The 115,343-nt window shown below is 45.3% G+C and carries 112 protein-coding genes, 1 other RNA gene, 1 riboswitch and 1 other annotated feature (2 of these 115 cut by a window edge); of the genes, 18 read left to right on the top strand and 95 right to left on the bottom strand.

Annotated features, from left to right (window positions below; translation table 11 throughout):
- The 10 genes from accB to AC0YN6_RS12650 form a co-directional block, all read right to left on the bottom strand.
- A protein-coding gene (accB, locus tag AC0YN6_RS12695; protein WP_475747204.1) for an acetyl-CoA carboxylase biotin carboxyl carrier protein crosses the window boundary here: on the bottom strand, window positions 1–467 show its 5' portion. Its footprint begins 25 nt before the window's first position; the window shows 467 of its 492 coding nt (coding positions 1–467); the start codon lies at window positions 465–467; its stop codon lies off the left edge, out of view.
- Between the two features lie 244 nt (window positions 468–711).
- Entirely contained in the window at window positions 712–1,329 is a 618-nt protein-coding gene (locus AC0YN6_RS12690; RefSeq protein WP_475747203.1) for a SpoIIIAH-like family protein, read from the bottom strand.
- A 31-nt stretch (window positions 1,330–1,360) separates the two neighbouring features.
- Window positions 1,361–1,993, bottom strand: a complete 633-nt coding sequence (spoIIIAG, locus tag AC0YN6_RS12685) for a stage III sporulation protein AG (RefSeq protein WP_475747202.1) — start codon at window positions 1,991–1,993, stop codon at window positions 1,361–1,363.
- 31 nt (window positions 1,994–2,024) lie between these two features.
- A complete protein-coding gene (spoIIIAF, locus tag AC0YN6_RS12680; RefSeq protein ID WP_475747201.1) occupies window positions 2,025–2,780 on the bottom strand; it encodes a stage III sporulation protein AF in 756 nt (251 codons plus the stop codon).
- Window positions 2,781–2,797: 17 nt separating this feature from the next.
- Window positions 2,798–4,045 (bottom strand): stage III sporulation protein AE, encoded by a 1,248-nt coding sequence (spoIIIAE, locus tag AC0YN6_RS12675; protein WP_475747200.1) that lies wholly within the window; start codon window positions 4,043–4,045, stop codon window positions 2,798–2,800.
- Between the two features lie 5 nt (window positions 4,046–4,050).
- Window positions 4,051–4,446 carry a stage III sporulation protein AD gene (gene spoIIIAD, locus AC0YN6_RS12670; protein ID WP_475747199.1) on the bottom strand — a complete coding sequence of 132 codons (396 nt, stop codon included), beginning with the start codon at window positions 4,444–4,446 and terminating at the stop codon, window positions 4,051–4,053.
- A 39-nt stretch (window positions 4,447–4,485) separates the two neighbouring features.
- Window positions 4,486–4,689 (bottom strand): stage III sporulation protein AC, encoded by a 204-nt coding sequence (gene spoIIIAC, locus AC0YN6_RS12665; RefSeq protein WP_475747198.1) that lies wholly within the window; start codon window positions 4,687–4,689, stop codon window positions 4,486–4,488.
- A gap of 15 nt (window positions 4,690–4,704) precedes the next feature.
- Window positions 4,705–5,223 (bottom strand): stage III sporulation protein SpoIIIAB, encoded by a 519-nt coding sequence (gene spoIIIAB / locus AC0YN6_RS12660; protein WP_475747197.1) that lies wholly within the window; start codon window positions 5,221–5,223, stop codon window positions 4,705–4,707.
- Window positions 5,220–6,269 (bottom strand): stage III sporulation protein AA, encoded by a 1,050-nt coding sequence (gene spoIIIAA / locus AC0YN6_RS12655; protein WP_475747196.1) that lies wholly within the window; start codon window positions 6,267–6,269, stop codon window positions 5,220–5,222. Before spoIIIAA ends, spoIIIAB begins: the two co-directional genes overlap by 4 nt.
- A 101-nt stretch (window positions 6,270–6,370) precedes the next feature.
- On the bottom strand, window positions 6,371–6,637 hold the full coding sequence (locus AC0YN6_RS12650; protein ID WP_475747195.1) for a YqhV family protein: 267 nt from the start codon (window positions 6,635–6,637) through the stop codon (window positions 6,371–6,373).
- Between the two features lie 136 nt (window positions 6,638–6,773).
- Between AC0YN6_RS12650 and AC0YN6_RS12645 the strand changes: the two genes are divergently transcribed.
- The gene (locus AC0YN6_RS12645) at window positions 6,774–7,484 is read left to right on the top strand and encodes a 2-phosphosulfolactate phosphatase (protein ID WP_475747194.1); all 711 of its coding nucleotides are present in this window, start codon (window positions 6,774–6,776) and stop codon (window positions 7,482–7,484) included.
- Between the two features lie 79 nt (window positions 7,485–7,563).
- Here AC0YN6_RS12645 and AC0YN6_RS12640 read toward each other — a convergent pair whose 3' ends face one another.
- From AC0YN6_RS12640 to AC0YN6_RS12620, 5 genes are all read right to left on the bottom strand, one after another.
- Window positions 7,564–8,817, bottom strand: coding sequence for an aspartate kinase (locus AC0YN6_RS12640; protein ID WP_475747193.1), 1,254 nt, complete (start codon window positions 8,815–8,817; stop codon window positions 7,564–7,566).
- 128 nt (window positions 8,818–8,945) lie between these two features.
- The gene (gene efp, locus AC0YN6_RS12635) at window positions 8,946–9,503 is read right to left on the bottom strand and encodes an elongation factor P (protein ID WP_475747192.1); all 558 of its coding nucleotides are present in this window, start codon (window positions 9,501–9,503) and stop codon (window positions 8,946–8,948) included.
- Window positions 9,504–9,531: 28 nt separating this feature from the next.
- On the bottom strand, window positions 9,532–10,605 hold the full coding sequence (locus AC0YN6_RS12630) for a M24 family metallopeptidase (protein ID WP_475747191.1): 1,074 nt from the start codon (window positions 10,603–10,605) through the stop codon (window positions 9,532–9,534).
- 22 nt (window positions 10,606–10,627) lie between these two features.
- A complete protein-coding gene (gene aroQ / locus AC0YN6_RS12625; protein ID WP_475747190.1) occupies window positions 10,628–11,071 on the bottom strand; it encodes a type II 3-dehydroquinate dehydratase in 444 nt (147 codons plus the stop codon).
- Window positions 11,072–11,163: 92 nt separating this feature from the next.
- Window positions 11,164–11,670, bottom strand: a complete 507-nt coding sequence (locus AC0YN6_RS12620; protein WP_475747189.1) for a YqhR family membrane protein — start codon at window positions 11,668–11,670, stop codon at window positions 11,164–11,166.
- A gap of 216 nt (window positions 11,671–11,886) precedes the next feature.
- Here AC0YN6_RS12620 and AC0YN6_RS12615 point away from each other — a divergent pair, with 216 nt between their 5' ends.
- Both AC0YN6_RS12615 and AC0YN6_RS12610 read left to right on the top strand, forming a co-directional pair.
- Complete coding sequence (locus tag AC0YN6_RS12615) at window positions 11,887–12,849, top strand: DUF1385 domain-containing protein (protein ID WP_475747188.1); 963 nt, start codon at window positions 11,887–11,889, stop codon at window positions 12,847–12,849.
- Between the two features lie 31 nt (window positions 12,850–12,880).
- Window positions 12,881–13,198 (top strand): hypothetical protein, encoded by a 318-nt coding sequence (locus tag AC0YN6_RS12610; RefSeq protein WP_475747187.1) that lies wholly within the window; start codon window positions 12,881–12,883, stop codon window positions 13,196–13,198.
- Between the two features lie 66 nt (window positions 13,199–13,264).
- On the opposite strand, the gene mntR is transcribed toward AC0YN6_RS12610, so the two are convergent.
- Entirely contained in the window at window positions 13,265–13,687 is a 423-nt protein-coding gene (gene mntR, locus AC0YN6_RS12605; RefSeq protein ID WP_475747186.1) for a transcriptional regulator MntR, read from the bottom strand.
- Between the two features lie 211 nt (window positions 13,688–13,898).
- Here mntR and splB point away from each other — a divergent pair, with 211 nt between their 5' ends.
- Window positions 13,899–14,966, top strand: a complete 1,068-nt coding sequence (gene splB / locus AC0YN6_RS12600; RefSeq protein WP_475747185.1) for a spore photoproduct lyase — start codon at window positions 13,899–13,901, stop codon at window positions 14,964–14,966.
- Between the two features lie 8 nt (window positions 14,967–14,974).
- Here the strand turns inward: splB and AC0YN6_RS12595 are convergent, their stop codons facing one another.
- From AC0YN6_RS12595 to AC0YN6_RS12555, 9 genes are all read right to left on the bottom strand, one after another.
- Complete coding sequence (locus tag AC0YN6_RS12595) at window positions 14,975–15,688, bottom strand: cytochrome c biogenesis CcdA family protein (protein WP_475747184.1); 714 nt, start codon at window positions 15,686–15,688, stop codon at window positions 14,975–14,977.
- A 21-nt stretch (window positions 15,689–15,709) separates the two neighbouring features.
- Window positions 15,710–16,519, bottom strand: a complete 810-nt coding sequence (locus tag AC0YN6_RS12590; protein ID WP_475747183.1) for a metal ABC transporter permease — start codon at window positions 16,517–16,519, stop codon at window positions 15,710–15,712.
- Complete coding sequence (locus tag AC0YN6_RS12585) at window positions 16,503–17,309, bottom strand: metal ABC transporter ATP-binding protein (protein ID WP_475747481.1); 807 nt, start codon at window positions 17,307–17,309, stop codon at window positions 16,503–16,505. The genes AC0YN6_RS12590 and AC0YN6_RS12585 overlap by 17 nt, the downstream gene beginning before the upstream one ends.
- A gap of 77 nt (window positions 17,310–17,386) precedes the next feature.
- Entirely contained in the window at window positions 17,387–18,397 is a 1,011-nt protein-coding gene (locus AC0YN6_RS12580) for a metal ABC transporter solute-binding protein, Zn/Mn family (protein ID WP_475747182.1), read from the bottom strand.
- Between the two features lie 229 nt (window positions 18,398–18,626).
- Window positions 18,627–20,621, bottom strand: coding sequence for a methionine--tRNA ligase (metG, locus tag AC0YN6_RS12575; protein ID WP_475747181.1), 1,995 nt, complete (start codon window positions 20,619–20,621; stop codon window positions 18,627–18,629).
- Between the two features lie 397 nt (window positions 20,622–21,018).
- Window positions 21,019–21,276, bottom strand: a complete 258-nt coding sequence (gene yidD / locus AC0YN6_RS12570; RefSeq protein ID WP_475747180.1) for a membrane protein insertion efficiency factor YidD — start codon at window positions 21,274–21,276, stop codon at window positions 21,019–21,021.
- Entirely contained in the window at window positions 21,276–21,713 is a 438-nt protein-coding gene (locus AC0YN6_RS12565; RefSeq protein ID WP_475747179.1) for a Fur family transcriptional regulator, read from the bottom strand. The genes yidD and AC0YN6_RS12565 overlap by 1 nt, the downstream gene beginning before the upstream one ends.
- Window positions 21,714–22,048: 335 nt before the next feature.
- A complete protein-coding gene (locus AC0YN6_RS12560; protein WP_475747178.1) occupies window positions 22,049–22,249 on the bottom strand; it encodes a hypothetical protein in 201 nt (66 codons plus the stop codon).
- A gap of 152 nt (window positions 22,250–22,401) precedes the next feature.
- Window positions 22,402–22,827, bottom strand: coding sequence for an Hsp20/alpha crystallin family protein (locus AC0YN6_RS12555; RefSeq protein WP_475747177.1), 426 nt, complete (start codon window positions 22,825–22,827; stop codon window positions 22,402–22,404).
- A 153-nt stretch (window positions 22,828–22,980) separates the two neighbouring features.
- Here AC0YN6_RS12555 and AC0YN6_RS12550 point away from each other — a divergent pair, with 153 nt between their 5' ends.
- Genes AC0YN6_RS12550 through AC0YN6_RS12530 form a run of 5 tightly spaced genes read left to right on the top strand, consistent with a single transcriptional unit; the run spans window position 22,981 to window position 24,780 of the window.
- On the top strand, window positions 22,981–23,208 hold the full coding sequence (locus AC0YN6_RS12550) for a spore germination protein (RefSeq protein ID WP_475747176.1): 228 nt from the start codon (window positions 22,981–22,983) through the stop codon (window positions 23,206–23,208).
- Window positions 23,205–23,408, top strand: a complete 204-nt coding sequence (locus AC0YN6_RS12545) for a spore germination protein GerPB (RefSeq protein WP_475747175.1) — start codon at window positions 23,205–23,207, stop codon at window positions 23,406–23,408. The genes AC0YN6_RS12550 and AC0YN6_RS12545 overlap by 4 nt, the downstream gene beginning before the upstream one ends.
- A gap of 42 nt (window positions 23,409–23,450) precedes the next feature.
- On the top strand, window positions 23,451–24,119 hold the full coding sequence (gene gerPC, locus AC0YN6_RS12540) for a spore germination protein GerPC (protein ID WP_475747174.1): 669 nt from the start codon (window positions 23,451–23,453) through the stop codon (window positions 24,117–24,119).
- The gene (locus AC0YN6_RS12535; protein ID WP_475747173.1) at window positions 24,119–24,328 is read left to right on the top strand and encodes a spore gernimation protein GerPD; all 210 of its coding nucleotides are present in this window, start codon (window positions 24,119–24,121) and stop codon (window positions 24,326–24,328) included. Before gerPC ends, AC0YN6_RS12535 begins: the two co-directional genes overlap by 1 nt.
- 8 nt (window positions 24,329–24,336) lie before the next feature.
- On the top strand, window positions 24,337–24,780 hold the full coding sequence (locus AC0YN6_RS12530) for a spore germination protein GerPE (protein WP_475747172.1): 444 nt from the start codon (window positions 24,337–24,339) through the stop codon (window positions 24,778–24,780).
- A 64-nt stretch (window positions 24,781–24,844) separates the two neighbouring features.
- Here AC0YN6_RS12530 and AC0YN6_RS12525 read toward each other — a convergent pair whose 3' ends face one another.
- Window positions 24,845–25,867 carry a YeiH family protein gene (locus AC0YN6_RS12525; RefSeq protein ID WP_475747480.1) on the bottom strand — a complete coding sequence of 341 codons (1,023 nt, stop codon included), beginning with the start codon at window positions 25,865–25,867 and terminating at the stop codon, window positions 24,845–24,847.
- A gap of 202 nt (window positions 25,868–26,069) precedes the next feature.
- Between AC0YN6_RS12525 and AC0YN6_RS12520 the strand changes: the two genes are divergently transcribed.
- Together AC0YN6_RS12520 and AC0YN6_RS12515 are read left to right on the top strand one after the other, a co-directional pair.
- On the top strand, window positions 26,070–26,954 hold the full coding sequence (locus AC0YN6_RS12520) for a LysR substrate-binding domain-containing protein (protein ID WP_475747479.1): 885 nt from the start codon (window positions 26,070–26,072) through the stop codon (window positions 26,952–26,954).
- A 105-nt stretch (window positions 26,955–27,059) separates the two neighbouring features.
- Entirely contained in the window at window positions 27,060–28,928 is a 1,869-nt protein-coding gene (locus AC0YN6_RS12515) for a squalene cyclase (protein WP_475747171.1), read from the top strand.
- A gap of 77 nt (window positions 28,929–29,005) precedes the next feature.
- On the opposite strand, the gene AC0YN6_RS12510 is transcribed toward AC0YN6_RS12515, so the two are convergent.
- The 5 genes from AC0YN6_RS12510 to glgB form a co-directional block, all read right to left on the bottom strand.
- Window positions 29,006–30,985: a glycoside hydrolase family 15 protein gene (locus AC0YN6_RS12510; RefSeq protein WP_475747170.1), complete on the bottom strand. Its 1,980-nt coding sequence runs from the start codon at window positions 30,983–30,985 to the stop codon at window positions 29,006–29,008.
- A complete protein-coding gene (gene glgA / locus AC0YN6_RS12505) occupies window positions 30,967–32,430 on the bottom strand; it encodes a glycogen synthase GlgA (protein ID WP_475747169.1) in 1,464 nt (487 codons plus the stop codon). Before glgA ends, AC0YN6_RS12510 begins: the two co-directional genes overlap by 19 nt.
- A 136-nt stretch (window positions 32,431–32,566) precedes the next feature.
- Window positions 32,567–33,679: a glucose-1-phosphate adenylyltransferase subunit GlgD gene (gene glgD / locus AC0YN6_RS12500; protein WP_475747168.1), complete on the bottom strand. Its 1,113-nt coding sequence runs from the start codon at window positions 33,677–33,679 to the stop codon at window positions 32,567–32,569.
- Window positions 33,676–34,842, bottom strand: coding sequence for a glucose-1-phosphate adenylyltransferase (locus tag AC0YN6_RS12495; protein ID WP_475747167.1), 1,167 nt, complete (start codon window positions 34,840–34,842; stop codon window positions 33,676–33,678). The genes glgD and AC0YN6_RS12495 overlap by 4 nt, the downstream gene beginning before the upstream one ends.
- A 16-nt stretch (window positions 34,843–34,858) precedes the next feature.
- Entirely contained in the window at window positions 34,859–36,766 is a 1,908-nt protein-coding gene (glgB, locus tag AC0YN6_RS12490) for a 1,4-alpha-glucan branching protein GlgB (RefSeq protein ID WP_475747166.1), read from the bottom strand.
- 412 nt (window positions 36,767–37,178) lie between these two features.
- Between glgB and AC0YN6_RS12485 the strand changes: the two genes are divergently transcribed.
- Window positions 37,179–38,072, top strand: coding sequence for a helix-turn-helix domain-containing protein (locus AC0YN6_RS12485; protein ID WP_475747165.1), 894 nt, complete (start codon window positions 37,179–37,181; stop codon window positions 38,070–38,072).
- A gap of 2 nt (window positions 38,073–38,074) precedes the next feature.
- On the opposite strand, the gene helD is transcribed toward AC0YN6_RS12485, so the two are convergent.
- Window positions 38,075–40,402, bottom strand: coding sequence for an RNA polymerase recycling motor HelD (gene helD, locus AC0YN6_RS12480; RefSeq protein ID WP_475747164.1), 2,328 nt, complete (start codon window positions 40,400–40,402; stop codon window positions 38,075–38,077).
- Between the two features lie 187 nt (window positions 40,403–40,589).
- Window positions 40,590–40,634, top strand: a riboswitch (PreQ1 riboswitch).
- 9 nt (window positions 40,635–40,643) lie between these two features.
- On the opposite strand from helD, the gene AC0YN6_RS12475 reads away from it, so the two are divergent.
- Window positions 40,644–41,369 carry a queuosine precursor transporter gene (locus tag AC0YN6_RS12475; RefSeq protein WP_475747163.1) on the top strand — a complete coding sequence of 242 codons (726 nt, stop codon included), beginning with the start codon at window positions 40,644–40,646 and terminating at the stop codon, window positions 41,367–41,369.
- Between the two features lie 95 nt (window positions 41,370–41,464).
- Here the strand turns inward: AC0YN6_RS12475 and AC0YN6_RS12470 are convergent, their stop codons facing one another.
- Both AC0YN6_RS12470 and AC0YN6_RS12465 read right to left on the bottom strand, forming a co-directional pair.
- Window positions 41,465–43,783: an alpha/beta hydrolase gene (locus AC0YN6_RS12470; protein ID WP_475747162.1), complete on the bottom strand. Its 2,319-nt coding sequence runs from the start codon at window positions 43,781–43,783 to the stop codon at window positions 41,465–41,467.
- The gene (locus AC0YN6_RS12465) at window positions 43,774–44,562 is read right to left on the bottom strand and encodes an ABC transporter ATP-binding protein (RefSeq protein ID WP_475747161.1); all 789 of its coding nucleotides are present in this window, start codon (window positions 44,560–44,562) and stop codon (window positions 43,774–43,776) included. Before AC0YN6_RS12465 ends, AC0YN6_RS12470 begins: the two co-directional genes overlap by 10 nt.
- A 159-nt stretch (window positions 44,563–44,721) precedes the next feature.
- Here AC0YN6_RS12465 and AC0YN6_RS12460 point away from each other — a divergent pair, with 159 nt between their 5' ends.
- On the top strand, window positions 44,722–45,351 hold the full coding sequence (locus tag AC0YN6_RS12460; RefSeq protein ID WP_475747160.1) for a GTP pyrophosphokinase: 630 nt from the start codon (window positions 44,722–44,724) through the stop codon (window positions 45,349–45,351).
- Window positions 45,352–45,522: 171 nt separating this feature from the next.
- Here AC0YN6_RS12460 and AC0YN6_RS12455 read toward each other — a convergent pair whose 3' ends face one another.
- Genes AC0YN6_RS12455 through AC0YN6_RS12445 form a run of 3 tightly spaced genes read right to left on the bottom strand, consistent with a single transcriptional unit; the run spans window position 45,523 to window position 46,713 of the window.
- Window positions 45,523–45,939 carry a DUF4190 domain-containing protein gene (locus tag AC0YN6_RS12455; RefSeq protein ID WP_475747159.1) on the bottom strand — a complete coding sequence of 139 codons (417 nt, stop codon included), beginning with the start codon at window positions 45,937–45,939 and terminating at the stop codon, window positions 45,523–45,525.
- Window positions 45,940–45,945: 6 nt separating this feature from the next.
- Window positions 45,946–46,158, bottom strand: a complete 213-nt coding sequence (locus AC0YN6_RS12450; protein ID WP_475747158.1) for a DUF1540 domain-containing protein — start codon at window positions 46,156–46,158, stop codon at window positions 45,946–45,948.
- 54 nt (window positions 46,159–46,212) lie between these two features.
- Window positions 46,213–46,713: a YpuI family protein gene (locus AC0YN6_RS12445; protein ID WP_475747157.1), complete on the bottom strand. Its 501-nt coding sequence runs from the start codon at window positions 46,711–46,713 to the stop codon at window positions 46,213–46,215.
- A gap of 182 nt (window positions 46,714–46,895) precedes the next feature.
- Between AC0YN6_RS12445 and AC0YN6_RS12440 the strand changes: the two genes are divergently transcribed.
- Window positions 46,896–48,743, top strand: coding sequence for a S8 family peptidase (locus AC0YN6_RS12440; RefSeq protein WP_475747156.1), 1,848 nt, complete (start codon window positions 46,896–46,898; stop codon window positions 48,741–48,743).
- A gap of 70 nt (window positions 48,744–48,813) precedes the next feature.
- Here the strand turns inward: AC0YN6_RS12440 and rnpB are convergent.
- The 30 genes from rnpB to AC0YN6_RS12290 all read right to left on the bottom strand — a co-directional run bounded on the left by rnpB (window position 48,814) and on the right by AC0YN6_RS12290 (window position 81,985).
- Window positions 48,814–49,220: RNase P RNA component class A (gene rnpB, locus AC0YN6_RS12435), an RNA gene on the bottom strand.
- Between the two features lie 77 nt (window positions 49,221–49,297).
- Entirely contained in the window at window positions 49,298–50,419 is a 1,122-nt protein-coding gene (locus AC0YN6_RS12430; RefSeq protein ID WP_475747155.1) for a Nif3-like dinuclear metal center hexameric protein, read from the bottom strand.
- Window positions 50,386–51,168: a tRNA (adenine(22)-N(1))-methyltransferase gene (locus AC0YN6_RS12425; protein WP_475747154.1), complete on the bottom strand. Its 783-nt coding sequence runs from the start codon at window positions 51,166–51,168 to the stop codon at window positions 50,386–50,388. Before AC0YN6_RS12425 ends, AC0YN6_RS12430 begins: the two co-directional genes overlap by 34 nt.
- Complete coding sequence (locus AC0YN6_RS12420) at window positions 51,168–52,004, bottom strand: hypothetical protein (protein WP_475747153.1); 837 nt, start codon at window positions 52,002–52,004, stop codon at window positions 51,168–51,170. Before AC0YN6_RS12420 ends, AC0YN6_RS12425 begins: the two co-directional genes overlap by 1 nt.
- Before the next feature lie 123 nt (window positions 52,005–52,127).
- The gene (gene rpoD, locus AC0YN6_RS12415; protein WP_053376806.1) at window positions 52,128–53,258 is read right to left on the bottom strand and encodes an RNA polymerase sigma factor RpoD; all 1,131 of its coding nucleotides are present in this window, start codon (window positions 53,256–53,258) and stop codon (window positions 52,128–52,130) included.
- An 18-nt stretch (window positions 53,259–53,276) separates the two neighbouring features.
- On the bottom strand, window positions 53,277–55,130 hold the full coding sequence (dnaG, locus tag AC0YN6_RS12410) for a DNA primase (RefSeq protein ID WP_475747152.1): 1,854 nt from the start codon (window positions 55,128–55,130) through the stop codon (window positions 53,277–53,279).
- Window positions 55,131–55,171: 41 nt separating this feature from the next.
- Window positions 55,172–55,642: a YaiI/YqxD family protein gene (locus tag AC0YN6_RS12405; RefSeq protein ID WP_475747478.1), complete on the bottom strand. Its 471-nt coding sequence runs from the start codon at window positions 55,640–55,642 to the stop codon at window positions 55,172–55,174.
- Between the two features lie 80 nt (window positions 55,643–55,722).
- The gene (locus tag AC0YN6_RS12400) at window positions 55,723–56,538 is read right to left on the bottom strand and encodes a pyruvate, water dikinase regulatory protein (protein ID WP_475747151.1); all 816 of its coding nucleotides are present in this window, start codon (window positions 56,536–56,538) and stop codon (window positions 55,723–55,725) included.
- 27 nt (window positions 56,539–56,565) lie between these two features.
- Window positions 56,566–58,647, bottom strand: coding sequence for a glycine--tRNA ligase subunit beta (gene glyS, locus AC0YN6_RS12395; RefSeq protein ID WP_475747150.1), 2,082 nt, complete (start codon window positions 58,645–58,647; stop codon window positions 56,566–56,568).
- Entirely contained in the window at window positions 58,640–59,527 is an 888-nt protein-coding gene (gene glyQ / locus AC0YN6_RS12390) for a glycine--tRNA ligase subunit alpha (protein ID WP_475747149.1), read from the bottom strand. Before glyQ ends, glyS begins: the two co-directional genes overlap by 8 nt.
- 416 nt (window positions 59,528–59,943) lie before the next feature.
- Window positions 59,944–60,687: a DNA repair protein RecO gene (recO, locus tag AC0YN6_RS12385; RefSeq protein ID WP_475747148.1), complete on the bottom strand. Its 744-nt coding sequence runs from the start codon at window positions 60,685–60,687 to the stop codon at window positions 59,944–59,946.
- A 128-nt stretch (window positions 60,688–60,815) separates the two neighbouring features.
- Entirely contained in the window at window positions 60,816–60,977 is a 162-nt protein-coding gene (locus AC0YN6_RS12380) for a YqzL family protein (RefSeq protein WP_475747147.1), read from the bottom strand.
- 100 nt (window positions 60,978–61,077) lie between these two features.
- Entirely contained in the window at window positions 61,078–62,001 is a 924-nt protein-coding gene (gene era / locus AC0YN6_RS12375) for a GTPase Era (RefSeq protein WP_475747146.1), read from the bottom strand.
- An 8-nt stretch (window positions 62,002–62,009) separates the two neighbouring features.
- Window positions 62,010–62,447 (bottom strand): cytidine deaminase, encoded by a 438-nt coding sequence (cdd, locus tag AC0YN6_RS12370; RefSeq protein ID WP_475747145.1) that lies wholly within the window; start codon window positions 62,445–62,447, stop codon window positions 62,010–62,012.
- Window positions 62,448–62,476: 29 nt separating this feature from the next.
- A complete protein-coding gene (locus AC0YN6_RS12365) occupies window positions 62,477–62,839 on the bottom strand; it encodes a diacylglycerol kinase family protein (protein ID WP_475747144.1) in 363 nt (120 codons plus the stop codon).
- Window positions 62,839–63,336, bottom strand: a complete 498-nt coding sequence (gene ybeY / locus AC0YN6_RS12360; RefSeq protein WP_475747143.1) for an rRNA maturation RNase YbeY — start codon at window positions 63,334–63,336, stop codon at window positions 62,839–62,841. The genes AC0YN6_RS12365 and ybeY overlap by 1 nt, the downstream gene beginning before the upstream one ends.
- On the bottom strand, window positions 63,333–65,579 hold the full coding sequence (locus AC0YN6_RS12355; RefSeq protein WP_475747142.1) for an HD family phosphohydrolase: 2,247 nt from the start codon (window positions 65,577–65,579) through the stop codon (window positions 63,333–63,335). Before AC0YN6_RS12355 ends, ybeY begins: the two co-directional genes overlap by 4 nt.
- 17 nt (window positions 65,580–65,596) lie before the next feature.
- Complete coding sequence (locus AC0YN6_RS12350; protein WP_475747476.1) at window positions 65,597–66,568, bottom strand: PhoH family protein; 972 nt, start codon at window positions 66,566–66,568, stop codon at window positions 65,597–65,599.
- A 6-nt stretch (window positions 66,569–66,574) separates the two neighbouring features.
- Window positions 66,575–67,774 carry a sporulation protein YqfD gene (gene yqfD / locus AC0YN6_RS12345; protein ID WP_475747475.1) on the bottom strand — a complete coding sequence of 400 codons (1,200 nt, stop codon included), beginning with the start codon at window positions 67,772–67,774 and terminating at the stop codon, window positions 66,575–66,577.
- 51 nt (window positions 67,775–67,825) lie between these two features.
- The gene (gene yqfC / locus AC0YN6_RS12340; protein WP_475747141.1) at window positions 67,826–68,113 is read right to left on the bottom strand and encodes a sporulation protein YqfC; all 288 of its coding nucleotides are present in this window, start codon (window positions 68,111–68,113) and stop codon (window positions 67,826–67,828) included.
- A gap of 141 nt (window positions 68,114–68,254) precedes the next feature.
- Entirely contained in the window at window positions 68,255–68,707 is a 453-nt protein-coding gene (locus tag AC0YN6_RS12335) for a hypothetical protein (protein ID WP_475747140.1), read from the bottom strand.
- Window positions 68,708–68,767: 60 nt separating this feature from the next.
- Window positions 68,768–69,757, bottom strand: coding sequence for a flotillin-like protein FloA (gene floA / locus AC0YN6_RS12330; RefSeq protein WP_475747139.1), 990 nt, complete (start codon window positions 69,755–69,757; stop codon window positions 68,768–68,770).
- Between the two features lie 34 nt (window positions 69,758–69,791).
- Window positions 69,792–71,165, bottom strand: coding sequence for an NfeD family protein (locus tag AC0YN6_RS12325; RefSeq protein WP_475747138.1), 1,374 nt, complete (start codon window positions 71,163–71,165; stop codon window positions 69,792–69,794).
- Between the two features lie 156 nt (window positions 71,166–71,321).
- Window positions 71,322–71,765, bottom strand: a complete 444-nt coding sequence (locus tag AC0YN6_RS12320; RefSeq protein WP_475747137.1) for a GatB/YqeY domain-containing protein — start codon at window positions 71,763–71,765, stop codon at window positions 71,322–71,324.
- A 15-nt stretch (window positions 71,766–71,780) separates the two neighbouring features.
- Complete coding sequence (rpsU, locus tag AC0YN6_RS12315) at window positions 71,781–71,954, bottom strand: 30S ribosomal protein S21 (RefSeq protein ID WP_005547957.1); 174 nt, start codon at window positions 71,952–71,954, stop codon at window positions 71,781–71,783.
- 98 nt (window positions 71,955–72,052) lie between these two features.
- Window positions 72,053–72,394, bottom strand: coding sequence for a histidine triad nucleotide-binding protein (locus AC0YN6_RS12310; protein ID WP_475747136.1), 342 nt, complete (start codon window positions 72,392–72,394; stop codon window positions 72,053–72,055).
- Between the two features lie 127 nt (window positions 72,395–72,521).
- A complete protein-coding gene (locus AC0YN6_RS12305; protein WP_475747135.1) occupies window positions 72,522–73,136 on the bottom strand; it encodes a hypothetical protein in 615 nt (204 codons plus the stop codon).
- Between the two features lie 15 nt (window positions 73,137–73,151).
- Window positions 73,152–77,021, bottom strand: coding sequence for a helicase-exonuclease AddAB subunit AddA (addA, locus tag AC0YN6_RS12300; protein WP_475747474.1), 3,870 nt, complete (start codon window positions 77,019–77,021; stop codon window positions 73,152–73,154).
- 6 nt (window positions 77,022–77,027) lie between these two features.
- The gene (addB, locus tag AC0YN6_RS12295) at window positions 77,028–80,543 is read right to left on the bottom strand and encodes a helicase-exonuclease AddAB subunit AddB (protein ID WP_475747134.1); all 3,516 of its coding nucleotides are present in this window, start codon (window positions 80,541–80,543) and stop codon (window positions 77,028–77,030) included.
- Window positions 80,544–80,575: 32 nt separating this feature from the next.
- Window positions 80,576–81,985 (bottom strand): class I SAM-dependent rRNA methyltransferase, encoded by a 1,410-nt coding sequence (locus AC0YN6_RS12290; protein ID WP_475747133.1) that lies wholly within the window; start codon window positions 81,983–81,985, stop codon window positions 80,576–80,578.
- 106 nt (window positions 81,986–82,091) lie between these two features.
- Between AC0YN6_RS12290 and AC0YN6_RS12285 the strand changes: the two genes are divergently transcribed.
- Window positions 82,092–83,066 carry a Na/Pi cotransporter family protein gene (locus AC0YN6_RS12285; protein WP_475747132.1) on the top strand — a complete coding sequence of 325 codons (975 nt, stop codon included), beginning with the start codon at window positions 82,092–82,094 and terminating at the stop codon, window positions 83,064–83,066.
- Window positions 83,067–83,068: 2 nt separating this feature from the next.
- Here AC0YN6_RS12285 and AC0YN6_RS12280 read toward each other — a convergent pair whose 3' ends face one another.
- The 18 genes from AC0YN6_RS12280 to gpr form a co-directional block, all read right to left on the bottom strand.
- A complete protein-coding gene (locus AC0YN6_RS12280) occupies window positions 83,069–83,500 on the bottom strand; it encodes an NUDIX hydrolase (RefSeq protein ID WP_475747131.1) in 432 nt (143 codons plus the stop codon).
- Between the two features lie 115 nt (window positions 83,501–83,615).
- Window positions 83,616–85,007: a tRNA (N(6)-L-threonylcarbamoyladenosine(37)-C(2))-methylthiotransferase MtaB gene (gene mtaB, locus AC0YN6_RS12275; RefSeq protein ID WP_475747130.1), complete on the bottom strand. Its 1,392-nt coding sequence runs from the start codon at window positions 85,005–85,007 to the stop codon at window positions 83,616–83,618.
- A 5-nt stretch (window positions 85,008–85,012) separates the two neighbouring features.
- Window positions 85,013–85,789, bottom strand: coding sequence for an RsmE family RNA methyltransferase (locus tag AC0YN6_RS12270; protein WP_475747129.1), 777 nt, complete (start codon window positions 85,787–85,789; stop codon window positions 85,013–85,015).
- Between the two features lie 69 nt (window positions 85,790–85,858).
- The gene (locus AC0YN6_RS12265; RefSeq protein WP_475747128.1) at window positions 85,859–86,575 is read right to left on the bottom strand and encodes a site-2 protease family protein; all 717 of its coding nucleotides are present in this window, start codon (window positions 86,573–86,575) and stop codon (window positions 85,859–85,861) included.
- A complete protein-coding gene (gene prmA, locus AC0YN6_RS12260) occupies window positions 86,575–87,573 on the bottom strand; it encodes a 50S ribosomal protein L11 methyltransferase (RefSeq protein WP_475747127.1) in 999 nt (332 codons plus the stop codon). The genes AC0YN6_RS12265 and prmA overlap by 1 nt, the downstream gene beginning before the upstream one ends.
- A 202-nt stretch (window positions 87,574–87,775) precedes the next feature.
- Window positions 87,776–87,982, bottom strand: a complete 207-nt coding sequence (locus AC0YN6_RS12255) for a hypothetical protein (RefSeq protein WP_475747126.1) — start codon at window positions 87,980–87,982, stop codon at window positions 87,776–87,778.
- Window positions 87,982–88,140 (bottom strand): YfhD family protein, encoded by a 159-nt coding sequence (locus AC0YN6_RS12250; RefSeq protein ID WP_475747125.1) that lies wholly within the window; start codon window positions 88,138–88,140, stop codon window positions 87,982–87,984. Before AC0YN6_RS12250 ends, AC0YN6_RS12255 begins: the two co-directional genes overlap by 1 nt.
- A 109-nt stretch (window positions 88,141–88,249) precedes the next feature.
- Window positions 88,250–89,380: a molecular chaperone DnaJ gene (dnaJ, locus tag AC0YN6_RS12245; RefSeq protein WP_475747124.1), complete on the bottom strand. Its 1,131-nt coding sequence runs from the start codon at window positions 89,378–89,380 to the stop codon at window positions 88,250–88,252.
- A 104-nt stretch (window positions 89,381–89,484) separates the two neighbouring features.
- On the bottom strand, window positions 89,485–91,314 hold the full coding sequence (gene dnaK, locus AC0YN6_RS12240; RefSeq protein WP_475747123.1) for a molecular chaperone DnaK: 1,830 nt from the start codon (window positions 91,312–91,314) through the stop codon (window positions 89,485–89,487).
- An 83-nt stretch (window positions 91,315–91,397) separates the two neighbouring features.
- Complete coding sequence (grpE, locus tag AC0YN6_RS12235) at window positions 91,398–91,958, bottom strand: nucleotide exchange factor GrpE (protein ID WP_475747122.1); 561 nt, start codon at window positions 91,956–91,958, stop codon at window positions 91,398–91,400.
- Between the two features lie 59 nt (window positions 91,959–92,017).
- Window positions 92,018–93,043 carry a heat-inducible transcriptional repressor HrcA gene (hrcA, locus tag AC0YN6_RS12230; protein ID WP_475747121.1) on the bottom strand — a complete coding sequence of 342 codons (1,026 nt, stop codon included), beginning with the start codon at window positions 93,041–93,043 and terminating at the stop codon, window positions 92,018–92,020.
- Between the two features lie 253 nt (window positions 93,044–93,296).
- Complete coding sequence (locus tag AC0YN6_RS12225) at window positions 93,297–93,572, bottom strand: hypothetical protein (RefSeq protein WP_475747120.1); 276 nt, start codon at window positions 93,570–93,572, stop codon at window positions 93,297–93,299.
- Between the two features lie 197 nt (window positions 93,573–93,769).
- Window positions 93,770–94,240 (bottom strand): N-acetyltransferase, encoded by a 471-nt coding sequence (locus AC0YN6_RS12220; protein ID WP_475747119.1) that lies wholly within the window; start codon window positions 94,238–94,240, stop codon window positions 93,770–93,772.
- Window positions 94,241–94,332: 92 nt separating this feature from the next.
- The gene (gene hemW, locus AC0YN6_RS12215; RefSeq protein WP_475747118.1) at window positions 94,333–95,493 is read right to left on the bottom strand and encodes a radical SAM family heme chaperone HemW; all 1,161 of its coding nucleotides are present in this window, start codon (window positions 95,491–95,493) and stop codon (window positions 94,333–94,335) included.
- A gap of 142 nt (window positions 95,494–95,635) precedes the next feature.
- A complete protein-coding gene (gene lepA / locus AC0YN6_RS12210) occupies window positions 95,636–97,453 on the bottom strand; it encodes a translation elongation factor 4 (protein WP_475747117.1) in 1,818 nt (605 codons plus the stop codon).
- An 80-nt stretch (window positions 97,454–97,533) separates the two neighbouring features.
- The gene (locus AC0YN6_RS12205; protein ID WP_475747116.1) at window positions 97,534–97,974 is read right to left on the bottom strand and encodes a hypothetical protein; all 441 of its coding nucleotides are present in this window, start codon (window positions 97,972–97,974) and stop codon (window positions 97,534–97,536) included.
- Between the two features lie 39 nt (window positions 97,975–98,013).
- Window positions 98,014–99,264, bottom strand: coding sequence for a stage II sporulation protein P (locus AC0YN6_RS12200; RefSeq protein WP_475747115.1), 1,251 nt, complete (start codon window positions 99,262–99,264; stop codon window positions 98,014–98,016).
- 206 nt (window positions 99,265–99,470) lie between these two features.
- A complete protein-coding gene (gene gpr / locus AC0YN6_RS12195) occupies window positions 99,471–100,478 on the bottom strand; it encodes a GPR endopeptidase (RefSeq protein ID WP_475747114.1) in 1,008 nt (335 codons plus the stop codon).
- A gap of 217 nt (window positions 100,479–100,695) precedes the next feature.
- On the opposite strand from gpr, the gene rpsT reads away from it, so the two are divergent.
- Complete coding sequence (gene rpsT, locus AC0YN6_RS12190) at window positions 100,696–100,968, top strand: 30S ribosomal protein S20 (RefSeq protein ID WP_475747113.1); 273 nt, start codon at window positions 100,696–100,698, stop codon at window positions 100,966–100,968.
- 128 nt (window positions 100,969–101,096) lie between these two features.
- Here the strand turns inward: rpsT and holA are convergent, their stop codons facing one another.
- From holA to AC0YN6_RS12155, 7 genes are all read right to left on the bottom strand, one after another.
- On the bottom strand, window positions 101,097–102,131 hold the full coding sequence (gene holA / locus AC0YN6_RS12185) for a DNA polymerase III subunit delta (protein WP_475747112.1): 1,035 nt from the start codon (window positions 102,129–102,131) through the stop codon (window positions 101,097–101,099).
- Between the two features lie 301 nt (window positions 102,132–102,432).
- Complete coding sequence (locus tag AC0YN6_RS12180; protein WP_475747111.1) at window positions 102,433–103,422, bottom strand: anti-sigma factor family protein; 990 nt, start codon at window positions 103,420–103,422, stop codon at window positions 102,433–102,435.
- The gene (locus AC0YN6_RS12175) at window positions 103,419–103,967 is read right to left on the bottom strand and encodes an RNA polymerase sigma factor (RefSeq protein ID WP_053376850.1); all 549 of its coding nucleotides are present in this window, start codon (window positions 103,965–103,967) and stop codon (window positions 103,419–103,421) included. The genes AC0YN6_RS12180 and AC0YN6_RS12175 overlap by 4 nt, the downstream gene beginning before the upstream one ends.
- A 389-nt stretch (window positions 103,968–104,356) precedes the next feature.
- On the bottom strand, window positions 104,357–106,939 hold the full coding sequence (locus tag AC0YN6_RS12170) for a DNA internalization-related competence protein ComEC/Rec2 (RefSeq protein WP_475747110.1): 2,583 nt from the start codon (window positions 106,937–106,939) through the stop codon (window positions 104,357–104,359).
- A gap of 108 nt (window positions 106,940–107,047) precedes the next feature.
- Complete coding sequence (locus AC0YN6_RS12165) at window positions 107,048–107,578, bottom strand: deoxycytidylate deaminase (RefSeq protein ID WP_475747109.1); 531 nt, start codon at window positions 107,576–107,578, stop codon at window positions 107,048–107,050.
- A 58-nt stretch (window positions 107,579–107,636) separates the two neighbouring features.
- Window positions 107,637–108,932 (bottom strand): homocysteine synthase, encoded by a 1,296-nt coding sequence (locus AC0YN6_RS12160; RefSeq protein WP_475747108.1) that lies wholly within the window; start codon window positions 108,930–108,932, stop codon window positions 107,637–107,639.
- A gap of 79 nt (window positions 108,933–109,011) precedes the next feature.
- Complete coding sequence (locus tag AC0YN6_RS12155) at window positions 109,012–109,560, bottom strand: ComEA family DNA-binding protein (RefSeq protein WP_475747107.1); 549 nt, start codon at window positions 109,558–109,560, stop codon at window positions 109,012–109,014.
- A 197-nt stretch (window positions 109,561–109,757) separates the two neighbouring features.
- Between AC0YN6_RS12155 and comER the strand changes: the two genes are divergently transcribed.
- Window positions 109,758–110,597, top strand: a complete 840-nt coding sequence (gene comER, locus AC0YN6_RS12150; RefSeq protein ID WP_475747106.1) for a late competence protein ComER — start codon at window positions 109,758–109,760, stop codon at window positions 110,595–110,597.
- 40 nt (window positions 110,598–110,637) lie between these two features.
- Here comER and leuS read toward each other — a convergent pair whose 3' ends face one another.
- From leuS to AC0YN6_RS12135, 3 genes are all read right to left on the bottom strand, one after another.
- Window positions 110,638–113,076: a leucine--tRNA ligase gene (leuS, locus tag AC0YN6_RS12145; protein ID WP_475747105.1), complete on the bottom strand. Its 2,439-nt coding sequence runs from the start codon at window positions 113,074–113,076 to the stop codon at window positions 110,638–110,640.
- An 80-nt stretch (window positions 113,077–113,156) separates the two neighbouring features.
- Window positions 113,157–113,409 (bottom strand) — a binding site (T-box leader).
- 99 nt (window positions 113,410–113,508) lie between these two features.
- On the bottom strand, window positions 113,509–114,744 hold the full coding sequence (locus AC0YN6_RS12140; RefSeq protein WP_475747104.1) for a CynX/NimT family MFS transporter: 1,236 nt from the start codon (window positions 114,742–114,744) through the stop codon (window positions 113,509–113,511).
- Window positions 114,745–114,858: 114 nt separating this feature from the next.
- Window positions 114,859–115,343, bottom strand: partial view of a GNAT family N-acetyltransferase gene (locus AC0YN6_RS12135; RefSeq protein ID WP_475747103.1) — the 3' portion only. It continues 715 nt past the right edge of the window; only the last 485 of its 1,200 coding nucleotides appear in the window; the start codon falls outside the window, past its right edge; its stop codon occupies window positions 114,859–114,861.

Genomic DNA, 115,343 nt, shown 5'->3' with positions numbered 1-115,343 from the left:
GGCTGGCCGTACTCTACGAGTTGACCGTTAGATACCAAGATTTCCACGATTTCGCCACGAACTTCAGCTTCGAGTTCATTCATCAGCTTCATAGCTTCCAAGATACAAACGACGCTCTTATCATTTACGCGATCACCAATTTTCACGAAAGCACCTGCTTCCGGAGTCGGCGAACTGTAGAAAGTACCTACCATTGGGGATACGATCTGATGCAAATGGTCTGTTGAAGGACGAGCTGGTGCTGCTTCTTGAACAGCTTGAGGCTGCGCTGCTGGAACGGCTGGCTGAGCTTGTAAAGGTGCAGGCGCGTATGTATGCGTAATTGGAGCCGCTTGCACATTTACTACTTCTGTTTTGCCAGGCTTGCGAATGAGCAGACGAGTCCCTTCGTTTTCGATTTCCAGCTCATGAACGGAAGTTTGATCAACCAATTTGATCAACTCTTTGATCTCGCTCAATTTGAACATGAATATTTTCACTCCTTAAATTTGCGATAGCAAGACTGCTTTCATGACTTGTAAACATTAATGGTGTCCTAGTCAGTATAACCATTTCTTTCACATAACGTTTAACATTATATCATAAACAAGCCTGAACACGAATCATTTTTTGTATAATAGAGGTTGCTGGCAAAAAAAAAGGCCTTGCCGCCTCCAGCTAATCTGCTGTAACGACAAGACCTTTTGTCCATATTAGAACATTTGATACTGCTTATGGGATGTATCGAACAGATACTTGTTCTGCATCCACTTCCATCGTACTCATGACCAGCTTTATGATGTCAGCTGCTTGTTTTTTCTCCAATTTATCGCTAGAGACAACCACATTGAATTTATTGCTTTGCTCATCGATAACTACTTTTTCATACTGCTTCAACAACTCTGATTCAATGCTAGTTAATTTCGAATTTTTCTCTTCCAACATTTCAAGCTCAGCTATTGCAGCAGATGCCTCTTCCGGTTTGTTCAACGTATCGTTGATAGCCGCCATGATACGATTGTCTTCTTCCGTATTCTTCAAATCCCTCTTCATAAGAAGCTCGCTGAACACTCCGCCTGCCGCTAAACCTTGCGAATCGATTTGTTCCAGCACCGCTTTGTCGGCTTCACTCAAAGCCTCTTCACCTATTGGCTGCTCCACCTCGTTTGCAACTATCCCATTACCGTTTGCCGCAGCCTCAGTTGCATTTTGTGCAGTTTGTTCTGTTTGCGTACCATCAGTGAGCACTTCAGGAGTTTCCACATCTTGCGTGAATAAATAATACGCGGATAATACCACCATTAAGCTGAGCATTGATACGAGCCATACTGTTTGTCTTTTCGTGTTCATGAGAACACCCTCCCCATCGATTCAAATTGGTTTATTGTTTGCTTGGTATTACTGAAATTCGATTAACAGGTACGTTTATGCCCTTCCCCACCGCATCCGTGATGAGTCGTCTTACCGTTGCGTTTTCAGCACCTTTGGCGACGATGAGAATACCGCGTATACGCGGATTAATCGTTTTAACGATGATTGGCTTCTGATCTCCCGATACCTCGTACAGCACGACCTTTCCATCTTTGGTTATCGAGGTGATATGCCTCTTGCCGCCGTTTGGATCATTCTCGTCTGTTATCTGCTCGGATACCTGCCCATCTTTCTCATAAATGATCTCTTCCGTAGAATCGACCGTTACGAGCACATCAACTGTTCCCACACCGACAATTTTTTCGAGTATTTCCTTCAGCCTCGCCTCTAAAGGATGCTCAATTGCAGTGAACAAGGAGCTGCCGGATGACACCGAATTATTCCAAGCAGCCTCGGTTTGAGGCGGCGGATTCGGGTCCTGCACAGAGGGTTCAACTTGCTTATATGTTAAAAAAGAGTTCATAATCATTAGCGCTGCGCCAATCCCCCCAACGATTAGCAATATTCGCAGCGTCCGTACTCGCTTTGGACCGCTGGGACCGCCGCCAACCGCTGATTCTATGCCTTCGAGCCATTTGGCCACCGCGCCTTACCTCCTCTCCATTCCTATCCTCTTACTTCACTGCTTGTTTATCTGCCGGCTGCCTTATAACAATCTGTTCTTCAGGGACACCCCAGCCCTTTGCAATCAGGCTGCTAATCGCAGCTGATACAGAAGGATCAGCCCTTGACCAACGCCCATCCGTTTTCTCCTTTTCCGTTGATACGTTCAGATCGTCTTCTTCTGCTTTTCCAACTGGCAACGAACCTTTATCATTCATTGGCGCGATTTCAACATCCACAATCACAGGCTGTACAGCTTCCACAGCAGCACCCTCCTTCGTTAATCCACTTTTCTTATCTATCGCTTCAAGAGTAACTGTTATTTGGCTGATATATGGCGTTTGATTACCTTGCACCAAAACCCACTTCAGCATCGCATCCACCTCAGCAACAGGAGCAGCCGTTCGTTCGAGCAATTCATTTCGAATAGATGCTTCCAATGTTCGTTCCATCAATCTAGCAGCTTCTAGATTTCGCTTCTGACTCATGGCTTCGGCATCCTGCTTGATTTGATTTAGCCCGTTCATCTGTATCTCACCCGACATAGCCGTTTTGCTCCAGTTCTCCATTCCTTCATCCAGCTTCGCTCCAATGTCGCTTTGTATGAGCTTTAATATGGGAGAGAGTATCGTGAGCAGAATGAACAAACCGACTACAAGACGAGCGTAGCGCTGCATGGCTTTGTTCGGCAGCAGAAGTTCGACGAACACTGCCAGCAGAATCACTGCGATGATGTCTCTCAGCCAATCGCTTAACCAAGCAACCACAGCTCTCGTCTCCTTCCTTACCTGACCATCATCGCTGCATTGCCTGCAGTCAAAATGATTGTAACCGCGAGAAAAAACATTAGACTGACAGCAGCCAAAGCTGCAAATACGAAAATCATCGTCTTGCCGATCGTCTCTAGGCAGGTAACAATCGGCGAATCTCCCAGCGGCTGCATGACAGCAGCTGCAATGTTATAAATAAGCGCCAGCGTCAATATTTTGAGTGCAGGGAATGCGCTGATGAATAGCAGAATAATAACACCTGCTAAACCAATTGCATTTTTTGCAAGCATAGAAGCCGAAATTACCGTATCTGCCGCATCGGAGAACATTCTCCCTACGACAGGAACGAAATTACCTGTTACGAATTTAGCCGTTCGCAGCGTGACCCCGTCGGTTACTGCTCCTGTCGCACCTTGTACGGAAATGACTCCTAGAAATATCGTCAGCAGCACACCCATTACGCCTACTGCAATGTTACGCAACAGATTGGCAAGCTGGGTAACTTTGAATTTTTCCGATAAGGCGCTTGTGATATGAAGCACGGCCGAGAAGAACAGCAGTGGAAATACGAGCGTGTATATTAGAGTTCCAACGGCATGGATCATGAATATGATCAACGGGTGCAATACGGAAACGGTGACCACATTGCCCATGGATGCAAGCAGGGTAAGCAGCAGCGGCACCATTGCAAGCATAAATTGAATCATGCTTTCGATTGCGCCTTTGGCATAACCAATCGCAACATGGAAGCTATTTACCGCGATAATGATCAGCACCATATACGTAATGGAGTATGCAACCTTACTGACTGCATTCCGTTCAAAAGCATTTTGCATCGTCTCCAGAACCATACTGAACACTGTCAGCATGACAATAGTTACAAGCAGCTTGCCGTTGTAGAGCACCTCATGCCACAAATACCGCAGCAGTCCTTTCAGCATGTCCGTAAACTTAAGGCCCTCGCCGCCTGGCATAATCATTTCCACAAAGCTTGGAATTTTCTGCTCTGGGAAATAACCGCCGTATTCGCTTCGGAGATTATTCCAATAGGTCTCAACCGCATTCGTTTCTAGTGCGCCAAGCTGCTGAGTCGCCAGCTCCTTAGAGAGCTTCTCAGCTTGGACTTGATTATCCAAAGCTGGTTCTGCGCTCTCGCCGCTTATCGCATAAGTGACCGTAGGAGCGATGGAGAAAAGGAGCATTGACATCAAGATGAACAGCAACAGCTTGGCTCGATCTCGTGCAGGAGTGAGCTTAATCATTCGCTTCACCCCCCCTCCGGCAAGAGCCCGATCACCGTCTCGACAATGACGCTTATAATAGGAACGGCCATTACGAGAATAAACACTTTGCCGGCAAATTCGATTTTTGATGCAATTCCCTCTTGTCCTGCATCTCTGACGATCTGCGCTCCAAACTCAGCGATATACGCGATTCCGATTATTTTCAAGATTGTCTTTAAGTAAATGGAAGGGATACCTGATCGATTAGCCAGATCCTCAAGCACAGAAATGACAATTTCGATTTTGCCGATCAAATACAGGAATATATACAATCCTGTAAATGCGGCGAGCAGAAAAGCGAACATCGGCTTTTGCTCTCGAACGACAAGTATGAGTACCGTTGCCATCAGACCCAGACCAACGATTTGAATCATTTCCATTTCGCTCACCTGCTTGCATGCTCGTCTAAATTACGACGTCTACTGAAACAAAAAAATCGCTTTGATTTCCTGGAACAACTCATTCAGCATTCGAACAACCATAAACAACACGACAACAAAACCAATTAGTGTTACCCAGTGCGCCATATCTTCCTTTCCCATTTGCTTAAGCACAGAATGTATCATTGCGATAACAATTCCGATTCCGGCAATTTGGAAAATGGCGCTCACATCCATGTTCATCAGTGCGGCACCCCACTACACCATCAAAATGACGACCAGCACAGCGATCAAAATACCGAGGCTTTTCCACATTTTCTCGTAACGCCCCTGATCGTCTCTCGCTGAGTCCTCCTCAGCCTTCAACTGCAATAACGCGAGATGAATATGTTTGATTTGATCTTCCTTATCGCTTATCCCTAGCGTCGAGCCAAGTCGAATGAGTATGGCTTGCTCGTTTAGTCGCATTGATGTTATATCCCATTGCGACTTTATCGCTTGCTCCCAACTGTCGCTGAAAGTGAAGCTTTCGGTTTCCCAGACACCGCTTGCCGCCTTACGAAATATGGTCGCCAGCGGCTCTGGAGAGGCCGCCGCTGTTCTTTCTAGTGCCTCTGGCAAAGGGGTATGACCATAACCAATCTCTGTCTCCAACCGCTGCAGCGCATGTGCGAGCTGTCTTAGCTGCCTTGGACGTTCTGCGAATTTCGATGCTTGCTGGAAGCCGATCATCGTGCCTGCAAATAAAATCAAAACGGCGCCTAGCAGCTTAATCACGGGTCACCAGCTCGGTATCGCCCAGAGAAAGCAGGAGCAGGATCCACTAGCGAGCGATTCGAGGACGTAATCACTCTAGATGGAGCTCGTTCAGCGATGGCTTCTGCAGGAACAACGCGGTGCATGATTCCTTGTTCAGTACGTTTCAGCTCAACAACGTACTTAAACGCTCCTTCTTCAAGCAGCTTCAGCAGCACGGGTCTGCCTTTGGCATCCTGTAAATCGTAGGCATGGGCAGTGGCGACCACGCTAATTCCTGCATGACTTGCTTCACGAATGGCTTCTCCATCCTCAGGTCTTCCGATCTCATCGATGATCATCACCTCCGGTGACATCGAACGGAGCAGCATCATCATACCTTCAGCTTTGGGACAAGCATCCATCACATCAGTTCTTGGCCCGACATCAAATGTAGGAATGCCGCGAACGCAGGCTGCGATCTCCGAACGCTCATCAACAATTCCTACCTTTCTTCCTTGCCAACCGCTTGCTTCAAGTGTAGGCCACAAGCCATAGCTTACCGATCTGGCGATATCCCGTACGAGTGTCGTCTTTCCTTGCTGCGGCGGCGCTAGTATTAAAGTGGAATGCAACGTTTTCCTTGTACGGTCGAGCAGCTTAGGCAAGAGCAGCGTGCTCGCACCGACCACCTCTCTGGCTACACGTATATTGAATGCGCCTATATCGCGAATCCCGCGTACGGCCCCGCTATCCAATATCGTCCTGCCAGCTAGTCCAATCCGGTGACCGCCCGAGACTGTTATAAACCCTCTCCTCAGCTCCTCCTCCATTGCATACAAGGAATAGTTGGTAATGCGTTCGAGAAGCTTGCGGCATGTATCTGCAGAGGGCTTGTATGCTCCATCTGCCGTTTGTCTAAGCGTCCCGTCAATCATCATAAATCGAGACTGTCCGCGTAATCCTATTTCAAGCGGTCGTCCCTCTCGAATCCGAATCTCCTCCAGCTGCTCTTGCATTTGTTCAGGAAGGCGCTCTAGCAGCGTCTTCAGTTCCAAAGGCAATAAGTGTACAACGCGTGCCAGCATGTGATCACTCCTCCGGATGTTTGTCCTTCGTAGTTCCTATTTGTATGCTTGTATTGCGAAAATATGTCTGCTCCGTTTCACATTTGCTAGAGTTGAATCTATTATTTTTTTAAAATACCGATCATCAAACAAATTACACCTGCCCCTACCCAAAGAAACTTCGAAGGAGACAGCTTATCGGACATCCCGACCAGTCCGACGGTTGTTGTCGCAATGAGAATGAGCGGGCCTACTAAAGCAAGCGAAGAGTTTACAACTAACGCTTTGTCAATTTGATTCATCCGAAGCATCAGCAGAGCAGCGCAAATTTCGATCGTTCCTGAAGTCAGCCGAAGCGATGCCATCGTCATTACAACTTTATTAAGCATGGAAAGATAACCTCCCTTCATCAATACCGCTTTTGTTTAATCATATGCTGGCTTGTCTGCCTTTCATTCCGGACACCAGCAGATAGATAGGCGCATATGATATGGCACCTAGTTTGAGAAAGGCGGAATAACTACGATGCAAGTACAGGTAATATCTAGTGTAAACGAGGCCAGCTCCGCAAGATTTACTCATAAAACAGCGATTATTATCGACGTGCTGCGAGCGACAAGCACGATCGTAACCGCTATCGCCGCAGGAGCTTTATGCATTATTCCCGCCGAAACGGTGATGGAGGCCCGCGCACTTCAGCGTCCGGGAGATTTGCTTGGCGGTGAGCGTTTTTGCCGTAAAATCGCTGGTTTTGATCTTGGCAACTCGCCTGAGGAGTATACGGAACAGGTCGTCGCAGGCAAAAGAATCGTATTGACGACTACGAATGGTACTAGAGCGATTCATAAATCAATGAGAGCCGATCATGTGCTTACAGCATCCCTGCTAAATGCGGAGGCATGCGCTCGCTCGGCAATTGAACTGCGGAGGGACGTTGTTATTTTGTGCGCGGGAAGTCATGATGAATTTGCAATTGAGGACGGCTTATGCGCCGGTCTTGTACTTGATAGACTTCAAGCTATAAGCCATGTTGCAATAGAGATGGATGACTTCGGCTCTGCAATGCTCGCTCTGTATCGGAATCGATCTGCTCATGTGAAAGAAACCATTATGAACGGAATGACAGGAAAAAAAATAATGAAGCTCGGGATGAAAAAAGATATAGAGGCATGTTCTGCTATCGATATTTTCCGAGAAGTTCCGCGTTTGAATGGGGATCAACTAACGAGATCATGATCGGCTGCATGGAAAAGCAGACAACAACAAAAAGGCACGCTCCCTAAATGGGGAACGTGCCTTTATTATGCTTATTCGTTTAACGACGATCCTGCGGTCCGCCGACAAAAGCTTGCTCAGCTGTATCAAGACCATATGCGGTATGAAGCGCAAGCACAACATCTCGCAGTGGCTCTGCGTTAATCACGCATGAACATTTAATTTCAGAAGTGCTCACCATCTTGATGCTTACGCCAAGTGTAGAAATCGTCGCGAACATTTTCGCTGCTACACCTGGGTTGCTTACCATGCCTGCACCTACAATAGATATCTTAACAAGATCCGATTCCGATGTTGTTTCACGGAAAGGAACGATGCCGCGAATTCCTTCGATTACTGAAATTGCTTTATCCTTGTCATCACCTGAAACAGTGAAGGAGAAATCAGCTTTGCCGTCCTGTACACCGCTTTGTACGATAATGTCGACGTCGATGCCATTGCTTGCTAGAGCACCAAACACATTGGCAAGCACGCCAGGAACGTCCTCAACACCCATAATGCTTATTCTTGCTACATTTTTGTCAAACGCGATGCCGCGAACGACCACGCCTTGCTCCATGACCGCTTCCTCCTTCACACATGTACCTTCGTTTTGAGTAAAGCTCGAACGCACAACCAGCTTAACATTGTTATGCTTCGCATATTCAACTGCACGCGGGTGCAATACTGCTGAACCTAGATTAGCAAGCTCAAGCATTTCATCATACGAAATCTCGTTTAGCTTGCGTGCATTTTTAACTATGCGGGGATCGGTAGAGTATACGCCATCAACATCGGTATAAATCTCGCAAACATCTGCTTTCATCGCAGCTGCCATTGCAACTGCTGTGGTGTCAGAGCCGCCGCGACCGAGCGTCGTGATTTCTCCATCTTCCGTCATCCCTTGGAAGCCTGCAATAATGGCTACATTACCTTCTTCAAGAGCTTTGAACACGCGCTCTGGATGAATATTAGTCATCTTTGCTTTTCCGTGCATCGCTTCTGTACGAATACCTGCTTGCCATCCCGTAAAGGAAACGGCCTTGGCTCCAAGCTGGTTTACAGTCATCGATAGCAAAGCTATCGAAATCTGCTCTCCTACGGTTAATAGCATATCCATTTCCCGCGCCGGCGGATTTGGATTAAGCTGCTTCGACTGATCGATTAAATCGTCTGTCGTATCGCCCATGGCAGAAACGACAACAACGATATCATTGCCCTCTTGCTGTCTCTCAATTATACGTTTCGCTACACGCTGCATCCGCTCCGGCGTTCCTACAGAGCTGCCGCCAAACTTCATCACTATCAACGACAAAGCCGATTCACTCCTAACCCTGACATGTACATACAAGTCAATATTATATCACATTGAAGTCCTCATTGGGTATATTCTCTTACAAAAAAACCGTCCGAATATATACGGACGGTTAATCAAGCTGCCTGCTAAGCGCGCGAGATGTATTTGCCTTCACGAGTATCGATCAGCAAAACGTCGCCTTCATTAATGAACAGAGGAACTTGAACGTTATGGCCAGTTTCAACCTTAGCTGTTTTTGTTGCGCCTTGCGCTGTATTGCCCTTCACGCCTGGCTCTGTTTCAATAACTTTCAGCTCTACGCTGTTTTGCATTTGAATACCAAGAATTTCACCTTGATAGCTCGAAATGTTTACGTTCATGTTTTCTTTCAGGAAGTTAAGCTCCCACTCAAGCTGTTTCTTGTCCAAGTTGAATTGGTCAAACGTCTCGTTATCCATAAATGTGTACTCTGAACCAGAGTTGTACAAATATTGTACTTCACGGTTTTCGATAATCGCGCGACCAATGCTCTCGCCTGCACGGAACGTTTTCTCAACAACGTTTCCGTTGCGAAGGTTTTTCAGCTTAGAGCGAACGAATGCAGCGCCTTTACCGGGCTTAACGTGCTGAAAGTCAAGAACTGTAAAAATATCTGTGTCTACTTGCACGGTCAAGCCTGTTTTAAAATCGTTTACTGAAATCATTGCTGATTCCCTCCTGAATGAATAGTCCTTAACCCAGAGTGATTAGATCCTTCGGGGATGAGGTTAATATTTTAATACCGGTTTCAGTAATAACGATGTCATCCTCAATGCGCACGCCGCCGAAGCCTGGTACGTAAATGCCGGGTTCTACCGTAACTGTCATGCCGGGGGTTAAAATCGTTTCGCTAAATTTGGACAATCTAGGCGCTTCGTGAATCTCCATGCCTAGTCCATGTCCGGTACCATGTCCAAATAGATCGCCATAGCCGTATTTCGTAATAATATCGCGAGTCAGCGCATCCGCTTCACGACCGGTCATGCCTGGCTTAATATGCTCAAGAGCGTGTAATTGCGCTTCAAGCACGATATTGTAAATCTCGAGATGCTTAGCTGTCGGTATTCCGACCACGACTGTCCGAGTCAAATCAGAGCAATAGCCGTTAAAATAAGCTCCAAAATCAAGCTTTACAAACTCATTATTACCAATAATACGATCACTTGCTACTCCATGCGGCAGCGCCGAGCGCTCACCCGATGCTACAATCGTATCGAAGGAAGAAGAAGTCGCGCCATGACTGCGCATATAAACTTCCATTTCAAGTGCGATATCTGTTTCACGGACTCCTGGACGGATCAGCTTCAATATATGATTGAAGGTGCTGTCCGCAAGATCAGCAGCCTCCTGCATAATTTGCAGCTCAGCCTCGTCCTTAATGTATCGGAGCTGTTCAACCAAGCCAGATGCAGGCTCAAGAGTGATGCCGTCTAATGTCTTCGACCAAGCTGTAAATTCACTGAATACAACATGGTCTTGTTCAAAAGCAAGCTTCGACAGTTTTTGCTGTCTTAACAGCTCGAGCACATCCGCAAGCGGGTTTGCCCCATGCTCAACAATTTGAAAGTTAACCGCCTGCTGCGGCGCTTGCGTGCGATAGCGGAAATCCGTAAGCAAATAACTTTCACTTTGTGTGATCAACACCATACCTGACGAACCAGTGAATCCGCTTATGTAGCGACGGTTATACTCGCTTCCAATTAGTATCGCTTCAAAGCAATGTTCTTCCATCAGCTGCCGAAGTCGTTTTACTCTATCGTTTGCCATAACCGCATCACCCTTTCTTAACTCATTGCTTTTTGTTCAAGTGACGAACGAGCGCGGTAAGCCCAAGCACATAGCTGTCAGACCCAAATCCAGCAATTTGACCGACTGCAATTGCAGCAACGACGGACACATGACGGAACGCTTCTCTCTTGTGAATGTTCGACATATGCACCTCGATGATCGGCAAACCAACCGTACTAAGCGCGTCGCGCAGCGCGTAGCTGTAATGGGTCCAAGCACCAGGATTAATGACGATACCGTCTGCCTTGCCGTACGCACTATGTATTCGATCAATCATATCGCCCTCATGATTCGTTTGGAAAAACTCAACAGAGACGCCAAGCGTCTCGGCCTTATCCTTCAAGAGCGATTCGATGTCTGCAAGTGTTTCTGTCCCGTATACACTAGGCTCACGAATGCCGAGCATATTTAAGTTCGGTCCGTTCAAAACAACAATTTTGTGCATGAATGCACCTCCCAAGCAACCGAATCCATCATATGTTCAAAGATCATTAGCCATTTTACCACAAATGTCTGCCGCTTGAGAAGTAGAACTCTTTACTGAGCTCTAATTGGCTCCCTCTCTGCTTCATCTGTGAACTCAAAAGCAATGGAATAACCAATGAATACACCCCACAATAGAAAGACGCACAGCTCCGTGAAAAGGGTATTCCAGCCCGCCTTTGTGATGCCTTCCATTATGCCGAGCATTGGGCCTACTGCAATAAAAAGTATCGCCCACCACACCGCCCCGTACACAATGCCTGGCCAAGGTCCTCGCATTTTGCCAAGCAATATTTTATAAAGGAAAGCTGCAGCTATTGAAAAAATAACGAAGGCTCCTATTCCCACTACCTCTCCCCAGCCTGTCTTAAGAAAGGATTCCTTAAAGAACGGATCTGCTGCGAAGCCCGGCAGCACCTTCGTAAAATTCATTTCGTAAAACAACCAGCGTACTACACCCCATATTAAGCCTGCAAAAAAACCAATTTGGAGTGAGTAAAGCCATGGATTTGTTACATGCTCTTCCTGATCATTGTGATTTCGCTGATTTTTATTGGCCATTATGCAACACCTCCATTTCTATTTCCATTGTTGTCCGAATTAGTATGTGAAATAATGACGAACCGTAACCGCATGTTACCATTATTACGCCTCTCACTTCCTTTATGCTGACGTTGGCAATTGACTGATAGATCAAGTACAATAGACTTACTAAGTTATAGGTACATTCGTCGTAACAGCTAAGACGATATTCCACTCAAGGAAGGTGACAAGCACTTGCCGCAAGACTCCCGAAGCATATATGGCGGACAAGCAGTTATTGAAGGCGTTATGTTTGCAGGTAAACATGTTAACGTAACAGCTGTCCGGCGCAAGAATGATGAAATCGTATTTTATGAGGTACCGCGTACAACCAAGAGCTGGATTCAAGCTCTAAAGAAAATCCCGCTCGTCCGAGGTGTTGTAGGCATTCTAGAGTCTAGCGCCAAAGGCTCGCAGCATTTGAACTTCTCTATGGAAGCTTATGCGGAGGACGAAGCTGGTGAGGAAAAGGAAACGCTCAAGACTGAACCTGCTGCCGTAGTCAAGGAAGAGAAAAAGCAGGGCTGGAGCCTCAGCATGGTCGTTGGCGTAGCCGTCGCCGGTGTTTTATCCTTTATTTTCGGAAAACTTATTTTTACCGCAGCACCTGCTGCACTTGAAGAGCTTTTGTTCTCAGGGGTATTTGAAAGTAAAATCGGTCATAATTTGTTAGAAGGACTCATCAAAATCATTTTGTTGCTTGCTTATTTATATTTCATCTCCATGACGCCGATCATCAAACGGTTGTTCCAATACCATGGAGCGGAGCATAAAGTAATTAGCACCTATGAAGCCGGCGAAGAGCTTACGATACGAAATGTACAGAAATACAGCCGCCTTCATTATCGTTGTGGATCAAGCTTTATCGTATTCACCGTAATAGTCGGTGTTGTTGTCTACTCGCTTCCTATCTTTACTTGGGATTCGATATGGGAACGCGTCTATATCCGTATCTTGCTGCTCCCTCTAGTGCTGGGTCTCTCGTATGAGGTGCTGCGCTGGACGAATGCTCTGCGTGATATCCCAGTGCTTCGCTACCTCGGTTATCCGGGTCTATGGCTGCAGCTGCTAACAACGAAAGAACCGCGTGATGAACAAGTGGCAGTATCCATCGCTTCCTTTAAACGCATGCTGGAACTTGACAAACAAATGAAATAATCTCTAATGATTATGGAAAGGCGGTATGACAATGAGCAGAATCCCAAGCAAATGGAATGTATGGTCCATCTCGTTTTTGGCGCTGCTGGTAATCGGTCTCGTATACAGCGTTATCAAGAGTCCGTTAACTTTTATTATTCCCATTGTGGTGCTTGGCGGCATTTTCTGGCTTTATAAATATCCGCCTTCTTTCTTAAGAGGATACAGCTCGCAGCAGGATCGAACACATGTAATACCAAAGCGCACTGCCGCTGGAAAATCGAAGTATAACAAGTCTCGTTCCAAAACCGTTCCGTTTCGTGTTATTGATGGCGGCAAGGAAGATGAAGACACCCCCAAATATCATTAACAATAAGAAAAAGGTCTGCGGCATTAATGCCGCAGACCTTTTTCTTATTGTTCGATTTAATATGTATTACTCGCCGTCCATTTCCGTCCGCAATGCGCGAAGCTCGTCCAACCGCTGAGAGTCTCTCCGGAAATATTCAACTAATGTTTCAATACAGGTTATAGAGTCCCAGCTAAGGTGATGCTCAATCCCTTCAACATCCTGATAAATATTTTCATCTTGTACGCCAATAGTCGTAAGGAATGACTCCAGCAGCTGATGCCGGTCAACGAGCCTTTTGCCCATTTTCTTTCCTTTATTGGTTAGCACAAGTCCGCGATACTTCTCATAGATCAAATAATTATCTTTATCGAGCTTTTGGATCATCTTAGTGACCGAGGATGGATGCACCTCAAGTCCTTCTGCTATGTCTGAGACACGTGCATAACCTTTTTCATCAATCAACTTATAAATTCTTTCCAAGTAGTCTTCCATGCTCGGTGTCGGCACTGAAGAACCCCCTAACCATACTTCTTCACCTTGTTTCGCAGGCGTTACTCATTGTATCATACACTGTTCATTGTATGCACCGCAACTTTATCTCCTTCTCAAAATGGATTTCAAATGATAAATGTCACTTAATCTTACCAGTTTCAGCATCGCTCATTCTCCGCACAATAGATGGATACTGCTACTGATTAATAATCTGGAGGAATGACCATTGAGCACAATTATCGTCGATCGTCCCAAACAAAATCGTTCCACCCTCTCCTTCGTTCCTGAGCTCGTTTATTTTGAACCATCTGCGCTCGATTATCCCAAAGGGCAAAAAATTTTTGAATGGGTCAAAAAAGAAGGCATTCCGTATCGCATGACGACCTCCCACAATCGAATCACTAATTTACCTGGCGATACCGAACTTGAACAATACAAATTCGCCAAAAGAACACTCGTCGTCGGTTTACGAAAAACATTGAAATTCGACACATCTAAGCCGTCGGCTGAGTATGCCATTCCCATTGCAACAGGTTGCATGGCACATTGTCATTATTGTTATTTGCAAACTACATTAGGCGCCAAGCCTTATATTCGTATCTATGTCAATATTGACGACATCCTGCAGGCAGCGCAAGGTTACATCGATGAGCGAAAACCTGAAATTACCCGCTTCGAAGCGGCGTGCACCTCTGATCCTGTCGGTCTTGAGCCCATTTCAGGCAGTCTTCGCGAACTTATTGATTTTATGGGAACACAAGCGCATGGCCGGCTCCGCTTCGTCACCAAATTTCACCATGTGGATTCCCTGCTCGATGCGAGCCACAATGGACATACGCGCATACGGTTTAGCGTAAACGCCAAACATGTGATCAAACATTTCGAGCCAGCTACTTCAAGTTTTGACCAGCGAATTGAGGCGGCTGCAAAGGTCGCTAGAGCCGGTTATCCAATGGGCTTTATCATCGCCCCTATTATTTGGCATGATGGCTGGGAGGATGGCTATGCAGAGCTTATATCCTCACTTGCAGACAAGCTCCCGCAGGATGTAACTAACGATCTGACATTTGAGCTTATTCAGCATCGGTTTACGAAAACAGCAAAAACGGTCATTGAAAAACGATATCCACGTACAAAGCTTGAAATGGACATTGAAAAACGAAAATACAAATGGGGACGCTGGGGACAAGGCAAATACGTTTACCCCGATGAACAAGCAAATGCGCTCCGCATGTATATATCGGAGCGCATCTTCGACCATTTTCCAGAAGCGAAAATTGAATATTTTACGTAGAATCTCGCTTAAAACTTAAGCCAATCTGGTGTAATCATATTTAGCCAAATCGTAATTTTCGTCATTTGATCCGTAAATAATAAAACACCCATCAAAATCATCACTACCCCGCCAACTTTCATAACGTTTGCGGAATATTTGAGAATCCATCTGGCTGTGCCAAGGAAAAAGGCTAATACAAAAAAAGGTATGGCAAAACCTAATGAGTATGCTGTCGTTAACTGAAACCAAGTACCTGGCTCAGACGCAGCAAGGCCCAAAATCGCCGTCAGTGCCGGTCCCGTACATGGCGTCCAGCCGGCTGAGAAGCCAATTCCGAAAATAAACGAGCTTGCATAGTTTGCTTTTTTCGGAATAAGATTCATTCTTCTTTCTTTCATGAGCAGCTGCGGTTGAAATAGTCCGATTAGGAATAATCCCATTAAAATAATTAAGATTGCGGATAATTGTCTAATAAGCTGCCTATACTCACTAAAAAACTCAGCGAACACATTCGTTCCGTACCCTAATGCATAATACACGGTACAGAAGCCCAAAATGAAAAACAGCGTGTGTGACATCGTTCGCATACGCTTTGGTTTTGCATTCGTGTTCCCCTTCAAATCGGCCACAGAAATACCCGTTATGTATGACAAATACGAGGGATAAAGCGGCAAACAGCAAGGAGATATGAATGAAGCAAAACCCGCGCCAAATGCCAGCCAAATGTTAATGTCTGACAAACCCTTTCACCCCAATTCTAATTAACTGCCTGGACGCACACCTCTGCGGAATACGAGCAGCAATAGCAACACAGTAATTAGCAGCAATACGATTGTACCGCCAGGCGCCAAATTCCAAACACCAGCGATGAGCAAGCCCAATACAACAGCAATCTCGCCTATAATGACGACTGTTATAACGCTTTGACGAAAGCTGCGAGCGATAACCAAGCTGCATGCGGCCGGTATGGTCAGCAATGCCGAAACAAGCAGCGCACCTACAATTTTAATAGATACACTAATAACAAGTGCAGTAAGCACGCTAATCATAACATTATAAAATTTGACGGGCAAGCCGCTAACTGCTGCAGCATCCTCGTCAAAGGTAAGCAAGAAAAGCTCCTTCACTTGCAGTCTAATCGCAATAAGAACGATAAGCGTAACGAAACCTATAACGTAAAGATCTGTCATGTTGAGCGTATAAATGCTTCCAAATAAATAGCTGTTTACATTGCTGTTAAAACCTTTTCCCAGCGTAAATAATAAAGACGCTAGTGCAACCCCGCCTGACATAATAATAGCGATGGACAACTCAGCATAGGATTTATATGCTTTTCTAAGTTTTTCAATAGCAAAGGATGCGATTATTGCGAATACAAATCCCATTGCTATCGGATAAACGCCAATCAAGAAACCTAGCGCTACGCCGGCAATAGACACATGGGATAACGTATCCCCAATCATCGAAAGTCTGCGAAGCACAAGAAATAAGCCTATTAGGGGAGCTGTTACGCCGATCAGAAGACCGCCAATTAGAGCTCTTTGAAAAAATTCACTAGTTACGATCTCCAATCAAAACAACCTCTTTCCTGCTCTCCATTTGTTCCCTAAGTCCTTTCAGACTATGTGCCAAATCATTTTCTACACAGTCCTGCGTTTCGTGCGAGTGTTTAATATGAAACTTCAATTTCCCATTTCCTGCAGCCGGCTCTTGTCCCAGATAGGAGCGTATCATTTCCAAATCATGAGAAACCATTAGAAATGTAATATTATGATGCTGATGCATGTGCTTGATCATATGAAAGAAGCTCTCCTGCGTCTCGGTATCTATCCCGACTGTAGGCTCATCCAATATAAGCAGCGATGGATTATTAATCAGTGCTCTAGCAAGAAATACACGCTGCTGCTGACCGCCCGAAAGCTGTCCAATACGTTTATCCTTTATATCTTCAATGCCCATTGCATGCAGAGCATCCTCACATTTCTTATGATCCATCCTATTTATTTTTTTAAACAGCTTGTTCCGCCCATAAAGTCCAGATAAAACTACTTCTCGAACGGTAGCCGGAAATAATGGATTCAACGTATTTTTCTGTGGAACGTAGCCGATTCGCTCCCATTGCTTAAATTTGTCTACTTTCTCTCCAAACAGCCGGATCGTGCCGCTGGTTGGCTTTAACAACCCAACAATCATCCGCAGTAAAGTCGTTTTCCCAGCGCCATTCGTACCGATCAATCCGATAAAATCTCGTTCCTTCACCGCGAAGCTCAGATTCGAAATGACAGTCTGCTGTTGAAAAGAAAAGGAGACGTCCTCCAATGAAATAACCTCTTGGTGGCAGCTAGCCTCAGCATTTGTCATTTGATTTGATTGCGCCATAATTTCTCTCCTCATAGCAATACGGAGCATAGATCTGCTCCGCAGGCTTACCTTTTGATCTATTGTAATGCTTGCACAAGATTTTGCAAGTTTCGTTCCATTAGCGTGAAGAAGTTCTCACCCTGTTTTTCTTGATCCGGCGTTAGCCCTTCAAGCGGATTAAGCACCATCGTCTCAACATCAGCTTCGCCAGCTAGCGTTTCTGCAAGCTGCTTTGATACTAATTCTTCAAAAAAGATATATTTCACATCATTCGCTTTAACAAACTTCGAAATTTTGAGCAAATCCTGTGCACGAGGCTCTGCATCTGGACTAAGTCCCATAATCGAGATTTGCTTCAAGCCATAGTCTCGTGCTAAATAACCAAATGCTTGATGCGAGGTCACCATATATTTATTTTTTACTTGCGTAAGTTTTGTTGTATATTCCGCATCGATAGCTTCCAGCTTAACTTTTAGCGCTTCATAGTTTTTCTCGTAATCTAATTTGTTATTGCCATCAACTTCTACTAAGCTATTTTTAACATTCTCAGCTAAAATAAGCACTGATTTGGGGCTGACCCACGTATGTGGATCAACACCGTCATGCTCATGAGCGGGTATTTCCGTTTCCTCATGAACATGCTCATCTTCGTGCTCGTTGTCGTCCTCACTACCCTCGATTAACGTAATCCCTTCGCTCATTTCTTTGGTCACTACAGTGCTATCATTGGACAGGCCCTTCAGGAAACCATCCACCCATCCCTCTAGTCCCGCTCCATGATACATAAACAACTGCGCTTTCGAGGCGGTGTCTAGGTCTCGGCTCTTCGGCGTCCAGTCATGCGGCTCAACACCCGCAGCAACAAGATTAACTGCATTGACATGCTCTCCGCCAATTTCGTTTGCTAGAAAATAGAGTGGATAGAAGCTGGTAACGACACTAACCTGATTAGCGGTATCCCCTCCATTATCTTTAATCGGAGTATTTACGTCGTCGGTATTATTACCGCAAGCTGCGGCAAACAGCAGCAATGCTGCAAGTAGAAAACTAAGTGCGACAGGTCTTGTCAATGATTTCAATGTATTCAATTGCGATTCTCTCCATTCATTCTTTCAGTCTTCTTCGTAATCGTTACTATTACGTTTAGTATTATACGACGACCTGAAATAGACTGTCAACCTCATAGATTACTTGTATTGACCAAATTCGAATGAAATATGATTGGTGCTGGATTAACGTATTTTCCGTTACAAAAAAATAGAGGTGCTTCAGAAGTTATATCACTTCTGAAGCACCTCTACTCAAAAACATGAAACGTTATTTAACTACCGCACCATTTGGCATGTTCTCAGGAACTGTAGCCAGAGTAAGCTGATCGCCATGGGATGCAGCTAGTATCATGCCCTGCGACCATTCACCGCGCAGCTTCACAGGCTTTAAGTTCGTTACGCATATGACTTTGCGGCCCACCATTTGTTCCGGGGTATAGAACTTAGCAATACCAGAGACGACCTGCCGCTGCTCATAACCCAAATCAAGTTGAAGCTTTAGGAGCTTATCAGCTTTATGCACAGGTTCAGCGGCAATGACCTGAGCCACGCGCAGTTCAACCTTTGCAAAGTCGTCAATCGCAATTTCTTCCTTGCTATCTACTGCAGGCTCTGCAGTATCGTTTGCAGACTTCTCTGTCGCATTTACAGCAACAGCCTGTTCAACTGGCTGCGCTCCGCCGCCCATCTCTGCAGCGATAAAAGCAGACTCCTCTGCTGTATCAAGACGAGGAAACAGCGGTGAGCCCTTGCTTACTTTGGTTCCTCCAGGAAGCAAGCCAAATTGCTTAGTGCTCTCCCATGAAGTTAATTCACCTTGCTCAAGTCCAAGCTGCTTCCACATTTCCCGCGGGGAATGCGTCAAGAACGGCTGCAGCAAAATAGATACAATACGCAGCGACTCCGCCAAATGATGCATAACCGAAGCAAGTTGATCTTTCTTGGACTCATCCTTCGCTAATGCCCATGGCTGTGTTTCGTCAATATATTTGTTTGTACGGCTCACAAGCTGCCAAAGCGATGCAAGGGCAACAGAAAACTCCATGTTCTCTAGAGCAGCTTCAACCTGTACAATCGTTTCACTCGCGAGCTTCTGTAAGGATTCATCAAAATCCGTTACTGCTCCAGCGAATGGCGGAATAATACCGTCATAATATTTATCAATCATCGCAACTGTTCGGTTGAGCAGATTGCCAAGGTCATTCGCCAAATCGAAGTTGATACGCTCTACAAAGTTTTCTGGAGTAAATGTACCATCTGCTCCGAACGGTACTTCGCGCAAGAGGTAATAACGAAGTGCATCTAGTCCATAACGATTAATCAACATTACTGGATCAACAACGTTACCTTTGGATTTCGACATCTTGCCATCCTTCATCAGAAGCCAGCCGTGTGCAAATACTTTTTTAGGAAGCGGTAATTCAAGCGCCATCAGCATGATCGGCCAATAAATCGTATGGAAACGAACAATCTCTTTCCCTACCAAATGAACATCAGCAGGCCAAAAATCACGGAACTTTTGATCATTGTCTTCGTTGCCGTATCCGAGAGCTGTAATATAGTTTGACAGCGCATCAATCCACACATAAATGACATGCTTGGCGTCTCCAGGAACCTTTACTCCCCAATCAAACGTTGTGCGTGACACTGCCAAATCCTCAAGACCTGGCTTTATGAAGTTGTTGATCATTTCATTTTTACGTGATTCAGGCTGAATGAAGTCAGGATGATCTTCATAGTACTTCAACAAACGATCTGCATATTTGCTCATACGGAAGAAATAACTTTCTTCCTTCACAAGCTCAACTGGGCGACCGCAATCCGGACATTTGCCATCTTCTAGCTGACGCTCAAGGAAAAACGATTCACAAGGCGTACAATACCAGCCTTCATACGTGCCTTTATAAATATCATCTTGCTTTAAGAGCAGAGCAAATATTTTTTCTACAACAAGCTTATGTCGCTCCTCGGTCGTCCGAATGAAATCATCATTCGAAATTTCAAGCTTCGACCACAGATCTTTAATGCCAACAACAATGTCGTCAACGAATTGCTGCGGCGTTTGATCCTTCTCCTTGGCCTTGCGCTCAATCTTCTGACCGTGCTCATCCGTTCCAGTCAAATACCATACATCATAGCCGCGAAGGCGCTTATAACGAGCCATTGCATCCCCAGCCACCGTCGTATAAGCATGACCGATATGAAGCTTATCACTCGGATAATAGATCGGCGTCGTAATATAAAATGTATTTTCTTTCGTCATCAGAAGCCCTCCAAAATAAATTAGTCTAAAAAAAACGCAAAAAACTCCCGTCCATCATGGGACGAGAGTTAGAACTCACGCGGTACCACCCAAATTTCAATCTAGAAATGAACGGCTGAGCCGAAATTTCTAGAAAGCTTCGTGTGCCGCCAAACAGGCGGCTTACGCCGTTAACGCCAGCCTCGCGTCGCTCCCTTACTCAGCAATAACGCTGCAGCTTGAAAGCGAATCCTCCCGGACCATTTTCCAATCATGTCCCTTACCGGCTTGCACCATCTTTCCCGGCTCTCTGCAAAGGGTCTACTATTGTACTTATCCGTTCCACGGACATATAAAGAAATCCAATATTTATTATACTGCTTATAAATCAAAATATACCCAAATAGAACCCCCTCTGTCAAGGAGCATCTATCTTGTCTTCACTTACAGGCGGGACAGGGTCAAATCCGCCAGCGTTAAATGGGTGGCAACGTGCGATTCGCTTGATCGCGAGCCAAGAGCCTTTAGCCGCACCATGCTTCTCAATCGCTTCCAGCGCATACATAGAGCAGGTCGGGTAAAAACGGCATGAGGGCGGCGTCAAAGGTGAAATAACTTTACGATAGAAGAGTATCGGAGCCTTCGTTACCCTTTGCATTACGCGTGGTTTCGTCATTAGGCTTCGCTTACTGCAGGCTCATCTTGAATACATCCCTTACAATAGCCGAACACCTCGAATTTATGCTTCACGACCCGAAATTCATCAGGAACGCTCGTTTGCTCCATTGGGCAAAAAGTAATGGGATAAGTCATTCCACATTGCAGACAAATCATATGATGATGATGCTCATGCTCCCTGCAATGCAGCTTGAATTTGCCGCCTTCTTCGAATATTACCTGCTCCAATACACCGAGCTCTTCCATGACTCGCAAATTACGATATACTGTATCGAAGCTTAAGCCTGCATACGATTTCCCCATATATTCATAGACTTCTTTCGGCGCCAAATAGCCTGGTGTCTCTGAAAATAGCTTTGCAAGCGTTTTCCGCTGATCCGTTATTCTCAATCCTTGACTAGACATGCGTCTTATAATGTCTTCCATAGTATGCATTTGTCGAACCTCCGGACTAAAAAATTGTTTATCTCCATAATGACGAAAAAAAAAGCTCTCGTCAATGAGAGCCTCGATTTAACCATTTAATCTCATATTGATCATAAAACTAGCACACATCGCTACAAATAACACAATACTAGTAAACCCAACCAGCTTACGCCTTGTATTCAGTCTTTTGACCAGTGAGGAATCATTGGATAGCCGTTTCGATTCCGAATATGTACGATGCAAAAACATATAGCTGATAATGGAAATGACAAACAGCATGTTAATAAAAAACCATATAATTGTCCAGGTCAAGCCGTTACCTCCGGTCGTGATCAGCTATAAAACTATAGATACCACTTATTTAGTATATACATAAAGACAACGAAACTCACGACCGCGCCTGCAAAGCTAAACCAGCCCGTACGAAATTTTTGCTGAAACATTCGCAAGATGCCAAAGCTGAGTAAACCGAAAATAAGCATTAGAAAGACGATTCCAAGTATAAATAAGTTAGCAGAAACACTGCTTACATCGACTAATGACACTGAACACACTCCCTTTTTTACTAATATGTACATGTTCATTAGACATTATAAGGGATAGAGAAACCATTAGCCAGCTGTAATCCCTGTCGATTTCGTGACAAAAAGAGCACATCTCGTTTAGATACGTGCCCTCCTATACTAGCATGACTAATCTACCAACGAATAATCGCTTCGTGATAATTACGATTGGTCGCTCTCTTCTGAAGCTTTACATGGAGCACATTGTCCTTCACCGTCGTCTTGCAGACCCTCGGTTTCACGAGCTTAGGCAGCTTGATCGTCTCTTCTTTCTCACTCGGCAGACCACTCAGGCGCAGCCGATCCTCTCTTACGAACAACCGCAACTGCTCTTTATTAAAGCCTTCCGGCAATTTAATTTTTACACTCAAGAAATGACGTGTCTCAGAAAAGGTCGCTGATCCGCCTCCGATCATTACGCCAGCCGCTTCTGGCAGCGCCTTGGTCAACATTTTCCGCACATATTGCTCCACCCAATCCGGCTCACGCAGCAGCTCAAAGCCCTTAGGCATTTGCTGCTTCTCCATCCATCGTTCCATTTCATCCCATTTGGATGCCACAAGCAAACACCCGCCTTCCAGCACTTCTAACAGCATATGCGCCTAGTGGCATTAGCGATACTTTCGCCACGGTAACCTCTGGGCGAATGCCGCATAAGATATACCACAATCGCCTAATCATAAAAAAATCAACTATAAAAAGGGAGGATGCTCATGCCAGCTGTCGTCGGTTTTGTCAAAATTGTTAGCGTTGGTTCCGGCTCCATTATTCAATTTGGTGACACCTTGGAAGTGTCTCCAAATAGCTCGTCAAAGACATATGCAGGATCAGGATCATTCCTGACAGGCAGTCTAACGAACTCAAATAATGCTGTCAGCGCAACAAACACCCTTGACCCGGACTTGCAAGATAATTCAAATAATGATGTGAGTGCAATATGAGCTTAACCATTCATCAACAAATTACGATCCATCAGCTTCGTGTCGACAGCGTATCGAACAGCTCTGTCTTACAGGTCGGCAGCGCTGGATCCATTCGCTCATTGTCACAGCTCTATAATAGCGGCGGGTTCACCGAGCCCGCTCCAGAGCTGGCCGCCGATAACCCGCTTTCTTTCGTACCTCTGCCAAACCCTACCTAAGCGATAAATTCGAACTCATTATGAGTAGGAGGAGCAAGTCACATGCAGCAGCCTAATCCGCTTTCCCCTTGGCAAATGTGGTCTCTTGAAGTGCAAAATAAGCTTAAAGAGCAGCAAGAGCGGCTCGGAGCGCTTGAAGCAAAAGTAGCAGCTTTATGCGAGCAGGTTAAGCAGCTCGAAGCGCGTCCTACTTACAATATAGAAGGCATTCAATATCATTTTGATCAATTGAAAGTTGAGAAGCTTGATGGCACGCTTAATATCGGGATGACCGCACCAGGTATGAGTGACGATACATTTCCCGGTACCATTGAACAGCAGGCTGTATCACAGACGCCTGTTTTTCCGACTGCGGGTTCATCTATTCCGCCGCAAAACGGGCTATACAACGATATTTTTAATGGAATGACTCGCTTTTTGGATGAGGAAGCTCCACAAAGATTGCTTTCCTATGAACAAGAGCTTCAAATTCCATTAGATCCTTATCATCGACAGATCGTTATTAATGATGTTCGTAAACAAGTACCCACACGTATTCAACATTATATGCAAAAGGCAGGTCAAGGCGATGATGCAAAGCGGACATCGAATGATCACACTGCAGTTACAGCTAGCGTATTAGCCAAAACAATAAGGGATGCGGACGCAGCGCTGCTCGCTTACATGCGCCAACTGCAAACTAGCTCCCCTTCAACTGGAGGAATGTCATAATGCTTTATTTCAAAGTCGTTAATCATCTTTTAAGTGTTGGTCAAATTGAAGTGCTCGGCGTATCTAGCGCATCTATGCTGCAAGTAGGCGATACAGATAACGTCGCGTTATACTCCATGTTCGATACACCACCGGAATCAGTCATTGTTGGTCCGATTGCTCCATTTCCAGAGCCTGAGGAATCGAGCAGTACATTTGGCACGTCATAGGTAAAACAATGAATCGGATAAATGACCAATCTCTAAATACGTACCCCGTACGAACAGCGACGGTCGGTTTCCTTCGCATTATAAGCGTCGCTCAGTCTGGTATTGTACAGCTCGGAGATCGAGCTGATACGAAAGCTAAGCTTCGAGCGTTAGCCGTTCAACGGAAGGAAGATCATTTGACTTCAGGTGAAGTTTTTTTTGAATCCTATGATATCTTCTCAAGGCCGCTGCCCATTCTCCTCGATCCCGAATTTGACAATACTCAGAACTTCGCGTTGTTTAGAACTAACTGTTCACCGAATATTACGGTCGGATACATACAAGTTATTGCATCCGGCTCAGCTGCCAGCATTCAGATCGGCAATGGCGTTAACTTAAATGCAGAATCACGGATCAAGCATATTCGGCAATACCCGCAGCAAAATTCCTCTCCTCCTTTAAGATGTAATTAGATAGTGAATGAGCGAACCAAGTCCGCTAGGCTGCAATTGCCCTGCGGACTTTTTTTCCACCTTATTAAGCCAATTGAAAGCAATGCACGAGCAGTAAACCTAGTCCAGCCAATAGGACCGAACCGATAAATCCAGCGATAAAAGGTTTTTTTCCGCGTTTCCTGAATACATCGATATCGACACCAAGCCCGAGACCCGCCATCGCCATCGCGATGAGAAAATAAGCGGCAACAATAAGATTTGTGGTAATTTCAGCTGGAATGACACCTAATGTATTGATTCCGCTCATGACAAGAAATCCGACGATAAACCATGGAATAGGCAGTTGCTTCAAATTGATTTTTTCTGATTTCTGAGCTTTGCGCCCATTCAAAATTGCTATGATTATGGCAACTGGGACAAGCATCGCTACTCGAGTCATTTTTACGATTACAGCCAAATCTATCGCTTCTTGCCCTCCAGGTGCAGCGGCAGCAATGACATGTGCGATCTCATGAAGCGTTGCCCCGGCAAAAATTCCATAGCCGGTATCGCTCAGCCCGAGCACCGGATATAATACCGTGTATGCTAATGTAAAGATTGTTCCTAAAATGGCAACTGTCGCCGCACTAATTGCCGTTTCAATTTGACTTGCCTTCAATTGCGGTGCTATTGCTACTACAGCTGCAGCACCGCAGATTGCCGTGCCGCAAGCCGTTAAGAGTCCTAGATTTCTGTCGATCTTCAACCATTTGCTAATCCCGTATACAACGAAAATTGTGAATATAATATTTACTACAGCAATGACAAACACCTTCGGCCCCGCATGTAAAATATCATTCAAATTCAGTCGGAGTCCAAGAAGGATAATACCGTATCGCAGCAGTTTTTTGCTTGAAAATGATATGCCGCTCGTCGCCTGCTCTGGAATACCTATCCATGCTCGAAATGCGATGCCAAGCAATATTGCTACTACAAGCTGCCCCATAACATTAAATAAAGGAAGCATTGCGATACATTTCGCGGAAATGGCAATCACTATTGTATAGGCTACACCAATTGTAAAACCTGATCCTCTATTATTATGACTCCTTATAACTTCTCTTATTATCATGACCATCACCTCTGCCTCAAAACTTAATTGATTTAACCTTGTTGCATTCACTATAAGGCACCCAACCTACAATGTGAAATACCTATTCCCTATCTTAATCATTAGTAATACTTATGATTGAATTGCATTTATCGCATTTTTGTCATAATGTTACTTTACATAGGGTGAAAATCGAGTTTAATAATGAGGGATTATGATGATTATCGAGGCATTACGGGTATTTGTTACTGTAACGGAGCAGAGCCATTTCTCAAAAGCAGCCGATTTATTGAATATTTCTCAACCAGGCGTAAGCCTGCATATTCGTAATTTAGAAAATGAGCTTGGCGCTAAGCTTCTGCATCGTTCTCCGAAGCAAGTTCGGCTTACTGAAGCCGGGCATATTATGTATCAACGAGCCAAGCAAATTTTGGCTTTATATGAGGAAGCTAAGCAAGACATTCAGCTATTGCAGGATAAAGTAACGGGAAGTCTGCGAATTGGTGCAAGCTTTACGATAGGTGAATATGTTCTTCCAAGGCGGCTCGCTGAATTTGCTGTCCAATATCCGTTAGTAACTTTGCAAACCACAATTGGAAATACAGAGGAAATTGTACAAGCCGTCAGATCTAATGAACTCGATATTGGACTCATTGAAGGCGACACAACGTCAACTGATTTAGTTGTTACGCCTTATATGAAAGATGAAATGATTCTAATTGCCCCAGCTGCTCATCCGCTTGCTGCGGAGCGCTTTGTTGACGCTGAAATGCTTCAAAATCAAGTTTGGGTTCTGAGAGAGAGCGGCTCTGGTACACGGGCCTTTAGCGATCAATTTTTTCGTGATGCGCGAATTAATCAAAAACGCTCTTACATTTTCAATAGCAGTCAAAGTGTGAAAGAATCTGTCGTATCCGGATTAGGGATAGCCATGTTGTCACGCTGGGTCGTAAGAAAAGAAGTAGAAACGGGGGAATTGATTCAGCTTCGATTGAATAAGCAGCGCTTTGAACGTGATTTCTCAATCATTCGCCATAAAGATGGCGCTAATTCTATGGCTCTCGCTATGCTGCTTCAACGACTGCTGACTCAAAGTGAGTAAGCGGAATCATTACACGGTACATTCCCTATCTGCGGTCTCCGACTGTGTTGGCATCTAGGTGCATATACATTAAGCAACTAAGGATGCAAAGGATGAATGCGCCAAATGGATATGAAACGAATCCGTGCACGGATAGATGAAATGTCTGCCGATCTGATTGGGCAGCAGTCGCAGGATGGTGCATGGCGAATGTGTTTTGATTCAGGGACGATGACCGATAGTTACTTGATTATTTTACTTCGTCTATTAGGAAGAGCAGATGAACGTTTGATTCATATGCTTGCGGCACGAGTAGCTTCTAAGCAGGAGGAAAATGGTGTGTGGAAGGTTTTTCCTGACGAGATCGAAGGCAACTTGGATGCGACCGCTGAGGCCTACTTTGCACTGCTGTATGCGGGGTTTTATTACGAGTCTGATCCTCGTATGTTAAGGGCTAAGCAGTTTATTCTGAAAAGCGGCGGTATAGCTGAAGTTAGATCCCTGCTTACGCAGGTTATCTTTGCCGCTGCTGGTCAAGCAGAATGGCCGCGGTTGCTGCGTATCCCGCTTGAAGCTTTTTTCTCAGATATTGGGATTGGTCTAGACTTGTTCTCTCTTTCCGGTCATGCACGCGTCCATCTTGTCCCAACCTTAATAATGGCTAACAAACAATTTGTACGCATAACGGCAAACATGCCGGATTTAGCTTATCTTTTTGCCGGAACCTCACGTGCTTTTTCGAATGATACCACATGGATATCCGCTTTGAATGAATTTATTTCCAGCTTGCCTTTATCAAGCCTGCTTCCTTCCAGCTCCAAAACTACATACGAGCAAGCTGAGGCATTTATGTTCGAAAGACTGGAGCCAAACGGCACACTGCTGACCTTCTCTACTGCGACTATTTTGATGATATTATCTTTATTATCGCTAGGTTATTCCGCTGATTCACCTGCTATCAACCGATTATTGTCTGGTATTTTCTCTGTAATGTGCATCGATAGACCCCATCTTCAGGTCGCATCCTCTGAAGTATGGGACACTTCAATGTTGGCCTACGCTTTGCGAGAGGCTGGGGCCTCACCCAGTATGCCTGCTCCCCAGAAAGCTGGTGTTTATTTGCTCTCAAGGCAGCAAGTTCGTATGGGGGATTGGGCAAAGCGATTGCCGAATACGCCTGCGGGAGGCTGGGGCTTCTCCGATGTAAACACGCTGTACCCTGACGTCGATGACAGCGCCTCGGTTCTTCGCGCTATACGTCCCTATATATCCGAAGCCAATGGTTTACATGCCAACTGGCAAAGAGGTCTAAACTGGGTATTAGCGATGCGTAATGATGATGGGGGCTGGCCTGCGTTTGAGCGCCAAGGCAACCAGCTGCCCGCAAGCTTCTTTACTTTCGAAGGTTCCTCTGACATCTCTACAGATCCTTCAACAGTAGACTTAACAGGCCGTGTGCTTGGATTTCTGGGAGATGAGCTCGATATGACGATCGGCCATCGCTGGCTTGATGACAGCGTGCAATGGATTCTCTCGCAGCAGAAGAGAGATGGTAGCTGGTATGGTCGGTGGGGAATTGCATATACCCATGGCACAGGTGCTGCAATTAAAGGGATGTCAGCTGTTGGTGTACCCGCTGACCATCCTGCTATTCAGAAGGGCGTAAAGTGGCTGTTAAACATCCAAAACGAAGACGGAGGCTGGGGTGAATCCTGTCTGAGCGATAAAGTGAAGCATTATGTCCCGCTCCACGCGAGTACACCTTCTCAGACGGCATGGGCACTCGATGCGCTTACAGCTGTATATGCAAAACCGAATGCCTCTTTGGAAAGAGGAGTCGAAGCTTTGCTCCAATCGCTTGAACGGCGAGATTGGACGTACACCTACCCAACTGGAGCTGCGCTTCCTGGCAGCGTATATGTTCATTATCCAAGCAATAACTATATATGGCCCCTTCTCACTCTATCAACGATTTTAAAAAAATACAGCTCATAAACTCCCTCAGATATAAGGAAACAGCCGGCAAATTATGCTCGGCTGTTTTAATTTACAACTCAGGCTTCACTCAAAAGTTATTGATGTGACTCCAGTTCCATTCTAAGACGTTTATATTTCTCTGCGTACTTGATCACGCTGTGAATGACGGTCGCATGCGACCATGTAAGCGGAGCTACCGATAATGGTGAGCCGTCGTAAGGATTAAGCTGCTCCGGCAGCAAGCCGCTACGCAGCGCATGATCAGAAACCCATTGCAGCGTGCTGCGCGGTCCCTCAAGCTCTTCAAGTGTTATAGCAGAATCAATCTCAAAGTTAGCTACCCAAAGCGTGCAAATAATCCATGGGTTTCCAGGTACCTTATCAATTTCGCCAGATTGCTGGAAATAATAATCGTTCGTGTAACGAGCGATTCCTCCGATGTGGGTTTTGACTTGAAGTCCATCCTTGATCGCATGCATCGTCTGCACAACACGATAATCATCAACGGGAAGCACCCCAAATTCCAGAACGCCGAATAAGCTGCTCTCAAGCGTCATATCCTTCACCCAACGATTATCCTTCTGAATCAGTCCTCTTGCGAATCGTCCGGTTTCTTCATCCCACAGATTCGTTATAATTCCATGTTTGATCTTTTCAGCAGTGCTCTTGTAAAGATCACTGCGCTCATAATCACCGAATAGATCCGTGAAGAATGAAGCAGCCATCAAACCGCCGTATACGGATGCCGCGGTGTAGGTCCAGATGCCGTAGCGCTCCTCCCACAAATCGTAGCTAGGCTTCGGCAACGACAAGGAAGGCTCCATATATGAGGTTAAAAAAGTAGCAGCCTTCCGAATAAGGTTGCTATATAATGACTGCGGCAGCTCAATGATTTGGTTGCGTGAGTAGTCCTTCCATAGAGCAAACAACACAAGTGCGGTTTCATCCTCTTGAATAGGCAATCGTCTGCTGCCCTGCACGATATAAGGATGCCAGCTGGAGCCAACCGTACCGTCTGGATTGTATTTATGATACAAATAACCTTCAGGTGACAAGGCTTGTGCACAGAAATGGAAAAATGGAGAAATCACGCTCTGATACCCCGCCATGGACATAGCGTCAGCAATAAGAGCGCCGTCGCGCGGCCACATATAGCTGTAATGATCCCGGTTATATTGCAAAATATCGGTATCATTCGCAGCCAATATCGCTCCTCGCTCATCCACCTGCGTCCTTACGAGAAGCAAGCTTTGTTTGAACATCTTAACCACATCATGCGGCAAATCACCAAGATCTGACTCTGCTCTGCGAAGCCAATGCTTCCAGTAAATCACTATTCGGCTAAGCAGCTTCTCCGGATGATTCTCCTGCACATAGTGGTTCAGCTCTTTCACTTCTTCTAGGTTCTGACCAATAGACATCCAATAATAAATCGTTTTATCGCTGTTAGGAGGTACGACTGTGCGGAAGCTGATCGTACTATCAACAGAACCTTGTGCAATGGAATTGCCCATAAGCACGCCGTCCTCCGCGTCACGCCATGTTCCTTCAGCGGATTGAAATCTCTTTATGCCCGTTGAATATTGGGTCATGCCGCCTTCATCCGAGAAACCATTGAACATGAAATAATTATTACGCTTGTAATGATACAAGGTATGATTCTCTGGATAATAAACGGCGGTATCACCAACCTCCGTACCGTCAATCATCAAATCTTGGTGAAAAAACAAACGTACCTCTTTCGTATCATTTGTTTTGTTTCGAATAACTACCCGTTTAATGTAAATACATTCTCGCTGATGAATCCCGTCATTCATATTAAGCTCGATGCCTAATCCATCGTGTTTAGCCGTAATATTCGTAACTAAAGAATCCTCAAGATAATCAAGATCAAACTTCCACCCCGGCTCATCCAGCCAGCTAAAGGCACCTTCAACCCAAATGCCTAAGCGGCAGTACTGTCCGCCTACATGGTTTAACTGACCCACGAATGGATAATAAATATCCCGAATATAACAATGTTGATCTAAATTTAAGAGCATCTTTCCGTTGCCGATTACAAGATGACGGGCCATGATTCCTTCTCCTTCCCATGCGCTAAAAGTTGTGAGTAAACGGATATATAGGCTTTGGCAGACCGATTCCAGCTGTAATCCTCATTGCTGCCATTACTCACGATTTGCTTCCAGACTTCCTGATTACGATAAAGAGCCAAAGCTCTTCGCACGGTATACATATAGTCGTGTGCATTGTAATTTGTGAAGCTGAAGCCGTTACCTTCGCCAGTATATTCGTTATAGGCTTGTACCGTGTCCTTTAGTCCGCCTGTCTCCCGAACAATTGGAACGGAACGATAGCGCAGTGCAAGAAGTTGACTTAGACCGCACGGCTCGAACTGTGAAGGCATTGCAAACATGTCCGAGCCTGCATATATTCGGCGTGCAAGTCTGTCATCATAACCGATCCATACGGCAACCTTATCGGGATGGCGATATGCTGCATCATTGAAAAAATGCTCATATTGCCCATCGCCGGCTCCTAATACTACAAATTGAACGTCTTCTTGAAGCAGCTCTTCGAATGTAGCTCTAATTAAATCAAAGCCTTTCTGCTCCACCAAACGGGAGACAATTCCGATAAGCGGAATATCTTCCGATTGCGGAAGCCCTAACTCGCGCTGCAGCTCCACTTTATTTTTTCGTTTGCGATTCAATGCGTTGCGATATGGAATAGTAAGTGCCGCGTCATTCATGGGATCAAACAATTCATCATCGATGCCATTCACAATGCCGATCAAATCACCTGAACGATATCGAAGCAGCGAATCCAGCTTTTCCCCGAAATATTCGGTCTGAATTTCTTCCGCATACGTACCGCTGACCGTCGTCAGTTTATCGGCATAGACGAGACCGCCCTTCATACAGCTGCCTGCTCCGTGAAACTCCAAGCTGTCAGTAAGAAACATGTCATCTCCGGCGCCAAGCAAATCCTTCAGGAGCTCGATGCCAAATAAACCTTGATATCTCAAGTTATGAATCGTAAAGACCGATTTGGTATAGGCCCAAGCAGGGTCGAAGTAGTATCTCGTTTTTAAGAGAAAAGGGATGAGTCCGGTTTGCCAATCATGACAATGAACGATGTCAGGATGGAAATCCATATAACGCACAGCTTCCATCACTGCTAAGCAGAAGAAGACAAATCTTTCAGCATCATCCCCGTAACCATAGAGGCCATCTCTCTTAAAATAAAACTCGTTATCAATTAAATAATAAGTAATACCGTCCAGCTCAGCTCTAAGCAAACCGCAGTACTGATTACGCCAGCCTACTGATACAGTAAAATGTGCAACCTGCTCGAATTGGCCAACAAGAGCAGCAGGAATTTGTACATATTTCGGCATTACAACTCTGGTATCAACGCCCCGCTTATTCAGCGCCTTAGGGAGCGCCCCTGCAACGTCGGCGAGTCCACCTGTCTTCGCAAGAGGCACCGCTTCTGAGGTTGCGAACAAAATGTTCATAGGATTCTCCTTTCACATGGACGCCGCATCAGCAATGTATGAACCCAATTGGAATCGATTACCGATTCCCGATCGTGGCATATCGCATTTTTCGCGGCAAAATAATAGAATATGATCAAATAAACGATAACTTACATTAAATAATTTTGCGTTTACCAGCTAAGAATGGCGAGCTGGCTGCTCCCCTAATATCACGATCTGGTTCGACGCGGACATCTTTGTCCAAAATACTATGCTGCAAAAAGCTATTTTCGCCAATAACTCCATTTTGCATAACGATGCTATTGCTGACTACAGCACCTTTTTGAATGTGTACGCCTCGGAATATAATGCTGTTCACAACCGTACCTTCAATGCGGCAGCCGTTTGCAATAAGCGAATTCGTAACTTTAGAATTCCCCAAATACCGGGCAGGAGGTTCATCCTTTACTTTTGTAAAAATCGATCCCGGCTGGTAGAATAGTTCCTTCCAAACGTCCGGTTTAAGCAAATTCATATTATTGCGGTAATAACTGCTGAGTGTGTTAACCACACCCAAGTAACCCTCATACATGTATCCATATACATTAAGCTGATCTAACCTAGAAAATATAGCTTGCCTAACTAAATGATCATGACCTTGCGCGAGTGAAGTCTCTACCAGCTCCATAAGCAGCTCTTTGCGCATGATGTACATTTCCATAGAGTTAATATCACTAGTCATGCGCCCATAATGATCCTGAATAGCGACAATACGGCCTTCCTCATTCATCTTTACTTTACGAGCCTTGCCCGTTAATAAATCCGCCTGCTGCTTGCATACAACTGTGATGTCAGCTTCGCGCTCCAAATGAAAATCGATGACCTTCTCGAAATCGATATTGCACACCATATGGCTGCGTGTAATAACGACATAATCTAAAGATGAACGATTAAAATAATCACGCTGCTGATAGAAATGGTATAAATCCCCACGACTAATCTCCTGAATATCGTCGGTTACGGGCGGGAGCACGAATAATCCGCTTTGTCGATGCTGCAAATCCCAATGCTTGCCTGAGCCTAGATGATCCATCAGAGAGCGATATTTCGTATGAGCAAACACGGCTACCTTCGATATTCCTGAGTTCACCATGTTAGATAATACAAAATCTATTAATCGATAGCGAGCACCAAAGGGAACTGTAGCAAGGCAGCGACCCTGTGTTAAATGCTCAAGCTCATCAGTTTCATGAATTAAATTAATGACGCCCATGACTTTGTGCTTCATGAGTGCTCCACCTCCTGCAGCAAATGTTCATTCGTCACATATTGATCGACTGCGATAACAGTAATGGTATCATCATCCGGACTTCCAATCGTTACGCCCGCTTGAATGACTGCACCTTCACCAATGATAGCTCTATATATTCGCGCCCCTTCGCCTATTCTTACGTTAGGCATGACGACTGATTCTGTAATGACAGAGTTTTTTTCAGCCTTTACACCATAGAACAATACGGATCGATCAACAATGCCTTCGATCATACAGCCTTCTGTAATCAAAGCAGAAGATACCTCCGCACTTGCTCCAATATGCTGAGCTGGTTGATTTGGACTAACGGAATAAATGCGCCAATCGGAATCTGCAAGCTCCAGAGACGGCTCATCGGCAAGTAAATCCATGTTCGCTTCCCAGAGGCTCTCGATTGTTCCAACATCCTTCCAATAACCCTTGAACGGATATGAATGCAAATTTTTTCCGTCTCTCATCATGGCAGGAATGAGATCCTTGCCAAAATCATGGCTAGAGGTGCGGCTTGCCTCATCATAGATCAGATACTTTTGCAGCTCGGACCATGTGAAAATATATACACCCATTGAAGCGATGTTGCTCGTTGGGTTTTTCGGTTTTTCCTCAAAGGAAGTAATTCGATCCTCATCGTCGATGTGCATGACACCAAAACGGCTCGCTTCTTTCCAATCGACCTCGATTCCTGCAATCGTCACATCGGCACCGGATCTCTTATGGTGCTCGAGCATCAGATCATAGTCCATTTTATAAATGTGATCGCCTGAAATAATGAGTACATATTCAGGATTGTAAGGTTCGATGAAAGAGATATTTTGATAAATGGCGTTCGCTGTGCCTTTGTACCATACACCGCCCTTTTGCTTCATAAACGGCGGCAATATCGTCATGCCTCCATCACGGCGGTCAAGTCCCCAAGGACTGCCAATGCCAAGATAACGATTGAGTTCTAGCGGCTGATATTGCGTTAGAACGCCTACGGTATCAATTCCAGAATGTACACAATTACTTAGCGTAAAATCAATAATTCTGTATTTTCCGCCAAAATAAACTGCTGGCTTAGCTAAATCTTTTGTAAGCACACCCAGCCTTTTACCTTCGCCTCCTGCAAGCAGCATAGCGATCATTTCTTTACGGCCCATGGACACCAACTCCCTCTCATATTGTGGTCCCCGGATCTAAGCTGAAGATCTGGATTGTCAGGGGGGGTAAGTGAATCATAATGCTCTGATTGTGACCGTGCCAAGCGACGTTTTCACTGCTGTAGCATTGCTTTACTTGTGTGTCCGTACCGCCATATTGCTTGTCGTTACTATTTATAAAAGAGCAATAAGAACCAGGCTCTGGAACACCGATACGAAACGGCTTGTAATCATTTCTAGAGAAATTTGCAATCACGATGGAGAAATCAGAATTGCCGCGGCGGATAAAGGAAATAACAGATTGTGCTGAATTATTTACATCAATCCATTCGAAGCAATCCGCCTCACTATCTCTCTCCCAAAGCGAAGGCTGATCGAGATACATATGATTCAATGATTTCACATAATAGTGCATGCTGTGATGCAAATCGTACTCAAGCACCATCCAGTCCAGCATGTCGGCGTCCTTCCATTCATCGAACTGCCCCCATTCGCTGCCCATAAATAATAGCTTCTTCCCGGGATGAGTCATCCAAAACCCGTAAAATAACCGTAATTGCGCGAATTTTTCTTCATAGCTGCCAGGCATTTTGTTTAACAATGAGCGTTTTCCGTGTACAACTTCATCATGGGATAGCGGTAGAACGTAATTTTCTGAAAAAGCATATAGGAGTGAGAAAGTAATGAGATGGTGATGATATGGACGTGCAGCCGGATCCAGCGCCATATAGCGCAGCATATCGTTCATCCAGCCCATATTCCATTTAAAATTAAATCCGAGGCCGCCTTTGTAGGTTGGTGATGTAACAGCGGGCCATGCGGAAGAATCTTCTGCGAGCATCAAAGTATCGGGGTAATAATGAAACACTGTTTCATTGAGCTTCTTTATGAAGCGGAGAGCATCTAGGTTGTCAGGGCCGCCGAGGTAGTTGTATGTAAACATTTCAGGCGGTTTGTCCATATGTAAATTGATCATGCTGGCGACAGCATCAACACGCAAACCATCAATGTGGAATAAATCCATCCAATAAATTGCATTGGATATAAGAAAGCTAATAACTTCTTTTTTCTCAAAATCAAAAGATAACGTTCCCCAAAGCGGCTTCTCCGCACGATTGGCATCCGCACCTTCAAAAATAGGCGTCCCATCAAAAAGACGCAAGCCATGATCATCCTTGCAAAAATGTCCAGGCACCCAGTCCAAAATTACACCGATTCCAAATTGATGGCATTTGTCCACAAATTTCATTAGCTGCTTCGGTGAGCCATAACGACTCGTTGCTCCATAAAAGCCTGTAATTTGGTAGCCCCAGGATTGATCTAATGGATGTTCTGAAAGTGGCATAAGCTCGATATGCGTATAGCCCATTTCAGCTGTATAAGGAATCAAATCGTCTGCCAGTTCCTCATACGTATAATAATCCTCTTTGCCTTTGATTTTCCACGAGCCGGCATGAACCTCATAAATGAGCAATGGACTGGTGTAGGGAGGAAGCTCTCGCTTCTTACGCTGCCATTCTTCATCTGCCCATTCATAGCCGCCAAGTTCCGTGACAATGGAAGCTGTTCCCGGTCGCCTTTCAGCAAAAAAAGCATACGGATCGGCCTTTCTAATCGTTTTGCCTGCGGGTGTCACAATCTCGTATTTGTACAATTCGCCTTCACCAATACGTGGTACAAACAAGGTAAAAATACCCGTCGTACCAATCCGTACCATAACATGACGCTTGCCAATCCATTTATTGAATTCCCCAATGACACGAACGTCTGCTGCGTTCGGTGCCCACACTGTAAAGCGAACACCTTTTATACCGTCCATTTGGACAAGATGAGCACCCATAAAACGGTAACTATGGTGCGAGCTCCCTTCGTTGAATAAATATAAATCTTTAATGGATAATCCGATAGGTGCCGTTTGAACCATTCTTGGTTTCACCCCTTGTTGGATAATCAATGTCCAGTACGATATTCATCGATAAACAAATTACATTAACCACATTATACATGGTTTTGAAAAAAAACACAGTTGTTTTCATAGATTCCTACAATACCATTGCTAAGTTTAGATCATTCTAGCTGTCCTACAATAGTATCGGGAAACCGAATTAGAATAAAGTCTGCTGTAAGAGTGTTACAGCTGGTTAAGTTTCAACTAATGACATTATGCACCAAATAGGTATACATACTGCTATCAAGTTTAATTAATTAAACTCATTTTTCACTTTTTAATCATTCGCCAAAGTTTCATAATCATTGACTTGTTTGTTAAGTCCGTCTATTTTATACTTTTACTTTATTACGAGGTAATGGAATGGGCTTAAGAGGAGTGTTCCGTATTGTCGATTTATAGTCAGATTTTCCAATTAATGAATCAGCCGATGATTCTAATGAGCCAAAACGATCAAGAGGTACGCATCGTGGATACGAACCTAGCTTTTCTAAGGTTATCTGGTTATTCACTTCAAGAGCTGCAATCCAAAAAGAGCAGCTATTTGCTACATAAATATCAAATCAACATTAGGCACCCAGTTATGAAGAGCGAAGTCATTATTTATACGAAGCTAAAACGGAAAATTTCTGTACGGATTGATCTACACCCGTTGCCGAGAAGCAGTGATGAAACACACCACCACGCTTTTATCATATTCGAGGATTTAACTCCTTACAAGTGGATCGAGCAACAATCACAAATAAATAAAATATTGATTAGCGGAATTATAGACAGACATCACCATGTTTGGTTTCTAAGAGACAATCTATCTCCCTTTATGACAGAATCTTACCAACAAATGCAACACGAAACGCTGCTGCAATTCATTGCCGATACAGATCATGGGAAAATACTCAACATTATAAAAGAAGCCCATCTGCTAAAAAAAGAAAGAAGCATTACCCTTAGAACGAGCAAATTGGACGGGGTCGAGTTTGAATTGTCCGCCTCATTCACTCCTATTATCGATGGGTTTGGAGATGTATCGGAGTTTGCTTTCGTCATTTGGGATATGCGTCCTGTAGATGACAAGATAGAAGCCTCGATGAAGCTTCGAATATGGATGGCTAAACGAGATATAACCGTCGGTTACCTCTCCTCTTTAACTGGGATTTCCATTCAGACGATTTCCAAGCTGCGAAACGGAAAAATTTTGAAGCCCCAAAGACTCACAGCAGAGCTGATTGCTTCGGAGCTTCAAGTGGACGTTCATGAAATATGGTCAGAGATTAGAAGGTAAAACTAACGGACAAAGGCGGTGAGCTCCTTCGTATGGAAAAGATGGAGCTCATGCATCGCTCTCGTGCAAGCTGTATAAAATAATTTTCTTTCGCTTTCACGCCCATAATATTCATTGCTTGCATTGCTGATTACAACAGCATCAAACTCGACACCTTTGGCTAAATACGAAGGAATCACAATGATCCCTTTCTCAAACGTCACGGTTTCTTTCTCCACAAGGCGGAGTTTAGGGAAGTACGACTGCAATGAAGCATACATACGTTTGCTTTCTTCCGCCGTTTTGCAAATGACTGCAATCGAATGATATCCACTCATAACCAGCTGGTTAATTCGGTCCTGAATGCTGCTCACGAGCTGAATATCATTCTCCACTTTAGTTATGGTTGGCTCAGCACCGTCTCGATTAAAAGCCTCAATTTGATCGCCACCTTCAATCATCCGACTCGTAAATGCCACAATCGGTCTAGTTGAGCGATAGCTTCTTGTTAGTACAATCTTCTCTGTTTCTTCCTCACTGTAAAGCTCCGACAATGGCTCAAATCCATTTCCTGTCACTGCATGTGCAAATATAGATTGATTTAGATCTCCGAGCACACTCATTTTACAATTCGGAAAAATACGCTTTAAATAATGATATTGAAATGGTGAATAGTCCTGTGCTTCATCAATAAATAAATGTTTAACCAATGTGTTTGTTTGAAACCCTTCTAGCTTTTCCTTTAAATACAAATACGGTGTTGCATCCTCGTAATAAATTTCTTTATTATCTAGTTTTGCAATCGTTTGTTCGCTAATTTCTTTCCATTTATCAGGAAGATTATATTCACTTTTCTCAAATATTTCTAACCTATTCGCGTCATCCTCGAATATACGCTTATAAATGGCCGGCACATCCAAAAACATTAAACGCTTCACTCTTCTACGGAGCTTTTTGAATTTCTGCTGCACTACCATTGCTGCTAAATAATCTCTTTCTGCGTCAAAATCATTAAAGGAATTTCCCGCGAAATGTTTCTTTTTCTCGAGATCTTCAAATGCTTTCACATAGGCTTCTTGATCAAGCAGCTCAATCTCATCTTGAACCCAGTCCTGTTCGCGTTCCTCGCGGCTTAGTCTCGTCAGCTCTCTTAGCATCCATTCCGATGTAAAGCGCATACGATTGCCAATTGAGATTGAACGATCATGCGAATAAAATTGCTCTGCGATTGCTGATGCTGAAATTAAGGTGCGGCCCTTAAATGTTACCGACTTAAAGGCGAGGCCCGATTCACCTAGCTCAATTGCATAACGATCGATTAAATGCATAAATAAGAGGCTTGATTTATAAGTAATAGCAGCAATCCTAGCATCATAGCCTTGTTCCTCAACAGCTGCCAGCGTATATTCCATCTGTGAGAAAGGGTCTTCCAGCGCAAACGTTTGGCCTAGTCGGTGCTCCAAATACTGCTGATACGTCGTTTGCTGCATATTTTGCTCGCCAAGCTCAGGCAGCACCGTTGCCACATAACTGTTGAACATTGGATTAGGAGAAAACAAAACGATTTGATTGGCATTTAACCAACCGCGATAACGGTAAAGCAGATAGGCAACACGTTGGAGAGCTGCAGATGTTTTCCCGCTTCCGGCAGCGCCTTGTACGATGAGAAGTCTTGCACTTTCATTACGAATAATACGGTTTTGCTCACGCTGAATCGTAGCTACAATGCTCTTCATTTGGGCATCAGACTGCTTGCCTAGTACTTCCTGAAGCAGCTCATCACCGATTGTGACGCCTGTATCAAACATGCTGCGAATTTGGGCATCACGTATTATAAATTGACGCTTGAGCGACATATCGCCCGCGATTGACCCGCTTGGTGTTTCATATTTCACAGGTCCAGGACCATAATCGTAATAAAGACTTGATACAGGCGCGCGCCAATCGTAGATCAGGTACTCATCGCAACTTTCATCCAGCAGAGAGCCTACACCTAAATAGATCGCCTCTGATTCCGCTTGGCCTTCCTCTTGCACATCAATTCTTCCGAAATAAGGGGAATGCTCCAGCTTATAAAGTGTTTTCAGCTGTTCTTCCGCGTGCCGATGACTTCTTTCTCGCTCTGAGAGCACTTCTGCTTGCTGCTTCATGCTAGCATGCGATTCTGCTGATTCAGCCACATCCTCGAAATTAAGTGTTACATCATCCCAGAAATTACGCCGAATATCAACGATATCCTCGCGCATACCGCTAATTTGACCGCTAAATTGTTCTATGCGAGTGCGAATGATATCCGTCACTTCTTTTACACGCTGCTGCTCTTGCTCCAGCTGATCATTAGAATTAGTCACAATACCACCCCTTAGCTTATTAGTAAGGTTAACCAAGTCTTTGGCATACCATGTTTTAAAACGTATCATCCATTTTACCATCTTCTGTCGTCCAATTGATACAGCTTTGAAAAGTTATTGCCCCGCTCCATAGAAGCGTTTATAATGACAAAGGCAGAAAAACAAGTCAACATACACATCAGTCATACTATTCGCGGTTCGAAAACTCCCGCGTTAACAAAACTAGGAGGAAACATGCAATATGTTTAATTTATGGTTCGGTGCGATCTTCATGCTCGTGCATTTTTCGTTATTTCTTCTTTCCTATCGTTTTTTTGGTCGGATCGGCATTTATGCTTGGATCGGCATGGCGACAGTGCTAGCTAACATTCAAGTTGTGAAAACAATCGACATCCACGCTTTCGGCATGATCATTGCAATTACGCTCGGCAACACGATGTACGGCACAATTTATTTAGCCTCAGACCTACTTAATGAGAAGTATGGTGAGAAAGCAGCCAAAAAAGCGGTTTGGTTCGGTTTCTTTACACTTATCACTACGACCATTATTATGCAAATGGCACTTCTGTTTAATCCTTTAAACGAAGAGTTCCCGCTTCAGGTTCAAGGCGCTATGGAAACCTTATTCGGGTTAATGCCACGAATTGCTTTAGCGAGTTTATGTGCTTATTTTGTCAGCCAATTCCTAGACGTCAAAATTTATTCGACATTAAAGCGATTGTGCCCTGCTCCGAATCAGCTTTGGATTCGCAATAATGGAAGCACTGCAGTCAGTCAGCTTGTTGATACTTTTATTTTTTGCACCATTGCTTTCGCAGGTGCGCCAGGATACGACAGCAAGCTTTGGCTCTCCATTTTTCTGTCGACTTATGTCATTAAATTTATCGTATCGATTTGTTCAACACCATTCTTATACGCAGCAAGAAGCTTTACCTTTAAAGATGAAAAGGAAAGCGCAGCGAGCTAAGCTATTTCATAAGCCAAGGACGCTGCATATTCATATAAAGCTGTAAAAGCGGGATGCCTTCTGCCAGGCATCCCGCTTTCTTATTTTATCCTTACTTATGACATAAATCCGATATCATCAAGCATTACTTTACCTGGGCCATTGACGAAACGAAACGTAATTCGGCTAATCTCATCTGCTTTGATCGATAATACGTCAGAACTGAATAGCTCAAGCGGCAGCATATAGGTTTGAAATACAGGTTCAGTAGACTCCTTATATTTTTCCTCCTTTACGCGTTCCTCCAGCCACGGAATTGACATAAACGCTGTGTATGTTGGCGGAGCCACCGGCATAACCTCGTCCAGCACCAGTTCTCGGCTCTCCCCCTCAGTCGTAGTCAGTTCGATTTCAATGATTGGAAGCGGCGGCTGCTCGGGCTCCGCTACAGCATCATTTGACGATGCTGCCTTTTCTTCTTTTTCGATCAAATCACGCTCAAGATTTGCCATCGAGAATACTAGGTTGCCATCCGCTAGTGCGGCAGTTTCCTCGTTCGTTTTTGCAGTAATATCGAGTGCATACTCCGCACCAGGCTCAGACCATGCAAGCTCGATCCCTTTCGTACCTTTACTTTTCCCGTCACGGTCCTCAGCAGAAGCAATTTTCCACTCCGTCATTCCTGTAACACTGGCTTTGCCGCCGCCCTTAAGCGCATTTTTTTGCCTTCCGTCGTCATACCGAGTAATCTCATTGAACTCGGAAGATTCATAACGATTTGAATAAGCGGTATCCGGCAGCCAAGCTAATCCAGATCGATAATCTTCAAAAAGAGGCCTGTAGCCCGTTTCTCCGAGCAAGGTTGCTTGCAAGAAAGCTGATACATACACCTTGGAAATTTGACGCTGTTCGGCAGCTTTCAACAAATTTCTTCGATTTAAGAACAAACCTCCAGGTGGACGCTCATCCATTCTTCCCCAGTCTGAATTGAACTGACTATGATTGGCATCCGCAATATACAAAGCTGCCTTAAATTGATCTGATCGCTCTTCAAACTTCGTTCTGCTGTACTGGCGATCACCATAAAAATTGTTCACATCAGCATCTCTCGCACCTTGAAGCGTCAAATAATTAACATCAGTCAAGCGAGCAGATTTATCATCAACTTGCTTATCCGTTGGTGCTATTGCAACTACAGATTCGATATCAATCTCGTTTAGACTTTCCAATGATTTATCTTCTTTAAACCATCGATCTGCATCAGCTGCCATAGCAACGGCTTGTCCACCCCTGGAATGTCCGATCAAAGCGACCCGTTTGATATCTACATGTCCGCTGAAGGGATTTCCTTCTTCTTCACTGAACGTTTTAATTTGCTGCAAATGCTTAAGGAGTACCCAAGCTCGCACCTTCATATCATTATTCGGAATACCTGACCACACGGAATAGTTCAAGAAATTTTCATCCACTGAAACAGCTATTATCCCTTGACTAGCAAGCAGCTCTCCTAAATAACGATAACCCGCATCAGAGAAATCCTCCATGAGATGATTGCCATGAACGATGAGTGTAATCGGAAAAGGTCCTTGACCCTCCGGCATCCATACACGGCCATTCAAAGGCAAAGCATGCTCATCGAATCCCCAAAACCTCGTTTTCAGTGCTGACCACTTCGAAATATATGCTGAAGCATCAACCACAGATGACGTAACATCAACCTCATCTCCAAAAATCACTCTATGCTTGTCCAGGCCGCTTCCATAACTGAACGTTTGAAAATTCAATGCCCCGAGCTCTGCTGGATTCGCAGCAGTCATCGTCGTCACATGATCGGAATTAACATCCAATTGTACATCCGCTCTTTGTGACTCTACTGCGTAACCAGGCCAATCAACGACCACATATCCCACAGCTGCAGCTGAGGCTGTTCCAAGCACTAGGACTAACTTGCCCCAGCGCTTTATTTTCATTTTCGAAAGGCCGCCCATTAGGAATCCTGCAACAGCGCCTGTTACCGTGAAAGCTAGCGCTATAATAGCCGACATGAGAATGCCCAGCTCGGCAAAATATAAAATCAAGTATGTCTCTATTGTCGCGTATGTCCATACTGCTGCAAATCTTCTTGGAATCGGTATATACATCATATTAAATACGAATGATAACAATATCGCTGATATACTCATAGCGGCAATATTAAGAATCAAAAAAATAAGTATATCAATAGCTGTACCTAATCCTGTTGGCATGCCTAACGCTGCAGTCACTATAGCAAATGAAGCGAATAACGCTGTGCTCCCAGTAGCTATACGTGATACATAGTGGTCTCGTTCATTCCTCAGCACATATCGACTGCTTAACCAAGTTTTCGTTTTTTTCAATCTGCTCGATTTCGGAGGCTCTGGCTGCAGCTGCGGTTCTTGCAGCACTAATTCCATAAGTCGCCCTTAACAGATAGCCAGTTTCGCCCCTCACGCCGCTCGATATCTACTGCTACTCCAAAAAACTTACTCATCACTTCAGATGTCAGTACATCAGAGGTGTTATTAGCCGCAAATACTTCCCCGTCCTTAATTAACAATGTTTTTGTAAAGCAAGGTAAAATCTCTTCCACATGATGGGTAACATAGATAACGGTTGGAGCATTCTCCCCCGAAGCTACAGCAGCAACCATTTGCAGCAGCTGCTCGCGTGCAAATACATCGAGACCCGTACACGGCTCATCTAATATTAGCAGCTTTGGCGAAGCCATTAGCGCTCTTGCAATTAATACACGCTGCTTTTCTCCTTGTGACAACGTGTTATATGAACGGTCCATAAAGGCCGTACATCCAAGCGACCTCATTAAAGCTTCAGCTTGGCTCAAATCCTCCGAATCCGTTTGATCATATAATCCAATGGTGGCAAACTTGCCGCTAAGTACCGTTTTTATTGCAGTCTCAGATCCATACAGCTTCTGCTGCAGCGATGTGCTCACCCAGCCAATACTTTTACGAAGCTCGCGTAAATCAAATTCACCAAATTTATTGTCAAGTACCGACATGCTGCCATCGGATGGCCATATATAACCATTGATCATATTCAACAGCGTTGTTTTCCCGGAGCCGTTAAGACCAAGCAGACTCCAATGCTCACCTTTACGCACTTTCCAATTTATATGCTGCAGTATTTTATTATTGTTTTGTTCCCATGAAACGTTCTGGATGTCTATCATCATTGTTAACTCTCCCATCAGTTTACATTTGAGCTGGCTATAAAATTTGACTTGGCATATAATATCGACCATTATAATAATACAACGATTCTCACCTTGTCGAAACCGTTCAACGTACTAATTACACATATATATATTTGTTATATCAGGAGTGATTTGCATATGAAGACGAATCAATTAAAGCAATGGGCTCATTTTTTTCTAACTTATAAATTTGCGCTTGATGCCGTAGAAACGAAACTTAACATTTTAAATGAAGAATTTCAATTTATTCACGACTACAATCCAATCGAACATATGAAGACCCGAATTAAAGCGCCGGAGAGCGTCATGCAGAAGCTGCAGCGCAAAGGGCTGCCGATTACGCTTGAGGACGCAAAAGAGCATATCCGTGATATTGCCGGTGTTCGCGTCATCTGTTCCTTCTCTACAGACATTTATCAAATCGTTGATATGATTAGCAAGCAAAGTGATGTTCGTGTCGTTGAGCTGAAGGACTACGTGATTAATCCGAAGCCCAATGGCTATCAGAGTATTCATTTACTTATTGAAATACCTGTGTTTCTAACAGACCGTACAGAAAATGTTCTCGTTGAAATACAAATTCGTACGATCGCCATGGATTTCTGGGCTAGTCTCGAGCATAAGATCTATTATAAATTTAATGAACAAATTCCGCCACACATACAGCAGCAGCTCAAAGGCTCTGCCGACATGATTCATTTGCTCGATCGAGAGATGCTTGCTTTGAATGTAGAGGTGCAGAAGCATCGTGAGCAAGCACTCAAATAAACGTAATCCAGCTCGCATGAACATACTAAGATCGAAATGGATAACCATATGTACTTCTTAATGCAAAATGACCATCCAATTTCAAAGCAATTGGATGGTCATTTTTTTATTATTATGAGTGATTAATTCCAAAGAAACGTTGTTGCTGCGTATCGGACATTTTTTTGTGTGTTAGGTTATTGCGTAATAAAGAGGTACGATGATTAAATTTAATGCTAAAGCAATAGCTCCGATCGCCATAGACCAACCGCCAAGCCCGCGTGCGCCTTGTCGGTAAGCCATATAGCCAAGTACGGCTGCAGTAGCACCCATCAATACTGGCCATATGAACCAAGACGCAATTGCAAATACAAGCGCTACCCAGCCTAGCGCATAGCCGCCCGAATGGGCATCTACTCGCTCTTCACTTTCCTCATACCGGTCTTCTCTCCGCCCCGCATGTACTACAGGATTGCTGACTGCAAAATCAGCAGCCATTTCTTCATTCGCATCAATCAAGCTATCTGTCCCCACAACTGGATGGCTTGAACGTTCTGATCGATCTCGATTATCCAACAATAATTTATTATCGTCATCATATTCACCCATCGATCATCACTCCTTCGGTTTAAAGGTAAGACAGCATGTTGCTCCTGATTGCTCAGCTTGATCCTGATGAAATAGTCCAAGGTCATCTCCGGCAAACTCTTCATTTAAATTGGCGCCTGCATGTTGATCGATTTCGATGTTGATTGCACTAGCTCCACAATTGTTGCCTTCTTTCCAGAAGCTGCAGTTAGCGACACTACAAGACACGCCTTTTGGCATAAAAAAATCACCTCCACTATCAAGTTTCCCTGACCGAAGGTGATTCATTCTGCCTTATTTTTGTCCTTGCATACGACGCTGAGTCATGTAGTCATTTTCGTAATACGCCAACTCATCACGCAGCTCCTCGAATACTTTAGAAACGTTAAGTACGATACCGCGCGAATCACGATTCGGTTTAAAACGGAAACGAATCGCATCCTGACCTGTATATGCGTAACGGCCATCTTCGGAATAACATTCGTTTTTCGGGTAGAAAAACGCGCTTACGCATTGATGATAAACTTCATACAGCACGCGTTCTGCATAATCTGTATCGAAATTGGGGCGTCTGAGCAATACACCCAGCTTTTCAACCGAGACTTCAGAAAACACCAATAAATGTCTCAAATCAGATAGTAGGCCTTTGTAAAAATTATGTGCTTCTTCTCCATCATCTTCGCTGGTTAATTGGATCAAGGAATTGTTATTAAGAAACGGTTCAAGTTGACTTAACGCATCCTTTAGCTTTGTGCGAGTTGATTCCGTTAGTGCTTTGACGTTAGCAGTTGCCATATAGGTAGTTCCCCTTTCATAATCCAGACACACATAAATCTACAATCATAACTATCGTACCACAAATTACAATTAAGTGGTACTGGCGATTAAACGATTCGCTCGCATATTTTCCGCCTTGGAATCCGAACCTACTCAGTAGACTTAGCTCGAATTTAGAACGATCAATGGAGGTTTCCAGCATGCAAAGAAAATGGATTGGCGGCCTTACAATTTTAGCTTTAGCCGCGCTGTTAATACCAATGACACCAATGTTTTCTCCAAAGGAGGTCGAAAAGACGCCAAAAACGTCAAGCTTCTCCACTAAGCGTGAGCAAACCCTCAAAATTTCCGCGCTGCAGTCGGACATGAAAGGAACTGCTATGTTATGCTCAACCGAATGCTCCAAAGATTTTCAGAAGTTGATGAACTCAAGTATGGGCTCCAAGCATGAAGCGGATCAACACATTAAGCAAATGATGCATGAACATATGCACATGTCCTACATTAGCTGGATCTCAGGTAAAAGAAGCGTGAACCGCGGAACCTTGCCGCCAACTGAAAATAACCAAGTTCAAACTTATGTAGCTGATGCCAAATCACAAGTAAGTAAAGGAGCGAGGTTTGAATCTCCTTCATTTACTGCTAAAAATGGAAGCCGCTATATGGTGCTGGGAGTGCCAGACTCCAAGCACAGCGGTATTGGTGTTGTTGGCGTCATCAAGCAAGACATTTTGAAATCAGTGGAACAGCATCAAATGCGCAACCTTAGACTTGTTCCATACCCTGCAGAAGGTAATTACAAAATTGAATCAGTGAAGCCGAATTCTACAAAGGATACAACAGTTCGCACCGGTGAGGACAATGGGAATGCCAGCCACTATCATGTTCGTGATGTCGTTGTTCATTTCGTTAAGCCGCTTTCGACTAACGAGCTTGAACGAGTAAAACGTGATATTAATGCTGAGTCAGTTAAACATGTCGGTGATACTTTTATCTTCCGCTCCAGAAATATGGAAACTGAGCAGCTCGTTCAATATTTCAAGAAAACTTGGAATACAGAATATACGGAGCCTCATTACTTATATTTGACGAACGAGACTTCAGCAGCAATCGTTCCAAATGATGCACTGTATTCTGAATATCAATGGAATTTGCCTTCAATTGAAACGGAAAAGGGCTGGGGTATAAATAAAGGCAGTGACAAAGTCATTATTGCCGTGCTTGATACAGGTGTTCAAAGCAATCACCCTGATCTAGAGGGTAAACTTATCAAAGGCACCAATATCGTAGATGAGAATGCTGCACCGGATGATGATGTTGGCCACGGCACGCATGTGGCTGGAATTATTGGCGCTAAGGTAAACAATAATGAAGGAGTTGCAGGGGTCTCTTGGTACAATAATATTATGCCTGTCAAAGTTTTGGACAGCAGCGGCGCGGGTTCAACCTATTCCGTTGCACAAGGCATTATTTGGGCAGTTGATCATGGTGCCAAAGTAATTAATATGAGCTTAGGCAACTATGCTCAGGCAGATTTTCTACATGATGCCATTAAGTACGCATATGAGCATGATGTCGTTATGATCGCAGCCAGCGGCAATGACAATACGGATCGCCCGGGTTACCCGGCTGCTTATCCGGAAGTATTTGCTGTAGCTGCCACTAACAGCAGCAAGGAAAAAGCTTCTTTCTCTAATTACGGTGATTATATTGACGTTGCAGCTCCTGGAGACAGCATCGCAAGCACCTATCCTGGCAGTCAATATGCAGCATTGTCAGGTACATCAATGGCAAGTCCGCATGTTGCAGCTTTAGCTGGTTTGATTCGTTCCGTCAATCCGAAGCTCACTAATGTTGAGGTTATGGAGATAATGAGAAAATCAGCCATTGACTTGGGAACAAAAGGAAAAGACGACTATTTTGGCTACGGTGAAATCGATGTTGACAAAGCACTGCAGGCCGCATCGAAATTCGGAGGCGCATTGCAAACCTTTCCCGATCAAGTGAAAAGAAGACTGGATCGAATTGCTATTAAATACGGAAAATAACATTCAGCAAACAACAATAAAGCACCCATCGCAAGCGATGGGTGCTCTTTGTTTTTGTTGTATAAATCGTGCGGAAAGTTTGTCGTAAGCCGGGTTCTGTACTTCTGGTGGTTCAAACGGGAACGACCCTCCCACGATGAAGCGACAATCATCTATCTAGGCCGCACATTGCTATACGGCTCCAGCAACCAACCCGGACGCGCCTCAGGCTAAGGCTGCAGCTTAGGGGCTGCGGCGTCCTCTCGGTCTTGCTCCAGATGGGGTTTACCAGGAACATAGTCACCTATGCTCCTCGTGGTCTCTTACACCACGGTTCCACCCTTACCTGTTCCGGCTAAAAGCCGGCCATCGGCGGTCCATTTCTGTGGCACTATCCTTCAGCTCGCGCTGACTGGACGTTATCCAGCATCCTGCCCTGCGGAGCCCGGACTTTCCTCTCGCGGCAACAAGGCCGCCAGCGATTGTCTGTCAAACTTTCCGTGGCATCGTTAAGTATACAAGGTATTTCGATAAAGCTCAACCCTGAAAGAAATACCAATTCATATTTAATTATTTTATACGAAAGTAAACGGCTCTGTATTCAAGGAAGAAGCTATCGCTGTTGTTTCATATTTACTGCTTGTAAGCTGTTTATTAAGCCAATCGGCTACTTGCTGCTTCATGACCTTTTCTATGTTATGACCTGGGTCAATAATCGTCATTCCCGCTGCAAGCGCATCATGAGCCGTGTGATAATCTATATCTCCGGTAACAAGTACATCAGCACCCGCAAAGACAGCATGGCGAACATATTTGGCACCAGCCCCCCCGAGTACAGCAGCTTTGCGTATTACAAGGTCAAGCGGTCCTACGACTCGAACAGCAGGAACATCGAATATTTGCTTCGCCTGCTCTGCAAGCTCGCCAAGAGTTATTGGCTCAGCCAACTTGCCGACTCGTCCCAAACCGAATGAGCGGCCCTTCAAATCAACCGAATAAAGGTCATAAGCTACTTCTTCATAAGGATGTGCTTTAAGCATCGCCTGAACCGTTTTGCGATGCACGCTGTGAGGGACAATCGTTTCAATTCGAACTTCCTCAACACGCTCGAGCTTTCCTTGAGCACCGATGAAAGGATTTGTGTTAGGTCCAGGAATGAATGTACCAGTTCCCTTTATGTTGAAGCTGCAGTTGCTGTAGTTTCCAATCTCGCCCGCTCCTGCGCGCCAAATCGCCTCTTGCACTTGTTCATGATGACTCTCAGGAACGAATACAACAAGCTTGTACAGCTTGTCCGTATGAACTTCCTCCAAGCACTGACGCGCATCCGGCACGATTCCAATCAGATCTGCAAGCCAATCATTAATACCGCCGTCAGCTACATCAAGATTAGTGTGCGAAATATAAACGGCAATGTCGTTTTTAATTAGCTTCTCATACAAGCGACCTGCAGCTGTTGACGTATCCAGCTTTGCTAAAGGACGATAAATGATCGCGTGATGAGCAATAATCAGCTCAGCCCCTTGATCAATCGCTTCATCAACAACAGCATCCGTTACATCCAGCGCTACGAGGATCTTCTTGATCGGCTTATTTAAAGTACCAAGCTGCAGACCAATTTTATCATTCTCAACCGCATAATGTTTAGGAGCAAGCTGCTCCATTAACTGGATAACGGTTTGTCCATGGGCAAGCATTGCAAAACCTCCTCAATTATGTTCATCTCCGCAAGAAATTGTTCTCGCTTCACCGCTGATTCCGCAAGCTCTGAACCCGCAAGCTGGTCACAAATACGCTCTAGCTTGTTCAGCTCATGACGCCATTTTTTGATGAGAACTGGCTGAGGCTCTCGCAGCAAGTGAGGACCCATTTGCTTCAATATGCCAAATAATTGGTCCGTCTCTAGATCAGGCTTCAAGAAACGGCCATCATACAGTTCATTATTACGAGTTTTTGCATCTTCCGTACGAATAGCATGCAAAACCTCATAAATTTTACCATCTTCTTCAAGGATGCTCTCTGCAGATAAATACCAATTATGTTTCAAAAGCCATTCTCTTACGACCTCTTCACCTACATTAGGCTGCAGCACGAGCTCTACGACCCCTTCTAGCTTGCCAGCCGCATATCCAGCCTCTAAGATGTCACTCATCAAGCTGCCGCCCATACCGGCAATTGTGACTGTATCAGCCTCACCAGGCGAAAGCACGCTCAGACCATCACCCTGGCGTATCGTCAAACGTGAAGAAAGTCCTGCTGCTGCCCCTTGCTTCTTAGCCGCTTCGTAAGGACCACGATTCAGCTCGCCTGCAATCGCAGAAGGGCATTTATCCAATTGGAGCAAATAAACCGGAAGCATGGCATGATCTGAACCGATATCAGCAACACGCGACCCCATAGTAACATAATCCGCAATCATCTGCAGACGTTTTGATAGCTTTAACATTATACAATCCACACCATCCATTGTTTTCGCATTGAAAATAATATTCCGCCGCCAACTGCTATTTTAACAATTAGCTGCATCTGCAACAAGATCGCATCATTGACAAACATGATTGAATACAGCTCAGGCATAAACCAGACGAGTGCGCACGTTGCAAAAAGCACCGCAGACACAGGCTTAGACCAGCGGTGCACAAACCAACTGCTCCAGCCAAACAAACATGCGATCGGCAGCCAGTATAATTGAACCTCATACCATTTTGAATCCACCATAAATTGTGACAACAACCACGCATAAACAAGAATAGCTGCAAGCCACCCGCTTAAATGCAGAGCAGGTATACGAGCTTTTATTCCGTATATCACCCAGAAGAGCGAACAAAAGCCAAGTAAGCCTGTTTTCCAGCCCCATTGATCGATACCATGCACATTCAACATGTACAATCCACCACCCAATAAGAGGAGCATTCCCGTACTTGTAACGGCTAAACCAGCTGACTCATTACGACGCCGAAGCCGCTGCCCAGTACATAGAAAAATAGCTGCTGCACCGACTACAACAGCCATTTGCAATAACGGATGAAATTCGTTAAAATAAAGCACAACAAAGGAAATTAAGGTAAAAGTTCCAAATGTAAGGAGCCACTGCATACCTGTTGCTCGTTGAACAGCGGCTATTGCTTTTCCTACTGTATGATGCTGTTCTTTGGTTATTTGGATCGTATCTTGATCAGCATATAAATTCAGCAGAAAGTCACAATATTGATCTGGCAGAAGCTTGCTTCGGCGCCAGTGATCAATTTCTTTGACAATAATTTGCCGACGATCCTGATTCATAGAATTCCGTTATCCTTCCGGTTTCGAGTTGCATGTACTCAAGTCATTATGTATGAGGCTTGCACTTTAGAAAAAAGACCTCGCTGCAAGAGCAGAAAGGTCAATATATCTATCATAAAGTTTTTATTCGAGGAAATCCTTCAACCGCTTGCTGCGGCTAGGATGACGAAGTTTGCGAAGAGCCTTGGCCTCGATTTGACGAATACGCTCACGCGTAACCCCAAACACTTTGCCAACCTCCTCGAGCGTTCTCGTACGTCCATCATCAAGACCGAAGCGAAGACGAAGAACATTTTCTTCTCTTTCGGTCAATGTATCGAGTACATCCTCAAGTTGTTCCTTAAGCAGTTCGTATGCGGCAGCATCAGCTGGAGCAAGCGCTTCTTGATCTTCAATGAAGTCGCCCAGATGGGAATCATCCTCTTCCCCGATAGGAGTTTCCAATGATACCGGTTCTTGAGCAATTTTCATAATCTCGCGAACCTTTTCTGTGCTAAGCTCCATCTCTGCAGCAATTTCCTCCGGTGTCGGTTCGCGTCCAAGTTCTTGGAGCAATTGGCGTGATACCCGAATCAGCTTATTAATCGTTTCCACCATATGAACCGGGATACGAATGGTTCTAGCTTGGTCAGCAATGGCACGAGTAATCGCCTGACGAATCCACCAGGTTGCGTACGTACTGAATTTAAAGCCTTTTTGATGGTCAAACTTCTCCACCGCTTTGATCAGACCCATATTACCCTCTTGAATCAAGTCAAGGAACAACATGCCTCGGCCTACATAGCGTTTTGCAATACTAACAACAAGGCGCAGGTTCGCTTCCGCAAGTCTACGTTTTGCTTCCTCATCACCATTCTCGATGCGCTGTGCAAGCTCAACCTCATCATCCGCAGAAAGAAGCGGGACCCTGCCGATTTCTTTTAAATACATTCGTACCGGGTCATTAATCTTAATACCCGGCGGCAAAGCAAGATCATCGTCAAAGTTGAAGTCGTCCTGTTCGCGCTCTTGCTCTTCCCCTTGGGCAGCGAGTGGATTTTCTTCGTCGTTTTCGTTCAGTACCTCAATCCCAAAATCATCGAGCTGTTCGAAAAATTCATCAATTTGCTCAGGGTCTTGATCAAACGGAGCCAACTTATCCATAATTTCTTTATACGTCAAAGATGACCTCTTCTTGCCTTGTTCAATCAGTTGATCCTTCACATGATCCAATTTTTGTTCGGTATCTAGTTCAGTATGTTGATCATTCGCCATGTTCCGACTCCCTCCCCCCTAGAAACGATCTTCCTGTCGTCCTTTGAGCTGTCTCTCTAGGGTTATAATCTCACTAGCTATTTGTGCTGCTGCCAAAAAATCTCCAGTACGCTCAGCACGCACCATTTCTTCCTTCTTGCGTTCAATATCACGATACTGCGGAACTTTAATAATGTCATGGATATATGCGTCCATCGTCGTATCATCGAACGGAAAATCTCCGTCCATCATCAAAATCGATGCTGCTGTGCGTTCTAATCGGTCATCGTGCAGCGTTGCAATAAAGCGGCTGACATCCGGATCGTAGCCTTGAGCAAAATAAGCATATAAATAAGCAGCAAGAGCTGCGTGATCCTCTACATTAAACGCATCACCGAGTCGTTCATGAACCGCTTGCGCTACATCTCGATCCCTCATCATAACATGCAGCAACCTTCGTTCTGCATGAGTGAAAGCGGGCATAAGAGTAGGCGGTCCAGACTTTCGGGGCTTTTCATTTCTACCATTATTCCACGAATTGTCGTTATTATCCCCTTGCGGTTTCTTTTTTTGCAGCTCCTGTCTGATTTGATGACAGTCCTGTTTCAAAGCATCCAGGGAGATATCGAACTCACGGGAAATTTCTTTCAGGTAGACCTCGCGTTCTGTTGATGAATCAAGCTCTGCAACAATTTGCACTGCCTCAAGCAAATAATTCTTTCTGCCTTCTTCTTTTAGCAGTATATGGTTTTTCCTTGAATATATAAGCTTAAATTTTGTTACCGATACCGGCTGATCCATAATCTCTCGCAAGAAGTCTTCTGGACCATATTCGCTTATATAATCATCTGGATCCTTACCTTTCGGAAGCATCGCCACCGATACTCTAAGACCTGCGTTCTCAAGCATTGGAATTGATTTGAATGCGGCTGCTTGTCCTGCATCATCACCGTCATAACAAACGATAACTTCTTCGGCTTGTCGTTTTAGAATTGCGCAATGCTCATCTGTAAGTGCCGTTCCCATTGTCGCGATTCCGTTCTTCACGCCAGCGTTCCATGATTTAATGACGTCCATGTAGCCTTCAAACAATACGACCTGCTTGCTCTTACGAATAGCTGGCCGCGCATAATGCAGGTTGTAAAGTGTTCTGCTTTTCGTAAACAGCATCGTTTCCGAGGTATTCAAGTATTTCGGCTGTCCTTCGCCTATAATGCGACCCGCAAACGCGGTAGCTTTGCCGTCTCGATCCCATATGGGAAACATAATGCGATTACGAAACCGATCCACATACCCGCTCCCGTCAGATTTAGCTGAAAGCAATCCGCCTTTTTCCATCAATGCCAGATCAAATCCTCGATTCGTCAAAAAACGAGCCAGCAAGTCCCACTCTTCAGGAGCATAACCAATCATAAAATGATCAATTAGCTTATCACTGAGTCCGCGATCCCGCAAATATTGTTTTGCGGTCTGTCCTTGTTTAGTGTTATTAAGCACATGATGATAAAGCTTAATCGTAAGCTCATGCGCTTCAATGATCTTGGCTCGGTCTGCATCATGCGGCGTAGATTTCGACCCATCGGGCGAAGCCCAAGTGATGGGCATTCCTGCATCCATCGCCAACACTCGAACGGCTTCAGGAAAGGAGTAACCTTCCATTTCCTCGAAAAAACGAATAACGTTGCCGCCCTTACCGCAGCCGTAGCAATGGTAAATTTGGAGCTCCGGCGTTACTGTAAAAGAGGGAGTCTTCTCCGAATGGAACGGACATAACCCCTTCATATATTTGCCGTGCTTCGTGAGATGAACATATTTCCCGACCGTCTCAACGATGTCATGATGCTTGCGAACCGCATCAATAACCTCTTCCGGTATTTTATTACCGTATGTCATCGTTCATCACCTTCATCCTAGTTACACGTAAATAATATTCGCTATACGTCATGGTTCTCCTGCTCATTTCGCAAAACTTTTGTCAGCTTTTGTAGAAAGCGGGTACGATCGTCATTATTCATCGCTTTCGGACCTCTTGTTTTGCCTCCGGTACGTCGACGTTTCGCAAGCTCATGCCTGCGTTCCATCAAATAATCAATGTTCTCATCGGAATATTGTTCTCCGCGAGGAGACAATACGATAGCGCCTTTGCCGATCGCTATGCACGCCAGTCCAAAATCTTGTGTAACGACGATATCTCCACGAGCAATATGGTTCACAATATATAGATCGACAGATTGATTACTACGATCCACCTGAACAATATCAACACCTGGCTGCGGCTCCAGCCGATGGTCATGAGAAGCGACCATAAGCACACCAACAGAAAAGAGTCTTGCCGTTTCGCTAATTTCCATTTTGACTGGACATGCATCCGCGTCGACCACAATGGTAGGTTTCACTTGACGAATAGAAAATCACCGCTCGATTTCAAATTCTTATCCTATACTATTATATACGGCATTACTCCAAAAAATCCTTCCACATGGCTCTAAGACGTACGAACATATTCCATAATCAAGCTTGCTGTTTCTTCAACAGCACGATGCGATACGTCAATAACAACACAGCCTAGCTGTTTCATAATAGTATCTGCATATAACAGCTCCTTTTCAATACGATCAGGAGTCGCATAGGATGCATTATTCGGCAACCCCAATGCTTTAAGACGTTCTTTCCGAATCGTATTCAAATAAGGAACCCCTATAGTTAGCCCAATTACTTTCCTCTTTGGAAGCTTAAACAATTCGTCCGGAGGTTTAAGCTCCGGCACTAACGGCACATTAGCAACCTTAAACTTCTGATGCGCAAGGTACATGGATAAAGGAGTTTTCGACGTTCGTGATACACCAACAAGCACGATATCTGCTTTTAGAACTCCCGATGTATCTCTCGCGTCATCGTATTTTACCGCAAACTCAACCGCTTCAACCTTCTTGAAATAATTTGCGTCCAGTACATGATTGAGACCAGGCTCCTGACGAGATTTACGGCCCGTCCGCATCTCCAGCGTTTCAATGAAAGATCCCAAAAGATCGATCGCAGCAACGCTGTAAGCCTCAGCAAACTTTCTCATGCTGTCGCGAAGATTAGGTATAACGAGTGTGTAGATCACGATCGCATCTACTTGCTTAGCCTGCTCGATAATTCGCAATAATCCAGCTTCCTCTGTAATAAAGGGAGCTCTGCGGATATCTGTTTGGAGTGGATGAAATTGCGCGATTGCCGCACGTACAACAAGCTCCCCTGTATCCCCAGCTGCATCGGAGACGACATAGACGATTACTTCGGGATTAGAACGAGACATGAACCATCATCCTCCTAACTGACTCGATTACCAAACGAGCTTCGAGAAATCAGCGATGATCGCGATGTCCTCTGCGATACCGGCAAGTGTTGACAATCGGTTCGCACGAACAGCTTCATCTGGCGCCATAACCATAACGTTCTCAAAATAACTATGAATATAAGGCTTTAATGATGATAAAGATTGTACAGCTTTTGAAATATCTCCACTATCAGTCGCAGCAAGGAATGCTGGACGCTGTTTTAGCCAATTTTCGTAAAGATCTGTTTCCACTTGTTCTGCGAACAAAGCAGGATCAACCGTTACAGCTGTCGCTTTAGAGCCCAAATTGCTGACTCGGTTAAATTGTTCTACCGTCTGCTTAAATTCTGTATGATCATCGCCAGCTGCCAAGGCTTGAACGACTCCAGCACGTTCAATCGTTGATTTCAAATCAGTAAAGCCCGAAGCCATAACTGCATCTACAACATCATATCGAACGCCTTGCTCAGACAACACATTCTTAACTCGAAGAGCAAAGAAATCGGAAAGATCTTTGCGAATATCAGAAGCGTCACGCTTCAGACCGCGGCTCTCATGAATGGATAGAGAAGCATCATACAAATCATTTAATTGCAGCTTTAAGCCGTGGGCTAAGATGATTTGAACGATACCGGCAGCTTGTCTGCGCAGTGCATAAGGATCTTGCGAGCCAGTTGGGATAATGCCGATTGAGAAACATCCAACAATCGTATCGATTTTGTCGGCTAAGCTTACAATAGCTCCAGTCAATTCGGATGGGGCTAAATCACCAGCAAAGCGAGGCTGATAATGCTCATTAATGGCTTTCGCCACTGATGTGCGCTCTCCTGCTTTAAGAGCGTAATCTTCCCCCATAATGCCTTGCAGCTCCGGAAATTCGTATACCATTTGGGATACAAGATCGAATTTGCATATATCGGCAGACCGGCTAATATCGCTCGAAATTTGCTCATCAATAAGCAAATGCTTGCTTAAAAGGTCTGCTGTCGCACGAATACGTCTTACTTTGTCAGCGACCGAGCCTAGCTCCTCGTGGTATACGATATTTTCAAGCTTGGAGAGAGCATGCTCAATCGTCAGCTTATGATCCTCTTCGTAGAAAAACTTTGCGTCCGAAAGTCTAGCGCGCAGCACTTTCTCATTACCTTTTGCGACAAGCTCAATCGATTTAAGATCTCCATTGCGTACAGTTACGAAGTACGGCTGCAGCTCGCCTTCCGTGTTGAACACTGGGAAATAACGTTGATGCTCACGCATCGATGTAATAAGAACCTCTTGCGGTATGTTAAGAAATGCTGGATCGAAACCGCCAATCAATACGTTTGGATATTCAACCAGAAATACAACCTCTTCCAGCAAATCTTCCTTGATTGCAATTTCCCAGCCTTTTTCTTTCGCTAAGCGATCGATCTGAGCAACAATCAGCTCTTCTCGCTCGCTAACATCTACAAGCACATTTTGCTCACGCAAACGCTCAACATATTGTGCAGGTTCCAAAATGGTAGCATCCTTGCCAAGGAAGCGATGCCCGCGTGTAACGTTCCCCGTTTTTACATCCGTAATCTCAAATGGAATAACGTCTTGACCGAACAATGCTACTAACCAGCGGATTGGTCTTACAAAGCGAAGCTCGTGAGTTCCCCAACGCATATTTTTCGGGAAAGACATCGACGTAATCAGCGACAGCAAGCCATCTGGCAAGACAGAGGCCGTAGCTGTACCAATACTGCTTTTGTTAGCATATACGTATTCTACGCCAGCTAGCTCTTGGAAATACAACTGCTCGGGATCAACGCCTTGACTTCTAGCAAACCCAAGTGCAGCTTTACTCCAGTTCCCTTGATCATCCTGAGCAATTTTACGCGAAGGCCCTTTGGCTTCCTCGTTCATATCCGACTGCTTCTCTGCCACATCCTTGATAAGAACAGCAATCCGGCGAGGTGTAGCATATGCATTTACCTCTCCGTGCTCGATTCTTGAATCTGACAGCCATTTCACCGTTTTATCCTTAAGCTGGTTCATAGCACCGCGTACGAACCGAGCAGGCACTTCCTCAAGTCCAATCTCAAGCAATAAATCTCTAGTCATGCTGCTCCACTCCTTTCTTCAGCAAAGGGAATCCAAGACGTTCTCTTTCCTCGTAATAAGTCGATGCGCAAGCACGCGCTAAGTTTCTTACTCGCGTAATATAGCCCGTTCTTTCGGTGACACTTATTGCACCGCGCGCGTCAAGCAAGTTGAACGTATGCGAGCATTTCAATACGTAATCGTAAGCAGGGAACACGAGATTATGCTCCATCGTTTTTTGAGCTTCTTGCTCGTACATGTTAAACAGCGAGAACAACATCGCTGTATCCGAAGTTTCGAAAGTATATTTCGAATGTTCGTATTCTGGCTGTTTGAAGACGTCTCCGTAAGTTACTCCCTCAACCCATTCCAGGTCAAATACATTCTCTTTTTGCTGGATATAAGAAGCAAGGCGCTCCATACCATATGTGATTTCTACAGCAACAGGATTAGCATCAATGCCGCCCACCTGTTGGAAATATGTGAATTGCGTGATTTCCATGCCGTCCAGCCAAACTTCCCAGCCTAGACCCCAAGCGCCTAGTGTCGGTGACTCCCAGTTATCCTCTACAAAACGAATGTCATGTTCTAGTGCATCAATGCCTAGTTGCTTCAAGCTTTCCAAATAAAGTTCCTGAATGTTGTCAGGCGATGGCTTTAGGATTACTTGAAATTGATGATGCTGATATAGACGGTTCGGGTTTTCACCATAGCGACCGTCCGCAGGACGACGGGAAGGCTCCACATAAGCAACATTCCAAGGCTCAGGACCAATCGAACGTAGAAATGTCATAGGGTTCATCGTTCCTGCACCTTTTTCCACATCATAAGGCTGTACTAGAATACAATTTTGTTCCGCCCAGAATTGTTGCAGCGTCAAAATCATTTTTTGAAAATTCATTACTGACCCTCTCCTTCGTCTTCTGTTTTCTGTCCGATAATGCGAAGCAGGCAAAGCCGTTTATACGCAAAAAACTCCCGTCTCTACGCCTGCTCCCAGACGTAGGGACGAGAGTTATAATCCCGCGGTTCCACCCTACTTGGTTCACTCCTTACGAGCAAACCCTCTTTGCTTTCATACGACTCCGGAGTGCCTTTTCATCGTTTTGTCCATCCGGGCTTTCACTACCCCCAGCTCGCTAATAATGTCAACATAAACGATTACTCTCTCCATCAATGCCCAATATTCATATTGCATTATTTTATGCTTCTTTATGCAAATTGTCAAACTTGTGTCTAAAGTAACTGCTCATAACGATTAGTGAGCACGAATTTCGTCTCCATGAGCTCATCATCAGTTCATTTCATGAAATAACACTACATAAGCTTATCCAGCTGATCGAGGAAGTTACGCGATTTCAATTGTAAACCTAAATGAGTGTCCATTAACTTACGCATGGAAAGCTTTAACTCAGCTTTCGTCTCAGGTTTAACTTGAATGGAGCCAAGCCTTCTCATATCCATTTTGCGGAATAATCGAAGAAGCTTATACGCACCCTCGCCCAGTTGAACGGCATGCGGGTCTTTTCCAGTACATCGCGAGCATAATATTCCTCCTGTATAAGGAGAAAGTTTAAATGGACCAATTACATTACCGCAGCTCACGCATTCATCCAACTCTGGCGCATAGCCTGATAAATCCAATATCCGCATTTCGTAGAGATGAGACACAATTTGCGGATCTTTGCCCTCTTGAAATGCGGAGAGGCAAGCTTTTAGCTGTTCAAAATGAAAACCAGTCGCCTCATCGTCCTGCAATGAGCGATCAGTCAGTTCACATACATATGATGAATAGGCCGCCAAATCTAGCTTCTCACGCAAATCATGGTGAGATTCAATAATCTCACCATGATTAAGCGTGCCAAGTCCGCTGCTTCTGAAATAAACGAACTCTCCATATGTAAACGGCTGTGCGAGTGAAGAATGCTTGCTCTTCACTTTTTTTGCGCCTCGTATTAGTACTCCCGCTTTACCGTTTGTCTTCGTGAGCAGTGTAACAATTTTATTGCCTTCCCCATAGTCCATGCTTCGCAGAACTATCCCCTCGACACGATGCAACATAGTTCAAACTCTCCCCTGAAAGCAGAAACGTATGTTCACCGTCCCATGGCGGCAAACATACGTTTAGCGGTTAAAAACATTCAAACCTTCTATACATGATCAAGCGATTCAATAATGACATTGATGCGTTAGACTGATGTGTCTTCCAAGTCCAGCTCGGGAAGCTCATCTTGTTCTCCTGCCAACGCATCGGAGCCGCCCTCTGCTCCGTATTGGTTCATTTCCTTGTATAACATGAAAGATTCGACATCCCCGGTCAACGTAAAATACTTCCACGAAAAATTCCGCATACGTATTCATCCCTTTCCGTCCCCTGAAATGTTGCTTCAGACGGTAATAGGATGCGATAAACCGCTCATGTCTATCCTTAACAAAATACGTCAATTATGATTAATCATTCCGATATCCAAGATCCTTTAACACACGCTCTTGGTTGCGCCAGTCCTTTTTCACTTTTACCCACAGTTCAAGGAATATGCGTGAGCCAAGCAGTGCTTCAATATCTTTACGAGCTTGTTTGCCAACTTCCTTCAGCATGTCACCTTTTTTGCCAATGATGATCCCCTTCTGAGAATCGCGCTCTACAAAAATAACGGCACCGATATAGACAACACCGTTCTCCTTCACGCGCATATCTTCAATCGTCACTGCGATGGAATGCGGAATTTCTTCGCGTGTCATATGCAAAATTTTCTCACGAATAAGCTCCGAACATACAAATTGCTCAGGATGATCAGTAATTTGATCCGCAGGATAATACTGAGGTCCCTCAGGCAAATAACGAGTCAACTGTTCAAGCAACGTTTCTACATTATTTCCTTTGAGCGCTGAAATTGGAATGATCTCAGCGAATTCATGCAATGCATTATATTGTGTAATCATTGGCAGCAGCTGTTCAGGCTCTACCTTATCGATTTTGTTCATCACGAGAAAGACTGGTGTCTTTACCTTCTTAAGCTGCTCGATAATAAACCGATCTCCGCCGCCGAGTCCTTCAGATGCGTCGATAAGGAACAATGCCGCTTCTACTTCTCTAAGTGCACTTTCCGCAGTTTGCATCATGTAGTTGCCGAGCTTAGATTGCGGTTTATGAATACCTGGCGTATCAAGAAACACGATTTGTGTATCGTTAGTCGTGTAAACACCATGGATCTTATTCCGTGTCGTCTGCGGTTTATCTGACATGATCGCGATTTTTTGTCCGATAAGATGGTTCATTAAAGTTGATTTTCCTACGTTCGGTCTTCCGATTATTGCGACGAAACCGGATCGAAATTTGTTGCTGCTGCGATCATTTGATGTTTTTTGATTCATATTCTTGTTTAACGCTCCCTATTATCTAATGAAGCCGGCGTGAAGGCATCCGGCAATATGCCTGATACGGTCGAGATCGTCCATTGACCGTTTAAATTCCCCATGATGACGGGCATTTCCGGTGAACACAGCTCAACTAATACCTGCCGACAAACGCCGCATGGCGTAATTGGTGCATCCGTATTTCCGATAACAGCAATAGCTTGGAATTGTCCCGGTCGTTTGCCGTCGGCTACTGCACGAAATAAAGCTGTACGCTCCGCACAGTTTGATGGGCTGTAAGCCGCGTTCTCTATGTTGCAACCATAATGCACTTGACCCTCATCGTCAAGCAATGCTGCCCCAACTTGAAAATTTGAGTATGGGGCATATGCACGTGACATCGCTTCCTTCGCCGCATGCATCAGTACGGAATAAGACTCGGATAACCCTTCAAATATCAACATAAACATTCCGCCATTCTCAGTTTGTTTATTTAATCCATTATTAAATGCCATAAGGGCGGCCCAAGTATGAGCAGCCCTATAATAGCAGAAATGGCAGCAGCAATTAATACGGCTCCTGCAGCAGCATCCTTCGCGGCTTTAGCAACCGGATGAATGTTAGGACTTGCAAGATCAACCGCTTGTTCAATTGCTGTATTAATCAATTCGGCACTAACAACTACTGCAATCGCAAGTAAGATTATCGCCCATTCTAACGGTTCAAGTGACACTATGAATCCTATACCACATACAACTGTCCCAGCAATCATATGAAACTGCATATGTCTTTGAGTCCGAATAGCAAAGCCGATACCAGAAATTGCGACTGCGAAGCTATTGATAAACTTATACATTAACGAGTCAAGCCCGCTTGCTGCAAAATCGCTTCTTGTTTTGCGGTCATTTCTGCTTCAGTTTCATCATCCTGATGATCATAACCGATTAAATGCAGAAAACCATGCACGAACAAAAATCCGATCTCACGTTCCAATGAGTGTCCATACTCTTCACTTTGTGCAAGAGCCGTATCGACACTAATGATAATATCGCCAAGCATGCCAGAAATCGGATCTGCCTCATCCTCGCTCTCTACCTCGAAGATGATATCAAGTTCTTCTACTCCATCCTCCTGCATAGCAAAAGACAATACGTCAGTTGGACGATCAATCCCGCGATATTCAAGGTTCAGTTGGTGTATATCCTCATCGTTTGTAAACGTAAGCGATACCTCGCCATCCGAAATCCCTTCCGCTTTACCCGCCAATTGCAGCAGTTGCTCAATTTTCGCAATCCACTCATCAGGTATTTCCATCTTGTCCTGTTCATTGCTCCAGCCTAGTTGCAAGCTCATGCCAAACGCTCCTTTGTTTTCACATCATCCGGATATTCGATACGAGAATGGAAGATGCCAATTACACTTTCTTTTAGTGACTGCGCAATTCTGTCTAATTCCTTCAACGTTAAATCACATTCATTAAATTGATTATCGTCCAGCCTGTTTTTTATAATTTTGTGAATCATAGCCTCTACCTGCTCCACGGTCGGGTTACGCAAGCTTCGAACCGCTGCCTCGACACAATCTGCGATGCCAACAACAGCAGCTTCCTTTGACTGTGCTTTTGGACCAGGATAGCGGAAATCATCTTCCGTGAAGGCAGGCTCAATACCCTGCTCTTCAGCCTGCTTTACCGCTTTGTAATAAAAAAACTTAAGCGATGTAGTCCCATGATGCTGTTCAGCTATATCCCGAAGCGGCTTAGGAATATTATGTCCTTTAAGCATATCTACACCATCTCTTGCATGCGCAACAATGATTGATTTGCTCAGCTTCGGATCAATGGAATCATGAGGATTTTCAATATTGGATTGATTCTCTATAAAATAATTTGGCCGCTTAGTCTTACCGATATCATGGTAAAACGATCCAACACGACATAACAGACCATCAGCGCCTATCGCTTCCGCTGCCGCTTCAGACAAATTACCAACCATTACGCTGTGATGATAGGTTCCTGGTGTTTCTGTCAGCAGCTTGCGAAGCAACGGATGATTCGGATTAGACAATTCAACCAGCTTTAGTGCTGATAAAATACCGAATGTAACTTCAAAGAAAGGCATCAATCCGATGACGAGCACTGCAGTTATTAATCCGCTTGCAAATGCAAATGCAACGGAATAAATAAAAGGAGCGCGCTCGAGCTGCTCAGATAGCAGCAATATCGTCAGAACCGATAATGAGCCAAATAAACTTACCATAATTCCTGCTTTTAAAATTGTAGATCGTTGACTTGCTCTGTGAATGGAGAAAATAGCAGCAAACGATACGACAATAATAACGAAGCCGTACTTAAAATCAAAGATTTGATGCTGGCTTGTATTTAATATAATACTGCCCATTATTGAGAATAGAATTGAACTAATCATAGCAAGATGCATATCCAGCAGCAATGTAATCAGCATCGTACCTAGTGCAGCTGGTGCCAAATAACCTGCATAAGGGGCAGCATCTGTTTGTATCAAAGAAATAATCTCAATCGTAATAATATTGATTAGGAAAATAAGCCACAACATCAACAGCGATGCATTGTTATATTTTGGCTTAATTCCGTTAATACTTCCCGATTGATGCAAATAAGCATAGATTACGACGATAAACATTAAGGACATAATCAACAGACCGAACTGCGGCCAATAATTTTTCTTATCCTGCAAGAGAGAGGAATCCACGAGCAGCTTATACAAATCAGGAGTAATCATCTGACCGCGCTTCACGATCAGCTCGCCTTCTTTGATGACAACTGGCGTCGTATTCTGCTTAGCAAGTACCTTTGCCTCGTCCGTCGCTTCCTTATCAAGAAATTTATTCGGCATGATGGCGAATCTCGCCAGTTCCTGTACAATTTCCCGGCTTGTCCGACTTGAAAGCGTGCTGGCGTTTACGAGTTCAGCGACCTGTGTGCGAGCGGTCTCAGCCTCGCGCAGCTGTTCGACCGTCAGTTTACGCACAATATCCCGAGCTACCTCGCGCATCTCGGTTAGCGATTCTGTTGATAAGTTAGGCATTTTGTAAAAAGTTTCTTCTGGAATGGTATACTGCTGCTCTTTGGCAATGAGCGCCATTTCCTCTAGCAATGTGTCATTATATGTCCCCCTACCTTTGTTTAGCTTAACAAAAGTATCAACATATTCCGAATAACGGCCTGGAATTTCATTGCGATAAATATCAATCTTATTTTGTAAGGTTACTTGATCGTCCTGATTCAATTGCTCAATACGAACAAAGATCTGGTCGACCAACACCTCGTTACGTAACGGTACTATTGAATATATAGCATCGATCTTGTCAGCAGCGTCCTCTTCAGCTTGCCTGGTCGCCTTCTCGTCTTTAATTTGGAAGGGTGCTTTAATGTCCTTTTCGCTAGCGGTACCCTCCTGAATATCATAGGTTTCAGGAACGAGATGCGGAGATAGGCTGAAATAAAACAGCAGCACAAACATCAACATCAGCACTGAGCGAACGGCTGAACTCTGCTTCCAACCCACCGTTTTTGACGGCAGCAAGTTCCCCTGTTTTCCACTCTGGTATGGGTTCATGCAGCAGACATCCCTTTCTAGGCTTTGTTTTCAGCATCCCAGTTGTAGGCAACAATGATCTTTTGAACGAGTGAATGACGAACGACATCCTGCTCTGAGAATAGGATAATGCCAATTTCGTCAATATCCTTCAAGATCCGTTGAGCTTCAATCAAGCCTGAGTTCTTTCCTCGTGGCAAATCGATTTGCGTAACGTCTCCCGTAATAACCATTTTCGAGGCAAATCCTAGTCTTGTCAGAAACATTTTCATTTGTTCTGGTGTCGTATTTTGTGCTTCATCCAAAATAATAAACGCATCATCCAGCGTACGGCCGCGCATATAGGCAAGCGGAGCAATTTCGATCATGCCGCGCTCAAGCGCCTTAACCGTTTGGTCTGGACCAAGCACGTCATGCAGTGCATCGTATAGCGGTCGTAGGTATGGATCAACCTTTTCTTGCAAATCCCCAGGCAAAAAGCCTAAATTTTCACCAGCTTCAACAGCAGGTCTAGTCAAGACGATTCTTTTCACAGAACCTTCCTTCAGCGCAGCTACAGCCAGCACGACTGCCAAATATGTCTTACCTGTTCCGGCAGGTCCTATTCCGAATACGACATCCTTCTTCCGAATCGTCTTCACATAATGACGTTGTCCGATCGTCTTTACACGAATCGGCTTTCCGCGATAGGTAGTTGTAATTTCTTTCTTAAACAAGTCTAGCAGCTCTTCTGCCTGCATGGTCTTTGCGAGTTCAAGAGCATATGCGATGTCTCGCTCTGTGGGCTTATAGCCGCCTCGAACAAGCTGCAACAGCACATTATAAAGCTGCTCTAACGATTCAACTTCTTCAGCTCGGCCCGATATAACAATTTCGGCTTCCCGCGAAGTAATCGATGATTCCACTTGCGATTGAATCAAACGCAAATAATTATCCTGTGGTCCGAATACTCCAAGTCCTTCCGCTGCGTTGCCGAGCGGTATCTTTACTACTTTCGTTTCAATTTGCAACAATCCTCATTCTCCCTGCATATGGACTAGTGGCATTTCCTTAACGATAGATTGCTCGACTTCAAAAAGAACTTTCATATAAACTTTACCATTGTCCGCCTTTTCATGCAAAACAATTTCATCGCGGATGACTGCATCACTGCCTGCTTTTATGAGCAGATTAGCTTTAGCCTGCAGCATTCCTACGCTCTTCGCTTCTTCTTCCGTAATTGCTCGCTCTTCCATCCGTGTCTCCATGACGGTCTCCTTCATTCTGCCGATAGGCAGAGACCATTTGCGCCACGAGACTTTCTCTTCATGCAGAATCGCCTCAGAGTTGTCGAATGAAGAATCTCCATACCCGCTAATTTGCAGTGCTCTCGAGCCGATCACAGCGAACCATTTCGTCTTTTTATCTCCCGTATATACCTTAACCTGTTGCACTAGCGGTGAAGTAATGTCGAACTCGTACCAGACAAGCCCGCGCACCTTCCCTTTGGCAACGACCGTACGCATATTCATTTCTCCCCCGATCGTTCCAGAGATCAAGGTTTGATCTTTCTTAACCCTTGTATTTTTTCGAACGACGGGCCGTCCCGCCTCTGCTATAATCTCCGTAACAACAGCATCGGTAGATGCTACCAGATGGCGTGGTGTATTTAAGGATGCCTGCTCAGGGATCGTGGATTCAACCACTTGAATAATAATCTTTGTTCCCTTTTTCTCCACGCCAACCCAAGTAGAACCAGGAAGCTTGCGCACGAGCTGCTTGGACAGCACATCAGCGTCAGTTAAACGAAAAGACCACTGCATTGGAAATAAACCTTCCTCCTTTGCCGCAGCTCTTATCTGATCTTCCGTCAGCTTTACATTCCCCTGCACATCGATGCTCCATATGAGTGAAGATAGCATAAAGATGATTCCAAAGAACAGTACGATCCCAGCTGCAAACAACTTCCTTCGCTCTGCCTTAACGAGCAGAAAAGGAAGACCCTTGCGCTTTGTAACATGTACCCGGCAGCCTGTCTCCTTTAAATACGGACGAAGGCCAAAAAAGTCGCTAATCGACACCTCGCATTCGAGCAGGCCGCTGCTTGTCCATCTTATGGAAGCCAGCTGCAGCCCGCCAGCAAGAGCACGGTTGACGAGCTGCTCAGGTTGTCCTCCCCGTATATGAATGGTAACCATACCCTTTAACCAATTCGCCCCTTGTCCGCTCAAGTCCATTCCCCTCCATTTCATTTCTCTCCAAATAAATTAGTGCTTCGTTCCTTTATTTCATGTATCTGATGGGATCAATTGGATGTTCGTTATCTGCCCCTCTATAAACACTTCCTCTGTCCAGATCGTGCGAATGACAAGGGAAGTTCCTGTAACTTCAAGTTGTCCTTTACTTAAAGCTAGTCTGAGACGCTCGCTGGAGAAATGAACGACTCCTCGATGGTTCTCGATATATAATTGACAGTCCCCAATCATCGTTAAACGCGGCAGATCAAATACGACGTCATGCGGCATATCAAGCAGCTCTGCTGTCATTTTGCGAAATCTCTTTTTTATGTGGCGCATGTACGATTCTTTGCCTCCCTCAAGGTTTGTTAAAGTAAAGCAAAGGAAATTCATGTACTATACCAAAATATGCGAACAGCTCGGTAAATATGGCTGTAAATAAAAAAAACCGCCTGAGCACGAAGCTCAGACGGTTCTATGTTATTTTCGAAAGGGTCTCTTAGCGCGAGGCGGGCCTAATATTTCTGCCCAGATCACTGCTTTTCGCAAATCCTCTGCTCGAACGGATACGACGGCAGTGCTCTCGCTTCCATAATTGCGTTCTACTGCGACCGGGACATTAACACTACTTGATACCACACTTCGAGATTCTCGTTGATTAGGCGCTAACTGCGGCGTCTCAGAAGAGCGTTCTTGTTCAGTCAGTGAACGATAAACAGTGTGCCCCGTTGTTGGCTGAGGCTGTGGACGCTCTTGCACACGTTCCTCGTCTCCGCTTTGCGGGAACAATGTTCGCGGCAAACCTCCGCCTCCGAAGTCAGGCATTTGGCCTGGCTTCTTCTTCGCGCCAGATTTGCCAAATAGAGAAGCTAAAGCTCCAAATATAATGACAACGATAAATATGTTATTCATCAAAAATTCAATAATTCTCAACTTGCCTTCACCTCCATGGAGCAGTCGCACAATTCGATGCAACTAGCATGGCCATAACTGTTAGCGGCCGTCTTTTGTATCAGAAGGATTATCCTGCTTGCCAATGGAGCTGCGCATATGCGTATCCGCTTCAATGTTTTTCAAGTTCATATAATCCATCACACCAATTTTCCCGCTTCTAAGCGCCTCAGCCATAGCAAGCGGTACCTGTGATTCCGATTCTACAACTCGCGCTTCCATCTCAACAACCTTCGCTTTCATTTCCTGTTCATGAGCAACGGCCATTGCGCGTCGTTCTTCCGCTTTTGCTTGAGCAATTTTCTTGTCCGCTTCTGCTTGCTCAGTTTGAAGATGTGCACCGATGTTTTTACCTACATCCACATCCGCAATATCGATGGACAAGATTTCGAACGCCGTGCCTGCGTCTAGTCCTTTGCCAAGAACAGTCCGAGAGATCATATCTGGATTCTCAAGAACATCCTTATGCGAGCCTGCAGAACCTACTGTCGTTACAATACCTTCGCCGACACGGGCGATGATTGTTTCTTCACCAGCACCGCCGACTAAGCGTTCAATATTAGCACGAACGGTAACGCGCGCTTTTACCTTTACCTCAATACCATCTTTGGCAACTGCAGCAACAATTGGCGTCTCAATAACACGCGGGTTAACGCTCATTTGTACTGCTTGCAGTACGTCACGACCAGCTAGATCAATCGCAGCTGCACGTTCAAATATAAGTGGAATGTTAGCACGTTGAGCAGCAATCAAAGCATTAACAACGCGATCGACATTACCGCCGGCGAGGAAGTGACTCTCAAGCTGATTAATATTAAGACCAAGTCCTGCTTTTGTCGCTTTGATTAGCGGATTGACAATTCTGCTTGGTACGACGCGGCGCAAGCGCATTGCAACGAGTGTAATAATACCTACTCTAACGCCCGATGCCAAAGCAGAAATCCACAGCATGATTGGGAAAAAGCTTAGAAACACAGACAGCACAATAATGACAACGACAGCTAAAATTAAGAACGATACGACTGGATCCATTGATTCCAACCTCCATTTGAATATATAGTTTTGTTTATTTAAGCACTTCTTTAACAACAACCCAAGTACCTTCCGCTTTGATTACCATTACCATTCGATTGGTATCGATAAACTCGCCGGAAGTAACTACATCAATACGTTTGTCGCCAATAACGACGGTTCCTGCCGGTCTTAGAGGGGTTAATGTCATCCCTTGCAATCCGAGCAGAGAATCCTTTATATCAGCCGATACAAAGCCTTGTTCCGTCGTTAGCTTCTCACGCAAAATAAATTTATTCCAAATCCCTTTTGATTTGTTCATTCTAACAAAAATAACGATTAGAATGATCGCTGCAACAAGTGCAATAACAATGGAGATGAATGCTGTCATCGGATCGGATGCCGCCGTAACTACACCCGTTACTAAAGCTGCGCTACCGAGTAGTCCTAGTATGCCAAAGCTTGGTACAAATACCTCGATAATTAACAAGGCTATCCCAATTACAAATAACACTACGGATTCCATTCCAGCAAATCCAGCCACATAATGACCGAAGAAATATAGCGCGAACGATATGATACCGACGATTCCAGGGAATCCAAAGCCTGGTATTAACAGTTCAATGACGACACCTGCAATTCCAAGTATGAGCAAAATAGTCATGACGACTGGATTGAGCAGCCATCTAGCTACATTCTCTGCAAGTGACGGAGCAATCTCGATCTGAGTACGGCCTTCTAATCCAAGCCATTTAATCGCTTCGTCAACGTTAGCAGCTGTATGCTCAGAGTAACCGACTTTTTCAGCTTCACTTGCTGATAGGGTCAAAATATCTCCTTTAAGCTTATCTCTGCCCAACTTGTCTTTTAATTCCACTGTTGCATTAGGATCCGCCATAGCTACTGCGATATTTTTGTCGCGACCTTGCAATCCAGCAGACTCACTCATTTCAGAGGTCCAGAAAGAGATGGTTTTGGGGTTGCTCTCTAATGTTCCTGAGCCATCTACAACAGCTGCGGCACCGATCGTGCTGCCAGGCTGCATAATAATATTGTCAGCATTTAAAGCAATGTATGTGCCAGCTGATACAGCCTTACCCTCAACAAATGCAGTAGTGGGGATTTTACTCTCCCTTATCAAGTGCCCAATAGCTTCCGCATTCACTACTTTACCGCCAAACGTATTGATCACGAGAACCACGTGCTCGGCTTTTGCTTCTTCAGCCTCTTTAAAGGCTCGCTCCAAAAAGGATTGAAGCCCAGATTCAACTGTTTGTTTAACTGGAATGACATATACAGCCGGGCCAACATCATTCGCTGCTTTCGCGTTCTCCATTGGAGATCCAAATAGCGCTGCAAGCGTCACCATCAACACCGCTGCGACCAATGCGATAGGAGTGACGGACAATCTTCTTCGCCATCGATTCATGTGCAAGAAGGTTCCTCCTTTTTCTCATTTTTACTCCTTACTACGTTACCCCCGCAAAAACGTTTCAGACAGCAATTTCAATATCATACCATTCATACGTATAACGTACAAAAAAACACCCCCGTTAGGGGGTGTTTTGTGAGTCCGAATGTTTAGTTAGTTAAGATGTTGCTGAACGAGCTGATTTACTAGTTTACCGTCAGCGCGACCTTTTGTTTTAGGCAAAAGGGCACTCATAACTTTTCCCATATCGGCTTTGGAAGAAGCACCGAGTTCTTGGATGGTCTGCGTTACTATCTCTTGAATCTCTTCTTCAGTCAGCTGTTCGGGAAGGTATTGACTAATAATTTCAATTTCGACCTCAAGACCCGCTACTAAATCATCACGGCCGGCTTTTTTAAATTCTTGGAGGGAATCTTTACGTTGTTTGATTTCACGACTCAATATATCAAGCACTTCTTTATCGTCCAAAGGACGCTTGAGATCGATTTCCAAGTTTTTCACTGACGCGCGCATCATACGAATAACGGAAAGTTTAAACTTGTCCTGATTCTTCATGGCTTGCTTCATTTCGTCGGTCAATCTTTCGCTCAGGTTCATTATGGAAGGATCCTCCTAAAACTTTCTCTTGCGCGCAGCCTCAGACTTCTTCTTGCGCTTTACACTTGGCTTTTCATAATGCTTGCGTTTTTTCACCTCAGCTAGAACACCATCTTTAGCGATGGAACGTTTAAAGCGGCGAAGCGCAGCATCAATAGTTTCGTTTTTGCGAACTTTAGTTTCAGACACCAGTTTTCCCTCCCTCCGAAACAGACCGTCCAGAGCTATAACACGGTTTATCAAATTTCATTATATGTCAAACCAAAAGGCAGTGTCAACTTTAGATATCAGCAAACCTGAGGAGAAAGTTTCGTTCCCCCTAATAGATGGATATGCAGATGATATACAAGCTGTCCTCCGTCGGCGTTAACATTGTTGACCAGACGATAGCCTGACTCAGCAATTCCTTGCTCTCTGGCGATTTGACGCGCTACCGCGAACAGCTCAGCTATCATTGGAGAGTCCTCATCGGTAACATCATTCATCGTAGCAATATGCTTCTTCGGAATGATTAGAATATGTACTGGAGCAGCTGGCTGTATGTCGTGGAACGCGAGAATTCTGTCATTCTCAAATACCTTATTCGACGGTATAGCACCTTCGATTAGTTTACAGAAAATACAGTCCATAGGTTTCACCCCCTATTCGCTTTCCTTACCATATCATACCGAATTTTTAGCCGCTCGTCCAATCATTATACTAACATCGCAAAATTTCGTCGTCTATTTCCCAAAAATCCAGTTAGAGCTGCTGCTTCTACTTAGAAAATTTAGCCGATTGCTCGGTCATAATCTGCTGCAGCTGCTCAACAAGCTCAACCCAATCTAGCCCGCTGGACAATCGAATCATGGCGGTGCGGCTATCCCCAATATTCATGTTGAAGCCTTCTAATATCCCGGAAAATGATTCAAACGAGTTTTTCAGTCCGCGAATGTACGCACTTTCGGATTCGTTCAATGAACCTTCGTAGCCGCCAATGGATTGCAGCCCATTTTTGAGATCATCTGCATAAGCTAAGGGCAGCTCTGCATTTATTTTTTCTGGCTGTGCGCTTACACTTGCTGCTTCAGCGGTAAATTCTGCCAAAGCCTGTCCATTCGCAGCCACCTTGCTGAGTTCAAATACAATTGCATAACGATCTTCTAAGCTTTTGCTTTGAAGCAAAGCATCCAGCTGAGGAATCATTTCATCCACATATTGCTTAGATAGTACAGCTGATTTGAAAATCCTTTGACCTTTCTCAAAATTGTTTTCCTGTTTCTGTTGTAAAAATTGCGAGTACAAGAAAACGTTGCCTATTAAGCTGAATACTAAAAGAACAAGTGTGATTGGCAGCGCAATTGAGCGCTTGCCCGTTTGCTTTGGTTCCAACTTCGCAACCTCCCTTTAAATTTTGTTCGTTCTCTCCAGTTGCACCGATCGGCCGCCATCAAAGAAAAAGACGTGGCATTCATTCACTTTGCGGCCAAGAACGGATTCGATTGCTTCTGCATACAAATCCAGTTGAAAGCGATGTCGCTCTGCCGCCTCTGCCCATTGCTGCTTATAAATTCGATCTGTCTTGTAATCCAACAATACAACACCGGCAGCATCCTCAAACAAGCAATCGATAACACCCTGTATTAAGATTGATTCCTCCGAAAGCAATTCACTAGTATTCGGATATACGCGGCTTGCTGGGAACATGCAGCTAAACGGCACCTCTCTTCTTACCCAGTCGGCGTTAAGCAGCCGCTGTCCAAGTTCGCTTACGAAAAACGCAGCGACATTAGGCAAATCTATGGCTTCCGCTTGCTTCGATGTCAACAGTTTTCGTTCAATCATAGCTTCAAGCGTCTGTAAGAGCTTCGTTTCGTCAGCTGCTTCAGAGAGAGAGACAAGCTGCATAAGCAAATGATTAACAGAACCCTTCTCTGCCGCTGTAAGTGACTTTTCCTCCATAAAGGCAGGGCGGCGCAGCCGGAATGTACTCGGCGCTTCAAGGACCTCTGGAGCTGCCGTATCACCTGCTTGCTTCATCACCTCAGCCTGATGGTTCAGCTCGTCCAATGAAACAGCATCCTCTTGCATATCCGAATATAACCTTTTCATTTCCGTAACCGATGTTTTGGCTGCCAGCGCTGCTGCCTCTTGATGCGGATATTGCCATTCTAACCTCTCGCGCAGCTCCTCCTCTACCTCGACATGGTCGAGAAGCGAGAGTGTAGTTACTGCTTGGAGCCGTCCCTCCATATCAAGATCAATCTGCAGCGTTTCTGTCCCAGCGGCAGCTTCAGTGCCAAATAAAGAAGCTGATACCACACCTGCCTGCCACTTTGGAGCATTTGCAGGAGCTAGCTGCTTATCGTCAATTTGTCTAGCGGCCAGCGGTCCGAGCCAATCGATAAAGGAGCGAGCAGCAGCCACCCTGAAATCAGACATCTTGCCGTAATCATCTACGGAAGATAACCAGCGCCTCAGCTTGGCATCCGCATCTGCAACAGTTGCAACGAGAAACATTTTCTCTTTTGGCCGAGTTAAAGCAACGTATAAAATACGCATTTCCTCAGCAAGCATCTCTTTGCGCATTGCTCTTCGAATGGCCAGATAGGGCAGTGTCGGATAACTGATTCGCAGTGCAGGATCAACAAATCGAGGCCCGAAACCAAGCTCCTTATGTTTCAAGAAGGCACTCCGCAAATCCTGTTGATTGAACAGCTTCCCTAAGCCTGCGACAAATACAACTGGAAACTCAAGTCCTTTACTCTTATGAATGGACATGATGCGTACAACATCCTCTTGTTCCCCAAGCGCTCTTGCTGTACCTAAATCGCCGCCGCTATCACGCATTCGTTCGATAAATCTTAAGAAACGAAACAAGCCGCGGAACGATGTCGCTTCATATTGACGCGCCCGGTCATGCAGCGCACGTAAATTCGCTTGTCGCTGCGTGCCACCTGGCAAGCCTCCTACAAAATCGTAATAACCTGTCTCACGGTAGATTTCCCAAAGCAGATTTGCAAGCGAACCTTGCCTTGCTTCCTCGCGCCAGCGATCCAGACTATCCAAGAACAGCGAAAGCTTTCTGCGTGTATCTTCCTCTACAAATAAATCACCTGCTGCATTAAGAACAGCATCGTAATAGGTGGATTTAGCTGATTGAATACGTATGCGGGCAAGCTCTTCCGCATTTAGCGTAAATAGCGGCGAACGCAAAGCAGCAGCAAGCGGAATGTCCTGATACGGATTATCGATAACTCGAAGCAATGACAGCATCGTCTCTACTTCTGTCGCTTCAAAGTAGCCGCTGCTCAGCTCTGCATAAGCTGGAATGCCGCTTCCTTGAAGCTCCTCAATAATAATTGGAGCCCATTGCTGGGTCGCACGCAGTAAGATCACTACATCTCGCCACTGCAATGGACGATTCTCACGGCGCTTGCCATCATATACCTGAAAGCCGCTCTCAACCAAATCGTTCAACTGCTGGGCCATCCAGCGTGCCTCCAGCTGTGCTGCCTTAAGCTCCGAAGCAGACTCCACTGGCACTCCATTCACGCTTTGTTCGCCCTCATCGGCTAACTCGGATGTCTCTGAACTTTCACTTGAATCCGTCTCATCATCATCCGAATCCGCTTTGTTTAGTACAGCAAACTCAACTTGGCAGCGATCCAGCGGCACGGTGTCCGGATAGGATGCGCCACACACAAGCTCTGCACGCTCATCGTAATCCATCTCTGCCACATTCTCACGCATTAAGGCGCGAAAAACAGCGTTGACCCCGTCCACAACCTCAGCTCGACTTCTGAAGTTGCGTGCCAAATCAATCCGCAGCGCGGTTGGCTGGTCCGCATGAGACAGTTTACTTGCCTCATGACGAGAGGGGTACGATTTATATTTTTGCAAAAACAACTTAGGCTCAGCAAGTCGGAAGCCGTATATACTCTGTTTTACATCGCCAACCATAAATCGATTTCCAACGCCAGGACGCTCAATTAACGAAACGATCGCTTCCTGTACCATATTCGTATCTTGGTACTCATCAAGCAAAATTTCATCGAATTGCTGCTGGAATTCTATTGCTGCTATCGATGGTGACATTTGCTCTGGCGTAGAGGATGGATCGCGCAATATCCGCAAGCAATAATGCTCCAAATCACCAAAATCCAGCATCCCTTTCGCACGTTTCGCTGCTTCATAGCCTTGTCCGAATTCAATGACAAGCTCAGATAAAGCTTGCATTAGCGGAGCCAGCTCCTGCAGCTCTTCCAAAAATTGTTCAGCTGTCCGGCCAAAGAGCTCCTCAGCAAGCGATGTAATCAACTTCTTCGCTTGATCTCGCAGCTCCTTAGCCTGCTCCTGCAGCGACTTGTCATATTCATCGCCGCGCATTGCCTTCAGCTTCCCGAATTGAACCGATTGGAAAGGCTCGATCCATGAATCCCAAGGCATTGAATGGACCATTTCCGAGAGGTCGCTAACAACCTGCAAATCCTCCTCGAAGGTTGCTGCATAAGGCGCAGGACCAGCCGGTTCACGCGTGAGCTCCAACGCTTGATGAAGCAGCGACCCAGCACCCTCTAAGGCGAGTTTAATATCACTGACTAAACTGACGACCCATTCACTGCTTTGCAAGGCTGTAACATCCGAAATATTAAATGCTTCAGCTGTTTCCCTAAGCCAATACTCCGGCCATGGATGGCTTTGCGAGAAATCAAACAATTGTTGAACAAGCCGATATAAAGGCTCATCACCGCGCTCTCCGCCATAGCGGTCTGCAAGACGGAGAAAAGCACCTTGATCGCCGGCTCCTTCGTATTTTTGCTCAAATAGTTGATCGAGTACATCGAGGCGCATAAGCTCACTCTCCGTCTCGTTTGCAATACGAAAGCCAGGATCAAGTCCAATTAGCGGATAATAACGCCTGATGACATCCATACAAAATGAGTGAAGCGTCGTAATGGATGCACGATTCATGAGCGCTAGTTGACGGCGCAAATGCTCAGATTCCGGTTGGCGCTCCAGCTCCAGCTCTAACGCATTTCTAATTCGTTCCTTCATTTCCGCTGCAGCCGCTTTCGTAAAGGTTGCGACGAGAAGACGATCGACATCGGCATTCGCTGATATTTTTCGAATGATTCGTTCAACGAGGACTGCTGTTTTACCAGAGCCTGCTGCAGCTGCTACAAGGATGTTCGAGCCGCTTGTGACGATCGCATCCCACTGATCATCGGTCCAAGTGCTATTTTCCGGTTTGGGCGAATCCTTTACAGTATGCATCATCCATTACTCCCTCTCTAGCTGCTGCCAAATATCTTCCTTCGAAGGTTTGCTCAGCTTCCTATATTCATTTCCGTCAAACTGAGCATCGAACTGGCAAACCGCTTTGTAATCACAATATTGACATGGTGTTTTCGTTCCCATGCGATAGGGTTCAATAGAAACATCCCCAGCTTGAATCGAGCTGCCGATTCGGCTAATCGTACTTCTGACAGAATGCCTTAGTACATCCCATTGCTGATTAGAGACGACTGAAGAGCTGCTGTAAAAGCTGCCGTCCCGCTTCAGTGCAACCGGGAGCAGCTCTGAATAGCCAGTGTCTAATTCATCGTCCATAAGCCTAACCGTTTCTGCATCTGCAGTAACAAGACCGCGCATTTTGAATCGTTTCAACAGCTGACTGCTTGCCTCATTCGGACTGATGCTATTGGTCATTGCGAGAATTGGATTATGCACATGGAAATAGAGAACTCCGGCTGGCGAAGTCGGCTGTCCAAGCCACGCAGATGCATGCGTCACCAATACATCAAGATAGGTCAGCATTTGCAGCGAAAGACCATTCGCGACCTCCTCAAGCCTAAGCTGAGTCGAGCTCGATTTGTAATCAAGCACACGCAGCAGCAGGCCCTCCTCTGTCTCCGCCGCATCAACACGGTCTATTCTGCCGATAATTTCTATTTCACCGCCAGCCTCAAGCGGAATGCGAAGAGCTGGAAGTGTACCATCTGGACCGAAATCAACCTCGGTGCCCACAGGCTGAAACTGCGCCCTGCGTGCATGTTCACCTAACATTAACGCTGCCTGTCCTACGATTTCCTTCAGCTTGCGCGCAATATACTTAAAGCGGCTGCTGCTTAATAAAATTTGTGACTGCAGCTTAGGAACCAAATCGTCCACCGTTTGTGAGACGACTGCTTTAAGTTCAGCTTCGGACGTCTTCCCAAAGCGCCCCCCGAGACTCGTCGCCAGCTTGCTTAGTGCCGCGTGAAACAGCTGTCCTACATCAGGAGCATCCAGACGATACAGCTTTCTTTCCCTTAGCTTTAAACCATGGATGGCAAAATGCTGAAACGGGCAGGAGACGAATCTCTCCATACGCGATACACTTACTTGCAGCCGTGCTCCATAAAGTTCACCAGCCGTTTCTTTGGATAGAAACAACTCTTGGTTCTCATAGGTTAATGAGCTTGTCAGCAGCTGCAGCTTATGCTGCCATTCCGGCCGAACCGCATACCAATTGTACAGATCCCACCAGAAAGGAGCGATTGCCGCTCCCTGCTGCCATTTCCGAATAGCGCCAATCAAATAAGACATCGTTCGCTGCGGCTGCGACACAAATTTTCTCTGCTCAGATAGTGACAAGCTCGACGAAGGCTCTGCAGCAACGCTTTGGACAGCAATACCTGGAAACAAATGACGAACATGACGCACGATCTCAGAGGGAAGCAAGCTTTTCCCCTCTTCATCTGCTTGTGCCCAGCTAAGCCATAAGTGCCGACTAGGCGTCGTGAGAGCGTTATAGATCATGAACCGCTCATCAAGCAAACGCCGACGCACACCTGGTGCCATCGCTATTCCATCTTCAGCTAAGCGCTCACGTTCCGATTCGGTTAGAATACCGTCTTCCTTCACTCGCATCGGCATAACGCCATCATTTGCGCCCAGCACATAACATACTTGAACATGACCGGAACGCGTCCGATCCATGCTGCCGATCAGCACTTGATCTAGCGCTGGTGGCACAGCGGCAAGCTTCAGACTGTCTAAACCTGCCTCAATCATACCTGCGAACAACTCGGGTGATACATTTTGCTTACCAGCAAGCTCCACTAATTGATCGAGCAGCTGCATGACGCTGTCCCACAGCTGCTTATGACTTCTAGCTCTTTGCGTTTTCCCTGAATGCGTATCATGAATACTCCAGCGTTCCAGCTTATCTGCCGCATCCGATTGATCGAGTAAGCGATACAAGGCCTCACACATCTCTTGGACATTGTCCGCCTTATTTAAAGCATCTGCGAAGCGGCGAAGCGGCGGTACGATGACCTCTCTCGCAGCAAGCACAATATTGAATTCGCGTTGTGCTTTTTCACTGATTTTAGTCTCTATTTCCTCGTCATCTTCAAGCGATACGGGTACCAGCGGATACCAACGCTTATCATCGAGCCATTTCCAACCGTCAATACCTGCAGCCAGCGCATAGTTTTCCAGCATATCGAACCATTCCCTAGGCAGGCTTCCGTCTACCTTGAACAGCATCTCCGTCTTGATACAGCGGAAGATCGCATCATAACGCCAACCAAACAATACCGTTTCGAGCGCAGATCTAATAAACTCGATCAACGGATGATGAACAGCCTTCTCTTTCTGATCGACAAAATAAGGAATGCCATAATCAGCAAATACAAGTCCGATATAATCGGTATAATCCTCCGCATTACGAACCATTACAGCGATATCGCGCCAGCGGAGATCTTCCTTCCGCGCTCTGCGAACGATATCGCGAGCGACGCCCTCAACCTCAGCGCGACGATTCGCTGCGGCATGCAACGATACCCCGCAGCGTGAATCTTCACTATTTAATACAGCTTTGTCGGTAATGAGCATCGGGATTCGTTCGCTGTAGTGCTTCTCGAGATGTGCAAGCATTGGACTGCTTTTAAATCGAATGGGAGGACTTTCTTCTAACATAACCGGGGGCTTAATCTCTACGTCATATTTTGCAGCCAGCTCCATCAGCTTATTATAGGTTTCAGCTGTGGGATGAAACAGATCTAACTCATGAGGCTGCTCTCCTTGCCCATATGCTCTGTTTAACGTGAGGGTAACGGTCACCTGAGCGGATGAAGCAATCAACGTACCTAAAGCTTCATATTCTGTAGGCGTGAATCCAAAAAAGCCATCCACCCATATTTGGGCGTCATTCATAGCTGGTGCATCGGCAAATCCGTTTTGCAAATAACGCAAATAATCCTCGGCGTCAATATACATGCCCGCGAGTTCCTGCTCCATCTGACTATAAATGAGCTGCAAATCATGCAGCTTACGCTTTAATAATGTGGAATGGCCTATTCCTGCTTCTGAAGCTTCCTGATTGCCCTGTAAGATCTCCGAATCTATTCCGTACCTTTTCCACTCCGTTAACAGCTCAGCAAGCCTATCGATGAATCCCGGCTGCTCCGCACCGCTTTGAAACAACTCCAGTTGCTGTCCTAACCGATGAACGATCTTATAGAGAAGCATATGCTTCCCCGTATCATTGATCGGAACGAGCGCCGTACCGCCAGTCTCCTGCATGACCCGAAAGGCCAGACGCCTAAAGCTAAGCGCCTGTGCCCTGATCGTACCGTTTAAATCGCCGCTTTGAAGCAGCGCGTATTCGGTTTGAAAAGTTGCTTGTTCGGGTACGAGCATGACGAGCGGCGGACCGTCTGGTTGATCACGCAGTTGCTCTCTTATTTCATTCAAGCAATAGGATGTTTTACCGGCTCCTGAACGCCCGATGACAAAGCGAAGCGACATGTGCAACTCTCCCGTCTATTCGTATCACTCATTTATTTGCTGCGCACTTCAAAAATCGCGAATTTCAAGTAATGGCCTTCATTTACACCGAGCAGTTGAGGATGATCCTTGTCTGCGGCACGCCATTCGACCAAACGAAGAAGCTTGCCAGCGTCTACTGCAGCTTCTTGGATCGTTTCCAAAAACAGCTCTGGACGCATATGATACGAGCAGCTTGCCGTAACCAGATATCCTCCCTCATTCACAAGCTTTAGGCCTTGTAAATTAATATCCTTATAGCCGCGGCATGCGCCCGGAACTGCGCTTTTGGTTTTTGCAAAGGCTGGCGGATCAAGAATAACAACATCCCAAGTCCGTCCTACTGAACCTTCCATCTTCTTAGAGGTATCAACACCGCCAAGTCCACGCTGTTTTCTTTCATCGTTCCCTTTCACTTGCTCGCGTAAATAAGCAAAGGCATCCGCTACAACAAATTCCACCCGATCAGTGAAACCATTGCGCTCAACGTTCCGTTTTGCAGTATCGATAGCATGCTCCGAGACATCCAGGCAAGTTACCTTTTTGGCACCGTATTTGCAGGCATGAAGCGTGAAGCTGCCGGTATGTGCAAAACATTCAAGCACGGACGCCCCGTCCCAATAAGGAAAAGTAACCATTTTCCCATTCGCGTTAACTGGCACAAGATTGGATGAAGCCGCTGATTGAACGGCAGTTTTGCCCTCAGCACTAGTGGAGTCTGATTCCAGCGTATCACGATCAACGAGTTGAATACCACTGCGTCCACCCCAGCCCTTCATAAGCGGAGCGATGGCTGCGCGATTTTCGCGTTGGTCGAAGAAATAACCTGTTTTCTGGCCTTCAACAATATCAACCTCTAGCTTCAAACCATTTTCCTCAATTTCAATAATCGATGGACAGTCGCCATAAAGCACACCCGTCCGCTCTTCAAGTCCTTCCAGCACTCGAACACCTACATCACTGCGCTCATAAATGCCTGCAGGCTGGAATACATCAATCAACGCTTCGATTAATGCCTCTCTTCTAACATCCATTCCCAGTGTCAAAAATTGAAGCACCAGCACATTATTGAAACGATCTACGACGAGCCCTGGAAGGAAGTCTGCTTCTCCATATACAAGGCGGCAATCAGCATCAGCGACGAAACGGCGGCGATGTTCCTGACATTGACGCAGACGATTCCGGAAGAAGTCAGCATCCATTGCAGCAATTGGCTCATAGGCAACGATTCTAACAGTAATTTGTGATTTTGGATTCCAGTAGCCGGTCGCCAAGTAGCGGCCTTGATGGTTGACGACATCTACCAAATCACCAGGCTCCGCAGCGCCTTCCAATCGATCAATCTCTGTTGCATAAACCCAAGGATGTCCTTGTTCAAGTCTTTTCTTTCTAGCCTTTTGTAAAAATATTTTTGGATTACTCACGTTATCTCTCTTCCCCTCATTGGACTTGCTAGTCATGCTTGTCTTACTTGCAGCATATGTATATTTACGAATCAAAACACGAAATAAATAATAAGGAGTCCATACGATGGTTCAATCCATACTCATCCCCATGCTGCTGGGGTTCGCTGTTTTTATGTGCGGTATGAAGCTGATGGAGCTTGCGCTGCATCGATTAGCCGGTCCCTATTTGACCGAAATCCTAAAGCGTTCAACTGCAACACCTATTCACGGGCTGGCAATCGGTACAATAACGACAGCTTTCCTTCAAAGCAGCACGGCAGTAACTGTCATATCGATTGGGATGGTCAACGCCGGCTTACTCACCTTTCCTCGCACGCTGGGCATCATTCTCGGCACCAATATTGGGACTTGTATTACAACAGAAATTATCGGCTTAAATTTAAATAAGCTTTCCGTTCCGTTATTGATTCTATCTATTGTATTATGGCTAGCAACTGCACTGCTCGGCGAATTACGGCTATTGCCAGCAGTACACAATGCCCGCTGGCTTCAGACGCTTCGTTCCATCTCGGTCGTTGTGTGCGGCTTCGCACTACTCCTAACCGGTATGACAATGATGCAGGGCGTAGGACCAGCCGTCCAAGAAAGTCCCATGTTCGGATGGTTTCTAAGCAAAGCTAACGATAGCTTATGGTGGGGACTCGCGGCTGGCGCGCTGCTTACTGCTGCTGTTCATAGCAGCGCAGCAGTGATTGGCATTATTATGGGCTTCGTATCGATAGGCGCAATGCCCATTGAGCTTGGCATCGCGGTTGTGCTTGGCGCGAACGTCGGCACGTGCGCAACGGCATTGCTTGCATCAATTGGCGGCTCTAAGGCCGGTCAATATGTCGCATGGTCTCATGTCGTTTTGAATGCAGGAGGAGCTTTGCTCTTTATGCCATTTATCGGCGAGCTTGCAACAATTTCAGAATGGTTATCTTCGTCCGCCGCTGGCCAAATTGCCCATACACAAACGATTTTCAACATTCTAAGTTCATTGTTTGCATTGCCGTTTTGTTATCTGCCGGCATTTCGGCGCCTCGATCCTGCGACCTAAGGCTAGTCCGCTTGCAAGCCTAACAACTGGAACGCCCCTGCAACAATACGATGATTATTATCATAACCGGACTGCTTCTGACGTCTCCAAGCTTCTTGCGGCTCAAACCAGTCAACGCCGCGGATTTCTTCTACTTGCGCATGCAAGGAGCCGCCAACGGCTTCAACCAAATAATAATGCACCTCTTTGTTTACCGTACCATAAGCATCATGCTCATATTTATATTTGATTTGGTCAATCGGAGCAATGATCACGCCTTCAAGACCCGTTTCTTCAACGATTTCTCGCAAAGCGGTTTGTTCAATCGTTTCACCGGGTTCCATTTTACCTTTTGGCAGTGATACTTTTCCATAACGATCCTGAATGAGCTGAATTTGCAGCTTCCCTTCCTCGGTGCGGCGATAAACGACACCGCCTGCTGAAATTTCCTTCATGACCCGTTTCCCCCTTGCAGCATTAAACAGATAGTATATGCAGCAAAGGATTCCTCCATCTTTTCCAGAAAAGGAATCGATAAGCAAAGGAATCCCCGCGTTTTGATCACTATATTTATGCTCTTATCGCTTCTGGACGCTCTAGCACGAAACTATGCTGCTCCATGTCGCTCCCAGCTGCAGGAACATCGTCCATCACGCGAACAAGCTTGGCGCGACATTCGTTTACGCCTGCTTCTGTGATTTTGACACGGCATAGCTTGCCAATTAGAGCTTCAGTACCGTCGAATACAACCTGAATATAGTTATCCGTATAGCCCATAACGAGGCCCGTTCCCGGTGCACCTTTATAATCACGCTCTGGAATAACGTCAAGAACATGGCCGACGTACTGTTCAGCATACGCAAGTTGCATTTTCTCGGACAAGTCAATCAGCTTATGAACACGCTCATTCTTCACTTCATCATCCACCTGCTCATCCATTCGAGCAGCAGGCGTACCTGTCCGTTTAGAATAAGGGAACACATGCATTTCAGCAAATTTCAAATCCTCCATGAAACGGTAGCCAGCTTCGAACATTTCTTCTGTTTCCCCAGGGAAACCGACGATAACGTCTGTTGTAATTGCAACGCCTGGCATTGCCTCATGCAGCCTTTTGATTTTTGCAGCGAACTCTTCTGTCGTATATTTACGGCGCATACGCTTCAACACGGAGTTTTCACCTGCTTGAAGCGGAATATGCAAATGACGACACATTTTGCTCGAGCGGTTCAGTACGTCAATCATGGCATCGTCGATTTGACTCGCTTCAATGGAGCTGATTCGTATACGCTCAAGCCCCTCTACCTTGTCCAAATCCCACAGCAGGCTTGTTAAATTATAATTTTCCATATCATCGCCATAGCCGCCCGTATGAATACCTGTCAGTACAATTTCTTTATAGCCGGAAGCAACAAGATGCTTCGCTTGCTCCAGAACGCTTTCCGAAGCACGGCTGCGAGAGAGTCCGCGTGACCAAGGAATGATGCAAAACGTACAAAAATTGTTGCATCCCTCTTGAATTTTCAAGAACGCACGCGTGCGCTCCGAGAAATCAGGTACATTCAGCTCTTCAAAGTCGCGTGTCTTCATGATGTTGCGAACAGCGTTAACCGGCTGGCGATCACCTTGAATTTGATTGACGTAGGTCATGATTTTCTCGCGATCCTGCGTGCCAATGACAAGATCCACGCCTTCAATTGCCATAATCTCTGCCGGAGATGTCTGAGCGTAACAGCCAGTTACTGCAATGACAGCGTCTGGATTGCGTCGAACAGCACGTCTAATAATTTGACGGCTCTTCTTGTCCCCTGTATTGGTTACCGTACAAGTATTAATTAAATAAACATCAGCGGTCTCTTCGAAATCGACCTGCTCATAACCTTCGTTTTTGAATAGCTGCCATATCGCTTCTGTATCATAGAAGTTCACTTTGCAGCCTAGCGTATAAAATGCGACTGTTGCCATCGTTGTTACGCTCCTCCCATTTCTCCGGATTCATATAATAAGCAGGTTAATGCTACGATACCTGCTGTTTCCGTTCGTAATATTCGTCGGCCTAATCCGACCAGCGCAGCACCTGCCGCTTCTGCTTCTGCTGCCTCACGATCAGTGAAGCCGCCCTCAGAACCAACGATAAGCAGTACTTTCGGCGAACTGACCGCAGCCGATCGCTGCGTCCACTCGCGAATCGCTGTCTTAACTCCTCTGCCGTGGGCTAGATGCCCTTCGCGCTCGTAACAAAACAATACTAAATCATAATTAGTCATTGACTTCACAAGCTCTTTCCAGCTATGAAGCGGCTCAATCGTAGGTATGCGGTTGCGATGTGCCTGCTCTGCCGCTTCCTTCGCTATTTTGCTCCAGCGATCTATACGCTTTGCTTCCTTCTTGGCATCATATTGAACGACCATACGCTCGGATTCAAAGGGTAAAAAGGCAAAAGCACCGATCTCTGTACCTTTTTGTATTACTAGTTCCATTTTGTCGGCCTTTGGCAAGCTTTGTGCGATCGTTATCGCCCACTTCGGCTCGCTGTCTGCACCTAGCATTTCAACTATTTCTGCGGTTAAAAGTATCGGAGTTGCTTCAAGCACTGCCACAAGCGCAGTGCGCGACTTACCGTCGCTAACAATAAATTTATCACCTGGCTTTGATCGCATGACCCTTGCGGCGTGATGCGCATCCTCGCCAACTAAACGGATTTCGGAGTCGCCAAACTGCTCCGCCGCTATGAAATATCGTTGCATTATCGTTATCCAACCACCCTTAAACAAATTCCATCCTTCATAATAACATGTTTGTCTTCACTAAATCTATCAGAAACCGTTGCCAGAAGTTCCACTATGACTGACAATATTTAAATTAAAAATCCGGGAAACCCAGTCAAACGTATTTATCATTAAATCTGAACCTAAACCAAGTACAGGATCAAGCGTAACTTCACGAAGCGGCGGAATAAATACGATTAATAAAAAGATAAACATTCCCCACTGCACATTTTGATCCATTTTGTAACGTATCTTAAGCGGTAATAGATCTGAGATAATTCTATAGCCATCTAAAGGAGGTAACGGGATAAGATTGAAAATAAACAATAAATAATTATACCAAATAAAATAATCAAAAAACCGATGTACAGCGGCATCGACACCTACAGATGCGCCGTTCAGCACACCTGAAGCAACAATAGCAACGTAAATAAAAATACTTATCGTTCCCATCAGCAAGTTGCTTAGCGGCCCTACTGCAGTAACAATAATGCTCATGATTCTCGGACTTTTGAATTTGCTCGGATTTACAGGGACGGGCTTCGCCCATCCAAATCCAGCAAATAGAATGAGCAGCGTTCCCAGAACATCTAGATGCACACGTGGATTAAGCGTAACTCGCCCAGCATTATAAGCGGTATCATCTCCGAATTTATAAGCGCTGTAGGCGTGAGCAAACTCATGCACCGTAAAAGCAATAATTAGAGATAAGACGACAAATGGCAAATCCTCAAGTGGAAACCTTACAAAGCTTTGTAAGTCCATTAAGTCACCTGTGGCTTTCTCGCTACGAATGCGATCCAATCCTCATCGCGGCGCTTCTCGACAATTTCGAAACCGTGACGAATTAAACCTTCTTCTACATCTGTTTCTTTATTTTTGTAAATCCCCGATGCAATATATATTCCGTTTGGCTTTAACGCCTCGTACACATCATCCACAAACAACAAGATGATCTCAGCCAAAATATTAGCAACTACGAGATCTACCGGCACCGTAACTCTGAACGCACCATTAGAAGATGCTTGCTTTGCTCCTGAACTGTCTTCCTTAATTACACCAAGCAAATCGCTCAGCCGTACTTCGACTTGCTCTGAAAGATTATTTAGCGCAACGTTCTCTTTAGCACTTGATACAGCAACAGGATCAAGGTCAACTGCAAGGACGCTCTTCGCTCCTAAGAGACAAGCTCCAATTGCAAGTATGCCTGAGCCTGTACCAACATCGATTACTTCTTCTCCGCCACGTATAACAGACTCTAGCGCCTGCAAGCAGAGTGATGTCGTCGGATGTGTACCCGTTCCGAATGCCATCCCTGGGTCCAGCTCAATAATTTTTTCATCCGGTCCAGCTTCATACTCTTCCCAAGTTGGTTTAATCGTTAAGGAATCCGAAATACGGATCGGCTTGAAGTACTGCTTCCATGCCGTCGCCCAATCCTCATCATCAACAGTAGCGACCATATATTCAACTATGCCTGGATCGATATCAAATTCACGAAGCTCTTCGACACGAGGACGAATTGCTGCTACAAGCGCATCCGTATCCGTGTCTTCTCCAAAATAGCCCTTGATAATTGCTTGGCCTTCTGGAATATCATTAAGCGGAGTCTCATACCATTGTCCAAAAGATGTATCGCGCTGCTTGCTGAGCGTGCCCGACTCTTCAATGGATACACCGCCTGCTCCATATTCATGCAAGAAATTGGATATCATCTCTTGTGCCTCTTCAGTTGTTGAGATCGTAAGTTCAAACCATTTCATATGTAATATCCTCCAATGCCAATCGTAAACGGCTATCATCGACCTTAGTCGACTAGACAAACGTTTCGCTTTAAAAACCTAACCTCTATTGTACACCAGAGTAGTGCCTTTACACAAAATAATGACACAATCGACTCATATTTAATCGTATAAAAGTAATAAAGGGACTGAAGGCGATATTAGCCTTCAGTCCCTTTTATGTTTAGGTAATCGTCGTATTAGCGTTGCCGCCCATTTGTTTAATAAGATGTAGTGCTCGTTCAGCGACTTCATCATCTACAGTTGCCGTCAGCAGACCGCTATCAAACAATCCATTCACTTCAATAGCGCGCAGCGCTTGAAGCTTGCGCATGGTTTCCTGAGCAGCCCCTTCACCCTCGAAGGTTGCTTGAATTTCAATTTGACTCATTATCCCTGCTCATTGCGCGCATCTGCTTGCGCTGCACGCTCTGCTGCTTTGCGATCTGCTTCGTCTGCAAGCTCCTCGGAAAACTCTACATCTTCATTTTTACCAATCGGCAAGTTGCCAAAGTTTACTTTTTCCAAGCTGTTGTTATTGTCTGTCATGTTATTAGTTCCCTCCGGTTGTTTGTTGATGTATGGTTTTCCTACCCGAATAGAGTATGTTTTTAAGCCTGATTCTATACAACTGAATACAAAAAAAAGACGTGCCGGGTTATTCACCACGGAACGCCTTTTTCATTTTTTTAAAAATGTTTTCATGATGCTCTGAATCATTTGATGCAGAATCACCGTTTAGTCCGCCAAACTGACGAAGAAGATCCTTCTGATCATCCGTCAAGCTAGTCGGCGTTACGATGGTAACCTTAATATGCTGGTCGCCTTGACCGTAACCGCGCAATTTCGGTACACCTTTGCCTTTAAGCCTGAAATAAGTGCCTGTTTGTGTGCCTGCTGGCACCTTCAACTTCACTTTCTCGGTTAATGTAGGAATCTCAATTTCATCGCCTAGCGCGGCCTGTACGAATGTGAGCGGAACCTCGCAATAAATATCGTCGCCTTCACGCTCGAAGAACTCATGCGCCTTCACACGGATAACAATATACAAATCGCCCGCTGGACCGCCGCGAAGACCGCCTTCACCTTCGCCAGACATACGGATTTGTGCACCGTCATCTACGCCCGCTGGAATGCGAATGTTGATTTTGCGTTGACGCTTCACTTTACCTGCGCCGTGACAAGTAGAACATTTATCTTTAATCACACGGCCTGTGCCGCTGCAGTTTGTACAAGCACGACGGTTGACCATACGGCCAAACGGCGTATTTTGAACGACCTCTTGCTGACCGCTGCCCTTACAAACGGAACAGCTTTCCGGTTTCGTACCCGGCTTCGCTCCGTCTCCATGACAGGTATCACATGTTTCTGTGCGTGGAATCGTAATTTCCGTTTCCTTGCCAAATACTGCTTCCTTAAACTCAACTGTCATCGTGTACTGCAGATCGTTGCCTCGCTGCGGTGCATTTGGATCACGACGTCCGCCGCCTCCGCCAAAGAACATGTCGAAAATATCGCCGAAGCCGCCGCCAAAATCAGCACCGCCGCCTCCGCCCATACCTTGGTTTGGATCAACATGGCCGAATCGGTCATACGTTGAACGTTTTCCGTCGTCACTGAGTACATCGTAAGCTTCCTTAACTTCCTTGAACTTCGTCTCTGCATCTGCAGCCTTGTTCACATCGGGATGATATTGACGCGCCAGCTGACGGTATGATTTTTTAATTTCGTCTGCCGATGCTTCCTTGCCAACACCAAGCACCTCATAATAATCACGTTTGCTTGCCACCTGTTCTCACCTCCACTATTTATCATATGATTCCTCATGCATTTGCGCACGAAAGGAGGTCAAAGCCAGGTAGCGCCTGTCTTTGACCTCTCGCTCGCTACACTTTATTTATTATCGTCAACCACTTCATAATCAGCATCTACAACATTATCTTTTCCTTTAGCTGCACCAGCATCCGGTCCAGCACCTTCAGCTTCTTGAGCAGCTTGCTCATAAAGCTTCACGGAAAGCTGTTGAACGATTTCAGTCAGCTCTGCAGCTGCTGCATTGATTTGCTCAAGATCGTCTGTTGCAAGCGCCGCAGTTACTTTCTCTTTTGCAACGTTAGCTTTTTCGATTTCAGCAGCATCAACTTTATCGCCTAGATCCTTAATCGTTTTGTCAACAGAATAGATCAATTGGTCAGCGCTGTTTTTCGCTTCTACAAGATCACGACGTTTGCGATCTTCCTCAGCGTTAAGCTCAGCATCCTTCATCATTTGATTGATTTCATCTTCACTTAGGCCGCTTGATGAAGTAATCGTAATTTTTTGGCTCTTGCCTGTACCTTTATCAAGAGCTGATACGTTTACGATACCATTCGCATCGATATCGAAAGTAACTTCGATTTGCGGAACGCCGCGCGGTGCAAGAGGAATATCATTCAAAGTGAAACGACCAAGTGTTTTGTTGCCCGCTGCCATCGAACGCTCACCTTGCAGGACGTGAATTTCAACGCCTGGCTGATTGTCTGCGTAAGTGGAGTACACTTGCGATTTGCTTGTAGGAATCGTTGTGTTGCGATCGATCATTTTTGTGAACACACCGCCAGCAGTCTCGATACCAAGCGACAATGGAGTAACGTCTAGCAATACAACGTCTTTCACATCGCCTGTCAATACACCCGCTTGAACAGCAGCACCAAGTGCAACAACTTCATCCGGGTTAACGCCTTTATGCGGATCTTTGCCGATCAATTTTTTTACAGCTTCTTGTACTGCAGGAATACGTGTCGATCCGCCTACAAGGACAACTTTATCGATATCGGATGGAGACATTCCAGCATCGCTAAGCGCTTGACGAGTTGGTCCAAGCGTACGCTCTACAAGAGTAGCAGCAAGTTCTTCGAATTTCGCACGAGTAAGGCTAAGCTCCAAATGCTGAGGAACGCCATCTACCATTGTAATAAATGGAAGTGAAATAGCTGAAGTCAACACGCCGGAAAGTTCTTTTTTCGCTTTCTCAGCAGCATCTTTCAGACGTTGAACAGCTGATTTGTCTTTGGATAGATCGATGCCTTGCTCTTTTTTGAACTCAGCAACCATATGATCGATTACAACTTGGTCAAAGTCGTCTCCACCTAGCTTGTTGTCACCGCTTGTCGCTTTAACTTCGAAGAATCCGTCGCCAAGCTCAAGGATGGATACGTCAAACGTACCGCCGCCAAGGTCATATACAAGAATCGTTTGATCTTCAGTTTTCTCAAGGCCGTAAGCAAGTGCAGCAGCTGTTGGCTCGTTGACAATACGCAATACTTCAAGGCCAGCAATTTTACCAGCATCTTTAGTAGCTTGACGTTGGCTGTCGTTGAAATAAGCAGGAACCGTAATTACCGCTTGCGTTACTGTTTGACCCAAGTAAGCTTCTGCGTCAGCTTTCAATTTTTGCAAGATGATTGCAGAGATCTCTTGTGGAGTAAAATCTTTATCATCGATTTTTTCTTTATGGTTCGTACCAATGTGACGTTTAATTGAGCTGATTGTACGATCCGGGTTTGTGATCGCTTGACGTTTCGCCGTTTCACCGACTACACGTTCGCCGTCTTTCTTAAAACCTACTACTGAAGGTGTTGTACGGTTGCCTTCCGGGTTAGGGATAACAACTGCTTCTCCGCCCTCCATTACTGCTACGCAAGAGTTTGTTGTACCAAGGTCAATACCAATTACTTTACTCATAGCTATAGTTCCTCCTACAAATTTTTATATTTTATCGTAATAACAGCTCGCTTCGTCTCCTATTAGGAGAGAAAGTGTACCATTTAACTGCTTACTTTAACCATTGCTGGACGCAATACCTTGTCTTTCAAGATATAGCCCTTCTGAACTTCCTCGACAACGATGCCTTCTTCATGCTCATCGGAGTCCACTGTCATAATCGCTTGATGGAATTCAGGATTAAATGGCTCGCCAACAACGTTCATGGCTTTAAGACCTTCCTGCTCCAGCGTTGACTCAAGTTGACGGAAAATCATGTCTACACCCTTCGCGAGTGATTCGAAATCACCGTTTACAGATGCAGCAGCTACAGCACGCTCAAAATTATCTACAACTGGAAGCAGTTGATCGATCAGCTTCATCGAAGCATACTGTCCAAGTTCTTCTTTTTCCTTCAAAGTACGGCGACGGAAATTATCGTAATCCGCTTGTACGCGCAGGATGCGCTGCTCTTTCTCTTCTGCCAGCTTCACAAGCTCCGCATAACGCGTATCTTCTTCCACTACCTCACCTGCCGTATCCTCGTATGCTTGCTCTGATTGCTCAGCAGATACTACTTCTTCCACTGCCTCAGCGGCTTCATTATGTTGTTCTTTCGTACTCATGCAATCACCTCCTAAAAAAGTTTACGAAGCAAACTTGGCATAGTAATCATTATTTTCAATCACTTATACCAGCGGCCAAGAAGGACCGCCATATCCTTGGACATAATATCCAATAAACTAATGACTTTGCCGTATTCCATTCGTGTTGGTCCTAGAATACCGATCGTTCCCAGCGATTGGCCATCAATGGCATAGGTTGCTGTGATAAGACTGCAATCGCTAATTGCCTTATGGTCATTTTCTGTCCCAATACGTACTTGTATACCTGACGGAAGGCCGGTAAACATTTTCATAATGGCTGGTGTCTCATCAAGCAAATCTAATATCGTTTTTACTTTGTCTACATCCTTGAATTCAGGCTGTGTCAGCATATTTGTTGTACCGCCTAAGAAGATCCGATGCTCATCTTCATTTTGCAGCGCATGATCCAGAACCTGTAACAGCTGCTCATAATGATCAACATGCCGCTCAAGCTCTTGCCCAACTTCAGTGTAAAGCTTCGACCTTAGACGAATTAGCGGAACGCCAACCAATCTCGTGTTCAAAATGTTAACGACCTTCTCCATTTCCTCCATCTTGAGGCCTTCAGGAATCGAAATCGTCCGATTTTCAACATGTCCAGTGTTCGTTACGATAATAGCAACTGCCGATGTTTGATCAAGCGGCACAAGGCCAAAATGCTTAAGCGATGTGCTGAACATTTCCGGTCCAAGTAAGATGGATGTGTAATTGGTTAAATTGGAAAGGATCATCGCCGTTTGTTGAATAACCTGCTCCATTTGATTCATTTTGTCCGTTACGAACGAGCGAACCACACCAATGTCCTTCTCATCCACTTCGCTAAGCTTTATTAAATGGTCGACATAATAACGGTAGCCTTTCGTTGATGGGACACGCCCTGCTGACGTGTGCGGCTGCTCTAGAAAGCCTAGCTCCTCCAGATCCGCCATTTCATTGCGAATGGTAGCTGGACTAAAGCCAACGTCACCGCGCTTCGAAATACTGCGTGAGCCGACTGGTTCAGCCGAGCGAATATAATCATCCACTATTGCATGTAAAATCATCCGTTGTCTCTCCGTCAGCATTCGAATTCCCCCTACGTAAATGTTAAATCCGTTATTTCGATGTACCTTCGTTAGCACTCAATCCGATCGAGTGCTAATCATTACTACAAAAATACCAAACCAACTTGTCGATTGTCAAGTCAGTTCGGCATTTTTCGTGCGCCAATTTCAATATTCAAACCAAAACATTAACATTTCATTAATGATTTCTTCAACAAAAAAACCACCATACCCATTGAAATGATCAAATGGTATAGCGGTTCTATTCACGGAACTATACTTTACGTACTCTTCCAGCTTCATCAACTGCATATTTCTCTCTTCTTACGCGTGTTTCACCTTGATATAGCTCGATGATTCGAAACGGAGAAACGGAGTCATCTATAATAACTTTCCAGCCATTTGTGTTTAGCAAAGCGAACAGTTCATCATACCCCATCGCTTTAAAACCATAAAAACCGCTAAATCCTGCCCATTTCTTCAGAAGCACCGTTGTTACATGCTTAAGCTTATCTTCTACAGCTACAATTTGATCTTTTCTTTGGCTCATTTTTTATTTCTCCTCTATATGACAATAAACATCTACCTTGACTATATACCAAAACGCGCTGCATTACTATCAACGAGTTCGGACAAAATGACTTAATGGTCATAACCAGCAAAAAAACCACAATCCCGATAGTCTTATCCAAGCGCTAAAGGAGAGTGGTCTTGTTTGTAAAAGAAAGATCGTTTCACAAAAAACAATTAGTCCAGCATTCTCAACACGGCAATCTCGTCGCATGCAAGCTGCTTCGGACAGTTGATACAATCCTTCCATACCTTTTCGGGGAAAATTTCTTTATTAACGACTTTAAAGCCATTTTTCTCAAAAAAGGTTACTTCATACGTTAAAGCCATAATTTTCGGAATTTTCTGCTCCCGAGCCTGCTCAATCAACGCATCTACCAACTTACTCCCGATTCCAAGGCCTTTGTAGCCCTCGGACATGCCTAGCGAACGAATCTCGACTAACTCATTACCGAGTCTCGTAAGCGAGCCACAGCCGACGACTTCTTCTCCGATTTCCGCGACGACGAATGTATCTATCATATATTCGAGCGCTTCCCGAGTGCGAGGCAGCATAATGCCTTTCTCTGCATAACCTTTAATTAATTGAAACAAAATTTCGATATCGTCTGACGTCGCTTTTCTACATACGACTTGTACAGTCTGCATTTATGCATTCGCCTCCACCCGGTGCAAGTTCATAATCAATATGAATAAATATACACCACAACGAATTTTAACTCAAGAGTATTTTAGCCAATCTATCCGATAAATGCGCCAAAAACTTCATTCCCGAGCAGCACGCCTTTGTCTGTCAAACGATAAATAATGTCATCCTCTGTTTTCTCAGCTTCCAATAAGCCATCACTCATCAATTTACGAATAACATCGCCAAATTTATCCTCTAGCTTTTGCCCGTCAAACTGATTAGAGAAGCGCGACGCTGGAACGCCGCTTAGCAATCTAAGCCCTACCATCATTAAATCCTCCATCGCCTCAGCAATAGGCACCTCAAACGATTCAAGACGTGGTAACTTCTCCTTCGCTGCTTCGATATATGGAGTAATCCCTTTTAGGTTGACGTGACGCATCCGATTCACATAACCGTGTGCTCCCGCTCCCAAGCCGTAGTAAGGCTCATTGCGCCAATAGGTGGAATTATGGCGGCTTTCATAGCCCGGTTCAGCGAAATTACTAATTTCATAATGCGCGTAGCCGTTTTTCTTCAGCATGTCCATTAATAGAATGAACATATTAAACTCTTCTTCCTCTGGTGGCAAAGGAAGCTCGTTGCGTTCATACAGCTTATGGAACAACGTATTTTCTTCTACTTTAAGACTATAGATGGAATAGTGAGGTAAGCCCAGCTCCATCGCTTTGTTCACACTATCTTTAAGCAGTTCTACCGTTTGACCTGGCAAACCAAACATCAAATCGATCGATAAGTTGGTGAATCCGACTTTACGCGCATTATCGATGCTGCGATAAACATCATCAACACTATGAATGCGGCCAATACGCTCCAGCAAGCCATTATCAAAGGACTGAACCCCGAAGCTGATCCGATTCACGCCGCCTTCCTTCATAGCCGTCAACTTATCAATATCCGTTGTTCCAGGATTCGCTTCCATCGTAAACTCTACATCTGGAGAGAGCGGGAAATATGTGCGAACTGATTTTAGAAATCTCTCCATTTGCGGAGGAGTCAGTACTGTAGGCGTACCGCCGCCGACAAATACAGTATCAATTTCAACTGGCGGCCATTCTGCTACCGTACGCTGCATTTCTACTTCAAGCGCATCCAGGTATTGATCAACTGGCTGCCCCTTCAGTACGTATGAAGTGAAATCACAATAATGGCATTTATTCGTACAAAAAGGAATGTGTATATATAAAGCGCGCGGTGATTGCGTTATGGTCATCGTTAACATTCTCCTTCAAGCGTAAACAGTTGACACGCTTCCTCACGGTGCGGTATCGTCTCGCATTGAAATATAATCAATTTATTCATTTATTATGAATAGAAAAGAGGGAGAGCTGCGCCCTCCCTCATCCTCGTACGTTTTAATCCTCGCCGATTTTGAGTACCGCCATGAACGCTTCCTGCGGCACCTCTACACTACCTACTTGCTTCATCCGCTTCTTGCCTTCCTTTTGCTTTTCAAGCAGCTTACGCTTACGGCTAATGTCACCGCCGTAGCATTTGGCAAGAACGTTTTTACGCATTGCTTTTACTGTCTCACGCGATATGATTTTGTTGCCGATAGATGCTTGAATCGGCACCTCGAACATTTGACGTGGAATAAGTTCCTTCAGCTTCTCACAAATAACCTTGCCGCGTTGGTAAGCACGATCGCGGTGGACAATGACAGACAAAGCATCAACCTGTTCATTGTTGAGCATAATGTCCATTTTGACCAGATTGGACCTGCGATAGCCCGATATCTCGTAATCGAACGATGCATAACCCTTCGTGCTTGATTTCAACTGATCGAAGAAGTCATACACAATTTCTGACAACGGGATTTGATAAGTAAGCGTTACACGATTCAAATCCAAATATTCCATATTCTCGAATTCGCCGCGTTTGTTTTGGCAAAGCTCCATAATTGCGCCGACATAGTCATTTGGTACAATGACAGCCGCCTTAACATAGGGCTCTTCTACGAAGTCAAGCTTGCCAGCTTCAGGATAGTTCGATGGATTATCAATCTCTAACGTATCGCCATTCGTCATTGTTATTTTGTAAACTACGCTTGGTGCTGTTGTAATAAGCGGGATGTTGAATTCCCGTTCAATCCGTTCTTGAATAATTTCCATGTGAAGCAAGCCAAGAAATCCGCAGCGGTAGCCAAAGCCCAAAGCAGTTGACGATTCCGGCTCATATTTGAGTGATGCATCGTTAAGCTCCAGCTTCTCAAGGGCATCACGCAAATCATTATAGTCTTGCGTCTCGATCGGATAGAGTCCGCAGAATACCATCGGATTAATCTGACGATATCCCGGCAGACGCTCAGGTGCAGGTTTCTTCGCATCAGTAATTGTATCGCCGACACGTGTGTCCTTCACGTTCTTGATGCCCGCAACGACAAATCCAACATCGCCAACCGCAAGCTCCTTCACGATCGACATGTTCGGCATGAATGCCCCAACCTCGATGACCTCAAATTCTGCTCCCGTTGCCATAAACTTAATTTTATTGCCTGCTTTGATGCTTCCATCCATAACCCGTACATAAACGATAACGCCTTTGTAGGGATCATAATGGGAGTCAAAAATAAGCGCTTTAAGCGGCTGATCCGGATCTCCTTCTGGTGAAGGCATCTTCGTAACAACCTGCTCCAAAATTTCCTTAATGCCGATTCCCGCTTTAGCGGAAGCTAGTACCGCGTCGCTGGCGTCCAATCCAATTACATCTTCGATTTCCTGCTTTACCCGTTCAGGCTCCGCACTTGGCAAATCGATCTTGTTAATAACAGGTACGATCTCCAAATTGTTATCTAACGCCAAATATACGTTAGCCAACGTCTGCGCTTCAATGCCTTGCGCAGCATCAACAACGAGCAAAGCACCTTCACAAGCAGCGAGACTGCGTGAAACCTCGTATGTAAAGTCGACGTGTCCAGGCGTGTCAATCAGATTGAGTATATACTCGATCCCGTCATCTGCAGTATACGCTAAGCGTACCGCTTGCAGCTTAATCGTAATTCCGCGTTCCCGCTCCAAATCCATTTTGTCAAGAACCTGCTCTTGCATCTCGCGAGATGTCAATGCGCCGGTAAATTCTAAGATCCGGTCAGCAAGCGTAGACTTTCCGTGGTCTATATGCGCGATAATGGAAAAATTCCTAATTCTCTTTTGTCGGTCACGTACGTCAGTCATGCCTAACCCCCACAATTTCCAATAATGCTATTCATTCCTCCTATTATATCAGTTAAGGGGAATACCAGCAATGTTCATTATCACTTCGTCAAGCCATCGAATATGGATACGACCATCCGAATGCCTTCGCTGGACATATTTTGCAGCAGTCCAGATGTAGAATCTGCGATCTTATTCACTGCTGGCTGATCATTTTCTAGAGGAAGTCCAGGCAGCCGCTCATTCTCCACCCGCAAGCTTTCCGCAGTCTCAGACGATTTCGAATCGACTCCACTCTCTGCAAGTTGCTTTAGTTCCATAAGCTCCTTCTCAAGCCTTGCAATTCTTTTCTGCTGCTCCGTTTGAACGTCATCAATTGGCTGCACAGTTTGCCCTGCCTGGTCAATCTCTGTATATTCGTTAACACCTTCTATTGGTCCGTAAATCCGTTCAATACCTACGGAGGATCTTTCTATCCCGTACATAATGATAATCGCCATAGCACCGCCAATTACCGCCCATTTCAGGCCATTCATTTTCATCTATTCATTCACCCTCTCCTTGGATTTATATAATGGACTCTAGTTTGCCGAAGCCTTCTCGTCTGCCCAATAGATTTCTGAAATGATTTCGCCAAGCGCATCCGCTGTACGATACGATTCCTCTAATGTGTTATCTACACCGCCTACTTCAATCAACACATTATCCTCAGCAAGCGATTGATTGTATTCAGCATTGCCGGATGAGGCTGTTTTACCCCAAATCCCACGCGAGATGCCCGGATATTTTTTGTCGAGCGCTTCATGTATTTTCGTCGCGAACGCTTCGTTTTTTTCCCAATTCGGATTTTTATGTCCAATGATGAAATAAACCTGCGCATAGCTTTTGCCATCGATATCGATCGTCGTATATTTCCGCTTCTGTGAATCGCGGTGAAGATCAAAGAAAAACTTCAAATCCTTGCTGCTCGCAATCGCTTCCTTCACCGTCTTCATCGAATATTTATAAGAATAATTCCAATCGTAATCTTTAATGGCAGTAGGATAATCCGTGTTGGAATGCTGCGCACCTATGCCCTTCTCCTCCAGCTTCTGGGCGAGCCTTTTGCCAACCAATGTAATATTTTTTGTTGCGGAGTTCGGGTCCTTCTTTTTGTCGGTCAGGACAGGATACCAGGATTCGCGGTTATGCGTGTGATAAATAAAAGCCACCTTCTTGCCGCCTGTTGTAGGCTTATCCTTTTCCCCCTTATCTCCATTGCCAACTCCTGCTGGCGGCTTCTCTGTCTGCACAGGCTTCTGTTCCTCTTCCGTTCCCGCATCGTTTCCGTTGCTTGGTACATTCGTTCCATTGTCCTCATGAAGATCCCCCAGCGGATCATACGTGATCGGAGCATTGTCCTCTGGCCCTACCGCTGTATCCGTGCCTATACCCTTACGGATTAAGATCGCATCATTCACGCTCATGCCAGGCAGCTCACCAGCGAGCAAGCTTTTTGGATCGTTAGGATTTATATCCGTTAAAGCCCTCATAAGAAACGCGCTTATTTGTTTGGATGTAAAAGATTCCGTATCTCGACTGCTTTGAAAAGCAGGCATTTCCATCTCTAGCATATCCCCAAAAAATCCGCTCGATACAGCAGCAGCGAATCCTTTCATCGAATTAACCGGCGAAGCCGTCGTTTGCTGATGCGCCATTCCCGCTGCACCCAGCAACAAAAAAAACAGCATAGAGCAAAAAGAGAGCAACGCGAACGTACGTCCCGTTACTAGCAATTGTCTTATTCGTCTACTTTCTTTCCCTACATCCAGCAGCATGATTTTTCGTTTCATTAGTTTTATTACCTCCCGCTTCATAGCGCTAGTGGCTTTTGGTCACTACTAAACTATGAGAGTGATAGAGTTCATAGAACCATATCTATATTAATAATCGCAGGTGATAGAGTAGGGATAGAGATTATAGACATTGCAAAACAAAGAGACTGTTCCAAAGGGCGCTTAGCCTTCTGGACAGCCTCGTATGTGAAGCTCGTATAAAATTAATGAGTATACGCAGCTACATTCTCGGTATCTACCGCTTCATGCAACGCAGCATTTAAACCACTCGCAATAATATTAGCGATATCCTCAATAAATTCGTCAATTTCTTTGGGAGTAACCAGCAGGTCGTGTCCAAGCGGACTGAGAACTTCTCTAACAAGCTGCAGCCGCTCGTTCTCCTCCATCTGATTAACCAATCCCAAGATCTGATCCGGATTGCCGTTTTGCTTCTTAAAATGGCTATTCATCATTTCAAGCGTATTATTGACAATGGTCGAGGCATAAACAACCGTTGGCACTCCAATAGCAATAACTGGGACTCCCAAAATTTCCTCCGTAAGCCCTTTTCGTTTATTGCCGATACCTGAACCCGGATGAATACCCGTATCCGCAATTTGAATCGTCGTGTTGACTCTCTCTACTGCCTTGGAAGCAAGTGCATCAATTGCAATGATGAGGTCTGGCTTCGTTTTTTCGACGATGCCATGGACGATCTCACTTGATTCGATCCCCGTTATGCCAAGCACGCCTGGAGCAACCGCGCTTACGGCACGGTAACCAGGCGCCACTTGATCAGGCATAAGCTCAAAATAATGGCGAGTCACCATCACATTCTCTACCACAATCGGACCGAGGGCATCCGGCGTAACATTCCAATTTCCTAAGCCGACAATAAGCACTCTAGCAGTTTTGCTAATCGAAAGCCTTTCAAGAAAGGCTTCAAAATGTTTGGCGAACTGCGTCGCCACTCGGTCCTGCAAACCTGTATCGCCGTTTCTTAGCTCTGGAACCTCAATTGTCACATAATGTCCTTGCATTTTCCCAATGGCCTGAGATCCCTGCTCGTTTTGAACATGAAGCTGTGTTATAGTTATACCTTCATCCTCTGTCGTTTCGGATTGTATGCCTGGAATCGGCCCGCCCTGCGGTGCCTCAGCCATTTCCTTAGCTTCAAGAGCCAGATCCGTTCTGACATTATATTTCTGCAAATCAAGATCATTATCCATTGCTCATTCTCCCTTCAAACACCAGTTCTGAAGTTATTGTTTGCAGATGGATTATTTTCATACTCCTCGTTGTATCTTTAACCTTATCGAATACAGTTTTCGGAAGGCACCTTCCGCTCTTGCTTTTTGGGGATCGCCGTGTTAATATACTTTAAGTTGTGTTGTCTAGGTTTATGATGTAAATAAACCTTTGTAAATAGTTTAGGAGGTGAATTCCATGCCAAATATTAAATCCGCGATTAAACGCGTTAAAACAAATGAAAAGCGTCGTGCTTTAAATGCATCCCAAAAATCTGCACTTCGTTCGGCCGTTAAATCTGCTGATACAGCTATCGCTGGTACTGATGTAGATGCTGCTAAAGCAGCTCTTATCGCTGCAACGAAAAAGTTGGATAAAGCAGCAACTAAAGGCCTGATTCATAAAAATGCGGCTTCCCGCAAAAAATCACGTCTTGCTAAAAGATTGAATGCCCTTTCGGCTCAAGCCTAAGCAGGATACTCGCTTAAACGAATGACAACCATTCGTTTAGCACACAAAAAAGCTTCACTGCTCTTATCGAGCGGTGAAGCTTTTTTGTGATTTCTCATTTTCGCAAAAAAAAGGCAATGGAGAAGACGCTAAGCGCCCTTCTCCATGCCAAGTGAAAGCAAATAAAGCTCCAAACCGAGCGTTTTGTCAATAGCTCCGGTCTTCATCTTATAATCAAGGTCTGCGAGTGATGCAAGCAATCTGCCCAGTCGAGCTACTTGAAACTTGCGGCTTTTCTCTGCAGCCAGCTTCACGGCATAGGGATGCAGTCCCAATTGACCGGCCATTTGCTGAGGGGAATATTGATGCTGCTCGAGCTCTTTAATCTGCAGCATAATCCGCAATTGTCTTGCGATCAGCGCAGCGATCTTAATCGGTTCCTCACGGCGAACAAGCAGCTCCCTATACAAACGTATAGCACGATCGATACGAAGCTCAGCAATCGCATCCACAAGCGCAAACACGTCCTCCTCTACGGTTGCCGATGTAAGCATCGAAGCAATTTCTACATCGATGACACCTCCTGTACCCGCATGCAAACAGAGCTTGTCCACTTCTTGCGATAACTGCTGCATATTGGCACCTGCACGAGAGAGAAGCAGCTCCGCCGCATCTGCAGACAACGTCCGTTGTTGGTCGGTTGCCCGCTTGATCATCCATTGCTTAAGCTGAGCAGCATCCAGTTCAGGAAAGGGAACTAAACTGTTTCTTTCTTTTAACGTCTTTACAAGTTTCCGACGTTCATCCAGCTTCTCTGCTTGAACAGAGATGACGATAATCGATGTCTCCGAAGGATTTTCCATATACTGAATCAGTTTCTCTGGACGATGCTCAAGCTTTCCGCCTTCTTTACCTCCTGCACAAAGAACGGTCGCATCACGAATTAATATAAGCTTGCTCTCAACGAAAAACGGCGATGTTTCCGCTTCAAGCACAGCTTCTTCAATCGAAGTTTCTGCTGTATCAAATTTAACGATGCCAAGCTCTCGCTCCTCAGCCGTAAACATCGCTTCGGTCAACACGTTTATGAATTGCTGAATCCGATAGCGATCTTTACCATAGAGCACGTAGATTGGACGAAATCGTCCGCCCTTTATTTCTTTTAATGCTTCCTTTGCATCCATACCTTCACCTCGTCGCGAGTAAGTACAATTAGACGGCAACAAAGGGATGAGCGATTTAAAGCCTCATCCCTTTACCGAACATCTATATAAACATACACAGGCAGGTCCATGGTACCGCCCTGCGGATGGTCATACGACGTTAATGGTTTGTCGCAGACACTATCGTTGCTAACATTATACGCATAAATCGATGGATGTGTGCACAAATATCCCTATTACAGCAAATTACGATGCACCGTCGATTGTATTATACAACAAATATAAGCCAAGCAGCATCTCGTTGCTTGACTTATATTTCAAATTAACGTGTAGCCTTCTGCTCCTTGAGTGTGGCAAGATCAATCACATATTTCTCAATTGCCCCTTGCTCAACATGAACCTCGTAGGTCAGTGTCGCACTATCCTCCGACCAACTCAAATTCATAAGCTGACCGTTTTTACGGGAAGATGTGAATACTATCGACTGATCCGATACAACATTCACGATAATCTTAAAGTTATCAACTTTCCCGCTATAGCGCCCATCTGGCGATACAATTGCCGTGCTGTTAGCCGTAATGCCATGTTCATTCTGATCTTGGTTTTTATGCAAACCCTCAGATTCGCTCGAAGTCGAAGTGACGCCTTTTATGGAATTTTCTTCACCATCAATGATTTGCTTATCAATAGACTGTTCGTCGGCAGCAGGATGAGATTTAAACGAACCGCTTTTAGTCGTAAATTCTTGTGGGCCTTCAGCTTTACGTTCAACACCTGCTGCTTCGGTCCTAACCTCCGATGCGCCATTAGCCGCGTTCTTATCCGAATTATACGACATCCCGACTGGCGTATCGTTTACTATATCAGCAGCAGAATTATCCGATTTGTTCGCAGGAAATAGCGTAGCACTCATATCGCCCATCGAACCCGAATTATACGTAACTAAAAACAGTCCTGCCACAATTCCGGCAGCTACAATGCCGCTCATTGCACGCATGGACGGCCAGCGCCTCTCACGCTTCGAACGACGCTTTCCACCTTCCGTCCTGCTGAGAATGGACGGAGATTCCGCTTCTGGTTTACCAAACAGCTCCATTTGCTCTAACTGTGGCATGATCGCATCGACCAAGCTATAGCTCGGCATAACCTTTGGCAAACTTGTAAGTTCGGCGGATAACAATTGTAACCGCTCAAACATGGCTGCACAGTCCGGACACTGTCTAGTATGATTCATCAAGACTTCTTTCTCGCTTTCATCGAGATCGTCGTCTAGCTGTCTTTGCATTAATTCCATCACCTCTTGACATTTCATCCCCGGACACCACCTTTCTGATAATCATGAAGTAACGTCTGCAGCTGTTGCCTAGCTCTGAACAAATAAGATTTCACCGTATTGAGCGGCAAATCAAGCGAATCTGCAATTTCATTGTAAGAGAAATCCTGTAAGTACCGAAGGACGACAACCGCTCGATGATGCTCTGGAAGCTTATCGATAGCAGCTTGAATGTCTTTAACAGCATAAGCAGACATTACTTCGTCCTCCACGTTTTGTTTTTCGTGGAATACCATGTCGTGCTCATCTATAGAGACGGTCGGTTTATTTCTCCGAAATTTATCAATGCAAATGTTTGTTACAATACGCTGAATCCATGTTTTAAATTGCGCTTTTTCTTCGTACGAGCCTATTTTTGTATAAATGCGGATGAGCGCTTCCTGCGCTGCATCGAGAGCATCCTGTTCATTATTTAATATATAATAGGCTGTCCGATAAACATGTGTTTCAATCTCTCGCAATAGAGTGATTAAAGCATCGCGATCTCCCGATTGGGCGGCTCTTATAAGCTCCGGCTCCACCACGAAGGATCCCCCTCTCTTGCAACCATTCTGACGAACCGGTTGCGTTAAATGTTGCAGATAGATTAGAAAAATCACTTTATTTTTTTTAGTAAGATTAACCAGCAGAGCGATTGTCCCCTAGCGGGACTGATTACGATTCACTAAACAGGTAAAAAAGATAAAAAAATATACAGATACTCGCTGCGCTGTGAATGTTTCGAAATTTACTCCACATTAAAGGATACCAAATTTCCAGTACTCCGTATATAGAACACAGTTGAAAGACCAACGGAATTTCTCTAATGAACAATAACTAAAAATGATTTATAAATAATATGAAATTCGAATCATTAACTCCAACATACCTATTCAACAAATTTCTTCGCCACAGTTAAGTTCTATCAGATTCATTATTTTTTGGTATAAGTATATAGGTCTTGGCTCGTAACTGTAAACCGAACCTCGCCATCTAGATCTGTTCTCCAAAGAGCAGTTCCTGCGTCTTCTAGCCTAGACAGCACTTCCGGGCTCGGATGACCGTAGCTATTCGCAGCGCCTACCGACGCTACTGCCCCTAGTGATCGCCAATATTCAAGCCACTCCTTGCTAGTAGAATTACGACTGCCATGATGTGCGACTTTCATAACATTGATTGACGACTGCTTTGCACGTATTAACGATTGTCTCTGATCATTACGAATAATGGTTCGTTCCGTAGCAGAATTAATATCGCCAGTAAATAAGAAATTAGAATAATAAAGCTGCACGTTCAAGACTATACTTGATTCGTTCTGCTCCTCCAGGTGCATGACATCTCTCTCCAACTGCGGCATCGGCCATAATACACTTAATGTTGTTTCTCGATCTAATTGATAATCCATCCCTGCTGCTGCATGATAGAGCGGGATTTGCAAAGAAAGTGCTAGCTTCATCAACTGCAGTGCATCATCCGCCTCCTTGACCGTACCGTTCCACCAAATGCTGCGAATCGGTATCGTCTCCATCACCGCTTTCAGTCCACGAATATGATCGCTGTCCAAATGAGAAATAATGAGAATATCGATTTCCCTCACGCCTCTTTTCATTAACAATGGGACCAGCACCTTTTTGCCCACTTCAAAAGGGTCGCTCCGCTGCTTCCATTCCTGACCCGGCTTGATAAAAGACAACGTCCCGCCGCCATCAATTAAAACATGTTTGCCGCTTGGCGTACGGATATGTACAGCATCGCCTTGACCGACATCGATAAAGCTAACCATTGCATCTTTATTTAATATATCCGGCTCATACGCGTAAAAGAGCATCATAATAACTAAAAATAGAAGTCCGAATAAACCAATGCATATTTTTCTATTATTCTCTTTCACATTTAGGAATGGATCGAATTGTCCGAGTGGTACAGTTTCATCCGAAGCGGCAGCAGTTTTCTCTAGAATTGCAGCTTTACGCCTTGCCCAAAGACGCAACATGCGGAAGATGGCGCCAAACACGAATAGCCATGCAGCAACCCACCACAGAGGGGGTGTTGCCCATATCGTTCGAAGCGAATCCATCCCAGACAACTGATCAACAAACGCAAAAGTCCAATCATTCGCATAATGTGAAGCATTGGCGAGCAGCTTGCCTCCTGCTTCCCAAGGAATGGCAAGTAGAAGCGCAGCTGCGCCGAGCGGCATGACGATAAAGCTAATAAATGGAACGAGTACAAAGTTTGCGAGCATAGACAGTACATGAAACTGATTAAAGTAGTAGATGGTTAGCGGAAAAGATACTATCTGAGCTACAATTGTAACGGCAGCTAGGTCAAGTAACGGTTTGCCTCTGCGCCACTGCGGCATCGTTTGCCTGACAGGTTGAACACCAACAATTAATCCTATCGTTACGATAAAAGAAAGCTGAAAGCTTACATTTTCTATAAAGAAGGGATCATATATCAGCATAAGGACTGCGGCGGCGGCAAGAAGATGAAGACCGTCCTTCAGCTTTCCCATCCGCGCCGCTAACAGACCTAATACAGACATAAGTCCAGCACGAACTACCGAAGGCGAGGCACCGGCAAGAAGCACGTAAAGGGGAACAGACAGCATGAGGATCAGCAGTATTCGTTCACGGCTGATGCGTCCAAATCGAAGCATACCACTAAGTGCGTAGAGGAACACCGCGACATGAAGCCCTGAAATAGCCAAAATATGCGTTAAACCAAGTCGCGAAAATTGCTGGAACTGCTCCGGATCGAGGTCCTCGCGAATGCCGAGGACGAGCCCCTTCATGTATCCTGACTGTGAGGAGGGATACAGCTGGTCCATCCGCGCGCCAAGCCAGTCGCGCGCGTTGTCGACGCGGCCGAGCAGCGCGGCCGCGGTCCACTTGGGGCCCGGCGCCAGCTTGGCGGCGGCGGTGCCCTTCACTTTGAGCAGCCAGTGGATTCTCTGGCTGCTCAGATAGCGGCGGTAATCGAATCCGCCGCTATTAGATGCGCCAGCCGGCCGCGTCAGCTCGCCGGCAATGCGCACTATGTCGCCGCGCTGCCAAGCCGCGGCGATGGCCTGCTCCGGCTGCTCCGCCAGCCGGATACGCACAAGCACTCGCTCGCGCACGACTCGCGCTGCGGCTTCGCCCTCCACGTGGATGCTATTCGCCTCCACGCGAAACATGGCGCGGTCGCCATCGACCTCTACCGCGGACACAATCGTACCGACCGCCTCCGCCGCATACGCAGCTCGCGGTCCATCCGCCTCAGCGGCGGCAAGCAGCGCCGGCAGCTCAGTCACGTTCCGGGCATCCGCCCATACACGTTCTCCTGCGGCAAGGCCTACTGCAAGAGCACAGGCAGCCGCAAGCTGCCAAGACGCCTGCCTGCACAATACAGCAGCGGTCGCGAGCAACACAGCCGCTCCGCCTACAAGCAAAACGCCGCGGCTGCTTAATCCCGCAGCTGCGGCGCTTCCTATTACCCAGCAAATCGCAAACCATATCAAAGGACGTCGATTCACGTTAAGCTCCCCCTATTCTCTAATCGGTAAACGAAATAAAAAAAACCTCTGACGCATCAAAGATGCAATCAGAGGTTCCTCCTCTTTCCAACTATTCAACAAGACATCCTAAGATGTTACATCCATATGTGCTTGAGCAGGCGGCTCGAAATGATCCAAACAACGGAATGTAATGCCCTTCTGAGCCATCAGGCTGATCACCTTTTCGCTATCCTTCGGATAACTGCGATGGTAGACGATTTCAATGACACCGCTATTGGCAAGCATATTGGCACAGGTCCAGCAAGGCTGATCGGTTACATACACCGTTGATCCTTCGCGATCTGTACGAGCTGTGAACAGCAGTAAGTTTTGCTCTGCATGGATTGTGCGAATACAGCGCTGTTTCTTGAACAGCTGCTCCTTGCCATCAACCAGCTTCATCTCAACTTCCTCTGCTATCATGCAGCCTGCTTCTAAGCAGTCCTGCACGCCCATCGGTGCTCCGTTATAGGCTGTGCCGAGCAGTTTCTTCCCTTGCACAAGCACTGCACCAACATGTCTGCGCGGACAACGCGAACGCGTCGAAACCATATAAGCGATATCCATAAAATACGTATCCCAGTCCTTGCGGTCGGCATCCTTCGTTTGGGTATTCATAACTTCAACTTCCTCTCTCATGCTGCATCTGATGTTCTAGTTGCGTAGTATATGTCGTTTAGATTTGTTGGCTCGCAGCGATTGCCTGCTCGATATCTGCCAAAATATCTTCAATTCCTTCTGTTCCGATCGATAGACGAATCATACCAGGGGAAACGCCTGCATTCGCTTGCTGCTCAACAGACAATTGCAAATGCGTAGTGCTAGCTGGATGAATGATGAGCGACTTGGAATCGCCAACGTTAGCCAAATGCGAGAACAACTCTACCGCGTTGATCACTTTCTTGCCCGCTTCAACTCCGCCTTTAATGCCGAATGTCATAATAGCGCCTTTGCCCTTCGGCAAATATTTTTGCGCAAGCTCGTAAGTTGGATGGCTTGGAAGCCCTGGGTAATTAACCCACTCAACCGCTTCATGCGCTTCCAAATACTCTGCTACCTTTTGTGCATTTGAACTGTGGCGTTCCATCCGAAGATGCAGCGTTTCAAGTCCTTGCAGCAAGAGGAAGGAGTTAAATGGAGAAATTGCAGCTCCCATATCTCTGAGCAATTGTACACGTGCCTTAATAATATAAGCAACTGGACCAACTGCATCCGTATAAACAACACCATTGTAGCTTGGATCCGGCTCAGTAAGACCAGGGAACTTACCGCTTGCTTTCCAGTCAAACTTTCCTCCGTCTACGATGATACCGCCAATGGATGTTCCATGGCCGCCGATAAATTTTGTAGCAGAATGCACAACAATGTCCGCACCGTGCTCAATTGGTCTGCACAAGTATGGACTTGGGAACGTATTATCAACGATAAATGGAATTCCATTCTCATGTGCAATTGCAGCAACCGCCTCAAGATCGATAACATCGCCCTTCGGATTTCCGATCGTTTCTGCATATACCGCTTTTGTGCGCTCGTTGATAGCACCACGGAAGTTTTCAGGATTTGACGGGTCTACAAATCTCACCGTAATGCCAAGCTTCGCAAGTGTCATCGAGAATAAATTGTATGTACCGCCATACAAGCTTGTTGCTGAAACGATTTCATCGCCGGCACCCGCAATATTAAGGATTGCATATGTAATCGCAGATTGACCAGATGCAACTGCCAAGGCAGCAGGAGCGCCTTCAAGTTCTGCTACACGTTTCTCAAAAACATCCGATGTCGGGTTCATAATTCTAGAATAGATATTGCCGAATTCCTGCAATGCAAATAGATTTGCTGCATGATCTGTATCTTTGAATCCATAAGATGTTGTCTGGTAGATAGGTACCGCACGAGACAACGTAGTTGGATCGATTTGCTGACCTCCGTGGACGGATAGTGTATCAAGAGAAAGCTTGCGTTGTTCAGACATTTCCTCGACTCCTTCAAGTAAGTTAATAGATAATGGCAAGCGGTGGATAAAACGCCCGCTCCCTTCCATTCTCTCACAATTATGGACGAGCTACAATGCTGTCTTGTATTCCTTGTAATAGTTTTTCTCCAATTCCCTTGACACGGAGCAAATCATCAACTGAGACATATTTGCCGTTTTTGTCTCTATCTTCAATAATAGCTTGAGCCTTTGATGGACCGATCCCTTTCAACTCATCGAGTTCGGCTGCTGATGCTGCGTTTATATCCAGCTTTCCTGCATCCTTCAAGTCTGCTTCTGCATTAGTATCTGTTGTAGTCGCTGATTCTGCTGCGGATACGGCCTCAATCTTAATAACAGAATCCTCATCAGGCTCCGTGCGCTCCTCCACATGCGAAGCCTGCTTTCCGGGCTTTTCTGATTTACTTTCCGTGATTGATGGTATGACGTTCTCTGTTTCAAGCGATGCTATTGCAGTTTCTACTGCATCATTTAATGGCACCCACTCCCCTGTATCCGTCCGCTTAGGCTCCTTAAAAGCAAGTGCCATCAAAACAACTGCGGCCACGATTAATATAGAAGCAAGTAAAAAAGATTTGCCAGATAATCTATGAGCTTTGGACTTCACCTCACAACATCCCCTTTGAAAGAAACATTTTTTTTGGAAACAGATGACATATCAAACAAGTCCTTCGGAATAAGGTAAGAGAGCACAAACAACGAATACATGTACAGAAGTTTTTGACTCGGGATTTGTTCCCGTATAATCCTTATCCATGACTTGAAGCTGGTTATACGAGAACCAAACCTTTAGGAGGGTTCAGCATGAATGTCGGATTTATCGGGACGGGCACGATGGGAAGCCTGCTCATTGAAGCTTTGATAGCATCAGGTGCTTTATCTCCAAAACAAATTGCCGTCAGCAACCGCACCTTTGCAAAAGCGCAAGCTTTGGCCAACCGTTATTCCGGCATAAGAGCCGAATATACGAATGACGCGGCTGCCTGCGGCTGCGATATCATTTTTTTGTGTGTAAAGCCTGTGGAGTTCAAAAAAGTGGTCGACGATCTGAAAGCAAACATTAAACCTAATCAGATAGTCGTCTCTATTACGAGTCCCGTACTCATCTCTCATCTTGAAGGCGAACTCAATTGCAAGGTAGCAAAGGTCATTCCAAGCATTACGAATTATGTATGGAGTGGAGCATCACTTTGCATCTATGGCAAAAGGATTGATGAAAATGATCAAGCTCAGCTGGAGGACCTGTTATCCCATATCAGCCAGCCGCTGCGAATAGATGAAAGCTACACGCGCATCGTATCGGATCTATCCAGCTGTGGACCTGCCTTTATCTCTTTCCTGCTTGAGCAATTTGTTGATGCAGCTGTCGCAGAGACTGGCATCGGCCGAGACGAAGCTCTTCGAGTGGCAAGCAGCATGCTGCTTGGAACAGGCTTGCTGCTGACCGAAGGCGGTTTGTCGCCAGCGGAGGTTCAGGAGAGAGTCGCTGTCCCAGGCGGAATTACAGCACAAGCGTTAAATTTACTGCGCAGCGAGACAGAGGGCGTATTCAATGAGCTTATCCGCACAACTCATGCGAAGTTCGATGAAGATGTCATTAAAGTTTCGACTACCTTTATAGGCGAAGAGGTGAACGGTCAATAGCTGTTCTTCAGCTAAAGCCCGTTCACCTCTTCTGTTTGCCTTAATTTGCAACGATATTGACTAGTTTACCTTTTACTGCAATGACCTTGCGAATCGTTTTGCCAACAATCAGCTCTTGAACTTTCTCAAGCTCTTTCGCTAAGGCTTCCATTTCAGCAACATCCATATCGGCTGCAATGGAGACGCGATCCGCGATTTTACCGTTAACTTGTACGACGATCTCAACCTCTTGATCGACGGTCCAAGCTTCCTCGAACGTCGGGAATGCTGCATAGGTAAGAGAATCCGTGCGTCCCAGCTTCTCCCACAGTTCTTCCGCGATATGCGGGGCAATTGGAGAAATCAATTGAACGAAATGCTCCATCGCTGCTTGCGGAAGTACTTCCGTCTTGTAGGCCTCGTTGACAAAAATCATCAATTGGCTGATAACTGTGTTGAAGCGCAAAGCTTCATAATCTTCTGTAATCTTCTTGATCGAACGATGCCAAGTACGTTTGAACGCGTCACTCGTGTCCCCAGCTCCGATTTTGGCATTCAAGCTGCCATCCTCATTAATGAACAAACGCCATACACGGCTAAGGAAACGATATGTTCCTTCAACGCCATTCGTGTTCCAAGGTTTTGTCGCCTCAAGCGGACCCATAAACATTTCGTACATACGAAGCGTATCTGCGCCGAACTCGTTTACGATGTCATCTGGATTAATGACATTTCCACGAGATTTGGACATTTTCTCATTGTTGTTGCCAAGGATCATACCTTGGTTGACGAGCTTATGGAATGGCTCTTTCGTATCTACTACACCGATATCATAAAGCACCTTGTGCCAGAAACGAGCGTAAAGCAAGTGAAGAACAGCATGCTCAGCGCCGCCGATATACAAGTCAACCGGCAACCATTCCTTTTGCTTCTCAGGTGAGCAAAGCTGCTTGTCGTTTTTAGGATCGATGAAACGCAAGTAGTACCAGCAGCTGCCTGCCCATTGCGGCATCGTATTTGTTTCGCGTCTTGCCTTCATACCTGTCTCAGGGTCGATCGTGTTTACCCACTCCGTAACATTCGCAAGCGGTGATTCGCCCGTTCCTGAAGGTGTGATTGCATCAACATCAGGCAGCAAGAGCGGAAGCTGATCCTCAGGAACCGTCTTCATCGTGCCGTCCTCCAGATGAAGAATCGGAATCGGCTCTCCCCAGTAGCGTTGACGGCTGAATAACCAATCGCGCAGACGGTAAGTTACTTTTCCTTTACCTTTACCTGATTCATCAAGATGCTCAATCATCTTCGCGATCGCATCCGCATTCGTCAGGCCGTTCAAGAAATCGGAATTAACATGCTTACCATCACCTGCATAAGCTTCCTTCGTTATATCTCCGCCTTGAACAACCTCGATGATTGGCAAATCAAATTGCTTTGCGAATTCCCAGTCACGTGCATCATGACCCGGTACCGCCATAATAGCTCCAGTTCCATAACCAGCGAGTACATAATCTGCGATCCAGATTTGTGTTTTCTCGCCATTTACTGGATTGATCGCATAAGCGCCTGTGAACACACCGGATTTGTCTTTCGCCAAATCAGTACGCTCCAAATCACTCTTGCGAGATGCCGCCAATTGGTATGCTTCAACAGCAGCTTTCTGCTCCGCAGTTACGATTTGTGCAACCAGTTCATGCTCAGGTGCCAATACGCAGTAAGTTGCGCCAAACAATGTATCCGGACGAGTCGTAAATACGACCAATGCCGAATCATGACCTTCAATCTCAAAGGTAACCTCAGCACCTTTTGATTTCCCAATCCAGTTGCGCTGCATATCCTTAATGCTTTCGGACCAATCAAGATCTTCCAAATCATCCAATAGACGATCAGCATATTCAGTAATTTTCAAAATCCACTGACGCATTGGCTTACGAACGACTGGATGATTACCGCGTTCACTTAGACCGTTGATGACCTCTTCATTAGCGAGTACGGTTCCAAGAGCTTCACACCAATTCACCGATACTTCGGCAACATATGCAAGTCCTTTATTATACAATTGGATAAAAATCCATTGCGTCCATTTATAATATTCAGGATCAGTTGTACTGATCTCACGATCCCAATCATACGAGAAACCAAGCGATTTGATTTGTCTGCGGAAATTATCGATATTTACAAATGTAATATCGCGCGGATGCTGCCCAGTATCAAGCGCATGCTGCTCCGCAGGCAATCCGAAAGCATCCCAACCCATCGGATGAAGCACGTTGTAGCCCTTCATTCTTTTGTAGCGGGATACGATATCCGTTGCTGTATAGCCCTCTGGATGGCCTACGTGCAAACCGGCTCCTGAAGGATAAGGGAACATATCTAACGCGTAAAACTTTGGTTTCTCTGCATCCTCAGTCGTTTGGAACGTTTTGTTTTGATCCCAGAATTGTTGCCATTTCGGTTCGACAACAAGCGGATTATAGCCATGAAATTGCTGTTCTTGAGTCATTGTTAGTATCCTCCCCAAAATAGGTGCTGTATGCTTATTCGTATAAAAAACATAAAACCTCTCGCCCCTAGCGATTAATCGCTAGGGACGAGAGGTTATTCTCCCGTGGTACCACCCTAGTTAGCGGCAGACATGCTTTGCCCATCGCTCACTTGTCGCCCTTATCGCAGGCCAAACGGTGCTTTGTTCGCGGGACAATCGATAATACCATCGGCCCGTTCATCGCACAGCTCCAAGGCGAGCTTCATTTCGCAGCAGGTCCGGCTTCCACCATAAATCACCGGCTCTCTAGGCCTAACTTACGAAATTACTGTTCCTCTTCAACGCTCCATATACAAAAAAATCGTTAGTTTCGATTATAAAGATCACTCGGTTCGGTGTCAAGGGATCTCAAGATAACTTCAGCTCGCGATTTCAATCCATAACTAATCATTATTTCCCTCGTGCACTAGATAATGTTTTATTTGAGCCTACCCCAAGGCCAATCAACCCAAAAATAACTCCAACCACAACTAACATAACTAATGATATCGTCCAATCATTTGTAAAATCATGAATCAAACCAAACAACAACGGTCCGGCAGCTGCGAGCAGATAGCCAAGTGATTGCGCCATCCCTGACAGCTGTGCTGACTGCGCAGTACTGCTCGTCCGAAGTACAAAAAACATAACCGCTAGACTAAAGCCAGACCCGCCGGCAATACCAAGTAAAATCATACAAATAGGAATGATATCGAGGTTACCGCTAAGCAGTCCCAGATAACCGCATATTAATATTATTGACGTAATAACTGCAAGCACTCTCTGACTAGCTTGCTTTCCAGCAATGATAGGGATGACAAATGTGGCTGGCAAACTGACGAACTGCAGTAACGACAGCATCCAGCCTGCATCAGCGTGACTCATGCCCCGATCAGACAGGATTTCAGGCAGCCAAGAAATATTAACATAGAAACAAAAAGATTGAAGTCCCATAAATATCGTGACTTGCCATGCGAGACCTGAGCTTAACAGACTAACCCCTTTCTCACTTTTCGCTAATTTGCTAGTACCTTTGCGAGATAGTGAGCGAATTTGAGGCACCCAAGCTGCGGTAGCAATGAGTGCAAGGATAGCCCAACAGGCAAGCATTCCTTGCCAGCCGAAGGAAAGCTGCTCTGTAATCGGTATGCTAAATCCCGATGCCAAAGCTGCGAATAAATTCATTAATACCGAATATAAACCAGTCATTAAGCCGACTGTCGTCGGAAAATCTCTTTTTATCAAGCTTGGAAGCAATACGTTTGCCACCGCAATCGCCATGCCAAGCAAGATCGTCCCCGCAAATAAAGCAGCAATCGTCGGAAGAGATCTGATGATAATTGCGCCTGTAAGTACAATCATCGCAATAAACAACGTGTTTTCCATACTGATACGCTTAGCAATACGTGGTGCAAGAGGTGAAATAAGTGCAAATGCGAGCAGCGGTAAGGTCGTCAGTAAACCTGTCATTGCGCTGGAAATACCGAATGAATGCTGGATTTCAGATACAATGGGTCCGACCGCCGTTAGAGGTGCGCGTAAATTAGCGGCGATAAGTAAAATACCAAGAAGCAATAGCCAAGAGCTTGTATTAGCAATCGGCGTCGTAGATGTTGTTGTTGACAAATTTGAACTGTTGATTTTCAAAGCAAAATCCTTCTTTCTCATGCTGTTCATTCTAAGATGTTTCGTTTACCATGCAGCCGTCTATCCCATTCGACAAGGGCGGTTATACCTACACTAATTGTGCATTACAAAAATCTACTCGTTCAATTTTGCACGATACCAATATTCATATTGCGGAACGTATCCGATTTTATCGTACAACCGATTGGCTGACGCATTATCCTTCACTACAAGTATATAACCCTCGGTCGCTCCCCTTCCCTTGCCCCATTGCAGCAAATGCAATACGAGCTGCTCGCCGTACCCTTTATTCCGATTACACTGGTCAGTTACGATGTCATACAGCCCTATCCGGTCATCCTCGATCACGGCATATCCGCAGGCCACTGGTATTCCATTATCATGTAGAAGAGCAAAGCACTTCTCTAACGGAGATTGTTCCAGCAGACTGCTTGTTATCGCTCTTTGCTTATCAGATAAACCGCTAAACACCGTGATGGCATCGAGCCAACTCTCTGTAAGCTCCTGCTCAAGCCAAATATCCGCATGGGAGGGTGATAAAACATCGGATAAGGGAACCGTCTTCACGATGGTTTGATCGATAAGCTCATAGCCGCGTT

It is taken from the genome of Paenibacillus sp. J22P15, assembly GCF_056269345.1.
The sequence above is the reverse complement of the archived record's forward strand: the minus strand, read 5'-3'. Positions and strand labels throughout refer to the sequence as shown.

Coding starts and splice junctions, on each gene's coding strand:
- AC0YN6_RS12270 (WP_475747129.1), bottom strand. CDS start 85,789: ATGCAACGATATTTCATAGCGGCGGAGCAGTTTGGCGACTCCGAAATC.
- AC0YN6_RS12475 (WP_475747163.1), top strand. CDS start 40,644: ATGTTTAATTTATGGTTCGGTGCGATCTTCATGCTCGTGCATTTTTCG.
- AC0YN6_RS12465 (WP_475747161.1), bottom strand. CDS start 44,562: ATGATGATAGACATCCAGAACGTTTCATGGGAACAAAACAATAATAAA.
- AC0YN6_RS12530 (WP_475747172.1), top strand. CDS start 24,337: ATGAATCGGATAAATGACCAATCTCTAAATACGTACCCCGTACGAACA.
- spoIIIAC (WP_475747198.1), bottom strand. CDS start 4,689: ATGAACATGGATGTGAGCGCCATTTTCCAAATTGCCGGAATCGGAATT.
- AC0YN6_RS12205 (WP_475747116.1), bottom strand. CDS start 97,974: ATGAAAATGAATGGCCTGAAATGGGCGGTAATTGGCGGTGCTATGGCG.
- hrcA (WP_475747121.1), bottom strand. CDS start 93,043: ATGCTGACGGAGAGACAACGGATGATTTTACATGCAATAGTGGATGAT.
- AC0YN6_RS12455 (WP_475747159.1), bottom strand. CDS start 45,939: ATGGGTGAATATGATGACGATAATAAATTATTGTTGGATAATCGAGAT.
- AC0YN6_RS12470 (WP_475747162.1), bottom strand. CDS start 43,783: ATGGAATTAGTGCTGCAAGAACCGCAGCTGCAGCCAGAGCCTCCGAAA.
- AC0YN6_RS12535 (WP_475747173.1), top strand. CDS start 24,119: ATGCTTTATTTCAAAGTCGTTAATCATCTTTTAAGTGTTGGTCAAATT.
- AC0YN6_RS12545 (WP_475747175.1), top strand. CDS start 23,205: ATGAGCTTAACCATTCATCAACAAATTACGATCCATCAGCTTCGTGTC.
- AC0YN6_RS12285 (WP_475747132.1), top strand. CDS start 82,092: ATGGTTCAATCCATACTCATCCCCATGCTGCTGGGGTTCGCTGTTTTT.
- AC0YN6_RS12550 (WP_475747176.1), top strand. CDS start 22,981: ATGCCAGCTGTCGTCGGTTTTGTCAAAATTGTTAGCGTTGGTTCCGGC.
- AC0YN6_RS12225 (WP_475747120.1), bottom strand. CDS start 93,572: ATGAGCCAAAGAAAAGATCAAATTGTAGCTGTAGAAGATAAGCTTAAG.
- AC0YN6_RS12200 (WP_475747115.1), bottom strand. CDS start 99,264: ATGAAACGAAAAATCATGCTGCTGGATGTAGGGAAAGAAAGTAGACGA.
- recO (WP_475747148.1), bottom strand. CDS start 60,687: ATGTTGCATCGTGTCGAGGGGATAGTTCTGCGAAGCATGGACTATGGG.
- AC0YN6_RS12365 (WP_475747144.1), bottom strand. CDS start 62,839: ATGTATAAGTTTATCAATAGCTTCGCAGTCGCAATTTCTGGTATCGGC.
- AC0YN6_RS12400 (WP_475747151.1), bottom strand. CDS start 56,538: ATGTCTCGTTCTAATCCCGAAGTAATCGTCTATGTCGTCTCCGATGCA.
- lepA (WP_475747117.1), bottom strand. CDS start 97,453: ATGACTGACGTACGTGACCGACAAAAGAGAATTAGGAATTTTTCCATT.
- AC0YN6_RS12320 (WP_475747137.1), bottom strand. CDS start 71,765: ATGAACCTGAGCGAAAGATTGACCGACGAAATGAAGCAAGCCATGAAG.
- addB (WP_475747134.1), bottom strand. CDS start 80,543: ATGTCGCTTCGCTTTGTCATCGGGCGTTCAGGAGCCGGTAAAACATCC.
- spoIIIAA (WP_475747196.1), bottom strand. CDS start 6,269: ATGCTGGCACGCGTTGTACACTTATTGCCTTTGGAACTGAAGACGCTG.
- yqfC (WP_475747141.1), bottom strand. CDS start 68,113: ATGCGCCACATAAAAAAGAGATTTCGCAAAATGACAGCAGAGCTGCTT.
- AC0YN6_RS12630 (WP_475747191.1), bottom strand. CDS start 10,605: ATGGCAAACGATAGAGTAAAACGACTTCGGCAGCTGATGGAAGAACAT.
- AC0YN6_RS12265 (WP_475747128.1), bottom strand. CDS start 86,575: ATGGACTTACAAAGCTTTGTAAGGTTTCCACTTGAGGATTTGCCATTT.
- AC0YN6_RS12585 (WP_475747481.1), bottom strand. CDS start 17,309: ATGACAAATGCTGAGGCTAGCTGCCACCAAGAGGTTATTTCATTGGAG.
- AC0YN6_RS12610 (WP_475747187.1), top strand. CDS start 12,881: ATGAGCAGAATCCCAAGCAAATGGAATGTATGGTCCATCTCGTTTTTG.
- yidD (WP_475747180.1), bottom strand. CDS start 21,276: ATGACGAAACCACGCGTAATGCAAAGGGTAACGAAGGCTCCGATACTC.
- AC0YN6_RS12180 (WP_475747111.1), bottom strand. CDS start 103,422: ATGAAATGTCAAGAGGTGATGGAATTAATGCAAAGACAGCTAGACGAC.
- AC0YN6_RS12165 (WP_475747109.1), bottom strand. CDS start 107,578: ATGAATACCCAAACGAAGGATGCCGACCGCAAGGACTGGGATACGTAT.
- AC0YN6_RS12520 (WP_475747479.1), top strand. CDS start 26,070: ATGATTATCGAGGCATTACGGGTATTTGTTACTGTAACGGAGCAGAGC.
- AC0YN6_RS12565 (WP_475747179.1), bottom strand. CDS start 21,713: ATGCATACTATGGAAGACATTATAAGACGCATGTCTAGTCAAGGATTG.
- efp (WP_475747192.1), bottom strand. CDS start 9,503: ATGATTTCAGTAAACGATTTTAAAACAGGCTTGACCGTGCAAGTAGAC.
- comER (WP_475747106.1), top strand. CDS start 109,758: ATGAATGTCGGATTTATCGGGACGGGCACGATGGGAAGCCTGCTCATT.
- AC0YN6_RS12650 (WP_475747195.1), bottom strand. CDS start 6,637: ATGCTTAATAAAGTTGTAATGACGATGGCATCGCTTCGGCTGACTTCA.
- aroQ (WP_475747190.1), bottom strand. CDS start 11,071: ATGCACAAAATTGTTGTTTTGAACGGACCGAACTTAAATATGCTCGGC.
- AC0YN6_RS12445 (WP_475747157.1), bottom strand. CDS start 46,713: ATGGCAACTGCTAACGTCAAAGCACTAACGGAATCAACTCGCACAAAG.
- AC0YN6_RS12420 (WP_475747153.1), bottom strand. CDS start 52,004: ATGAATCAGGATCGTCGGCAAATTATTGTCAAAGAAATTGATCACTGG.
- glyS (WP_475747150.1), bottom strand. CDS start 58,647: ATGACTAGAGATTTATTGCTTGAGATTGGACTTGAGGAAGTGCCTGCT.
- glgD (WP_475747168.1), bottom strand. CDS start 33,679: ATGAAGCACAAAGTCATGGGCGTCATTAATTTAATTCATGAAACTGAT.
- AC0YN6_RS12690 (WP_475747203.1), bottom strand. CDS start 1,329: ATGAACACGAAAAGACAAACAGTATGGCTCGTATCAATGCTCAGCTTA.
- glgB (WP_475747166.1), bottom strand. CDS start 36,766: ATGGTTCAAACGGCACCTATCGGATTATCCATTAAAGATTTATATTTA.
- AC0YN6_RS12325 (WP_475747138.1), bottom strand. CDS start 71,165: ATGAATCGATGGCGAAGAAGATTGTCCGTCACTCCTATCGCATTGGTC.
- AC0YN6_RS12310 (WP_475747136.1), bottom strand. CDS start 72,394: ATGGACTGTATTTTCTGTAAACTAATCGAAGGTGCTATACCGTCGAAT.
- glgA (WP_475747169.1), bottom strand. CDS start 32,430: ATGAACATTTTGTTCGCAACCTCAGAAGCGGTGCCTCTTGCGAAGACA.
- leuS (WP_475747105.1), bottom strand. CDS start 113,076: ATGACTCAAGAACAGCAATTTCATGGCTATAATCCGCTTGTTGTCGAA.
- addA (WP_475747474.1), bottom strand. CDS start 77,021: ATGCATACTGTAAAGGATTCGCCCAAACCGGAAAATAGCACTTGGACC.
- ybeY (WP_475747143.1), bottom strand. CDS start 63,336: ATGAGCTTGCAACTAGGCTGGAGCAATGAACAGGACAAGATGGAAATA.
- AC0YN6_RS12510 (WP_475747170.1), bottom strand. CDS start 30,985: ATGGCCCGTCATCTTGTAATCGGCAACGGAAAGATGCTCTTAAATTTA.
- mtaB (WP_475747130.1), bottom strand. CDS start 85,007: ATGGCAACAGTCGCATTTTATACGCTAGGCTGCAAAGTGAACTTCTAT.
- AC0YN6_RS12495 (WP_475747167.1), bottom strand. CDS start 34,842: ATGGGCCGTAAAGAAATGATCGCTATGCTGCTTGCAGGAGGCGAAGGT.
- rpoD (WP_053376806.1), bottom strand. CDS start 53,258: ATGGCGAATGATCAACATACTGAACTAGATACCGAACAAAAATTGGAT.
- gpr (WP_475747114.1), bottom strand. CDS start 100,478: ATGGATAATGATCTTGATTTGCAGAAATATAATGTCAGAACGGATCTG.
- floA (WP_475747139.1), bottom strand. CDS start 69,757: ATGGATCCAGTCGTATCGTTCTTAATTTTAGCTGTCGTTGTCATTATT.
- grpE (WP_475747122.1), bottom strand. CDS start 91,958: ATGAGTACGAAAGAACAACATAATGAAGCCGCTGAGGCAGTGGAAGAA.
- AC0YN6_RS12250 (WP_475747125.1), bottom strand. CDS start 88,140: ATGACAGACAATAACAACAGCTTGGAAAAAGTAAACTTTGGCAACTTG.
- cdd (WP_475747145.1), bottom strand. CDS start 62,447: ATGTTGATATTTGAAGGGTTATCCGAGTCTTATTCCGTACTGATGCAT.
- AC0YN6_RS12160 (WP_475747108.1), bottom strand. CDS start 108,932: ATGTCTGAACAACGCAAGCTTTCTCTTGATACACTATCCGTCCACGGA.
- spoIIIAE (WP_475747200.1), bottom strand. CDS start 4,045: ATGATTAAGCTCACTCCTGCACGAGATCGAGCCAAGCTGTTGCTGTTC.
- rpsT (WP_475747113.1), top strand. CDS start 100,696: ATGCCAAATATTAAATCCGCGATTAAACGCGTTAAAACAAATGAAAAG.
- dnaK (WP_475747123.1), bottom strand. CDS start 91,314: ATGAGTAAAGTAATTGGTATTGACCTTGGTACAACAAACTCTTGCGTA.
- holA (WP_475747112.1), bottom strand. CDS start 102,131: ATGGATGCAAAGGAAGCATTAAAAGAAATAAAGGGCGGACGATTTCGT.
- AC0YN6_RS12515 (WP_475747171.1), top strand. CDS start 27,060: ATGGATATGAAACGAATCCGTGCACGGATAGATGAAATGTCTGCCGAT.
- prmA (WP_475747127.1), bottom strand. CDS start 87,573: ATGAAATGGTTTGAACTTACGATCTCAACAACTGAAGAGGCACAAGAG.
- AC0YN6_RS12645 (WP_475747194.1), top strand. CDS start 6,774: ATGCAAGTACAGGTAATATCTAGTGTAAACGAGGCCAGCTCCGCAAGA.
- AC0YN6_RS12355 (WP_475747142.1), bottom strand. CDS start 65,579: ATGAACCCATACCAGAGTGGAAAACAGGGGAACTTGCTGCCGTCAAAA.
- gerPC (WP_475747174.1), top strand. CDS start 23,451: ATGCAGCAGCCTAATCCGCTTTCCCCTTGGCAAATGTGGTCTCTTGAA.
- AC0YN6_RS12620 (WP_475747189.1), bottom strand. CDS start 11,670: ATGGCCAATAAAAATCAGCGAAATCACAATGATCAGGAAGAGCATGTA.
- AC0YN6_RS12255 (WP_475747126.1), bottom strand. CDS start 87,982: ATGAGTCAAATTGAAATTCAAGCAACCTTCGAGGGTGAAGGGGCTGCT.
- AC0YN6_RS12430 (WP_475747155.1), bottom strand. CDS start 50,419: ATGCTTGCCCATGGACAAACCGTTATCCAGTTAATGGAGCAGCTTGCT.
- glyQ (WP_475747149.1), bottom strand. CDS start 59,527: ATGAATTTTCAAAAAATGATTTTGACGCTGCAACAATTCTGGGCGGAA.
- spoIIIAD (WP_475747199.1), bottom strand. CDS start 4,446: ATGGAAATGATTCAAATCGTTGGTCTGGGTCTGATGGCAACGGTACTC.
- AC0YN6_RS12440 (WP_475747156.1), top strand. CDS start 46,896: ATGCAAAGAAAATGGATTGGCGGCCTTACAATTTTAGCTTTAGCCGCG.
- AC0YN6_RS12450 (WP_475747158.1), bottom strand. CDS start 46,158: ATGCCAAAAGGCGTGTCTTGTAGTGTCGCTAACTGCAGCTTCTGGAAA.
- dnaG (WP_475747152.1), bottom strand. CDS start 55,130: ATGACATACGGTAATAAAATACCGGAAGAGGTTATTGATGCGGTTCGC.
- AC0YN6_RS12460 (WP_475747160.1), top strand. CDS start 44,722: ATGAAGACGAATCAATTAAAGCAATGGGCTCATTTTTTTCTAACTTAT.
- AC0YN6_RS12280 (WP_475747131.1), bottom strand. CDS start 83,500: ATGAAGGAAATTTCAGCAGGCGGTGTCGTTTATCGCCGCACCGAGGAA.
- AC0YN6_RS12425 (WP_475747154.1), bottom strand. CDS start 51,168: ATGTTAAAGCTATCAAAACGTCTGCAGATGATTGCGGATTATGTTACT.
- metG (WP_475747181.1), bottom strand. CDS start 20,621: ATGACGAAAGAAAATACATTTTATATTACGACGCCGATCTATTATCCG.
- yqfD (WP_475747475.1), bottom strand. CDS start 67,774: ATGGACTTGAGCGGACAAGGGGCGAATTGGTTAAAGGGTATGGTTACC.
- hemW (WP_475747118.1), bottom strand. CDS start 95,493: ATGACCATAACGCAATCACCGCGCGCTTTATATATACACATTCCTTTT.
- AC0YN6_RS12220 (WP_475747119.1), bottom strand. CDS start 94,240: ATGCAGACTGTACAAGTCGTATGTAGAAAAGCGACGTCAGACGATATC.
- era (WP_475747146.1), bottom strand. CDS start 62,001: ATGAATCAAAAAACATCAAATGATCGCAGCAGCAACAAATTTCGATCC.
- AC0YN6_RS12380 (WP_475747147.1), bottom strand. CDS start 60,977: ATGCGGAATTTTTCGTGGAAGTATTTTACGTTGACCGGGGATGTCGAA.